Source organism: Ochrobactrum sp. CGA5 (assembly GCF_006345815.1).
Classification (GTDB): Bacteria; Pseudomonadota; Alphaproteobacteria; order Rhizobiales; family Rhizobiaceae; genus Brucella.
On record NZ_VCIG01000009.1, the window covers coordinates 1 to 115,343 of the forward strand.

Genomic DNA, 115,343 nt, shown 5'->3' on the forward strand with positions numbered 1-115,343 from the left:
ACCCCGCCTCACGACGACGCCCTTGCTGTTCGGCTAACGGTTCCCATCACCAGGGCCCGTAGAGGACTTTCACCTCCAAGTCATCGACCGGATACCATCCCGGTCAAACGGTGATTGCGCACCACGCGCCATGCTCGGCGCACCCAGTAAAAAGCCCCGGAAATCCGGGGCTTTTTTATTTGTGATTATTACTCGCCGCGACGCTTCTTACTGTAACCGCCGCCCTCGGGCTTTTTACCGCCCTTCTTGAAGCCGTCTTTCTTGAAGTCGTCTCCACGGGAGAAATCACGTGGTTTGTCCCTCTTGTCACCCTTCGAGCGGTCGCCCTTATAGCCATCGCTCTTGTCGCCGCGTGGCTTGAAACCACCCTTGCCTTCACGCGGAGCAGCGTCTCCGCCCGCACCAGCAACGGCAGTACGGATCACAAGCCCCTTTTCGCCGGTACCGCGCTCTTCGACCGAACGGCGGAACTCATCAGCTTTGGACGCAGCGATCTCGAAGCGGGTTTCATTGTCGAAAATCTTGATCGATCCGACATCGCGCTTGGAAACATCGCCCGCCTTGCAGATAAGCGGCAACAACCACTTGGGATCGGCGCGATGCTTGCGACCGGCGGAAACCGAGAACCACACGCCATCAAAATGTGCATTGCGATCAAAACGCTCGCTCGGTTCGCCACGTTCGCGACGCTCACCGCGTTCGAAGCGGTCACCACGATCCCCCCGGTCAGAACGCTCGCCTTTTTCAAAACGATCCCGGGGCTTCTTGCCGCCAACAGGATGCACCGGTGCATCGGAAACTTCTTCTGCGGCCGGATGGGAAGCCACTTCGCGGTTGAGGAAGGCGCTTGCAATCTGCTCCGGCGTATAACGCTCGGTCAGCGCCTTCAGGAGATCCTGATATTCTTCTTCGACCGCTTGATTAAAGACTTCCGCATTCAAAATGCGCTCATTGGTCTTGACCTGCACAGCAGCGATGCTCGGCGCCGGAACCGTCTGCGCATCGAGCTTTGCCATGTGCAAAAGGCGCTCGGCAGTGCGGCGGCGCGAAAATGGTACAACCAGAACACAGGTACCCTTGCGACCGGCACGACCCGTACGACCCGAACGATGCAGCATGGTTTCAGGATTGTTGGGCAGATCAGCATGAATGACGAGATCGAGATTGGGCAGATCGATGCCGCGTGCAGCAACGTCGGTTGCCACGCAGACGCGTGCGCGTCCATCGCGCATTGCCTGAAGCGCGTTATTGCGTTCGGCCTGGCTCAATTCGCCTGACAGTGCAACCACGGCAAATCCACGATTGGAAAGGCGGCTTGCCATATGCTTCACCGCTTCGCGGGTCGAGCAGAAAATGATGGAGTTCTGGGAATCGTAATAGAGCAGCGTATTGATGATCGCGTGGTCGCGCTCATGTGGCGGCACCGGCATGGCAACATAGTCGATGTCGGCGTGCTGGCTGGTTTCGCTCTGAACAGTGATACGCAGCGCGTTATTCTGGAAACGCTTGGCAAGCAGGGCAATCGGCTTCGGCACGGTTGCCGAAAACATCAGCGTGCGACGGTCTTCCGGCGCTTCGCCGAGGATGAATTCGAGATCCTCGCGAAAGCCCATGTCGAGCATCTCGTCTGCTTCATCGAGAACGACAGCGCGCAGTTCCGACATGTTGAGAGCATCACGGGTGATATGGTCGCGCAGACGTCCAGGTGTACCGACGACGATATGCGCGCCACGTTCCAGCGCACGCCGCTCAGTGCGGATATCCATGCCGCCAACGCAGGACGCGATGCGCGCACCGGTATCGGCATAGAGCCATTCCAGCTCGCGACGAACCTGAAGCGCCAGCTCGCGCGTCGGCGCGATAATCATGGCAAGCGGGTTACCTACATCCCCGAAACGCAATTCGTCTTCAAGGATGGTGTTGGCCATGGCAAGGCCGAAAGCAACCGTCTTGCCCGATCCGGTCTGTGCGGAAACGAGAAGGTCGGCATCGAGCGTTTCGGATGCCAGTACGGCGTTCTGGACGGCGGTGAGTGTATTATAACCGCGAGCGGCTAATGCTCCGGACAGAGCCGGAGCGATGGTTTCGGGCAAAGACATGAACCACTTTCACGAAAAAAGCTTCTCAAGCCGTATACCCATTGGTCGTGAACCACTTGTTCACGACTCCCCTGACGACCACCGAAGCAACAGAATTGATGCTTCCCTATAGGGTTAGCGTCGTGAGGTCAACCGGGAGGGGCATCAATGTGCCTCATCCCAGTTATGCGCTGCACGCGCATCGACATGCAGCGGCACCGAAAGCGCCACGGCGGGCATGGCAGCGTTCTCCATGACATGCTGCACCACCGGAATGGTCTTTTCAACTTCACTATCAGGCACTTCGAAGATCAGTTCATCATGCACTTGCAACAGCATGCGCGCCGCCAGCTTTTTCTCCGTAAGCACGTCCTCCATACGGATCATGGCCCGACGGATAATGTCGGCGGCGGAACCCTGTATCGGCGCATTGATTGCCGCGCGTTCGTTGAAAGCGCGGACTTGCGGGTTGGATGCCCTGATGTCGGGATAATGCGCACGACGTCCGAAAATCGTTTCAACATAGCCATGCTCACGCGCGAAAGTCTTGGTCGCCTCCATGTAATCCTTGATCCCGGGAAAGCGCTCGAAATAGGTGCGGATATATTGTCCGGCTTCCTCACGCGGAATCGACAACTGGTTGGCCAGACCGAAAGCAGAAATGCCGTAGATGATACCAAAATTGATCGCCTTGGCGCGTCGGCGGACTTCCGACGGCATGCCTTCAACCGGCACGCCAAACATTTCCGATGCCGTCATGGCATGAATATCGATGCCGTCTGCGAAGGCCTGCTTCAATTGCGGAATATCAGCCACATGCGCCAGAACACGCAGTTCGATCTGGCTGTAATCGGCGGAGATCAGCTGGTTGCCGGGTTCAGCAATGAAGGCTGTCCTGATCTTGCGGCCTTCTGCTGTGCGGACCGGGATATTCTGCAGGTTTGGATCGGATGACGAGAGACGACCGGTTGAAGTGGACGCCATCGCATAGGATGTATGAACCCGCTTGGTCTGAGGGTTGATGAAGCCCGGCAACGCATCCGTATAGGTGGATTTGAGCTTGGTAAGCTGGCGCCAGTCCACGATCTTGCGCGGCAGTGGATGGCCTTCGGCGGCCAGGTCTTCCAGCACCTGCGCCGAGGTCGACCACTGGCCGGTCTTGGTCTTGGAAGCTCCAGGAAGCCCCATCTTGCCGAACAGAATATCACCAAGCTGCTTTGGCGAGCCGATAGTGAACTTCTCGCCTGCCAACTCGTAAATCTCATCTTCGTAGGCGGCTGCAGCCTGTGCCAGATCACCGGAAAGACGCGACAATACCTGCCGGTCAACCCCAATGCCGCGTTCTTCCATGCGCGCCAGAACATCGACCAGCGGACGTTCGAGACGTTCATAGACCGACATCAGTCCTTCGGCGGCAAGGCGCGGCTTCAGCACCTGCCAAAGACGCAATGTTACGTCTGCATCTTCTGCCGCATAAGCCGTGGCACGCTCAAGATCGACCATGTCGAAGCTGAGAGCACTCTTGCCGCTGCCTGCCACATCCTTATAGGGGATTGGCGTGTGACCAAGCCAGCGCTCGGATAATGGGTCCATGCCATGGCTGCCCGTGCCAGCATCCAGCACATAGGAAATCAGCATCGTATCGTCAAACGACACGGTATTGATCCCATGGCGGCGCATGACCAACCAGTCATACTTCATATTCTGGGCGATCTTGAGAACAGAAGCGTCTTCAAGCACGGCCTTCAAAGCGGCCAGCGCTTCACTCAGCGGAATTTGTCCTTCGACCATGCCGCCGCCGAGAAGGTCACCTGCACCGGATTTATGCTGGAGTGGTATATAAGCGGCTCTGCCCGGTGCCAGTGCCAGCGAAAACCCGACCAGTTCCGCCTTCATCGGATCAAGCGAAGTCGTTTCCGTATCGAAGGCCATCACCCCGATTTCAACAGCCTCCGCGAGCCACAGTTTCAGTGTTGCAATGTCGCGAATGCAGGTATAAGCGCTCGTATCAATCACCTGCGCGGTTGCTTCCGCCGCTCGCTTCTCGGCGAGTGCCTTCGGTGTATAGCCCTGATCCGAGGCCGTTACAGTCGGTGTCGATACGGATTGTGACGCGGTATTTCCATTCTTGGCAGGAACATCGACATCGGGACCATGAGCGTCCGCACCCCAGTCGGTCTCCACATGGCATGGCTCGACTGCCGATGCGTCGGTTTCGGTCGCCTCCGCCACCCGACGGGTCAGCGAAGTGAATTCCATCGCTTTCAGGAAGCTGATCAGCTTCGGGCCGTTTTGCGGTTCAAGCACCAGACCGTCGAGGTCAACGTCCAGCGGAACGTCAGTCTTGAGCGTGACCAGTTCGCGCGAGATCTTGGTCTGGTCGGCAAAAGCCAGAATGTTCTCACGTCGTTTGTTCTGCTTGATTTCAGAAGCGCGGGCCAAGAGCGTATCAAGATCACCGAATTCTTCCAGCAATTGCGCCGCCGTCTTCGGCCCGATGCCGGGTATCCCAGGAACATTGTCGGTGCTATCGCCAGTCAGCGATTGCAAGTCGATCATCTTCTCCGGCGGAACGCCCCATTTCTCGATCACTTCCGGGATCGAAATCTGCTTGTCCTTCATACTGTCATACATCGACACGCTTGGCGTCACGAGCTGCATGAGGTCCTTATCGGACGAAACGATGGTGACATCACCGCCCGCCGCCTCGGCAATACGGGCATAGGTCGCGATCAGGTCGTCGGCCTCGAAACCCTCCTTTTCGATGCAGGGCAGGTTGAACGCGCGCGTTGCCTGACGGATCAGACCAAACTGTGGAATGAGATCTTCCGGCGGCGCAGTGCGATTGGCCTTGTACTCTGGATAGATTTCGTTGCGGAACGTCTTCGACGAATAGTCGAAAATGACCGCAAAATGGGTCGGCACGACGCCGACATCAGTGTTGCGCGCATCCTTTAGGAGCTTCCACAACATATTGCAGAAGCCCGAGACGGCGCCCACCGGCAGGCCATCCGTCTTGCGGGTCAGCGGTGGCAGGGCATGATAGGCACGGAAAATGTAGCCCGAGCCGTCAACGAGAAACAGATGATCGCCTTTTTTCATAAGGTAGGATTAGAGGAAAGCAGCCATAAAGGAAACCGCTCCTGTGTCAGGAGAAACATCCGTCCACGAAAGAAAAACGATCACATCGCGATAACACGTTTGTTACAGATTTGTAATCTTCCGTGCCCTTGAATAGCCACAGTTGAAAGGCCAAATCCAGTTCATCGACAGTTCGTCGGTCGCCGGTTTTCTGACCCGTCCCCCGTTGGATGCCGGATGTTAGCGGCAGCCTCATTCCCCTCTCCGGGCTGCCGCTTTGAGTGTAGTGATATGGCCGTTACGGTAACCCCCTCACCGTAACGGCCAATTCATTTTCTGAAGAGCGTGCTTCTCTCAAATTGGGTTTCTTCTTAACGATGCTGGTTGTAGTGTGCCGCCAGTTTACGTTACGACTCGCCAGGAAGTTTCCATGTCCACGCAATCGCTCGACAAAGTCCTTACCCATATCGACATCAATCTAGACAAGAGTCTGGATCGCCTGTTCGATCTTCTTCGTATCAAGTCGATTTCCACTGATCCAGCCTATAAAGCCGATTGCCGCAAGGCCGCAGAATGGCTGGTTGAGGACCTTAAGACAATCGGCTTCGACGCGAGCGTGCGCGACACCCCCGGCCACCCGATGGTGGTTGCCCATCACGAAGGTGCAACACCCGATGCGCCGCATGTGCTGTTCTACGGGCACTACGACGTACAGCCGGTCGACCCGCTGAATCTTTGGGAAAACGATCCTTTCGATCCGGCAATCAAGGATGTCGGTAATGGCCGCAAGATTCTGACTGGTCGCGGCACGTCCGATGACAAGGGCCAGCTCATGACGTTTGTGGAAGCCTGCCGCGCCTACAAGGCGGTCAATGGCAATCTTCCAGTCAAGGTTACGCTCCTGTTTGAAGGCGAGGAAGAATCCGGCTCGCCATCGCTAAAGCCGTTCCTCGATGCCAACAGACAGGAGCTGAAAGCCGACGTGGCGCTGGTCTGCGACACGGCCATGTGGGACGCGGAGACGCCTGCCATCAGCGTGGGCTTGCGCGGCCTCGTAGGCGAGGAGATCGTTATCAAGGCAGCCGACCGCGATCTCCATTCAGGCTTTTTCGGTGGCGCTGCGGCAAATCCGATCCATATACTGACCAGAATTCTGGCCGACCTGCACGACGAAACCGGTCGTGTGACGGTTCCTGACTTCTATGAAGGTGTGGAAGAAACACCGACCCAGATCCTGAAGTCGTGGGAGAGCCTCGGTCGCACGGCTGAGAATTTTCTCGGCCCGATCGGTCTTTCCATTCCATCCGGCGAAAAAGGCCGCAGCGTTCTGGAACTGACATGGGCGCGCCCGACCGCTGAAGTCAACGGCATCACCGGCGGCTATACCGGCGAGGGTTTCAAGACCGTGATTGCGGCAGAAGCTTCGGCTAAGGTTTCGTTCCGCCTTGTCCACAAGCAGGACCCGGTCAAAATCCGTGAAGCCTTCCGCGCTTTCGTCAGGGAACGTCTGCCAGCCGATTGCTCGGTCGAGTTTCATCCGCATGGCGGCTCGCCAGCTATCCAGTTACCTTACGATTCCCCACTTGTTTCTAAGGCCAAGGATGCGCTTTCCGACGAATGGCCAAAGCCAGCCGTGCTGATCGCAATGGGCGGCTCTATCCCGATTGTTGGTGACTTCGACAAATTCCTCGGCATGGAATCGCTGCTCGTGGGCTTTGGCCTTGAAGATGACCGCATCCATTCGCCCAACGAAAAATATGAGCTGAACTCATTCCACAAAGGCCAGCGCTCCTGGGCAAGAATTATGGCTGCAATCGCTGCCAAATAAGGAAGACTAAATGACCATCCGTTTTCATAAAAACGATCTGCCTAACCTTGATCATTATCAAGTCGACGCGGTCGCCATCGACACTGAAACGCTGGGCCTGAACCCGCATCGCGATCGCCTTTGCGTGGTGCAGATTTCACCGGGCGACGGCACGGCGGACGTAATCCAGATCGACGCCGGCCAGAAAAAGGCACCCAATCTGGTCAAGCTTTTGAAGGACCGCTCGATCACCAAGATTTTTCACTTCGGCCGTTTTGATCTGGCTGTGCTGGCGCAGGCTTTCGGCACCATGCCGCAACCTGTGTTCTGCACCAAGATCGCATCGAAGCTGACCCGCACCTATACGGATCGCCACGGCCTTAAGGAACTTTGCAACGAGCTCCTCGACGTGTCGATTTCCAAGCAGCAGCAATCATCCGATTGGGCGGCGGATATTCTCTCGCAGGCGCAGCTCGAATATGCGGCTTCTGACGTGCTCTACCTGCATCGCCTGAAGGCTGTTCTGGAACAGCGGTTGGAACGCGATGGCCGCGCGAAACAGGCCGAAGCCTGCTTCAAGTTTCTGCCGACACGCTCGGAACTCGATCTGATGGGCTGGCCGGAAGACGATATTTTCGCACATTCGTGATGAAATCAAACGGCGGCGGCGGCCGCCGTTTTCTTTTGCGGCGCCCGATCGATATAGGCCCAGCCGGGACGGCGGAACAGAAACTGCCCGTAACCGCTCCACTGGATAAGGCCATAAAGAATGACCGGGCCAATGACGCCGCTTGCCGTCGTCAGAAGCGAGACGGTGCCAATATCGCCGATGCCGAGTTTCAGGAGCACGGTGCGGGCCACCGCCATCGGCAGAAAGAAAGCCAGATAGACGACAATCGAATGCGCGCCAAGCCAGCTCAAGCCTCGGTGTAACCAGTTTCCAGCGGGCAGCAGGCTTAAGAGCGACGAGACGGAAACGATCGCCAACGCGCCGACCAGCCCCAACAGAAGCGACACAACCGGTAAGTCGCTGACTGCGCCGCGTCCATCCAAAAGGTCGCCTGCTGGCGGCATTAGCCCGGTAAGGCTTTCTGGCACAGGCATGAAAACGAGCTTGTACTCGATCAAACCCCACACCAGCAATCCGACGATACCCAGGAGCGGACGCCAGCGAAGCCAGTCCGCAACCCGGAAAATGGCTGGAGCAAAGGCATATCCGGCATAGAAATAGACGAAGCGCGAGCAGAATTCATCCACCATGATCCAACCGGTGTGGACGGGCAGGATTTCCAGAAATGCCAGCACGACAAAGGAGACCCCCACCGGCACGCGCTTCAAAAGTCGCGTCGCGATAAAGAAAACAGGCAGAATATAGATGAACCAGAGTGTTCCGAACGGCTCGATGAAAGCCATCAGATAAGCACTCACCATGCCGGAAATTCCGGCTTCGCTGGCAATGCCCGGTGCCTTGAGTGCGAACTGGATCGTCAGCCACAAAATGTAGAAATAGAGAAAATGCACGACCTTACGATCAAGGTACCGTCGCCAGGGCCGGTCGATGACCAGACTGAGGAATAAGCCTGATATCATGAAGAAATCAGGCATGCGGAAAGGCTTGGCGAAGGCAACCACATAGTGCATCCAGCCTTGCGCCCCGGCTGCCTTCTCCACACCCAGTGTGGAGTGCATCATGACCACAAAAATAATGCAGATACCTTTGGCAATGTCGACCCAGTCGACACGCCCTTTCTCGCCCATTATATCATGCATTGAGGTCTCCCGCCCGCAAGTTCTCCCGCCTCTATAACCCGAATGGCGGCGGAATTATATCCCGTAGAGCTTGCGCAAATTTGTGTCGTCGGCATCAAGACACCTTAACGGCCACTCACGGGAACGTGTACTGCCGGGGCAACATTCCGCTTGATGTGTCCTGTTTGCTACAGACTTTTGACAGTAATCGCTTATATTGGGGACAAATATTGGTTCTGAGACTTTCCTTCAGGAGGTTTATCATGAAGCTCAAGGCCCTTCTTCTTGCATCGACTGTTGCCCTCTTGGCCACTACAGGCGCGAAGGCTGCTGACGCCGTCATCGAACAGGAACCCGTTCCGGTTGTAGTTGCTCCATCCTTTACCTGGAACGGTGCTTACATCGGTGGCCAGATCGGCTATGGCTGGGGCAAGTCCAAGTTTGACGATGGCTTTGATACTCTCGAACTGAAGCCGGATGGTTTCCTCGGTGGTCTCTATGCCGGTTACAATTTCGACCTCGGCAACAATGTTGTTCTCGGTATCGACGGTGACGTCACGTACAACAATCTGAAGGACGATTTCACAGGTGCTGGCGGCTCACTTGAGAGCAAGCTTCGCTGGTCAGGCGCTGTCCGTGGCCGTGTAGGCTATGCATTTGATCGCTTTCTGCCTTATATCGCAGGCGGTGTAGCCTTCGGACAGGTCAAGAACAGCGGCGATGTCGGCCCGATAGAATTCTCTGAAAGCAAGACACTTACAGGTTGGACGGCTGGCGCTGGTGTAGACTATGCCGCAACTGATAACGTGATCGTTCGCCTCGAGTATCGCTACACCGACTATGGTGACAAGGATTTCAATCTTGGCGGCTTTAACATCAACGATGACTTCAAGACCAACGAAGTTCGTCTCGGCGTCGCATACAAGTTCTAATTCTGGTTGAAATCACCTGGAAAAAGGCCTCGCAATGCGAGGCCTTTTTTTGTGGATTGAAACACCCAATCTTCCGCATTCATTTTAAAGTTTATTAAAATATAAAAGTCGAAGGATATTTATATTTGATTTAAACAGGAATGCATAATTGTATTAGTAATTTTTTTGGTATGAAATATTCCCAAATCAATACTTATGTTGCCATTATGCTACATACATTCAAATCAGGCAGTACTATACACCGCATCCTGTCGAACATATTTTTATAGGAGTTTTCGATGAAGTTCAGAGTTTTACTTGGTGCCTCCCTGCTCGCTGTTGTTGCTAGCACCGGTGCTTATGCAGCAGACGCAATTGTTTCGCAGGAACCTGCTCCGATGGCAGCTTCTGCTGCTTTCTCGTGGGGCGGTGCATATATCGGTGGTGAAATTGGTTGGGGCTGGGGCCGCGCCAAGCTGGACGACAAGAACAACGGCCAGTCCAGCGAATACAAGCCGAATGGCTTCATCGGTGGCGTCTATGCCGGTTATAACTTCGACATGGGCAACAACGTCATTCTCGGCGTCGACGGCAACTTCGACTATAACGATCTGAAGAAGTCGCATGACTATATCTCGAACGGCAGTGCAAGCCAGACCTCGGCTGAAACGAACCTGCAATGGTCGGGCGCCGTTCGCGCACGCGCTGGTTATGCAGTTGACCGCTTTATGCCTTACATCGCTGGCGGCGTTGCCTTCGGTGGCGTGAAGAACACGCTCAACATTGGCGGCAGCAGCTATAACAGCGATAAGACCCTCACCGGTTGGACTATCGGTACCGGCGTCGACTACGCTGCAACCGACAATGTTCTGCTTCGCCTCGAATATCGCTACACCGATTTCGGCAACAAGGATTTCGGTCTCGGCAACATCGACACCCGCGGCTCGTTCAAGACCAACGATATCCGCCTTGGCGTCGCTTACAAGTTCTAAGCACAGTCAGGCTTACAACGACGAGAAAGGCTCCGCTCCTGCGGGGCCTTTTTTGTATGATTGATTTACGTCCCTTTAAACCGCCGCATTTACCCTGCACCGGATGAGGCCCTTATTTGCTTTTGCGGCGCGGAATCCCGTAAAGCACGCAAATAGTATTGATAACGACTGGCCTGCATCACGACAGGACTGGCAAACGGGTGGGCGGATCCAGACCGACATGGCATCGCGTGACGATAAAAACCGGCGCATCGAACCTTCCTTCGGTGGCGAAGAGAGAAAAGATGACGAGGTTTTTCGCGTTGACGAGGAGGACCGTATGGCTCGCGCACAGCAGCGCCGACGCAGGCAATCCGACGAACCGAAACCGCGTTCCTCGCGGCGCGGCAAGAAGAAATCGCGCGGCTTTTTCGGCTTCTTGCGCCGCTCGATCTACTGGTGTCTCGTGCTTGGCCTCTGGGGCGGCATCGCCTTTGCGGGCATGCTGGTCTATTTCGCCGCCAAGATGCCGCCGACGACCGACTGGGCCATTCCAGACCGGCCGCCGAATGTACGCATTGTCGACGTCAACGGAAACCTGATCGCCAATCGCGGCACCACCGGCGGTGAGGCCATCGGACTCCACGAAATGTCGCCTTTTATCCCGAAAGCCGTCATTGCCATCGAGGATCGCCGCTTTTATTCACATTTTGGTATCGACCCGATCGGCCTCGCCCGTGCGGTGGTAACCAACGTCGTTTCAGGCCGCGCGGTTCAGGGCGGCTCCACGCTCACCCAGCAGCTTGCCAAGAACCTGTTTCTTTCCCCCGACCGCACGCTGGAGCGCAAGGTGCAGGAAGTCATGCTCGCGCTGTGGCTCGAGCACAAATACACCAAGGACCAAATACTTGAGATGTATCTCAATCGGGTCTATCTCGGTTCCGGTGCTTTCGGTGTTGACGCAGCGTCGCGGCGCTATTTCAACAAATCGGCCAAAGACGTGAACCTTATGGAAGCGGCAACCCTTGCCGGTCTTCTGAAAGCTCCGTCGCGTCTGTCTCCTGCTCGCGACCCCGAAGCAGCAGCCGCACGTGCCAAGCTGGTACTCGGCGCCATGCGTGAAGAAGGTATGATCGACAGCAGCCAGATGGCCATTGCCGAAAGCGAACCGATGACGCGCGCACCATCCTACTGGCAAGGTTCGGAAAACTATGTTGCCGATAGGGTTGTGGCCGAACTGCCTGAACTGATTGGCGAAACGAAGGAAGACATTACAGTCCAGACCACCATTGATCTCAATCTTCAGCGTGCCGGTGAAGAAGCGATCAAGGACCAGATTTCCCAGAGCGGAAAAAAGATGAATGCCAGCCAGGGCGCGCTCGTCTCTATCGACAGCACCGGCGCGGTTCGCGCCATGGTCGGCGGTGTGGATTATGCCACAAGCCAGTTCGACCGTGTCACCGATGCCCACCGCCAGCCCGCATCCTCGTTCAAGCCGTTTGTCTATCTGAGCGCCCTCGAACAGGGCCGCACGCCGGATTCGGTACGCAACGATGCACCCGTCCGCATAGGGAAATGGACGCCGAGCAACGACAACGGCAAGTATATGGGACCGGTTACGCTTGCGACCGCGCTTTCTCACTCGCTGAATTCGGTTGCCGCGCAGCTGGTGATGGAAGTCGGCCCCCAGACCGTAATCGACACAGCGCACCGTCTCGGCGTGCAGTCGAAGCTGGAACCAAATGCTTCGCTAGCGCTCGGCACGTCGGAAGTGACGCTGCTTGAATTGACAGACGCTTATGTGCCGTTTGCCAATGGCGGCTATCGCGCGCCGGTCTATTTTATCACCAAGGTGACGGATTCGGACGGCAAGGTACTGTATCAGAAAGAAGATGGCGTCGGCCCACGCGTGATTGATGAGCGCAATGTCGGCATGATGAATGCGATGCTGCGGCGCACAGTGGAAGACGGGACGGCAAAGCGCGCTGCCTTCGGCTGGCCCGCTGCGGGCAAGACCGGTACCAGCCAGAATTTCCGCGACGCATGGTTCATCGGCTATACAGCCAACCTCACGACTGGCGTATGGTTCGGCAACGACGATGGCAAGGGCATGAAGCGCGTGTTCGGGGCAACCTTGCCGGTGGCCGCGTGGAAAAGCTTCATGAAGGAAGCGCATAAGGGCGTGCCCATCACCGAGCTTCCCGGCCATTACGACATCCAGAACATTGTCCCCGGTGGCAGCGACGGTATCGATCCGAATGTACCCTATGATCCCGGCATGATGCCGCAGGATAGTTACGGCAATCAGCCCATGGCAAGCAACGGCGACGACGGCTATTGGCCACCCGCGCCGGATTCCCCGGTTCGCAGCGGCATACAGCAGTCGAGCGAAACGGGACGCCCGCCCGCCGAAAGGCCCGGCTCAGCCACATATCCTGCCCAGGCCAATAACGATCGCCGTCCGATGCCCTCCAGCGAGGTGGGCGGCGGCCAGCCGCAGCAGTCGGGAAAATCCACGACTTTGCTCGATATCATCATGGGAAATTCGCAATAGCACCTGCAAAGGCCGCCACCGGCGGCCTTTGCCGCTATTAAGTGAACAGCTACAATGCAGATTCAAACGGGTTTCGATCTGCTTCACTCAGATCGGCGCTCTCACTATTTTCGCTGACGCAAATTAAATGCGAAAACCGCTTCACACTTTTCGGAATGCCCTCTAATTCCGCTCGAAATCCTGAGCGGCTTGGTCTATTCAAGATTGGAGAGCGAGGTTTTCATGTCCCAAGTCACCAAAACAAACGTTGCCGGTTCCGAGACTCCCAAGGCGGATGGCGAACGTAAAACTCTGGTTCTGACCGGTGCCAGTCGTGGCATTGGCCATGCGACGGTGAAGCGTTTTTCGCGTGCCGGCTGGCGCGTCATCACTTGCTCGCGACAGGATTTCTCCGAAAATTGCCCCTGGCCCGCAGGCCCGGAAGATCACATCAAGGTCGATCTGGCCGATCAGGAAGACGTCGGGAAGGCAATCGCCGAAATCCGCCGCCGTCTCGAAGACAATGGCAGCAAGCTGCATGCACTGGTCAACAATGCCGGCATTTCGCCCAAGGCGGAAGGCGGACGCCGCATGAACTCCATCGAAACACCTATGGCAGTCTGGCGTGACGTGTTTCAGGTCAACTTCATGGCGCCTATCATGCTGGCGCGTGGCCTTTTCAAGGAGCTGGAAGCGGCACAAGGCTCCATCGTCAACGTGACCTCCATTGCCGGTAGCCGCGTGCATCCCTTCGCCGGAACCGCATATGCTACGTCGAAGGCCGCGCTTGCCGCGCTGACCCGCGAAATGGCGTCCGACTTCGGGCCTTATGGCATCCGCGTCAATGCCATCGCGCCCGGCGAAATCGATACGGCGATTCTTTCGCCAGGAACCGACAAGCTGGTGGAACAGCTTCCGATGCGCCGCCTTGGCAAGACATCAGAAGTAGCGGAAACCATTTACTTCCTTTGCTCCGAAGCGTCATCCTATGTGACGGGTTCGGAAATCCACATCAATGGCGGCCAGCACGTCTGACACCCAAACAAAGCGCGAAGATTGAAATTCTCCGCGCTTTTTGTTTATCTCCATTCAATCGATTTAGAACCAGAGAAATAACTGATGATCCTTTGCTGCGGTGAATCCCTGATCGACATGCTGCCACGCGAAACCGCAGCGGGCGAAACCGCGTTCCAGCCCTTTGCAGGCGGTTCTGTCTTCAACACGGCCATCGCGCTTGGACGGCTCGATGTTCCAACCGGTTTCTTTTCCGGCATTTCTTCGGATTTTTTCGGTGAAGTGCTGCGCGATAACCTGGCACGATCCAACGTCGATTATTCCTTTGCCGCAATCTCGGACCGTCCGACAACACTGGCTTTCGTGCGTCTGCTCGACGGACAGGCGCGTTACGCCTTCTATGATGAAAACACCGCAGGCCGCATGTTGACCGAGAGCGATATGCCCTATGTCGATGATGCTGTTGACGCCATGCTGTTCGGCTGCATCAGCCTGATTTCCGAACCGTGCGGCAGTGTCTATGAAGCGCTGATGACGCGCGAAGCACCCCGACGGGTCATGTTCCTCGACCCAAATATCCGCACTAGCTTCATCATCGACCGCGAAAAACATCTGGCACGCATGAAGCGCATGATCGCGCTTGCCGACATTGTGAAGCTTTCGGACGAAGACCTAGCCTGGTTTGGCGAAAAGGGCAGCCACGACGAAATCGCCGCCGAATGGCTGAAACTTGGACCGAAACTGGTGGTCATTACTAAAGGTGCGCATGGTGCCGACGCCTATACGACCAAGGCAACCGTGCGCGTGCCGGGCGTGAAAGTAAACGTGATCGACACCGTTGGCGCGGGCGACACAGTGAATGCCGGGATTCTTGCCAGTCTCCACAAGCAGGGTCTGCTCAACAAGGACGCGCTTTCCGAACTGACCGAAGATGAGATTCATTCCGCTGTCGCGCTCGGGGTCCGGGCTGCTGCGGTAACTGTCTCGCGTGCTGGCGCGAACCCACCATGGGCGCATGAGATGAAGGATTGACGCACGGCAAAGCCGTGACATGATGCGCCCGGCCTGCGCCGGTCTTGACCGACTGACGCTGAACAGGAGTCCAGAACATCATGAGCATTGAATTTCTGCTGACATCCTTCATCATCGTTGCCTCGCCCGGCACCGGTGTGCTGGTAACGCTTGCGGCAGGACTGTCCCGTGGTGCACGAGCCTCCGTCATTGCCGCGTTGGGCTGCACGCTCGGCATCGTCCCGCATATGCTGGCTGCCGTGACAGGACTGGCAGCGTTGCTCCATGCCAGTGCACTCGCTTTTGAAGTCATCAAATATGCAGGCGTTGCCTATCTGCTCTATATGGCGTGGATGACGCTAAAGGAGCACGGCACATTGAAGATCGAGACCGACGACGCACCGCGTTCGGACCGCGAGGTGATCTGGTCAGCGATCCTCGTCAATCTGCTGAACCCCAAGCTGTCAATTTTCTTCTTTGCCTTCCTGCCGCAATTCGTGAATACGCAACATGGTGGGACCGTGGCCCGTATGGTGGAACTGTCTCTCGTGTTCATGGCAATGACGTTCGTGGTATTTGCAATCTACGGTGTTTTTGCCGCTGCCGTCCGTAACCAGATCATCTCACGTCCCGTCGTGCTTGCATGGATGCGTCGCAGCTTTGCGGCCGCCTTCGTGGCGCTCGGGGTAAAGCTTGCACTGACCGAACGATAAGCGATGGCTCAGAATATTTATGATCGCGACGATTTCTTCACCGCCTACAGCCAATTACCGCGTTCGGTACACGGGCTGGAAGGCGCGCCGGAATGGCCATTTGTCCGCTCCGTTTTGCCCGCTCTGACTGGCGGTGACATTGCCGATCTCGGCTGCGGCTTCGGCTGGTTCTGTCGCTTTGCGCGCGAACAGGGTGCTGCTTCCGTGGTCGGTTACGACCTTTCGGAAAACATGCTCGAACGCGCACGCCGCGATCAACAGGACAATGCCGTTCACTATATCAAGGCAGATATGGAGGAACTGGAGCTGCCGGAAGCATGCTTCGATCTCGTCTACAGCTCCCTGGCCTTCCACTATATTCGCGATTTCCCGCGTCTTTTGAAAACGATCCATGCGGCTTTGCGGCCAGGAGGTCGCTTGGTTTTCACCATTGAGCATCCGATATTCATGGCACCGTTTGCGCCGGGCTGGATCGAAGACAGCAGTGGCCGGAAGCGCTGGCCGGTCGATCATTATGCCGAGGAAGGCGAGCGGCGAACTGACTGGCTGGCAGAGGGCGTCATCAAGTATCATCGCCGCCTCAGCACTACCGTCAATGCGCTTATCGAAACCGGATTTGCCATCAACCGGCTGGAAGAGTGGCGTCCATCGCCGGAGCAGATCGTGGCGTGGCCTGTACTGTCGGAGGAAATGGAGCGGCCCATGCTGTTGATCGTCTCCGCCAGTGTGATGGATTTGAAATTCGTTCACAGCGCTGCTCCTATGTGATGAGAATGTGGCATTCGCCACACCAGCCGACAGACAGCTTGACCCGCCACATTTCACGCTCTTTATAGGGATGGGCGGGACACGAATCAGACTGGCGAGGAGAAACCATGGACGTGTTGCGCATTGCAGCCTTTTCGCAAGGCAATCAGGGCGGCAATCCCGCCGGGGTGCTGATTGCAGATCACCTGCCCTCCCCGCAAGAAATGCAGAAAATCGCAAAGGATGTCGGCTTTTCCGAAACCGCCTTTGCCGCGCCGGAAGGCGATAGTTGGCGCGTACGATATTTTGCGCCGGAGATGGAAGTACCGTTCTGCGGCCATGCCACCATTGCTCTTGGCGCGGCCTTGGCTATGCGTGAAGGCGATGGCCGCTTCGCGCTCAAGCTCAACAATGGCGATATAAGCGTTGAAGGCCGCAAGGAAGGTGATCTTTTTGCCGCCAGCCTGCAATCACCGCCGACGCGCCAGCGCGCTGCCAATGATGCGGAAGTAGAGCAGGCACTGGCGCTTTTCAGTTTTGATAAGGAAGATCTGGCACCCGGCTTGGCGCCGGCCCTGATCCATGCCGGAGCGGATCATATCGTGCTTCCGCTTCGTTCACGCGAAAAACTGGCTTCAATGCACTACGACATGGCACGGGGGCGCACCCTGATGAAGCGGCAAGGCTGGACAACCATCCTGCTTATCTATTCCGAGACGCCAAGGCGCTTCCACAGCCGCAACCCGTTTGCATCGGGCGGCGTTTATGAAGACCCCGCGACCGGTGCGGCCACTGCAGCCTTCGCCGCATATCTGCGTGACAGCGGTTGGCCGCATGGCGGCGAAATCGAGATATTTCAGGGCGAGGATATGGGCAGTCCGTCACATCTGCGCGCCCAGATCGGCAATGAGCGCGGTGGCTCTGTCCGCGTTTCCGGCACCGCGCGGTTGATGGAATAGAGCATGTCTCCCGAAAGTGGAAACCGGTTTCGGGATAAAGATATGCGTAAAAACAAATAGACCCGCTGCAACTCGTCAGACTTTGACGAGTTGCTCCACCCGCTCTTCATTTCCGAAGAACTTGAGATAACGCGCCACTTCCCTGGGATCGCCGGTCGCCTTTTGCGGATTGTCGGAAAGCTTGACGGCGGGATGACCGTTGGCATCCGTCACCTTGCAGACGAGCGAAATCGCGTTCAGCCCTTCGATTTCCTTCGGGGCGCAACCTGCAAAATCATTGGTGAGGTTGGTGCCCCAACCGAAACTCATGCGCACACGTCCCTCGAAGTGACGATAGGTGTCCTCAATCGTATCCACATCGAGCGCGTCGGAAAAGATCAGCAGCTTTTCGCGCGGGTCCTTGCCGCGTGACTTCCACCATTCGATGATGCGTTCGCCGCCCTCGATGGGCGGGGCGCTGTCTGGGCGGAAACCAGTCCAATCGGCAACCCAGTCGGGCGCATTGCGCAGGAAGGCAGCCGTGCCGAATGCATCTGGCAAAACGATCAGAAGATTGCCGCCGTAATAGCGGTTCCAATCCTGCAGCACGCGATAGGGCGCTGAACGCAGTTCGTCGTCGTTCTTTGCGAGCGCTGCCAGCACCATCGGCAGTTCATGCGCGTTGGTGCCAAGCGCTTCGAGGTCTGTATCCATGGCCAGAAGCACATTGCTGGTGCCGGTGAAGGCATCGCCGATACCTTCCTTCAACGCTTCGACGCACCAGCGCTGCCACAGGAAGGAATGGCGTCGGCGCGTGCCGAAATCGGAAATCTTCAGACCCGGAAGCTGGCGCAGACGTTCGACCTTGCTCCACATCTTCGCCTTGGCGCGCGCATAGAGCACATCAAGCGAAAACGGTCCAAGGTTTTTCATCGCCGCGCGCGAACGCAGTTCGTTGATGATGGCAAGTGCGGGAATCTCCCACATGGTCGTGTGTGACCAGGCACCATGGAAATGCAGCTCGTACTGGCCATCCTTGCGGCGCAGATCATATTCCGGAAGTTGGAAATCGTGCAGCCAGTTCAGGAACTCGGGTTGGAAAATCTGCTTGCGGCCATAGAAACTGTTGCCCGCCAGCCAGATCATTTCCTTCTTGGAGAAGCGCAGTGTGCGGGCATGGTCGAGCTGCGCACGCAATTCGCCCTCGTCGATCTCATCGGCAAGGCGCACAGAGGTCGTGCGGTTGATGAGTGAGAAGGTTGCATCCACCTTGGGGTAAAGCCCCCAGATCATCTGTAGCATCAGAAGCTTGTAGAAGTCTGTATCCAGCAGACTGCGGACGATGGGATCGAGCTTCCATGCGTGATTGTAGACGCGGCGCGCAATATCAGTCTTGGCCATGAAGGCCTCCAGTGCATGATCATATGCTTCAACCAAACCAAATGCTTGGCAGCAAAAAGAAAGGCGGGTTTTCACCCGCCTTTTTAATCGGTTCACTTCTGTTTGGGAAGCTCTACAACGATTTCATGTTCGCCGTCCGGCTTGATCGGCACGCCTTCTTCCGGCTTGCCGACCTTGCGACCGTTGAGCTTCACCGCCTTGGCCTTGGCACCGGACACAACCTTCACGCGGTAGAGCGCTTCGCCAAAACGGAGATCGGCTTCATAGCCCTCCCATTCGGGTGGCAAGGCTGGATCGAGATGCAGGCGGTCGCCGCGTTTTGTAACGCCAAGGATACCTTCCGTCGCAACGCGGTAGAACCAGCCCGCCGAGCCGGTGTACCAGGTCCAGCCGCCCTGCCCGCGACGGGGCTCGACGGAATAGATGTCGGCTGCAATCACATATGGCTCAACGCGATATGTATCCGGGTTTCGGCCATGGCTGACCGGGCTGATGAGCGAGAACAGACGCCATGCTTCCGCTGTCTTGCCCATACGGGCGAGCGCCATGATGGCCCAGGTCGCGCCGTGCGTGTATTGGCCGCCGTTTTCACGAACGCCCGGCGGATAGCCCTTGATATAGCCCGGCTCCTGAATGGTCCTGTTGAAAGGCGGCGTGAAGAGACGCAGCAATTCGCCTTCGTCATCCAGCAGGTACTTTTCGAGCGAAGCCATCGCCTGTTCGGCGCGTTTCGGATCGGCAACTCCGGACAACACGCTCCACGATTGCGCGATGGCATCGATCTGGCATTCATCGCTGTCTTTCGAGCCAAGCGGCGCTCCGTTGTCGTAGAAACCACGGCGATACCACTGGCCATCCCAACCATCGCGGTCGAGGGCCTCCGTCAAGCTTTCCAGGTGCGCTTTCCAGATATCGACGCGCTTTGTGTCCTTGCGCGCTTCCGCAATCGGGATGAACTGACGCAGAGTGTAGGCAAGGAACCAGCCGAGCCATACGCTCTCGCCCTCTCCCTTCACACCGACGAGATTCATACCGTCGTTCCAATCGCCGCCGAGCATCAGCGGCAGGCCGTGCTTGCCGGTTCGTTCGACAGCAAGGTCGAGCGCCAAGGCGCAATGCTCGTAGAGGCTTGCAGTCTGCTCGGAGATTTCGGGCTGATAGAAGGCATCATGTTCGCCCTCTTCCAGCTTGCGCCCTTCAAGGAACGGCAGCTTTTCATCGAGGATCGAGCGGTCGCCTGTCGTCTCGACATAAAGCGAAGCGCCATAGCCGAGCCAGACGACATCGTCCGAGATCAGTGTGCGCACGCCCGCCCCCGTTGCCGGAAGCCACCAATGCTGGACATCGCCTTCCGGGAACTGGCGCGACGCCGCATTGAGAATCTGCGCGCGGGCAAGCGTCGGATCGATCAGAAGCAGCGACAGCGTGTCCTGCAACTGGTCGCGGAAGCCGAACGCACCACTTGCCTGATAGAAGGCGGCGCGTGCCCATATACGGCAGGCAATCGCCTGATAAGGCAGCCAGCCATTGACCAGTAGGTCGAAAGCCGGGTCTGGCGTTTTCACCTGTACGCGGCCGAACAGAACTTCCCACTGACGCTTGGCGGCGGCAAGCTTGTCACTGAACGAGGCGTTCCGGGTTTCACCGATCAGTGCCTTTGCCTGCTTCTGATCAGCGGCATTCCCAAGCAGGAAGACAAGCTCACGTGCTTCACCCGGCCCCACTTCGATATCAAGCGCGAGCGCGGCACATGGATCGCGACCTGCCTCAACCGTCCCCGAAAGCGCCCTGCCAGCCAGCACGGCCTCTGGCTTGTCCACCGAACCGGTGGTGCCAATGAACTCGCTGCGATCGGCGGTGACGGATTGCGGCTTTTCGGTTGCAGCAAAGAAGGCGATCTGCCCGGATTTGTCTGGATGGTACGGATTACCTGCAAAGAGCGCGCCCAGCTCTTCGTCCTTCGATGGCACGATGAACGGCACATTCTTGGAGCGGGCATTGCCCAGCACCCATTCCACATATCCGTAGACGCGCAGCTTGCGCTTGGAACGCCCCTTGTTGGTGACGGTCAGACGGGACAGACGCACTGGCCTGTCCGCATCCACGATGTGGGTGAGGTCAAGCGCCAGCTCGCCATGCTGTGCCCCAAAGCTGGAATAGCCATGGCCATGGCGCGCCTCATAAGTCACAGCCTCGTCACGCAAGACGCTTGCTGTGGGCGCAAAAGTGCGGCCCGTTTCCCGGTCGAGAATATAGATTGCCTCGCCGGGACGGTTCGTGACAGGATCGTTTGCCCATGGGGTGAGCTGGTAATCGCGGCTGTTGCCCGCCCAGGTAAAGGCCGACCCCTCTGCCGAGACATGGAACCCGAAATTCGGATTGGCGATCACATTGATCCACGGATGCGGCGTGTTAGTGCGATTGTTGATGCGCACCACATAGCTGCCGTCCTCGGCAAAGCCGCCATAACCGTTCCAGAAGCGCAGATCGTCACCAGACGGCGCAGGACGGTTCACCGCCGGCTTGACGACAGGACGACGCTCTTCCGCCCCACGTTCGATAGCTACGGGTGCCAGACCGGCAGCGCCGAGACCCTGGGCTGAACCCTGACCGCCAATTGCAGTCTTGGCGTCGCGCGCCGCCAGATCGACGGTGATTTCCTCGCTGCGACGGAGCTGCTCGGCGAGCGAGCCGTTCTGCGCATGCATGACGATACGCGCCGAGGCGAGCAGCGTATTGTAGCTTTCGTCGCTCATCTGGTCGCGACGTACCGCGAAGATGTGCGGCTGACCGCCACCGCGGTTGCGGAAACCTTCCACAATCCAGTCGATGGCACGCTGAGTGTCCTGTGCATAGGAGAAGGCACGTTCGTTGACCGCCACGACATCGACCGTAAGGCCCTTGCTACGCCAGTATTCCTGCGCGCGCAGTACACCGCGCAATACATCGAGATCGGCTTCGTTGTCGATGCGCAGCGCGAAGATCGGATAGTCGCCGGAAATCGACATTGGCCACAGGTCTGATTGCTTGCCTAGGCCGCTGGCGATGGTTTCCGGTGGCTGACGCAATGTCCGCTCCGGGTAAAGCAGATAGGCGGCCACCTTTTGATAGTCGGCAGCTTCGGCAGGTTTGATGCCGATATGGTAGAGCTGCACCTGCGAACTTGTCCACGACAGGGAATATTCGCGGGCGAAGGTTTCCGGGTGGCGATGCATCGCCACGGCGTTTTCGACCGCATCGCGGCTGCCGCCTGCAACGGTCCAGAACACGAGGCTCACCTTTTTATGCGCTGGAACGCGGACTCGTGTACGCACCGAAGCGATCGGGTCGAGCACGCAGCCCTGGCTGCCGGTGAACTTGGCACCCTGATCGAAGGCAGCCGCATCGCGCAAGCTGCGACCACGCCCGACAAAGGCACGGCGATCAGTTTCGACTTCTGTTTCACGGATGGAGCCGGAAAGATCAGTTACGAAATGCGCGACGTGGATATCCGGATCGGCAGGCGCGCGTTTGCGGCGCTTGGCGTAGATGGTCGAACCGTTATCGGAGATTTCGGTTTCCACGAACATCTTGGCGAATGCCGGATGAGCGGCGTCGCTGTCGCTGTCGTTCAGCACCAGTTCTGCATAGGAAGTGACCTCAATCATGCGATCACGGGCGGACGTGTTTATTATGTCGAGCCTGCGGCCTTCGCCGTCCGATCCCGACGACACGATCACTTCCATGACAGTCTTGATGTCACCGGCAGTCTTGTAGAACTCCGCCTTGTCTTCGGTGAAAACCGTCTTGGTTTCCTCTTCCGGGTTGCGCACCGGTTCGCCGGTCGCCGACCACCAATAGCCGCTTTCCATGTCGCGCAGGAACAGGAAGGTGCCCTGAAGGTCTTCCGATGCATCGGCGTGGAAGCGGGTAATGTCCCAATTGTGCCAACGGCTGTAGCCCGAGCCATTTGCCGTCACCATGAGAGCATATTGTCCGTTCGACATCATATGCGTGGTACGCGGTGCCTTGAACGGCTTATCGACAATCCGCATCGGCGCATCGTCGAAGCCGCCGGAATCCACGCGCATCGGATTTTCCGTCTTGGCGTAGATCATCGGGATTTCACGCGGCGCCTTTTCCTGCAGGAGCAGTTCGGCAGCCTCGATCACCGGATCGGAGTGGAAGCGCTCCCGCATCCGGCCTTCAAAGATCACATTGTTGACCGCGATGATCGCCATGCCGTGGTGGTGAGCATAATAGTTCTTCACCACAGCGCAAAGCTCGCCTTCGCGAACACGCGACGGCGTGAAGTCCACCGAATCGTGGAAGCCATAGCGTCCAAGAGCACCAAGCTTGGCAAGGCGCTTCAGGTTCGCGACAGCGGCGGCAGGCTGATACTGCGCGGCAAGCAGGCTCGCATAGGGTGCGATAACCGCATTGCGTGACAGGCCGCGCTGGAGGCCCAGATTGGGCACGCCGAAGTTGGAATACTGGTAGTTCATATGCGCGTCGCGCGCATTGAACGCTGCTTCCGAAATACCCCATGGCAGGCCGCGCGAAGTCGCATAGTCGATCTGGCGCTGCACCACGAGCTTGTTGGTCTGGTCGAGAAGCGAACCGAGTGGCTCGGACATGACCAGCGGTGGCATCAGATACTCGAACATCGACCCGGACCAGGAGAGCAGAGCGCCCTTCCAGCCCACCGGCACCAGAAGACGGCCAAGCTTGAACCAATGTTCGACCGGCACATCGCCCTTGGCGATGGCGAACAGGCTCGCCAGACGCGCTTCGGACGCCAGAAGATCGTAGCAGCTTTCATCCAGCTCGTTTTCCTGCACACGGAAACCGATGGAGAGAAGACGGCGTTCTTTCCGTTCAAGAAAGCCGAACTGCATGTCGAATGCGAGCTGGCGCGAGCGGGTTGCGAGATCGCGCAGGCGTTCACGCAACGCATCGGTGTCATGTTCACCGATGGCATCCTCGGTATGGGCCTTGCAGGTATCGACCAGAATACGCGCCCATTCCGCGGCCTCAGCGCTTGCCGGTGTTTCGATTTCACCATCGAGTTCGTCCATCAGACGCACGATGTCAGTTGCGAACAGCGACAGGTTGATGGTGCGGAAGGATGCCGTCTCCGGCTCATCCTTGATGGACATTACGGCGCGGCGGAAATTGGCGATCCGCTCTTCCAGGCGGCGACGCAGCGGACGCAGAATCCGCCGATCGTCAGGGATTTTGGCGATTGTCTCTTCAAGGATATCGTTGACATCAAGGATGCCGTCGAGATCACCCTGCATATAGACAGACGGCGCTTCCGCCCATTCCTCCAGCGCAGACGACAAAGTAACCAAATGTCCGGCGAGATTGCCGCTGTCCACTGCCGACACATAGAGAGGCCGCATCGGCGTCAGCGTATGAGTCTCGTACCAGTTATAAAGATGCCCCTGGTACTTCTCCATTTTTTCGAGCGTATTGACTGTTGCCTCGACGCGATCCAACGTTTCGCCAAAGCCGATCCAGCCAAAATCGCGCGCGGCGACGACGGAGAGAAGATAGACACCAATATTGGTCGGCGAGGTGCGTTGCGCGACAATCGGTGCAGGATCTTCCTGGAAGTTGTCCGGTGGAAGATGATTGTTTTCCTCGTTCGCAAACTCGGCGAAATAACGCCATGTCCGACGTGCATAACGGCGCAGGTCCGATTTATCGGAGGAAAGCACTTCCAGCGTGTCCTGGGGCTTGGCCGAACGGCTGACCAACCAAGCGATCAGCGGCGAGGCAAACCAGATGACAGCAAAAGGCGCTGCGATCAGCGCGGCCTGGCTTTCGGCAGCGAGCGGGAAGAAGATCGCCAGCCCCGCAATCGCTATCGCAGGCCACATGAGCTGGAAATAATAAAGCAGCGTATCGGGCGATGTTCTCGCCTGTGCTGCCGTGCGCCATTCCAGAAGATTACGATGCGAAACGAACAGACGATAGATGGTGCGCGCAATGGCGTCAGCCATCAGGAACGCCGAATGCGCTATGAAGGTTGTGCGCAACGCCACATCCGCCGTGCCAAGTGCAATATCGGTCAGTACCGATTGCGCGTGGCCTTTCAGCGAATAGTCCATGTTCGACGGAATAAGATTGGTGACAATGCCGAATGTCGGCGCGACGAACATGGAGAGAATGAGGAAGCCCTGCCAGACGGCAGCAGGCCCGATTGGCAGCACGCTCCAGCCGACAACAGCTGCGATCAGCCAGAGGATCGGATTGAGCGAGCGGCGCAGATTGTCCACCATCTTCCAGCGCGTAATGTGGCTGACGCCCCGGCTCGTCGAAAACAGCCACGGCAGAAGCTGCCAGTCGCCACGCGCCCAGCGATGGTGACGCGATACATCGACATTGTAGCCGGTCGGATAATCCTCAACCACTTCGACGTCGCTGACGAGAGCCGCGCGGGCATAACCGCCTTCAAGCAGATCGTGGCTGAGCAGCGTGTTTTCCGGCACGCGCCCCTTAAGCGCCGCCTCGAAAGCGTCAATGTCGTAAAGCCCCTTGCCGGTGAAAGTGCCTTCACCGAGCAAATCCTGATAGGTGTCTGACACGGCGAAAACATAAGGGTCAATGCCACGATTGACCGAGAAGACCCGCTGCAGGAACGACGCTTCGTCGCCGGTGGTCAGCGAAGGCGTGACGCGCGGCTGGAGAATGCCGTAGCCGCGCACGACCTTGCCGGTCTTTTCGTCGATGACGGGACGGTTCAGCGGATGGCTGAGCTTGCCGGCCAGATGTGTGACGGATTCCGGCGTCAGACGCGTGTCAGCGTCCAGCGTCATCACATATTTGATTTCCTTCGGCAGGCGCTCGTCCGGCGGGAAGAAGCTCGTATCCTGATCGCCACGCAGAAGCAGGTTCAGTTCATGCAGCTTGCCGCGCTTGCGCTCCCAGCCCATCCAGCAATTCTGTTTCTCATTGAACAGGCGGCGGCGGTGAAGAAGGAAAAAGCGCGGCTGGTCGTCGCCGGTATAGTGCTCATTGAGCTTGGCGATTTCCTCGCGCGCATACTCATAAATTTCCATATCCGCAGGCGTGATCTCCTGCTTCGCATCGGTCCAGTCACTGACCAGCGCAAAGTAGATTTCACCACGCGGGTTGGTCAGATAATGGACTTCCAGATTGCGAATTTGCTCATCAATGGAATCACGTGATGTGATGAAGGTCGGCACCGCAACCAACGTGCGCGCCTCCTCCGGCAAACCTTCCTTATATTCGAACCCAATGAGCCGTGTCGGCTGGACAAACCACGGCACCAGCGCATTGAACAGCGAATAGGAGGCATCCATCGCCGGGAAAATCGCCAGAAGCGTGAACAGCGTGCGCAGATCGGTGGAAAGTCCGGCGCGGATCATGCAGTAATTGACGAGCAACAGAAGCAGGATCGTGAAGATCGCCGTCGGAATGAACAGCCCCCAGAGTCCAAGACCGCGATAGAAGCGCAGCGCCTTGACACCCAACGGCGCCTTGTAACCGCAGACTTCTTCAAGTTCCTTGCGGCCTTCGCCAGACAGGTAGTAGGCGATTGCGCCCTTGCCCTCGGCTTCTGGATGACCGGCCTTTTCGGCGCGGTGCCCATCTTCGGCCAGCTTGAGCGCTGCCCAGGTGATGTCGATTTCGCTCATCTCCGAATAGCGGGCGAGTTTTTCGATAGTCACGCGATAGGCATTGCGGGAACGGAAATCCAGAAGCTCAAAATCGCTGTGGTCACGCAGGATCGCGTCGACCTCATTGACTGTTTCGAACCAGGTTTCCCAATCGACATCGTCAATGGATTTCAGGCTGCGGATGACGTTGCCCATCGTGACGCCGCCGGTGGACTGGCGGGCATGTTCCTCGACAATAGCGTCTTCGGGATTGCTGCCTTCCTGCTCCAGAATACGTTCCAACCAGCTTGCAGCAGCCGTGGTATCGGTCGAGGAGGAACGCAGGCGATAAAGAAGATGGGTAGCGAAAGTGCTGTCGCGGGCGGCATCGGCATATTGTGCCAGAACCGAATCCAGTTCAGCTCCATCGGCGGCAACCACAATGCGGTCGGCGGCTGTATTGGCGAGATTGCGCATGATGCGCGCGCGGTCGACGCGCAGCGCCAGACGACGTGCATTCTCGATCAGGAAATAACGCACCGCAGACGGCAGCGCCCACAGTTCACCGATCTTCAGCGGCTCAACGGTCTGGAACCCCTTGACGATGGCCGTCAGCGTCTTCAGCGAGAAGTTGCTGTCCGTATGGGCGACATAGAGCCAGGCCAGTGCGAAAATGCGCGGCATGCCTTCGTATTGTTCAGCCAGCGCCTTGTAGAGCGGCAACTGACGAATGAAACGGCGCGGCAGGTCGCGACGGGCCTGCTGCACGTTCTTGTCGATCTGGTAGTGATTGTCGAGCAGCCATTGAGCGGCTGGCGTAATCGTTTCCCCCGCACGCGATGCGGCGTCGGAGGCGCGATAGGCATGCAGGATAAGCTTGCCGTTTTCGGACAGGCGCTGATCGAACGGAAAGGCTATATAGCCCGGCAGCGGAATATCTTCGCCGCGTGCAACAGCAGCGGCAAGCGCGCTGAGCTCTTCCTCGGTTTTATACAACGCACGGAGAGGAGACGGTTGCTCGGCCGGAATCCGGCACGATGCATCCACTTCACTGGATTTCGGTTCCCTTGGGGACTGCAACATCGGCGTTTTATTCTCGGTAGAGGTCGATTTGGAGAGCGAAGAAGACAAATCCGGCATCTGCCTTAACAGCCTTTCCGAAGGAAATGAGTTATCTGCGGCGGGTGAATACTGACATTATTCTGAATTTTCATTCCAAGGAAACGGCAGTATCCATGATCGGTTCCCTGAATGTCGACTGCATTTGGCCAAAATGCGACGGCGCATTGTGCTGATCTTCAAACCGTTTGAATCGCAACGCACAATTCTTTCCGCCCATTAATGTTGCGTTATGGAATACTCCGCTTCTTGCAACCCTAACATATTGAAAACAAAAATAATACTACCGCAGGTAACGCGCTGGAAAATTTCAGCGCGGCAGGGCCACGTCCTGCAACAGAGAAAAGCCCGGCAGTATTGCGGAAATCGCCGCATATCTGCCAGGACTCGTCTTTTGCTTCAGCGGACGGTGACGATCAGGAACCTGTTCCGGGACCGGCTTCACCTGCCGGAAAAAGTTTCCAGTAACGCGGTCGGAATGCGATGCGGCTCTTTTCCGCGGCAGGATGTTCGGCCGGAATTTCGATTTCCACCCGCTCGCGTGCGCCGCCTACTTCCAGTTCGACGCGCCGCTTGCCGCCCGAACGCCGGCTAGCCACGACGGTACCAGCAATGCAACCACCACAGCCATCCAGCAATTCGACATCGTGTGGACGGAAGAAAAGCTGCGCATCGCCATCTGCCATATCCTGGACCGTCAGGCCGATGTTGCGGTCCACCAGCCAGATCTCGCCCTTTTCAACCCGTACCGGAAGTGTACTGGACTCGCCGATGAAGCCATAGACGCCGGGAGAATTCGGATTGTCGTAGACTTCGTCCGGTGTACCGACCTGCTCAATACGCCCCTGGCTCATCACTACCACGCGATCGGCAAGCTCAAGCGCCTCGTCCTGATCGTGAGTCACGAAAACGGTCGTATGGCCGGTCTTGTCGTGAATCTCGCGCAGCCAGCGACGCAGCTCCTTGCGTACCAGCGCATCGAGAGCGCCAAACGGCTCATCGAGAAGCAGGACCTTCGGTTCAATCGCCATGGCGCGAGCAAGCGCCACGCGCTGGCGCTGACCGCCGGAAAGCTGTGCCGGATAGCGCTTTTCGAGCCCCCGGAGCTGAACGAGATCCAGCAGTTCCAGCGCCCGTCTGCGGATATCCTCACTCGGCGGACGTGTCGCGCTTGGGCGCACCTTCAGACCGAAACCGATATTGTCCGCCACCGTCATATGGCGGAACAGCGCGTAATGCTGGAAGACGAAGCCGACATTGCGTTCCTGAACGCTTTTCTGCGATGCGTCCTCGTCGCCGAAAAAGATCGTGCCCTCGGTCGGTGTCTCCAGTCCGGCGATAAGGCGTAACAGAGTGGTCTTTCCTGAACCGGAGGGTCCCAGCAAAGCGATCAGCTCGCCCGAACGAATATCCAGCGAGACATTATGCAACGCCGGAAAGCGAGCGAACTCCTTACGCACACCGGCAACACGAACTTCCATTCCCAATCCTTTCCCCTGCCGCCACGCGGCCATGCTCATCCCTGCCGCCACGCGGGCGGCTTTTGATTTAATTTTAATGCCCGTTGCCGCTGCCAGCCAGTTCATCGCCATAGCGCAATTCCAGCGCCGTCTTGATTGCAAGCGTCAGAAGCGCCAGAAAAGCCAATAGCGACGCCACCGCAAACGCACCGACGAAGTTATATTCGTTGTAGAGAATTTCTACATGCAGCGGCATCGTGTTGGTGAGGCCGCGAATATGTCCAGAGACAACGGAAACAGCTCCGAACTCGCCCATCGCACGTGCATTGCAGAGCAGCACGCCGTAAAGCAGCCCCCATTTGATATTGGGCAGCGTGACATAGCGGAACGCCTGCCAGCCATTGGCACCAAGCGAAATCGCCGCCTCCTCGTCCCCGCTTCCCTGTTCCTGCATCAACGGGATCAATTCGCGCGCGACGAAGGGAAACGTGACGAATACCGTCGCCAGAACGATGCCGGGAACCGCGAACAATACCTCAACGCCGTGCCGTGACAGCCATGGCCCGAGCAGGCTGTGACTTGAGAAAAGCAGGACGAATACAAGACCGGAAATGACCGGCGACACGGAAAAGGGCAGATCGATCAGCGTAGTCAGCAGCGCCTTACCCTTGAACTCGAACTTCGCGATTGCCCATGCGGCCGCAATGCCGAAGACAAGATTGAGCGGCACGGCGATGGCTGCGACGATCAGTGTGAGCCTGATCGCAGCCCAGGCATCCGGCTCGATCAGCGCGGCAATATATTCACCTGCGCCCTTGCGGAAGGCCTCCACGAAAACCGCAATCACTGGCAGGATGAGGAAGAGGGCAAGAAAAGCCAGCGCCAACGCGATCAACGTGATGCGTGTTGGCAGACTTTCGGTGAGAGGGTTTCGGCTGTTTCGGGGCACAGCAGGAACAGTTTCATTCGCCATACCCATATTTCCTCCGTGTCCACGACTGGATGAGATTGATGAAAAGCAGCATTGCGAAGGAAAGCGCCAGCATCACCGTGGCAAGCGCTGTCGCCCCGGCATAATCATATTCCTCCAGCTTGATAACGATCAGAAGCGGTGCGATTTCCGAGACATAAGGCGTATTGCCCGCAATGAAGATCACCGAGCCATATTCACCGACGCCGCGTGCGAAAGCGAGTGCGAAGCCTGTCAGGATAGCAGGTTGAAGGCTCGGCAACAGCACCCGCCAAATGGTCTGGAACCGAGATGCGCCTAGCGTTGCCGCCGCCTCTTCGACTTCGCGGCTGATTTCCTCCATGATCGGCTGGACCGTACGCACCACGAAGGGCAGACCGACGAAGATCAGCGCAATGATGATACCTGCGCGAGAAAAGGCGATGCGAATGCCAAACGGAGCAAGCAGGCTGCCGATCCAGCCATTCGGCGCGTAGATTGCGGCAAGCGCGATACCGGCCACTGCCGTCGGCAGAGCGAAGGGAATATCGACGATTGCGTCGACGAAGCGGCGTCCGGGAAAGCGATAGCGCACCAGTACCCAAGCGAGGATGACGCCAAAGATCACATTGACCAGCGCCGCAATGAAGGCCGTGCCGAAGCTCGTTTCAAGCGCTTTCAAGGTGCGCTCGTCGGTAACAAGGCGCCAGAAGCCGGAAAACCCGACGTCGGTGGAACGCAGCACCAATGCCGCAAGTGGAATGAGAATGAGAAGGGTCAGATAGGCAACACTGAAGCCGAACGTCAGCCCGAAACCGGGAATGACGCTCGGCTTTCTGAAGTGCGACCCTGCTCTGGCCCGTGCGGGGAGCGAGGACATGTGTTGGTTTGTTCCCTCTTCAGTATTTGATAGTACTGATTGCTCTCGAATTCTGGATTATTTTCCCGGCTTGTAGATCTGGTCGAACGTTCCTCCGTCGCCAAAGTGGTAGGGCTGTGCTTTCGCCCATCCACCAAAGATCGGATCATCGATCGTCACCAGCGTCAAGTCTGGGAACTTGCGCTGCTTGTCGGCGGGGATGATGTCAGGCTTCGAGGGACGATAGAAATGTTTGGCGGCAAGCGCCTGACCTTCCGGCGAGTATAGATATTCGAGATAGGCCTGCGCCAGCTTTGTGGTTCCGTTTTCCTCGGCATTTTTGTCCACCACCGCGACTGGCGGTTCAGCCAGAATGGACTGGGGCGGAACGACGATGTCGAATGCATCCTCGCCAAATTCCGCGACCGAGAGATAGGCTTCGTTTTCCCAGGCAAGCAGCACATCGCCAAGCTGGCGCTGCACGAAAGTGGTCGTCGAGCCGCGTGCGCCAGTGTCGAGCACCGGTACATGGCGGAAAAGTGCGCCTATGTAATCCTTGATCTTCTCCTCATCACCACCGTATTGCTTATAGGCCCAGGCCCACGCGGCGAGATAGTTCCAGCGCGCGCCACCGGAGGTCTTAGGGTTCGGCGTGATGACCTCGACGCCATCCTTCACCAGATCGCCCCAATCCTTGATGCCCTTGGGATTGCCCTTGCGCACGAGGAAGACGATGGTTGACGTATAAGGGGCGGAATTGTTGGGCAGGCGCTTGCGCCAGTCCTTATCGATCTTGCCCGAAAGTTCAGCGATGGCATCGATATCGCTTTCCAGCGCCAGCGTCACCACATCGGCCTTGATGCCGTCGATTACCGACCGAGCCTGCTTGCCCGACCCGCCATGGGAAGCGCGAATGGTGACAGTTTCACCGGTTTCCGCCTTCCAGTGGGCAGCGAAAGCGGCATTGTAATCCTTGTAGAGTTCACGCGTCGGATCGTAGGACACGTTCAGAAGCGTCTGATCGGCAAAGCTGGCTTGGACCGTTCCAGTCAGCGAAGCCGCAGCCACCAATGCTGCCAAAGCGAGAGATAATCGCGAAACCTTCATGACCGCCTCCATGGTTCTTTTGCCAAGAAAGTACCAGAGCTCTTTGACGACGGGATGCCACAACCCGGTCGTTATTTGAAACCACTTCGAAAAATCTGCTCTCCCCTATCAGCCACCACGAAAAATTTTTCCGCCGGGGCCCCGTAAGCCGCCCTTTGACACAAAGTCCCAAACGCGCCTATCTCCCCGACAGGACCGACTCCCATGGAGGTGAGGCCCGGACTGGGGTTGCGGGGGGCAAGTATTCATCCGGGCCTCTGCCAGTCGCGCGACTGGCAAACTAACAACGGGCGAAACCTGTTTCGGTTGCAGGAGGCCCTGGCAGCGTGGTGATTATTTTTCACAACGGGATTGCAACGAAATCCGGTTCCACGATCGCTCTTGAACCATATGACCAAAGGGCTATTTTTCCGTATAGAACCAGAGGATTCTTCACCATGGCATATGGCAATCGTTATATCGGCACTCTTTTCGTGATTGCGGCAGGCCCGGCGGTATTGTTTGCGCCGTCCGTTTCAGCGCAGGCGCAGGATGCGAACCCCATGGAGCGTGTCGATTATATCTGTGAACGCGGAGTCGTCGTGCCTGTCACCTATATCCGCAATGGGAGCGCCCCCGGATTTGCCGTTCTCAATGCAGAAGGCAAGATGATTGCGCTGGAATGGCACGATAGACTCAAGAAATATGTCGCCATCGATGAACAGGACAGCTACCGCTGGGACGACAAGGACGGTCAGGCTGTTCTGAGCCATCTCGAAGCTGATCATACGGCCAAGGAAGTGACGCTGCTGTCCGCCTGTCGTTCGGACGACTCGGAAGAATAGACGAGCCTGCTATGGCACGAGGTAGTGCCTGTCCCACTGGCTATGGGGCACCTCGTCGCCGATAGTGTAGCGGAACGAGATGATGTTGATGTGATCTTGGTCCGTCTCGCAAACGAAGGACAACTTATACCAACGCTCGCGGCTGCGGAAAGCCGCGCCATCGGCCTGGATGGAGTTCTCTTTGGTCACCGGATCGGAAAAGGCATAGGCCAGAACCTTGTCTACCGAAAACTTCTGTTCCCGCGTGATGCGTTCCATCGCTTCCACGTCACAACGCTGCTCGAGGCGGGTTTCCGGGTCGAGTTTCTCAAGCTGGGCCTTTTCAGACGCATTCATCGCAAAAGACGGGGATACCATCAGACCGAAGAGAGAAAGACTGGCAACAGTGGACGCAGATAACAGAATGGAAATGAATTTCATCGGACTTTCGGAAACTCCTTGGTAATCACAGTATCGGCAGCGACAATAAGCATGATTTGCGGCAATGTACGGATCATCACCGGAAAGTTATCGAAGGCCAACCGTTAAAGCAGCCATCCCCAAAATTCGCCCATGCTTTTGGACTAATCGTCGCCGTTCGTGCTCACCCCTTCCACATAGGTGCGGTTGCGTCCTTCTTTCTTGGCAGCGTAGAGAATCTTGTCGGCCTTATCGACAGTTTGCCAGAAATCACCCTGCTCCGGCAGACGGACACAGCCGATACTGCATGTGACGCTGGTTTCCTTTGCGAGGCGCTGGAACCGGTGCTTCTCGATATGCTGCCGCACGCCTTCCATAAGCTGAAAGAGATTATCGGCATGCATGTCGTCGACACAGATGACGAACTCCTCGCCGCCCGTGCGCGCAATGAGTGGCTTCTCACCGATGAGTTTGCGCAAGATTGCGGCGAATTCCTTCAAGACCGCGTCACCCGCCGCGTGTCCATAGGCATCGTTTACCGCCTTGAAATAATCGATATCGCAAACGGCGACCCAGCCCGGAACACCCCTTTTGGCCTGTACAAGCGCATTGTAGCGCATCTCCAGTCCGCGCCGGTTGAGAAGTCCCGTCAAGGGATCGCTGTCGCGTTCATGGGAAAGCTCACCTATACGGTCATACCCTGCAGCCCCCAGCAAAGCGAAGCCGGTTAAGACTGCAGCAATGGCGGTGGAAAATACCGTCCACTGCCAAAAGACGGTCATCACGAAATCGTCGCCTTCCACGTCGCCGAGCAGGGAGCGGGCAGTCAGAAGCGTGCGTGGCACGAATTGCAATGCCACCAGAACGAGCATGATCAGCAAAAGCCTGTCCACCACTGGCCCCTTCAACAGGCACCGTGCCTGCCAGGCAAAAGAAAGGATCAGCGTGGCCATGCCCAGATTGAGCACGTAGACCCGCGACAACAGATCGGGCTCGATATAGCTGTAATACCAGACACCCCCGACGACGAGCGCAAAGCTGAGTATGTAGAAGGCAGATGTAAGCCGAAGGCCGCTTCGCTGGAGCGTTCCATACCCGCCGACCAGCGTGCCGCCAACATAAAATGCGGCTGACAGTACGGTGTTCAAACTGTCATCCGCAGGGAAATTGCCGAGCTGGATCAGCATTGCGATGCCAATCAGCAGGAAACACGCGCCGCAGGGTACCAGAAACTTGCGATCGCGATCAGTAAGCCACGCCGTAAAAAAGGCGAGCGAGAACAGCAGCAGAACGGCAGGGAGTACGAACTTCATATAATCGGGCGCGCAAATTACAATTTCTGGGAGAAGACTTATTGCGTCCTCTCAAGAAAATTACAATTGAGTAAATTGAAAACGTTGTATGAACCTGCCAAGCGTACTGATCACAAGTCCAAGACGGGAGACCACTCCACCGCGCTTTCACTCTTGATTTCATCGGGCCGTCCGTGTTTGTAACCTGCAAACACTGCCGTGATGTGCGCTATGCTGTGCGCCATGCAGTCCCGTCGCGAAAGGAAGAGACATGAAGCCCGTTTTCCTGCAATTGCAGTGCGCCCCCGGCAAGACCTATGAAGTTGCCGATACGCTCTTTCAGCGTGAAATCGTCTCCGAGCTTTATTCCACCAGCGGCGAATTCGACCTTCTGGCCAAGATATACATCGCAGAGGATCAGGATATCGGCAAGTTCATCAACGAGAACGTTCTCGACATCCCGAACATCATCCGTTCGCTGACGACGCTGACCTTCACTGCCTTCTGACACCGCCCCTCCATAAAAGCCGGTAAAGATTTGATTCACCATTAACGCATTATCATGCCGGCGAAGGGAACCTCTGCTTGCGCCCACGCATTTCTTGCTTGAAGGGCTTACCTCAAAAAGGGAGGCAGCGAGACAAGTGATGAACGATCTTGGACAGCGGCGGGTGCTGGTGGTGGAAGACGAAATTTTCGTCGCCCTCGACGTTGCCGCGACCGTCGAGGACGCGAATGGAACCGTTCTCGGTCCAGTCGGCACCGTCCGGCAAGCGATAGATATCATCAACCGCAATGAAGTCGACGCCGCCATTCTCGATGTAAACCTGGCCGACGGCGATGTGGAAGCGGTACTGGACCGGCTGATCAGCCACCATGTCGTCGTGGTCATTCACACCGGCGGCGGACTGCCTGCCCGTCTTGCAGCTCGCTATCCAGAAATGCCTGTCTTCCAGAAGCCGATCCCGCCATCCGTGCTGACACGCACGCTGGCCTCCGCTTTTGCTTCGCACATGGTTTGACGCAGCAGAGGCTTGACGACGTAGTATGCGGCCGACATTTCCCGATTTCGCAACCGTACTGAAGGAGATTGAGGCTGATACAAGCCCGACGGACGAAATTCGCGGGCCGCAATTCGGGTTTGCTTCCGCAGTCTTTTCGGCTGGTCTCAATGATGCGGTACCGGCACCACGCCAGCCTGACGATCTGGAAAGCCTGTTCGACATTGAACACATGCCGGAAGCCGCTGCCGGAGCGGAACAGGAACGGCAGGAGATAGCTGCACGTATGCAAAAGCAGTCGCAGGATTCGATCCGTCAGGAACTGGGCCTGCAACCGGGGCTTAAACGCGCCGAACTGCAACGTCGACGCCGCAGCTTCGCCGCCAGTAATCATCCCGACCTTCTGCCCGAAGAGTTTCGCTCTGCCGCAGAGCAACGGATGAAAACGGCAAATGCCCTGCTCGATATCGCCATGGCAGGGGCTTCGACCTGAGTTAAAGCAATTTCCTTACGTTTTAACTGTAAAATCTTTTGCAATATAACAACAATGTGCTAGATTGCCTTGTCTGCGCTTGCGAAACCGTCGCACGCGGAAACCCTTTTCGTTGTTTGCAAGCCTGCGAATGGTCCAGCCTCTGATACTATGGGGCAATTTGCGCTTTGCTCAGCGGGAACGGTTCTGTCATATCGACGTTACAAATTAGAATAGTTCCTAAAGGTTTGAAAATGCCTCCTTATCGTTCGCGTACTACCACCCACGGCCGCAATATGGCTGGCGCGCGCGGCCTATGGCGCGCCACCGGCATGAAAGATGAGGATTTTGGCAAACCGATTATCGCCGTGGTGAACTCGTTTACCCAGTTCGTGCCGGGCCACGTGCATCTGAAAGACCTCGGCCAGCTTGTCGCGCGCGAAATCGAAAGTGCTGGCGGCGTTGCCAAGGAATTCAACACCATTGCGGTCGATGACGGCATCGCCATGGGCCATGATGGCATGCTCTATTCGCTGCCATCACGAGAGCTGATCGCCGACTCGGTCGAATATATGGTCAATGCCCATTGCGCCGATGCGATGGTGTGCATTTCCAACTGCGACAAGATCACTCCCGGCATGCTGATGGCAGCGCTGCGGCTCAATATCCCGGTCGTTTTCGTTTCCGGCGGCCCGATGGAAGCAGGCAAGGTCGTCTGGGACGATTCTGTCAAGAAGCTCGACCTCGTCGACGCCATGGTCGCCGCCGCCGACGATCATTATACCGACGAACAGGTCAAGACGATCGAACGCTCCGCCTGCCCGACTTGCGGCTCCTGCTCGGGTATGTTCACCGCCAATTCGATGAACTGCCTTACAGAAGCGCTTGGCCTGTCGCTGCCGGGCAACGGTTCGACGCTCGCAACCCATGCCGACCGCAAGCGCCTCTTCGTGGAAGCCGGTCATCTCATTGTCGACCTCGCCCGCCGTTATTACGAACAGGAGGACGAAAGCGTGCTGCCACGCTCGATCGCGAGCTTCCCGGCCTTTGAAAACGCCATGACGCTCGACATCGCCATGGGCGGTTCGACCAATACGGTTCTGCATCTGCTTGCAGCCGCACAGGAAGCCGAAATCGATTTCACCATGGCGGATATTGACCGTCTGTCGCGTCGCGTGCCGGTGCTGTGCAAGGTGGCGCCTGCCAACAACACGGTTCACATGGAAGATGTGCATCGCGCAGGCGGCATCATGGGCATTCTCGGCCAGCTCGACAAAGCAGGCCTGATCAATACCGGTCTGCCGACCGTGCACAGCGAAACGGTTGGCAAGGCGCTCGATCAGTGGGATGTGACCCGCACCAACAGCGAAATGGTGCACAAGTTCTATTCAGCAGCGCCTGGCGGCGTACCGACACAGGTGGCTTTCTCTCAGGAACGCCGTTTCGACAGCGTTGATACCGACCGTGAAAAAGGCGTCATCCGCTCCAAGGAACATGCGTTTAGTCAGGATGGCGGTCTGGCCGTACTTTACGGCAATCTGGCCGAAGACGGCTGCATCGTGAAGACGGCAGGCGTGGATGATTCCATCCTGAAATTCTCTGGCCCTGCCCGCATCTTCGAAAGCCAGGATTCGGCCGTGCTCGGCATTTTGAACGGCAAGATCAAGGCTGGCGACATTGTGCTGATCCGCTATGAAGGCCCGCGCGGTGGCCCCGGCATGCAGGAAATGCTCTATCCGACCAGCTACCTCAAGTCGAAGGGTCTGGGTAAGGCCTGCGCGCTGATCACCGATGGACGCTTCTCGGGCGGTTCTTCGGGCCTTTCGATCGGTCACGTTTCGCCGGAAGCGGCCGAAGGCGGCACGATCGGTCTGGTGCGCGAAGGCGATATCATCGATATCGACATTCCGAACCGCAAGATTCATCTGGCTGTAGACGATGCAACGCTTAGCCAACGCCGCGCCGAGCAGGATGCAGCAGGCTGGAAGCCAGCGGAGACACGCAAGCGCAAGATTTCCACCGCGCTGAAGGCTTATGCATCCATGGCAACCAGCGCCGCCAAGGGCGCGGTGCGGAAATTGCCGGATTGATTGTTACGTGATTTAGCACCGCCCTATTAAGGGCAGTGCTATTTAACGTTTAAATTTCTTATTGAAGTTTTCTATATTGATATTCTCAGCATTATTATTTTTAAACCACTCTATAAGATCTTTATAATCACCCCCCCATTGAGAAGCTCCGTAGTTTCTAGAGCATGACGGTATATGATTTTCTGTTGCTAATCTTTTTTTAATGAAATTGAATATTATGCCAGTATTAAGACGCCAACGCCTCTCAAAATCCCAATCAGAATCCACACCAATCGCTAAAAGCGGCCGGAAGACATAGTTCTGATAAACTACACCTAATTGCGCTTCAGTTTTATCTACATCTCGAGAAACTAATTTCGATACTTTCTCAGCAATTGAATCGATATCATTGTCGGGAACAGTACCTATCCATGATAATATATCTTTAATATTTTCAGTATTCTTCAAAGAACCATTAAAATCAGAGGAAGCTGATGACTTTACTTCGCAGATGATAATATCATTGCGCTTCTCGTTTAGGCTTAGAAAGTCACACCCACTATCCCCTACATGGCTTTGCGAATGATGAGCACCTTTAAAAGCTAGCCAGTCTACTTCCCCGCGCACAGTTCCGCTATTAGGCGAGTGAATAATATATTTTGACAAAAAGTAACCATTTAGCCGCAAATATAAACCTACTAGCTTTTCAAGTGGCTCCATATCGTATTTACCCAATTAGTCATGTTTATTTTATAAGTGGCATCAGGTCGTTCTTCACCGACTCCGGTGTAAACGGCCCGACATGCTTATAGACGATCTTGCCTGTCTCATCGACGAGGAAGGTTTCGGGCACGCCGTAGACGCCCCATTCAATGGCTGAGCGTCCGGCGCGGTCGGCGCCGACTGCTGCAAAGGGATTGCCGAGATCGCCGAGGAAACGGCGCGCATTTTCCGGCTGGTCCTTGTAATTGAGGCCAACCACACGGATGCGCTCGTCCTTGGCGATTTCCATCAACAACGGGTGTTCCTGACGGCAGGGAACGCACCATGATCCCCAGACATTCACCAGCGTCAGCTTACCCTTAAAATCCTCGCTGTTGAGGCCCGGAACAGGCGCGCCATCACGCAGCAGACCCTCGACGGGCGGCAGGTTGGTCTGCGGCGCCTGCTTGCCGATCAACGCGGAAGGTATCGTCGTATTGTCCTTGCCCGAAAGAAGCTGGACCGCAAATACCGCCGCCAGTCCGACGAAAATCGCCAGCGGCAGCAGAGCAATCCAAGTGGAGCGCTTTTTTGGCGCGGCTGGCTTCTCGGTCGTTTCGGTCATTGTGCTTTACCAGGGGCTTTTGCGGAGCGGCGGCGCACGCCCTGCGCCTCAAGCCGCTTCAGTTCGTTTTTCTGGATACGCTGATCGATCAATATCCAGCCGATGGTGATGGCAAGTGCTGCAACCGTGATGCCGTATGAGGCGAGAACGAAGCCAAGATGGTTCATACCGCACCCTCCTGTGCCTTGCGATTGCGGTCGGCATTCCGTGCGGCGAGCTTCTTCATCGATGCCACACGACGACGCCAGATTTCATTGCGCATGGCCATCATATGCAGTGTGAAAAACAGCAGCGTGAAGCCGATGGCCATCACGAAAAGCGGGCGCAGCATGGAGCCGTCAATGGTCGGGCCATCCATGCGGAACACGGAAGCGGGCTGGTGCAGCGTGTTCCACCAATCAACCGAGAACTTGATGATCGGAATATTGATGAAGCCGACCAGCGTAAGCACGGCCACAGGCTTGGCGCTTTTTGCCGGATCATCCATGGCACGCGACAGCGCCATAATGCCGAGATACATCAGGAACAGCACGAAAACCGAGGTCAGCCGCGCATCCCACACCCACCACGTGCCCCACATAGGCTTGCCCCAGAGCGAGCCGGTCGCAAGTGCAAGCGCGGTGAAGACAGCGCCAAGTGGAGCGGCTGCGCGGATTGAGACATCGGCCAGCGGATGCCGCCAGACCAGCGTGCCCAGCGCTGAAACGGCCATGATCGAGTAGCACATCATGGAAAGCCATGCGAAAGGCACATGGATATACATGATGCGCACTGTCATGCCCTGCTGATAGTCCTCCGGCGACAGGAAGAAGACCATATAGAGGCCCGCGGCCAGAAACAGCACCGAAAGCCCGGCCAGCCACGGCAAGACCTTGCCCGCAAAGGCGAGGAACCGCGTGGGATTGGCCAGGTCGAGCCAGCTCGTGGTTTTAACGACGTCTTTGGTCATGTCTTTTTCCATGGCCTATACTTACCTTCCACCCCCGTGCCGTTCAATTGACCGTAATCAACTGCGTCAATCCGCCGAGCATGATCTTATCCAAAAACCGGTTCCCACTTTTCGGGATCATGTTCAATCCGCCGAACTTTTTAGCGCTGCGCTCGCGGCCAGAGGCCCGAGAACGGCAAAGAACAGGGTGAGTGCTGCAAGAATAAGGAACGGTGCCAGAAAGGGCGCATTGTCTACTGCTGCTCCATGAGAAGCTGATACACCGAAAATGAGCACCGGAATGGTGAGCGGCAGAACGATCACCGACACCAACAAACCGCCGCGCGGCAAAGCCACGGCCAGTGCCGCACCGACTGCGCCAATAAAAGCTATTGCAGGTGTTCCGACCAGAAGGGTCAGCGATGTTGCGCCGATTGCTGACGCATCCATATTCATGAACAGACCCAGCATCGGCGATGCAATCACCAACGGCAGCACGCTTGCCACCCAATGGGCCACGCATTTCACAAAAACCGTGAAAGCCAGCATGTGGCTTTCCGCGCCGATCAACAGCAGGTCGAGGGAGCCGTCCTCCCGGTCGGCCTGAAACAGCCGGTCAAGACCAAGAAGCGTTGCCAGCAACGCGCCGATCCACAGCATGGCAGGGCCTATGCGCGCCAGCAGGTTGAGATCAGGCCCGACGCCGAAGGGCATGACGGCAATGACCGCGAGGAAGAACAATATGCCGATCAGCGCGCCGCCACCGGCGCGGAAACTGAGGCGCATGTCTCTCAGGAAAAGCGCCAGCATCAGGCAGCCTCTACCGGATAGGCGGCCATATCGAGCGACGATACGGTTTCTAGCCCCAGCGGAATATGCGTTGCAGCGACGATCATGCCCCCTTCCCGCATATGCCCGCGCATGATGTCTGCAAAGCGGGCTTCGGACGCCTTGTCGAGGCCAGCGGTCGGTTCATCGACGATCCAGAGCGGGCGATGACTGACCAGAAGCTTTGCGATGGAGACACGGCGCTTCTGCCCCGTCGACAGATAGCCGAAAGGCAGATGCTCCACACCGGGCAGGTCGACGGTCTCCAGCGCCTCATTGATCTCCGATTGCGCCGCACCGTTGAACTTCTGCCAGAAGGACAGGTTCTCACGCACGCTGAGCGCCGGTTTCATCGCATTCTGATGCCCGAGATAATGGCAGACGGCGCGCACCGGAAGCACCATGCCGTCCTCGCGAAATTCCACCCTTCCTGCTTCGGGCTGAAGCAGGCCGCAGATGATTCGCAGCAGCGTTGACTTGCCTGAACCATTCGGGCCGGTCACCACCAGCGCCTCGCCTTCACTGAGCGCAAAAGACAGGCCAGCGAAAATCAGTTCGCCGCCCCTTTCGCCCGCCAGATTTTCGGCTTCCAGCCGCATTTTATACCCTCTAAGCCCCGATGGATAAGTGCCAGACCAATAGAACCGGAACCCCGGAAGATATATGGAAAGGCATCGCAACATTTCGCCGCAAGGGGCGGAATTCACGATATTCTGTCTGGAATCGTTTTAGAAAACTCTCTATATGAGGGCTACCACGCCAGCGGTCGGCGTGGAAACCATTTTTGGCCGACCTCAACCTGTTGCCCTTAAGGACGCAGGCATCGGGACGGACAGCGGAAATGACTGCACCCGCACCTTTAGCGCGTCCTTGAAACGCAGCAGAGGCGTTCGTCCTGGTTTTCCGGCCAGTAGCATAAAGGACGAATGAAGTGTCGCACATCGACAGCTTTAAATGCCGCAAAACCCTTACCGTGGGTGGTAAGGATTATGTTTATTACAGCCTGACCGAAGCCGAAAAGAACGGCCTCGAAGGCGTTTCCAAGCTTCCCTTCTCCATGAAGGTTCTGCTCGAGAACCTGCTCCGCTTCGAGGACGACCGCTCCGTCAAGAAGTCGGACATCGAAGCTGTTGCAAAATGGCTGAATGATCGCGGTTCGGCAGGCGCTGAAATCGCTTATCGCCCGGCCCGCGTGCTGATGCAGGATTTCACCGGCGTTCCAGCCGTTGTTGACCTTGCAGCCATGCGCGACGGCCTCAAGGCGCTTGGTGGCGATCCTGAAAAGATCAATCCGCTGGTTCCCGTTGATCTCGTCATCGATCACTCCGTTATCGTCGACGAATTCGGCAATCCAAGCGCATTCAAAGCCAATGTGGACCTCGAATACCAGCGCAATGGAGAACGCTACCGCTTCCTCAAGTGGGGCCAGCAGGCATTCAAGAACTTCCGTGTGGTTCCTCCGGGCACCGGCATCTGCCATCAGGTAAACCTCGAATATCTGGCTCAGGCTGTCTGGACCAAGGAAGAAGGCGGCGAAACCGTTGCCTATCCCGACACCTGCGTTGGCACCGACAGCCACACCACCATGGTCAACGGCCTTGGCGTTCTTGGCTGGGGCGTTGGCGGTATTGAAGCTGAAGCGGCCATGCTCGGCCAGCCGGTTTCCATGCTTCTGCCGGAAGTCGTCGGCTTCCGCCTGACCGGCAAGATCAAGGAAGGCGTGACCGCGACCGACCTCGTGCTCACCGTCACACAGATGCTGCGCAAGAAGGGCGTTGTCGGCAAGTTCGTCGAGTTCTTTGGCGAAGGCCTCGAAAACATGACACTGGCCGATCGCGCAACCATTGCCAATATGGGCCCGGAATATGGCGCGACCTGCGGCTTCTTCCCGGTTGACCGCGAAACGCTGAACTACATGAACACGACCGGCCGCGACGAGCATCGCATCGAACTCGTCGAAGCTTATTGCCGTGCACAGGGCATGTGGCGCGACAAGGGTGCTGCCGATCCAGTCTTCACCGACATTCTCGAACTCGACATGGGCGACGTCGTTCCGTCGATGGCCGGTCCGAAGCGTCCCGAAGGCCGCATCGCGCTGGAAAACATCGCTTCCGGTTTTGCAACCTCGCTCGAAAGCGAGTACAAGAAGACCACCGGCCAGACCACGCGTTATGCTGTTGAAGGCGAAGAGTATGATCTCGGTCATGGTGATGTTGCCATTGCTGCAATCACATCCTGCACCAACACGTCTAACCCGAGTGTGCTGATCGCTGCCGGCCTTCTGGCCCGCAATGCAGTTGCCAAGGGCCTCAAGACCAAGCCATGGGTCAAGACCTCGCTTGCTCCTGGTTCGCAGGTTGTTGCCGCTTACCTCGAATCCGCTGGCCTCCAGAAGGATCTCGACGCACTCGGCTTCAACCTCGTTGGTTTCGGCTGCACCACCTGCATCGGCAATTCCGGTCCGCTGCCGGCACCGATCTCCAAGACAATCAACGAAAAGGGCCTGATTGCGGCAGCCGTTCTTTCCGGCAACCGTAACTTCGAAGGCCGTGTTTCACCTGACGTTCAGGCAAACTATCTGGCCTCGCCTCCGCTCGTCGTCGCCCACGCTCTTGCCGGTACGGTTACCAAGGACCTGACCAAGGAGCCGCTCGGTGAAGACAAGGACGGAAATCCGGTCTATCTGCGCGACATCTGGCCTTCCTCTCAGGAAATCCAGGAGTTCATCGCCAAGAATGTCACCCGCAAAATCTTCTCGGAGAAATATGCGGACGTATTCAAGGGCGACGAAAACTGGCAGGCGGTTCAGGTTCCAGCCGGACAGACCTATGCATGGGACGATAATTCGACCTATGTGCAGAACCCGCCTTACTTTGTTGGCATGGGCAAGTCGGCCGGCACGATCGGCGACGTCAAGGGCGCCCGCATTCTGGGGCTCTTCGGCGACAAGATCACCACCGACCATATTTCGCCTGCCGGTTCGATCAAGGCACAGTCGCCTGCTGGCAAATATCTCATCGACCATGGCGTTGGTATTGCCGACTTCAACCAGTACGGCACGCGCCGCGGCAACCATGAAGTGATGATGCGCGGCACCTTCGCAAACATCCGTATCCGCAACCATATGCTTGGCGAAAACGGTCGTGAAGGTGGCTACACCATTCACTACCCATCGAAGGAAGAAACCTCGATCTATGATGCTGCCATGCAGTACAAGGCCGAGGGCGTACCGCTCGTCGTCTTCGCAGGCGTCGAATACGGTAACGGTTCTTCGCGTGACTGGGCTGCCAAGGGCACCAACCTGCTTGGCGTCAAGGCCGTGATCGCTCAGTCCTTCGAGCGTATCCATCGCTCCAACCTCGTTGGCATGGGCATTGTGCCTTTCGTCTTCGAGGAAGGAACAAGCTGGCAGACACTTGGTCTTAAGGGCGACGAAATCGTCTCCATCGAAGGTCTTGCCGATGTGCGTCCACGCCAGAAGGTCGAAGCCTCAATCACTTATGCCGATGGCACAGTGAAGAAGGTTCCGCTTATCTGCCGTATCGATACGCTGGACGAACTCGACTATATGAAGAACGGCGGCATTCTGCAGACCGTTCTGCGCGACCTGGCTGCTTAATCGGCACACATTTGAAATTCAGAAGCCGCCGGAGAAATCCGGCGGCTTTCCTATTTTTGAAAGATGCTCTCACTGCAACGTGAATTCCTATTGATTGCAAGACTTCCTACATAATAGATGTCAGCGACAATAATTGCAGGATGAAACAAAGTGATACTCCACGCCCCCTTCTATGGGACAGGTCCATGGCTTACCGGCGAGCATTTGCCCGGCTGGCGTAGCATCTGTGCTGTTCTGGGGCTGGCATTCACCGGCTGCATCTCCGTGCAAGGGCCGGCCAAGGCGCAGGACGGTAGCAAGAAGACCGCCGTTCTGGAGCTTTATACAAGCCAGGGCTGCAAGTCCTGCCCTCAGGCTGACCAGAACTTCGCAAAGTATGCCGACGATCCCAATGTGCTGGCACTGTCGTTTCACGTCAATTACTGGGATTATATGGGCTGGCGCGACACACTTGCCAATCAGGAAAACACCGACCGGCAGAATGCCTATCGCAATTCCTTCAACGCGCGCATGATCTATACGCCGCAAGCCATCATCAATGGCACGGCAGAGGTGAATGGCCGCGACAGCAAAGCCATTCAGACGCAGATCGCGGCCAACAAGCTGAATGTACCGGTTTCGATCAAGCAGCTCAATGACGGGCGCCTGTCCATCGAAATCGGCGCAGGCAAGAAGCCGGAAGCGCCTGTGCATGTGGTGCTGTTCTATTTCCGCGATGCCGTGACAATTCCGATCACTGCGGGTGAGAATGCCGGGCAGGCTGTCACCTATCGCAATACGGTCAGTGATACTGATACGATTGGCATGTGGGATGGCAAGCCGCTGAAAATCGAGATACCGGCTTCGGAACTGAAGCGCAAAGATGTTTCGGGCTGCGCCGTAATGTTACAGGAAACGCGCGACGACAATTCGCTCGGCCCAATTCACGGTGCGGCCATGTTTAAACAGAAACAGCCTTTCGGCCTCTGATCTTATCTGATCTTCATAGCTCTTCCGCGATTTATGGCGAAAAACACGTTTCGATAAAATCGACAGATTTTCATTGTGAGCTGATGCCGTGTCGGGCTTTTGGAAGACTGTTGCAACTTGGGTCAGCGAAGGCTGGCAAAGGTTGGTTCGGCTCGGGCAGTCCTTTGGGCGGGGGGCTTGGGGTCGGACATACCCGAACCGAACCGTCTCAGGCAACGTGTAGATGCTGAAGCCATAATCGGGCTGGAATGCGAAGCTGAAAAGGCGAAAATGTGACCGGCAATCACCATTGAGAACAGGCTTTCTCTTTTCGTGAACGGCTAATATACGACCCTTAACCGCTATTTGTTGGGGTTTGCCTGATGCATAATCGGTAATCAAAATCGGTGGTCAGAAGCCTCCACTTGAAATTGCTTCACAAAAGCATCACCCTGTTGTCATATGCCGGTTCGCTTCACCTCTGCCGAATGTCGAAGCCGGTTGCGCGCAGTTTGTTTTTGAGCCTGCCCGGTTTTTGGTCTGCGCTCTGCAAAAGGCTGAAAGGAAGGAAATGGATACGTCAAGCGCAGCGAATGAGGATTTGTCATCCCCTTCTCCCTCGCCCGCCTCGCCAAAGGTCGTCCCCCTCGACCGTGCGCGACCTGCTCCCGTCAGTTTCAACCGGCACGAACTCGGCAAAATCCTGAACATTTATGGCCGCATGGTCTCCTCCGGAGCGTGGCGCGATTATGCTATCGACCATCTGACTGACCGCGCCGTGTTCTCGATCTTTCGCCGCGCAAGCGAGATTCCACTTTTCCGCATTGAAAAGAATCCGAAGCTGGCGCAAAAACAAGGCGCTTATTCAGTCGTAGCCGCAAGCGGACTTATCATGAAGCGCGGCCATGAGCTGGAACGCGTTCTGCGCGTGTTCGACAAGAGCCTCAAGCTCGTTGAAAGCTGATCCTTTGCGTAAATAGCGGATAGAGCTTTTCCCGACTTAAGTGAAACAGGAAATGCGCTACAGGATCATGAAAGCGGCGGCGCCCCGGGCTCGATTGAGCGCCCGCCGTTGAGCGATAGCTGCATTAGTACAGTATCGAGCCAGCGCCCGTGCTTGAAACCGGACCCCTCAATGCGCCCACAATGGGTAAAGCCAAGACTCTCATGCAGCTTCACCGAACCGATATTGTGTTCGCCATCGCCGATGACCGCCAGTAACTGCCGAAATCCCAAGGCGGCAACACGTTCGATGAGTTCGTGCAGCAGCAACTTGCCGATGCCCTTTCCCTTCGCATCAGGGGCGATATAGATTGAATCCTCCGCAAGCCAGCGATAGGCAGGCCTGACGCGGAAATAACTCGCATAGGCATAGCCCAGAACCCTGCCGTCCTCTTCCGCAACCAGGATCGGAAAGCCCTGCTCCACAAATGCCGCGAAGCGCTTCTCCATATCGTCCTTTGTCGGCGGCTCGATCTCGTAAGAGCCGGCGCCGTTCAGGACGGCTTCCGTATAGATCGCGCTGATCGTTTCGATATCGGCAGGCTGGAAATCGCGAATGACGGGCATGAGAGAAACCGAACAAATCTTGTACTGGCTTTCACAATGCCTCAGGAAACTGTCAGACAAAAGCAAAAAGGGCAGCGTTTCCGCTGCCCTTTTATTCAGTCGCTCTTCAGCTGACTATTCGCGGTTACCCATGAACTGCAGCAGGAAGGTGAACATGTTGATGAAGTCGAGATAGAGACGCAGCGCGCCCATCACGACCTTGCGGCCATGCGCATCCGAAGAGTCGCCTTCATAGTACATTTCCTTGATCGACTGCGTGTCGTAGGCGGTGAGGCCTGCGAAGATCAGAACGCCGATCACCGAGATTGCGAACTGCAACGCTGTGGAGCCAAGGAAGATGTTGACGACCGATGCCAGGATCAGGCCAAACAGACCCATGATCAGGAATGAGCCCATGGCGGACAGGTCGCGCTTGGTCGTGTAACCGTAGAGCGACAGAGCGCCAAAGGAAGCAGCCGTCACGAAGAAGGTGCGAACAATGCTCTGTCCGGTAAAGACCAGGAAGATCGACGACAGCGACAGGCCGACGAGAGCTGCATAGCCCCAGAAGACAGCGTTAGCGGTCGATACAGAAAGACGCTCAATGCGGAAGCTCAGGAAGAACACTGCCGCAAGCGGCGCAAGCATCACAACCCAGCGAAGCGGGGACGTGTAGAGCGCCACACCGAGACCGGTGAGCATCTTGCCATTAGCGAGCTGCGCAACGGCTGCGGACGGGTCCGTGGTCGTTGCAAGTGCTGCAACGGCAAATGCGGCAAGGCCGGTAACGGCCAAGCCGATAGCCATCATGTTATAGACGCCAAGCATGTAGCTGCGCAGGCCCTGGTCAATGCCCGCATCAGCACGAGCGCCGCCTACCGGCCTCTGCTGCGCCTGAATATTGCGAAAGTCAGCCATGACTTAAATCCTCTTGCCATGTCCCGTCCGGTGTCGGGGCGCTCAAAAGGCCGAGCCGCCTCCAGGCGCCGCTGGCGGGACCCCAGCATGCCTGCCTAACATTATGGGGATTTCAGCTCTTTCGTACAAGTAGTCCCTGTAAAAAAACGTGATTCAGCGACGTGAAAGCGCAAACGCATTTACCATACGATCCAAAGGGTTACCTCATGTGAAGCTTCAACATTACAAAAGCTTCATATGGTTCTGAGCACCTGGGCGGGCTTCTGGCCGAGAACGCGCCAGGTCCCCGCGAGGCCGAAGCCAACTGTCAGCACCAGCGCTAGGGCGACAGTCATCAGCGCAACATCGGGCAGGAAGCTAGCTTTCAGCTTCATGATTTCCGCCACGACATACCAGCCCGCCACGCCGCCAGCGACGAGCGCGAAGAGCGCCGTGGCGAGCCCAAGCAGCACATATTCAAGCACATAGGCCATAATCAGCGTGCCGCGTGTGGCGCCCAATGTCTTCAGGACAACCGCATCGTGGACACGGGCACGGTTACCGGCCGCCAGCGCCCCGCCCAACACCAGAACCGATGCAGCCAGTGCGATGGAGGCAGCAGCACGGATGGCGGTTGCGAGCTGGCTGATCAGATCATTGGCGACATTGAGCGCGTCGGTCACGCTGACCGTCGTGACGGCGGGCCATGTCTTGGTGACCTGCCGCAGCACATCCGGCGCAAGGTTTTTCTGGCTATCAGGAATGGTGAGCGTCGCCAGCCATGTCGCAGGAGCACCGGCAAAGGTATTGGGCGAAAACACCATGACGAAGTTCATCGCAAGTGTCTCCCACTGAACCTGACGGAAGCTTGCGATCTTGGCGGTGATGTTGCGGCCAAGCACATTAACCGTCACTGTGTCTCCAAGCTTCAGGCCCAGTTCCTTGCCCTCGCGCTCGGCGAAAGACACCAGCGGTTCGCCGTTGTAATCGGCGGACCACCACTCGCCTTCCGTCAGAGTCGAGTTTTCGGGAACAGTGTCGGAAAAAGTTATGCCGCGATCGCCGCGCAACACCCAGGCTGCTTCCGGCGGAATCGTCATGTCACGCACATTCTTACCGTTGAAGGCGACAATGCGTCCACGCAGCATCGGACCGGAGGTGAGCTTCCCGTCGGGCACGATACCGCTTACCAGCTTGGTGAAGTCGCCGATATCGCGGTTCTGGATATCGACAAAGAAAAAATCGGGCGCCTGCGCCGGAATGTTTTCCGTGACCTGCCGACGCAGATTGCCATCGATCAGCGCAATCGCCACCATCAGCGTCAGGCCAAGGCCGAGCGAAAGCACCACGGAAGGCGTAAGGGCGCCGGGACGATGGATGTTGCCGACCGCAAGACGGAGCGCTGTGGAACGCACACGGGGCGCGCGGCGGGCAAGCCAGCGAATGCCGTCGGCGACAAGCCGCAGCACACCGAAGGCTGCGATTGCCGAGACGATGAAGATGGCTGCGATACGCCGGTCATAAGCGACATACAGCGCCAGCCCGGCCAGGGCCGCAATCAGCAGAACGGCGAGGCTCAGGTAAAACAGGGCTGGCCAGCCCCGCTGTTCAAAGCCCTGTTCACGGAACAGCGCCGTTGCCGGAATGTCCCTTGCCCGGCCAAGCGGGATGATCGCGAAGGCCAGCGTGGTGATGAGGCCGAAGACAGTGGCAAGCGCCAGCGCACCGGGAAAAAATCCGCCGCCGCCAGCGACCGGCAGATAATTGGCAAGCGCGATTGCAGCCGCATAGGGAATGATGGCCGCCAGTATCAGCCCGAGAACAATACCGATGAGGCCAATCACCAATATCTGAACGAGATAGACTAGCACAGCAAAGCGCGCAGGCGCGCCGAGCGATTTGAAGGTCGCAATCACGCCGCGCTTGCCGTCGAGGTAGGCGCGCACTGCATTGGCCACACCCACACCGCCGACGATCAAGGCTGTCAGGCCCACCAGCGTGAGGAATTGCGAGAAGCGCTCGATATTGGCGCTCAGGGCGGGCGCGGCATTGGCGCGGGAGCGGATGTTCCAGCCTGCATCGGGAAAATCGGCGGATGCCTGTCGCCTGACATCGGCAATTGCGGCATCGGGCGCACCATCTGGCAGGGCAACCTTGTAGATATGATCGACAAGGCTACCCGGCTGGATGAGGCCGGAAGCGCGCAGACCATCCAGCGACACCAGAAAGCGTGGCGCGAAATTGAAGCCCGACGAAAGCAGATCGGGTTCACTCTCGATCAGCCCCCGCAGTTCAAACATCTGCGAACCCAGCAACACTTTTGCGCCAAGCGCGAGATCCATACGGTTCAGAAAGTCTTGGCTGACGGCAGCGCCATAGATACCGTCCTTCTTGGCCGTCATACGGTCAAGCGATTGCTGCGGCTGTACCTTCAACTGACCATAGAGCGGATAGGCAGCGTCGACAGCTTTCACCTCGACCAGCGACTGGTCCGAACCGTCGGGCATGCGCGCCATGGAACGCATCGTGGCGCTCTCGGCCATTCTGCCCTGCTTTTCGATGAAGGCGCGCTCTTCGGCCGACACTTCCCGCTGGTTGAGCGCGAAGCTGACATCGCCGCCCAGAATGCTCTGGCCTTCAGAAGCAATGCCGGTGCTGACCGATCGCGCCACCGAATTGACGCCACCGATGGCAGCAACGCCGAGCGCAATACAAGCTAGGAAAATATAAAAACCGGACAGGCCACCGCGCATCTCACGGAGCGCAAAGCGAAGAGCAAGCGAAAACGACTTTGCCGCACTCATGCGCCGGCTGCCAGCGTTTCGAGAACGGAGCCGCCCTGCACAAGCTCTTCGATCCGGCCCGAACGCACCGGAATTTCGATGTCGCAGCGCGCCGCAAGCGCCGGGTCATGCGTAACGAGTACCATGGTCAGGCCGTTTTCACGCTGCTTGGCAAACAGCAGATCAGCAATCTGGCGCCCTGTCGTGGTATCGAGATTGCCGGTCGGCTCGTCGGCGATCAGGATTTTAGGGCTCGGTGCAAGAGCGCGCGCAATTGCAACGCGCTGCTGTTCGCCACCGGACAGTTCGGAGGGGTAATGGGTGAGACGCTCGCCAAGGCCCACTGCGCGCAATTCGCGTTCCGCCACATCGAAAGCATCTCTACGCCCGGCAAGTTCCAGCGGCACAGCGACATTTTCGAGCGCGGTCATGTTGGGAATGAGGTGAAATGACTGAAACACAATACCGATATTGGCGCCACGGAAAGCAGCCGCCTTATCTTCACTCATCTGGCTGATCGTCTGACCTGCGATTTTCACAGTTCCGTTATCAACATGCTCCAGACCAGCCAGTACCATCAGCAGCGTGGACTTGCCGGAACCGGACGGACCGACGATACCGACCGACTGTCCTTGCGATATATGAAGGGAAACTCCCTTCAGCACATGCACCGATGACGCGGCGTGACCCAAGGTCAAATGAACGTTCTCAAGTTCGATAATTGGGCCAACAACCTGTTCCGTCACGCGGTTTTTATCCTATATGAATCTTTAGAACCAAACAGCGCGTCACAAATTTGAACTTATGTTGCGCCAACTATTGAAGAGAAGTCCGGCGGGCGATTTGCCCACAGCCCCTCAAATATGGGTTTTCGACGATGCGTTTCAAACTCTCAATTCCGGCATGGCTACCGATTTTTGCGGCGATTGCGTCTTTTATGGCGGCAAACCCCATCATTGCGGCAAATGCACAGGAAGATCCAACCGGCCTTGAAGATGCGTTGCCGACCGAACCCTTGTCGCAGGTGAAGATCGTCGGCTTCGGCGATAGCCTGATGGCGGGCTATCTGCTGCCGTCCAATGCCGCCTTTCCGCAACAGCTTGAAAAGGCGCTCGATGACAAGGGGTATGAGGTTTCCATCGAAAATGCAGGCGTGTCGGGCGACACGACCACAGGCGGGCTTTCGCGCATCGACTGGTCTGTTCCCGATGATACCGATCTCGTGATCCTGGAGCTGGGTGCGAATGACGCGCTGCGCGGCATCGAACCCGACATTACGGAAAAGAATCTCGACGAGATGCTGGCACGCCTGAAGCAGCGCGGTATTTCAGTCATACTCGCCGGTATGATGGCCCCACCCAATATGGGCGAGGACTATGCGGCCAAGTTCAACCCTATCTATCCGAAGCTGGCACAGAAATACGGCGTGCCACTCTACCCGTTTTTCCTCGACGGCGTAGCAACCAAGAAGGATTTTCTGCTTGAGGACGGAATGCACCCCAATGAAAAGGGCGTCGAAACGATGGTGTCCAACTTTATGCCCACTATCGAAAAGAGCCTGACAAAAATGCAAAACAAGGGGACATCTGGAGGCTGATGCCGGTCGGGAGCATAAACAGCTTGCTCCCGGTATAAAACTTTGATTCGCTGAGTCTGTATCGACTTAACCGAATCAATTCGACAAGTGCGATACACTGACTCTCTAGGCTAGAGTGTCCTTTATGCATCCCTTGGATGCCCGGCGCTCTGGCATGGAACGCTTCGAGGAGGATGCCTTATGCCGCGTCTTTTCACTGCCCTCGAAATCCCGCGCGACGCCGCGCTTTCGCTCTCGCTGTTGCGAGGCGGTCTTCCCGGCGCACGCTGGATTGATGTCGAAAACTACCACATAACGCTGCGTTTTATCGGAGATGTGGAAGGCCATGTGGCCGACGAGATTGCCAATGCGCTTGATCGCGTGCGGCGACCCGAATTCATGCTGCACCTGTCGGGCGTCAATGCTTTCGGCTCCAAGAAGCCGCACAGCATCTATGCGGGTGTATCTCCCTCGCCTGAACTCAACGCATTGCAGGCGGAAATCGAACGTATCTGCCAGCGACTTCACATTCCCGCCGATCCGCGCAAGTTCACGCCCCACGTGACGCTGGCGCGGTTGAGAAACGCCCGCATCGATGATGTCGCGCGTTATCTCTCTTCACGCGGCAACTTTGCAACGCTGCCCTTCAAGGTGGGACGGTTCGTGCTGATGTCATCACGCGATTCCGTCGGTGGCGGACCCTACATTGTGGAGGAAGCCTGGCCTTTGGTTGCCACATCCCGCACAGGCCAGAACTGGTCGGCAAGCGCGATGGAAGCTGCCAGAACCATCCGGTAAACCTTTTCAAAATCCCCGGTCCCGCCATAATAGGGATCGGGGATTTCAATAGCACGTCTTTCAGCAATCTCAGTGAAAAGCCCGATATGTGCGCTTGCCTCTGAAGGCTGTCGCTGGGCAATCATCCGCATATTGTAGCGGTCCATCCCAAGGATCAGGTCAAAACGGCTGAAATCGGCTGCAATAAGCTGGCGGCAGCGCTGTGCGGAAATATCCAGACCGTGGCGCGCCGCAACGCTGATGGACCGCTCGTCCGGCTCCTCGCCGGTATGGTAGCCGTTGGTTCCGGCAGAATCGACCAACACGTGGCGAATCCCACGCTTTTCCAACACATCCCCCATAACGCCTTCGGCAAGCGGAGAACGGCAGATATTGCCTGCACAAATGAAAAGAATGCTTGTCGGAACTGATACCGTCACGGAACTCTCACGCTCATGCTAAGTTGTTTCAGGAACCACAACATAGGCGAAAGACGATGGCACGCAATCGGCTGACCGAAAACGAATTGAAAGAAGCGCTGACCGAACTGGAGGGCTGGCAGAAGGTTGACGGACGTGAGGCAATTGCCAAAAGCTTCAAGTTCAAGGATTTCAATGCCGCTTTCGGCTTCATGACGCGCGCGGCGCTCCATGCTGAAAAGCTCGATCATCACCCCGAATGGTTCAACGTCTACAACCGCGTCGACGTCACGCTCGCTACCCATAGCGAGAACGGCGTTACAGAACTCGACATCAAGCTGGCACACAGGATGAACGCCATAGTCTGAATAGGCCCGGCGACACAGTCAAAGCTTTGAAATATAGACATATATCTTCCGGCGATCATAATTGAAACTGCCGTCAGGATTGCGGCTCGAATAAGGGAAAACACGGGTAAGATTGATGCGATCCTGCCAGTTCTGCCCGAGTTTGCCGCCACGGATGCCGCGGATATAGACATCACCAAGCGAAATGGCGGCATGGAAAACGTGCCCGGCCTGAACGTCATAGAAACCGATTGCCTGACCAAAGGGCAGCGCAGAATAACCGTTCCATTGTTCGCCCGCCCTGAAATTCAGGATCGGTATCCAGTTCTGGCTGGACGTTCCGCGCAGCGTGTTGAGCGAAATTCCTGCACCGAAAAGAAACCGCAAGTAGACAGCGGCGTCGTAGCATCCCGCATCCAGCAGATCGACGGTGATGTAATTGTCTTCGCTGCCGGCGGCCAGCAACTGGTTGCCGCGAAACAGCCGCGTTGAACGGTCGCTGCGGATGAAGTTTTCCCCATAACCGGTCAAATGCATCAAAACCTCCACTCATTCAGGAATAAACCATCGCACACCAGAAACACTTCGGAAGCGATCCAAAGGCGTTTCCGGCGAATCTGTATTTTGGGGATTTGGCGCGGGCGTTGTAGCTGATGCTTCTTGCAGGTTGTCGGGGCTCGGAATCCGCATGGCCTTGCAAGAAGCACACAAACTCCCCATTTCCTACCGGTCATGACCCGCATTCGGTGATCGGAATCGGGACGGCAGGAGTCGAACAGGAATGGATGACGTCAGAATCGGTGAAATCCTCGAACCCGGCAACGAGAGCGAATTCAAGAAACGCAGCGAACGGGTGAAGAACGGATTCTGGAAGGCTGCGCGCCGCGCCGGTCGCATGGTGCCATTCATGGATGAAGTGGTGGCGGCCTATTACTGCGCGCTCGACCAGAAGACACCAATCCGCGTGCGCATGACCCTGATGGCAGCGCTCGCCTATTTCGTTCTGCCCTTCGACGCTATTCCAGATATTCTGGCCGGGATCGGCTTCACAGACGACGTTGCCGTGCTGATGGCAGCGCTCACCGCTGTTCGCGCTCATATCACACCTGCGCATAGGCTCGCCGCACGACAGGCGCTGGAGGATGAGGGCGTAAGGGAACAAGGCGGCTGATCACAGCTATGTGATTCCGGCAAATCTGCATCACTTAGGCCCGCGTTCTCCCCTATTTCCCTTTGACGATACTGTCTTGATCCCCAGCTAGCTTGTCAGCTCGAACACACTCTCGCCGCTTTCTTTTAATTGAACAGGAGCCAAGGGATGGCGGGGCGACTTAGCTACTCATTCAAGTTTTGTTTCGAAACTTCACCGTTTGGTAACCCAGATTAAGGCAATTTAATCGGCAACTGCTAAGCGGGACGGCGTGATGAACGGCGGCATCCCGATATTCAAGTTTGAAGCAAACGAAAGAGAACCGGTAAAAACCAATGCTTGGAAAATCGATCGTCGCGGCTTCTGTGTTCATGATTGGGATGGCGGGTTCGGCCCTCGCCCAAACCCCGAGCCAGATCAGCCAGTTCAATGCCTGGGGCGCGTACAGCTATAAGTCGGGCAACGGCAAGGTCTGCTACGTCCTCTCCGTGCCGACCGAGAAAGCTCCGGCCAATGTCGATCACGGTGATAACTTCTTCCTCGTGAGCCAGAAGCCCGGACAGAACATCTCGTTCGAACCACAGTTCATGGCTGGTTACGACCTCAACACCAATGCCAAGGTTGTCGTTACCGTCGGAAACCGCAGCTTCAACATGTTCGTTAACGGCAAGTCCGGCTGGATGGAAAATGCAGCGGAAGAGCCGCAGCTCGTCGCAGCCATGCGGGGCGGTGCGGAAATGAAGGTGCAGGCACAGTCGAAACGCGGCACCAAGACCAGCTACACCTATTCGCTGAAGGGCATTTCGGATGCGCTGAAAGCCATCCAGAAGTGCAAATAATCCTTGTGATCGGATAGATTTTCAAAGCCGGGCCTTGTGCTCGGCTTTTTGTTTTGTGCTCCAATCCCCGCAGCCATGCATGGAATACCGGACTTCCTGTGACCGGATTTCATGTGGCCGGATTTCATGTTGGATGACGAATGCGATATTGTGTGCTAAGAGCGCGCGCAACAGGGTCGCAAAGCCAAGCGCCGGACCCTATTTATCCATGAATTCGGGCCAGATCATCTGGCGAAGCTTATCGACGCGCTTCAGCCGTCGTCTCCAACAGTTGAAAACAGATGTCCATTTCGTTCGACCTTACCATTGATGATACGCGCGACCAGCTTGCCCGGCATGCGCGCGCCAGCCTAGAGGCAAAGCCGTCACTCATCGGCATGTCGCGCGAGGAAATGGCCGAAGCGCTGATCAAGGCCGGCGTGCCCGAGCGTCAGGTGAAGATGCGCATCAGCCAACTCTGGCATTGGCTCTATGTGCGCGGCGTCTCCGATTTTGCCGACATGCGCAATATTTCCAAGGATCTGCGTGCCATGCTGGCGCAGCATTTTACCATTGCGCGCCCGGAAGTGGTCGAAGAACAAATTTCGCAGGACGGCACCCGCAAATGGCTGTTCCGTTTTCCGCCGCGCGGCGCAGGCCGTCCGGTCGAAATCGAAAGCGTCTATATTCCTGAAGAAGGCCGAGGAACGCTGTGTGTTTCATCGCAGGTCGGCTGCACGCTCACCTGCTCTTTCTGCCATACCGGCACGCAGAAGCTGGTGCGTAACCTTACCTCCGAAGAAATTCTGGCGCAGCTCTTGACCGCCCGCGATCGGCTCGGCGATTTCCCGGACAAGGACACGCCCGACGGCGCAATGGTTCCCGCCGAAGGCCGCAAGATCACCAACATCGTGATGATGGGCATGGGCGAGCCGCTCTATAATTTCGAGGAAGTGAAGAAGGCCCTGCTGATCGCCTCCGATGGCGACGGCCTGTCTCTTTCCAAACGCCGCATCACCCTTTCGACCTCCGGCGTCGTACCGGAAATCTATCGCACCGGCGATGAGATCGGTGTCATGCTCGCCATTTCGCTGCATGCCGTGCGCGACGAGTTGCGCGACATTCTGGTGCCGATCAACAAGAAATATCCGCTGGAACAGCTTATCAAGGCCTGCCGCGAATATCCCGGTCTGTCGAACGCCAAGCGCATCACCTTCGAATATGTGATGCTGAAGGACATCAATGACAGCCTTGAGGACGCCAAGCTTCTGGTGAAGCTTTTGCAGGGCATCCCGGCCAAGATCAACCTGATCCCGTTCAATCCGTGGCCCGGCACAAATTACCAGTGCTCGGAGTGGGAGCAGATCGAGAAGTTTGCCGATTATGTGAACGCGGCAGGCTATGCATCACCGATCCGCACCCCACGCGGTCGCGATATCCTTGCCGCCTGCGGCCAGCTTAAGTCGGAATCCGAACGCATGCGCAAGAGCGAACGCCTTGCACTCGAAGCCATGATGATCGCCGGACACGGTGAATAAGCCGATGGGTGAGCACGCTTGAACGATACTTTTGACTACATAATGCGCTTTGTCATCGTGGTATTCGGCTATTGCTGCGGCCTCTTGACGGCAGGCTGGTTTCTGGCTGCCGTCCTCTTCCGCACCCTGGGCGTCGATTCATTCATGAACGATTTCGTTATGATGGCGAGCGATGCGGATGCTGGTTCGTTCTTTGCTGCAACCAGCTTCTGGAGCGCTGTCTTCGTCGGCGGTTTTGTTGTTTCGGTTTTGGCTGGCGGGTTCAGTTTTGTACCCGCCCTCATCCTGATCCTTCTTGCAGAAGCACGCGGTTACAAGTCGTCGCTGTTCTACTGTGTTGCAGGAGCCCTGATCGGACTTGCCGCAGCAGGCGCGTCGCTTCCGTTCAGCGATGGCAGAAGCGTGCCGGAAAGTTCGCTCTGGATCGCAGCCATCGCAGGAGCCGGTGTTGTCGGCAGCTTCGTCTACTGGCTGCTGGCCGGGCGCAATGCCGGGCGGCTTTTATCCCGCCCGGTCAACTGACCGCGATCTATTTCGCCTGCGCGGTGATGATCTTCAGCGCGAAGGCTGAGAAGACGCCCGCAAACATCCAGTCAACAATGCGCGTTACGGTCGGGTTCTTTTTCAGAAGCCCGGCAAAACGATCTGCCGCCACCACCATCGGAATGGTGAAGGGCAAGGCCATCGGAATGAACGACAGGCCGAGGAAGAACAATTTTCCCATGGCGTGAGGATCGTCCACAGAAACGAACTGCGGCAGGAAGGTCATGTTGAACAGGATGATCTTCGGGTTCAGTAGGTTGATGCCGAGACCGGTCAGCCAGTTCTGGAACAGCGTGTGCTTTTTACCGCCATTCTTTTCCGGCGAGAAGGCCGATCCCTTACGGACCGCCTGCACGGCCAGCCAGACCAGATAGCCCGCGCCCACCACTTTCAGTGCCGTAAAAGCTGCGGGAGACGCCAGAATGAGCGCCGAAAGGCCGAGCGCCACCATGGTCGTGTGAATGACGATGCCGGTGCTGGCGCCAGCCATGCAGGCAAAGCCTGCGGCCTTGCCTTCGGACAGGGCGCGCCCGACGAAAAGCGTCATGTCGGGACCGGGTGTAATGGAAAGGATCGCGGTTGCTATCGCGAATTGGACAAAAATCGTCCATTCGGGGATGAAGGTCAGGTTTGTCAGAAAAGACATCGAAATGTGCTCCAAGAGATGCCGCACGCTAGAATAATTTCCGGGTAAATGAAACTGGCTAGAGCGCCTTTCGATTGCATCAGGTTGGCGCTCTAATTTTCTTTCCAAAGCATAATCTTGTCGAACCGCGTTTCACGCCGGTCGGATTATGCTCCAACAGTCGAAGGGAGACAAAAATGCTGCTGATCGTAGGTACTGTTCGCCTGCCGCCGGAAAACCTCGTAAAAGCGCGCGAGGCCATGCAACGCATGATCATAGCCAGCCGGGCAGAGGACGGCTGCGTCGACTATGGCTATGCCGAGGACGTGCTGGAGCCGAGCCTGATCCACGTCAAGGAATTCTGGCGCGACCGCGCTTCGCTCGACCGGCATTTCGCCTCGCCCCATATTTCCGATTGGCGCGCGGCTTGGCCTGAACTTGGTATCGGCAGCCGCAATCTGGTTGTGTATGAAGTCGGCGAACCGCAGATCGCGTAATAGGCATGAGTTTTAGCGATAAGTCGCAGCCCTTCGGCTTGCACGCTGCTTGGCAACTGATAAAAGAACTACGGATAAATTCTGGGCGCCGCTCTGGAGCGCCTGATGATACGGAAGTTTATTATGAGCAAGTGGAAAGACGTTAAGAAAGTCGTTCTCGCCTATTCGGGCGGCCTCGACACCTCGATCATCCTGAAGTGGCTGCAGACGGAACTCGGTGCAGAAGTTGTGACCTTCACCGCCGACCTCGGCCAGGGCGAAGAACTTGAACCGGCCCGCAAGAAGGCAGAAATGCTGGGCATCAAGGAAATCTTCATCGAGGACGTGCGCGAGGAATTCGTGCGCGATTTCGTTTTCCCGATGTTCCGCGCCAATGCCGTTTATGAAGGCGTCTATCTGCTCGGCACTTCGATTGCCCGCCCGCTGATCTCCAAGCACCTGATCGACATCGCCAGAAAGACCGGCGCCGACGCCATCGCGCATGGCGCGACCGGCAAGGGCAACGACCAGGTTCGCTTCGAGCTTTCAGCCTATGCGCTAAACCCGGACATCAAGATCATCGCCCCATGGCGCGACTGGTCGTTCAAGAGCCGCACGCATCTGCTTGAATTCGCCGAACAGCACCAGATTCCGGTTGCCAAGGACAAGAAGGGCGAAGCGCCGTTCTCCGTCGACGCCAACCTGCTGCACTCCTCGTCCGAGGGTAAGGTGCTGGAAGATCCGGCTGTCGAGGCTCCGGAATATGTGCATATGCGCACCATCTCGCCGGAAACCGCTCCCGACAAGGCAACGATCATCAAGATCGGCTTTGAAAAGGGCGATGCCGTTTCGATCAACGGCGAGCGCCTGTCGCCTGCAACGCTGCTTGCCAAGCTCAACGATTATGGCCGCGACAACGGTATTGGTCGCCTTGATCTGGTTGAAAACCGTTTCGTCGGCATGAAGTCGCGTGGTGTCTACGAAACGCCGGGCGGCACGATCCTGCTGGCCGCACACCGCGCCATCGAATCGATCACGCTCGACCGCGGTGCGGCGCACCTCAAAGACGAGTTGATGCCGCGTTATGCCGAACTGATCTATTACGGCTTCTGGTTCTCGCCGGAACGCGAAATGCTGCAAGCCGCCATCGATCACAGCCAGCGCCATGTCGAGGGCGAAGTCACGCTCAAGCTCTACAAGGGCAATGTGATGGTGATCGGCCGCGAATCGGACAAGTCGCTCTATTCCGACAAGCTCGTGACGTTTGAAGACGATCAGGGTGCCTACGACCAGAAGGACGCCGCAGGCTTCATCAAGCTCAATGCACTGCGTCTGCGGACGCTGGCTGCACGTGATCGCAAATAAGCATATCCAATTCAGACAAAAGCCCGCCTTCCGGCGGGCTTTTGTTTTTTGAACAGGACGTGAATCTTGTCTTTTTATCTGGCACTGCCTGCCTGCATTCTGCTTGGCATTTATCTTCTGGTGCGCTGCATTGCCATCCTGTGGAAAGTGATCGCGCCGAATGTCCGCCACCAATTTGCGGGTAACGACCGGCCACATATCTTTCCTTTGCCAAGAGCCGGGCGATACGCGATCAGCATCATGTTTCCGCCGTTTACCGTTCTCACAGGAACAGCCTATTTCTCAACGCAATTTGCCATCAAGGCGCGCGCGACCGGCATCCCGATTGCCTATCATTCCATAAGCCGTTTTCTGTTGAGTGTCCGGCGGACGGATATGCGCGGCAATGCTTCTCACGCCTTGGGTTATTTCGACTGCACGACGCCCGGCGATTACGAAATCACCTGCCTGACCCCTGAAAAGATCAGGACGAATTTCCGGCTGGAAATAACGCCCCATATTTCGGTCCTGAAACTCGCACCTGTCATCGTCGGAACCATTCTCGCCGCTGGACTGAGCTTAGGTGGAACCATTGTCTTTCTGCTCTGGATGACCGGCAGAATCCCATGAGATTCAAGCGGCGTGTTTTATACCCGCCAACATCTTTCCCTCACCGGGACGTAAGGTCAGCACCCGCACGCCCTTAGAGGTGACAGCGACCGTATGTTCAAACTGCGCTGACAGTTTTCCGTCACGCGTCACCACCGTCCAGCCGTCCTTTTCGGTCTTCACCTTGGCCGTTCCCTGATTGAGCATCGGCTCGATGGTGAACACCATGCCCTCGCGGAGACGAACGCCAGTGCCCGGCTTGCCGAAATGCAGAACCTGCGGTTCCTCATGCATCTCGCGACCGATACCGTGGCCGCAATATTCCCGCACGACGCTGTAATCATGGCGCTTGGCATGGCGCTCGATGGCATGGCCGACGTCCCCCAAAGTTGCGCCGGGTCGCACGGCAGCAATCCCCTTCCACAAGGCTTCATAGGTCACACGGACCAGCCGCGAGGCAAAGGGAGCAACGTCACCGACCATATAGGTCTTGCTGGAATCAGCGATATAGCCATCCTTTTCCAGCGTAATATCAAAATTGATGATCTCACCATTGGCGATGATTTCATCATCCGACGGTATGCCGTGGCAGACAACCTCATTCTTTGAGGCATTCAGCACATAGGGAAAATCATATTGCCCCTTGCTTGCAGGCCGCGCCTGCAATTCGCGGGTAATGTAGTCCTCGACCAGATCATTGACCTGCATCGTGGTCATGCCCGCCAGTGGCATGCGGTCGATAAGTGCAAAAACGGAGGCGAGCAGCGCGCCGGATGCCGCCATTTTTTCCAGCTCAGCAGGGGTCTTGGTCATGATGACTGTAACACCAGAACCGGCATTTCAACATGTGCTGCACGCAACTGCATCTGTACGATCTCGTTGAACGACAGATCGGGATGAGACTGCGCCAGCATGCCGATCTTCATCCAGTATTCGGCCTGTGCGTTGATCGAACGACACATGACGTCACTCGCCTTGCGCAGTTCCTCATGCAGTTCGTCGCCGATTTTCACGATACCCATAAGCATTGTCCAGATTATACGATTCATATACGAAACATATATAAACCGCATAAGTATAACCATCAAGCCATACCGATAGTCGCTCAAGGAATCAAAATCACTTGCAATTAATACGGCCCCATATTATATGTCGCCGTATGGAAATAATCGAACAAAAACACCACGCCCTTCTGAGCGAAATGGAACGCCGGCACAGCCCGTCCACCGACGCGCTGAAAGCCTGCTTTGAAGTCTTGTCGCTTGCTGCGGCCATTGACCGGGATTGTGCCAACAGGCTTGCACCGCACAAGCTTTCCGAAGGCAAATTTATCCTGCTGTTTCTGTTGCAGAATGCGCCCAACGGTCTCTCGCCGCATGAGCTTTCAGAGCGCGCGGGCGTGACGCGCGCCACCATCACCGGCCTGTTGGACGGGCTGGAGCGGGATCGTTTCCTCAAGCGTCATGCGGATAGCGAGGACCGCCGCAAGCTGACTGTCCGGCTGACATCTGAAGGTTCGCTGCTGGCACAACAGCTTTTTGAAGAACATACCACATGGATTGCAAACCTGATGAGCGATCTCTCATCGGGCGAACAGCAACTCCTCAGCACCTTGCTGCGCCGCATCTGGAGCCGCACCGATACCGGTCGCTCTTTCAAGATCAATGAAACCCTAAAGGATATGACATGACCCATTACCTCGCCGAACTTTATTCGCCGAAATCGAGCTGGTATGCGCTCGATGCTGAAGGCAGGCAGGCCTTCTTTGAGAAAGTTGGCGCGGGTATGAGCGGTCTTGGGGCTCTCGGTATCGAAGCTTTGGCATTAGGTCCTGTCGACGCCACAAAGCCTTTTGCGCCCAACCAAAGTTTTTTCGCCATCTGGCGTTTCCCGGACGAAGCTGCTCTCGACATGCTTATTGCCGGAATCACTGCCACCGGATGGCATGACTATTTTGACACCATCAATGCGGCAGGTGAAGGCACAGACCTTCCCGGCCATCTGGCACAATTGGCAGGCGTGCCATTCAAGCAAGCCGCCTAAGCTAATCGCCCATCACAATGATGCTCCCTCTCACGGGAGCATTTTTCTATCCACATTTGCCCACAGATGATCCCGCTTGACTCTTGCCTAACTCGATTCAATACTGGAACATATAGAGAACAAAAGATGGAATCTAGACGTGAGCGGCATCGACATCGCGGCGCTGCGGCGCATGGTTATGACCATTGAAGGCAATGATCAGCAAGGTAGTTTTGCAAATCAGGGGCAAACGGGCTTCGGGCGGGCGCGCAGTTTCACGCTCGGCCATGCCGGAACCGATGCAGCCTTTCCGCATGGCCTTAGAGGCGATGCGCTGCATGAGGTTTTTGCCGAAAACCCTGGCGCGCACATGGCCGCGACCGGCTTTGCCCTCGCCTTTGCCGTCCGCGCCGCAGAACGTACCACAGCCCCCCGGCGCCCGATTATCTGGATTGAGGAAGAACGGGCATCAAGCGAGTATGGCGGACTTTATCCGCCGGGACTTCATGCCTTCGGGATCGATCCGTCGCGACTTCTGATCGTACACTGCCCCACGGCACAGGATGTCCTGAAGGCGGCAAACGATGCGCTGGAAGCCGGAAGTGGCAGCAAGGCATCGCATCTTGTTTCCGGCGTCGTCGCCTCCGTGACAGGCCAGCCGAAATGTCTCGACCTGACCGCCTCGCGTCGCCTGTTACTTGCAACCGAAACCGCACAACTGCCCGTCATTCTGCTCAGGAGCCACCGCACGGGCGTGCAGAGCGCAGCGGTCAGTCGCTGGCGGGTGGCCCCCGCGCCATCCCGTTCAAGCGGAGCAAACGCACCCGGCAAGCCTGTCTTTTCGGCGGTTCTGGAACGCAATCGCCACGGCACATGCGGGCAGTGGATCATGGAATGGAACAATGAAACCCAGAAATTTAGTGCAAACGAACGGGATGGCAGAACGTCTGTTTCTCGCCCTCTGGTTTCCGTTTCTGCCGACCGACCGGCTTCGCAGCAGCGCTCCGCCTGACGGAAAGCCGCGCCTGCCTTTAATCGTGACCGAGCGCACGGCCAATGCGCTGCGCCTGACGGCGGTGGATGCAGCAGCGGCAAAGCTTGGTCTTTTTCCCGGCATGGCGCTGACGGATGCACGCGCCCGTGTGGAAAGGCTAGAAGTAGCAGCGGCGGCACCGGAACATGATACGGCATTGCTCAAGCGTCTTGCTCATTGGTGCGAACGCTACACGCCGCTTGTCGCCTTCGACCAGCCGCATGGGCTGATGCTCGACATAACCGGCTGCGCGCATCTTTTTGGCGGGCTCGACACCATGCGTGCAGACGCGGTCAGGCGTCTGGAACGAGCCGGGCTTGGCGTACAGGCGGCGATTGCCGATAACAGTTTTGCCGCGCGGCTTCTGGCGCGGGGCTCCAAGGGCGGTGTTTTCAGCAAAGCGGAGGCCGACCGGCTGCTTCCCCGTCTGCCGCTCTCCGCGCTTGAACTGACACAGGCCACGGAAACCGGTCTCAAGCGCGCCGGATTGAAACGCATCGGCGATGTGATGGAGCTTCCGCGTGCTGCACTCACCGCCCGTTTCGGCACCGATCTTGCGATCCGGCTCGACCGGCTGACGCGGCGCGAGCGCGCACCAATTTCACCCTTGCGCATCATGCCGCTCAGGAGCGTCGAGCGCCGCATGTCAGAACCGATCACCGCGATGGAACTGGTCGAACACATCTTGCAGGAACTGGCACAGGAGCTTTTTACGCAGCTTGAACCGGAGGGCAAAGGCGCACTTCTGATTGAAGCCTCCTTCTTCCGTGTCGATGGCGAAGTGCGCCATATCCACATTGAGACCGGCCAGCCTTTGCGCAACGACAAGGTCTTCCTGCGCCTTGCGCGTGAAAGGCTCAAGGCCTTGACCTCCCCACTTGATGCCGGTTTCGGCTTCGACATGATCCGGCTGGCAGCGCTGCGCAGCGCGCCAATCGCCCAGCGCCAGATGGGGCTAGACCAGCATAAGGAAGATGAAGCCGGGTTCGGCCAGCTTGTTGACCGGCTTTCGGCACGGCTTGGACAGAACCGTGTTCTCGTTGCCTTTTCGCGCAACACGCATATTCCCGAGCGGGCCTTCGGCCTGCACCCTGCCCTGCACACGGACGGCAAGGGCGAAGCCGATTTTGAAAGCGCGCGAATGCTTTCCCCGGCACTTCCTGGTGACCCGCCTGCCCGTCCCATAAAACTGTTTTGCCCGCCACAGCCAATCGAAAGCGTGGCGGAAGTGCCTGATAGTCCGCCTTCGTTCTTCCTGTGGCGGCGGGTGCGCCACCATGTGCGCCTTGCCGAAGGGCCGGAAAGGATCGAGCCGGAATGGTGGCGCACAATCGGTCAGGACGTTCCGCAACTGCGCGATTATTACCGGGTGGAAGACGAAAACGGCCAGCGCTTCTGGATTTTCCGCGAGGGGCTTTATGACGGTGCCAATCATCCTCGCTGGTTTCTGCATGGACTGTTCGCGTGATGGCTCATTATTTCGAAATGGCTGCTGCCAGCAATTTTTCCTTCCTTTGCGGCGCTTCGCATCCGCAGGAAATGGTATTGCGTGCGCATGAGCTTGGCCTGTCGGGTATCGGCATTGCCGACCGCAACACGCTGGCCGGTGTGGTGCGGGCACATGCGGCATGGAAGGATTTTCGCAAGACTTGCGATTTCCGGCTTTTCATCGGCTGCCGTCTGTCATTCACCGACGGCACGCCGGATATGGTCGTCTATCCGCGTGATCGCCCGGCCTATGGGCAATTATGCCGCCTGCTGACGGAGGGCAAGACACGCGCCGCCATCAAGGGGGAATGCCATCTCGAATGGAGCGACCTGCTGTTTCGCGCCCGACAGTTCCAGATCGCTGTCTTTCCGCCTGACGACGACCAGCCGGATTTTGCCGCACGTCTGACGGAGATTGCGCAAGCTGCCCCCGGCTCGGTCTGGCTGGCGCTCGCCATGCCGCATCAGGGCCATGACGGACGCCGCGCAGAGCGGATCGCCCGTTTTGCAACGGAAGCCAATGTGCCGCTGCTCGCCACCAATGACGCGCTCTATCATCACCCCGACCGCCGCGCACTTCAGGACGTGCTGACGGCCACGCGCCATCACACGACAGTTTTCGATGCCGGCCGGCTTCTCGAGAAAAATGCCGAACGCCACATCAAACCGCCAAAGGAAATGCTGCGGCTGTTCCGCGATTATCCTGAAGCCGTCGCGGCAACCGCCGATTTCGTCGCGCCCATTACCTTCCAGCTTGATGAGCTGAAATATGCCTATCCCGATGAACCCATCCCGCCCGGCAAGACAGCGCAACAGCATCTGCATGATCTCACCTGGGAAGGTGCCGCCCGTCATTACGGCGCGGACAGCATACCGCCAAAAGTACAGACACTGATCCATAAGGAGCTGGCGCTGATCGAGAAGCTGCAATATGCGGCTTATTTTCTCACCGTCTATGACATTGTGAGCTATGCCCGCGAGAAAGGCATTCTATGTCAGGGGCGCGGTTCAGCCGCCAATTCCGTCGTATGCTTCTGCCTTGGCGTCACCGGTGTGGACCCGACACAGGTCGATCTCCTGTTCGAACGCTTCATCTCCGCCGAGCGCCAGGAGCCGCCGGATATCGACGTCGATTTCGAGCATGAGCGCCGCGAAGAGGTGATGCAATATGTCTATGAGCGCTACACCAGAGATCGCGCAGCCATTGTCGCAACGGTCATCAGCTATCGTTCCCGCAGTGCGATCCGCGATGTGGGCAAGGCGCTGGGGCTGACCGAAGACGTAACAGCAGTGCTTGCCAATACGGTCTGGGGCATATCGGGCGGTGGCATCGACAAGCAGCATATAAGACAGGCGGGGCTTGATCCCGACAATCCCATCATCCGCTGCGCGGTGGAACTCGCCATTACGCTGATCGGCTTTCCACGTCATCTGTCGCAGCATGTCGGCGGCTTCGTGCTCACCCGTGACCGGCTGGACGAAACCGTGCCCATTGGCCCGGCGGCGATGGACAAGCGATCGTTCATTGAGTGGGACAAGGACGATATCGACGAGGTGGGACTGATGAAGGTGGATGTGCTGTCGCTCGGCATGCTCACCTGCATCCGCAAGGCCTTCGACCTCATTCACCAGCATAAGCCGCAGCTTTACCGCGGAGAAAAGCTGGCACTGGCCAACCTGCCTCGCGAAGACCAAACTGTCTATGACATGCTGTGCAAAGGGGATTCACTCGGTGTTTTTCAGGTGGAAAGCCGCGCCCAGATGAACATGCTGCCGCGCCTGCGCCCGCGTGAGTTCTATGATCTCGTCATCGAGGTCGCCATCGTACGGCCCGGCCCCATTCAGGGCGACATGGTCCATCCCTATCTGCGGCGGCGAAACAATGAAGAACCCTGCACCTTGCCATCGCCAGCGCCGGAATATGGGCCACCCGACGAGTTGCTACAAATTCTCGGCAAGACCAAAGGGGTGCCGCTGTTTCAGGAACAGGCGATGCGCATAGCCATGGAGGCCGCAAAATTCACACCGGATGAAGCCAACCAGTTGCGCCGCGCCATGGCCACTTTCCGCAAGATGGGCACCATCCACACGATGGAGAAGAAGATGATCGACGGCATGGTCAGTCGTGGCTACGATCGGAGCTTTGCCGAAAACTGCTTCAACCAGATCAAGGGGTTCGGCGAATATGGCTTCCCCGAAAGCCATGCGGCAAGCTTTGCGCATCTGGTCTATATTTCGGCATGGATAAAGTGCCACCATCCGGAAGTATTCGCCGCAGCGCTTCTCAATTCCCAGCCTATGGGTTTTTATGCTCCCGCCCAAATCATACGCGATGCGCGCGAACATGGCGTGACGGTGCTGCCTGTCGATGTGAACGTCAGCCATTGGGATAATATTCTGGAGGATACGCTCGATATCCGACCGGCGCTGCGGCTCGGCTTCCGGCAGATCGACGGCTTTTCCAAACGGGATACCGAGCTCCTGATTGCAGACCGGCAGGAACCTTACCGCACCATTGAGGACATGCATCGACGGCTCCGGCTCGACCGCCGCGCCTTCACGCTTTTGGCCGATGCCGATGCCTTCGGCTCACTCGATATCGACCGCCGTGCAGCACTGTGGGCCGTGCGCCGTCTGCCCAATGACGAAACGCTGCCGCTTTTCCGTGCCGCCGCAACCAGCGAGCTGGCGGACGAGCCGCGCACGAAGCTTCCTGAAATGGCCGCATCCGAACATGTGATTGCCGATTACGAGACGACACGGCTCTCGCTGAAAGGGCATCCGCTGCAATATCTGCGCGAGGGACTGGCAGCGGAAGGCGTTTCCACCTGTCGCGCGGTGCAGGAAGGCGCCGACGGACGCCGCATGAAAGTGGCAGGCGTCGTCACCGTGCGCCAGCGCCCCGGCAGTGCCAAAGGCGTGGTTTTCCTCACCATCGAGGATGAAACCGGCATTGCCAATATTGTCGTCTGGGCGAAGATCATGAAAGCGTTTCGCCGCGAAGTGATGGGCGCGCGGTTGATCCATATCGAAGGCCGCATCCAGCGCAGCCCCGAAGGGGTCGTGCATCTGGTGGCGTCAAAGTTGCAGGACCGTTCGGCAGCATTGATCGAAATGAGCGGGCGCGAAACACAGCGCCTCGTCGCTCCATCCCAGACGGCTCATCATCCGCGCAATGTGAGGATTATGCCGAACTCACGCGACTTCCATTAGGATTCAGTTTCTGACGGCCTGCAAATGGCACACTTCTGCGCTTCCGGTGCTCATGTACCTTAAAGTAAATTCCGCTCCGGTTCTCGCAAACCACCATTTTCGGCACGTCATAAACTGAATCCGCGACGCCGCCCTTTTCGTTAATTCCACGCGCCAACGAACAACACCGCGCAATAATGCAGCGCCGCGCCCACCACGACAAAACCGTGCCAGATGGCATTCTGAAATCGCAAGCGCTCCCAGACATGGAAGATCACACCCAGCGAGTAGACCATACCACCGGCTGCAATCAGCCAGAAGACCGCAGGCGGCAGCGACTGCACCATCGTGTCATAGACCATCACCCCGCTCCAGCCGAGCGCCAGATAAAGCAAGATCGACAGCCGGTCGAAACGCCCCGGCATAAACAGTTTCAGCATGATGCCAATAAAAGCCACGCCCCAGACAAAGAGAAGCAACGGCAGCGCGCGATCCCCCATATGTACGGCGAAAGGCGTGTAAGTTCCGGCAATGAGAAGATAAATCGCCGAATGGTCGAAACGGCGCAGAAACCATTTGGTCGGCGAAACCGGCCAGATATTGTAGACGGCTGAAATTCCGAGCGCAGCCAGAAGGCTCGCGAGATAGACCCCCGACGAAATCGAGGTCGCCGCAGGCATGTTCGGCAGGAAATAAACCAGCATGGCAATAGCGCCAGCAAACGCCAACCCGACACCCAGCACATGGATGACGCCATCGGCCCACAGTTCGGCCCGGTCATATTTCCATTTGACTGGATGAGGCAGCCTTACATTCATAGAATTTCCCTGTCTTCGGTTCCAGAGCGCGTTTCGAACTGATTGAATCAGATCGGCGCTCTGGTCCTTTGTTTTAACGCGCATCTTTTCCGAAAACCGTTTCACACTTTTCGGGATGCGCTCTCAACAGGAAACTGCCATCACTTTGCAGCGTCAAGATGACAGTTGGTTGATACGAAATTATTGCGCTGCCGGTGTGTAGGAGGCCTGAACTGGCGCAACGCCGGGGAGCGGTGCTGCTCCGCCTTCCGGCAAGGACGCCGGTTGGATGGAAGCGGCTGCATCACGGGTCGGGCCCTTGCGCTTCCAGCTTCCGTCGAGGCCGGTTTCCTGCAACATTCCCTTGCGCTTGGCGTCGTAGTAATAGCCGCGCGCATAATAGCGAACTGCCTGGCTCTCATCGCCATCCGCCACCTTATAAGCGCCGGATAGATAACGAACCGCATATTTCAGATTGGTTTCCGCATCCAAAAGGCCCTTGGCCGATCCCGTATAGCCCATACCGCGCGCGGTCGGATGGCTGATCTGCATCAAGCCCCAATAGGGCCCGTTGCGCGCAGCCGGATTGAACCGGCTTTCGCGCTGCACCACCCGGCGTACAAGGCGCTCCGGCACGTCATAGGCAACGGAATATTTGGTGATCAGCGCATCGAGATTTTCGGGCGCATGATCCGGCGTCTCGAAAGCCATATTGGCCGCAACGGATGCCGGTGAAGCGGCGGCCTGCGCACCGGCATAGGCCATCATCGGTTCGGACTGGCCGCGAACGCCGGGAACAGGAACACGGGCAGGCAGGACCGGATCGGAAGGGTCGGTCACGGCTGCTACAGTCTGCGTTCCGGCAACCGCGCTTGCATCGGCGGTCGCCGTGCCTGCTGCGGATGCGGTCTGGCTGGATGCATCGGTCTGCGTAATCAGCGCCGTTTTCACCGGCTTGCCGTCATTGGTGGTGTTGCAGGCGCTGAGCACCACGGCACAACCGACAAGCACAAAGCCCTTGCGGACCAGATCAGCGGGAAAAGAAAGCGCGTGACGCATGAGCGGATCCGTTCTCAGGAATCGAAATCTTTTTCGATGCGTTTTTCAAGCTCGACCAAATCTTCGGGCAAAGGCAAACCAGCGGCCCGCAGCGCATTGAGCTTCTCGCGAACCGTTTCACGGATTTCATGAGCGTCTTGCGGCTGATTCACCATCTGCTCGAAAAGCAGTGCAATCTCTGCCTTGATGTCCTCGAATGCCATCCAGATCCTCTTGGCTTTACGGGAATCGGAACCCACCCGTTTCAGTCAATATTCTTTCGGTCGATGAGGATCATGTACCATGCAAAAGACGGCAAACGGAAGCGCTAAACGTCGGGGCTGCGCCAAAATGAATATTTCAAATGGTAACAAGAAGCTCCACGCACTCACATAATGCGCGACAGCATCGCATCTACAGCATTGAAATCGAAAGCAAAAATCCCAAAATCATCGAAGTCGAGACCACCATTTGGATCGAAGAGATAAATGCTCATCCAGACGAGCGCGATCACAAGCAAAATTGCCAGAACCATCAGAATCAAAAGGTGTCGTCCGAGCGCGGTCCTGCGACCCGCTCCTTCCGGCGGCGGCTTGGCCATGGTCAAATGCTGCCTTGTTCAATCGTCGTTAGTCGCGTTCAGCTCATCTGGTGGCGTGCCGTGTTCGGGCTCCGCCTGCAGATAGCCCTCGCGGACCAGCCATTTGCGCAGGATCAGCGTCGTCGCCTCGGTCTGGTTGAGACCGGGATGCCTTTCGGCAATGAAGCGCTCCAGAGCGTCGTGCACGTCATCGGGAAGATAGATGCTCATTCATGCTCCTCCACATGAAAAAATCAGACCACAGTCACGGACAGGGTGGCCACGCCGTCGACCTTGCCTTCAAGATGGTCGCCGCGCTTCACCGGCCCGACGCCCGCGGGCGTACCCGTAAAGATAAGATCACCGGGCTGCAGCTCAAAGAGCGAAGACAGGTAGGAAATGGTTTCCGCCACCTTCCAGATCATTTGGTTGAGATCGCCCGACTGGCGGGTTTCGCCATTGATGACCAGTGAAATCGCAGCCTTTTCCGGGTGGCCGACTTCCGACACCGGTACGATAGCCGAACAGGGGGCGGAATGGTCGAAAGCCTTGGCCACTTCCCAGGGACGTCCGGCCTTTTTGGCCACGGCTTGCAGGTCGCGGCGCGTCATGTCGATGCCGACGGCGTAGCCGTAAACATGGTCCAGCGCCTTTTCGACAGCAATGTCGGCGCCACCGGCCTTCAGCGCCACCACAAGCTCGATCTCATGATGCACGTCCTCGGTCTTCGACGGATAAGGAAAATCACCCCCTTCGATCACGAGGTTGTCCGGGTTCTTCTGGAAGAAGAACGGCGGGTTGCGGGTCGGATCGCCGCCCATTTCGATGGCATGATCGGCATAGTTCTGGCCCACGCAGTAAATGCGATGCACGGGAAAACGCGCGTCCGTTCCCTTCACAGGCAAAAATGGCTGCGGGGGCGGCGCAAAAACATAAGTCGTCATGGGGAACTATTCCGGTCGGAAACTGATGAAGCGAATTTTGTCATCATGCAGACGCAAGCGCGTCCTCGCAAGCCTTGAAAGGCGCAATTCCCCGTTATCGTGCGCCGGGCCTGACGACAAAATCCGCGTTGCGCGATTGCGCCACCACCAGTTCGGCATTGGGAATATCGTTGGAAAGGGCGCGGTTTCGGGCGGTTTCGGCATCGAAGCCGAAGCTGAGCCAGCGATTAATCAGGCGGCGTTCCAGTTCGGGAAAAGGAACATCCAGATAGATCGTCATGTCGAAAAAGGGAGCAAGCTGCGCCCATGGCTGCTGATCGAGCAACAGATAATTGCCTTCGACCAAAAGCACGCGGTGCTCCGGGCCGACCGCGGATGCCGCAGCACGGGAAAGCTCCAGAGAACGGTCAAAGACCGGGATGAAGATTTCGCCCTCAGCCTGTTTCAGACGCTGCAGCAACACCGCAAATCCGGCGCAATCGAAGGTGGATGGCGAGCCCTTGCGGCCCAGCAACCCGCGCTGGTCGAGAATCCCGTCATCGAGATGAAACCCGTCCATGGGAACGACGATGGACGGCGTGTCGTCACCCTTGTTGATAGCCTGGAACAGATAGTCGGAAATGGTCGATTTCCCGGCCCCCGGCGGGCCGGCAATGGCCACGATCAGGCGCCCCTCGGTGTCCGCCAGCCGCGCAAGAATTTCCGAAGGCAGGGCTTCGCGCTCAATAGGCGTCATGTCCGGTTTCCGTGATTCGTCCTGTCAGCTTATCAGAAGCTTAAGCCGTTTCCTTCGGGCTCATCGCACCGGTCATCAGGGCTACAGCGTCCGACATTGAATATTCCTTCGGGTCGATGACCGTCAGGCGACGTCCGAGCCGGTGAATATGGATGCGGTCGGCGACCTCGAACACATGCGGCATGTTGTGCGAGATGAGCACGATGGGCATGCCGCGCCGCTTCACGTCCTGAATGAGTTCCAGCACACGGCGCGATTCCTTGACGCCCAGTGCCGCCGTTGGCTCGTCCATGATGACCACCTTGGAGCCAAAGGCTGCGGCGCGCGCCACCGCAACGCCCTGACGCTGGCCGCCCGAAAGGGTTTCCACCGCCTGGCCGATGTTCTGGATCGTCATCAAGCCCAGCTCGGACAGTTTTTCGCGCGCGATCTTTTCCATCGCACCGCGATCCAGCATGCGGAACAGCGAGCCAAGCGGTCCCTTGCGGCGGATTTCACGGCCCAGAAACAGATTGTCGGCAATGGAAAGCGCGGGCGAAAGGGCAAGATTCTGATAGACAGTCTCGATACCGGCCTGCCGGGCTTCCATCGGGGAGTGGAAGCTGACCGGTTTGCCGTCGAGCAGGATTTCGCCCTCGTCCGGCTTGATCGCGCCGGAGAGCGCCTTGATGAGCGAGGACTTGCCCGCGCCATTGTCGCCGATAACCGCGAGGATCTCGCCCGGATACAGATCGAAATCGGCGTGATCGAGGGCGGTGACGCGACCATAGCGCTTGACCAGCCCCTTGGCGGAAAGAACAGGCGTAGTGTTCGTTTTCATGCGGCAGCCTTTCTGATCCACTGGTCGATGGCGACGGCGGCAATGATGAGAACGCCGATCAGCAGATAGGTCCATTGCGGATCGGTACCCCACAAGCGCAGCCCCAGCGAAAACACACCGACGATCAACGCGCCAAACATGGTGCCGAGAATGGAGCCACGTCCGCCGAAGAGCGAAATGCCGCCGATCACCACGGCGGTGATGGATTCGATATTGGCGAACTGGCCCGCTGTGGGTGAAACGGAACCGAGGCGGCCAATCATCGCCCAGCCCGCAAGCGCGCAGATGATGCCGGCCAGCACATAGACCGATATGAGGATCGGCTTGACCGAGACACCGGAAAGCTGTGCCGCTTCGGGATCGTCGCCAATGGCATAAACATACCGTCCCCAGGCGGTGTGGTTCAGCACATACCAGAACAGCAGAACCAAAAGCACCATGGCAATGACGCCATAGGTAAAGACGGCGCCGCCGATGCGGATGCTCTCGCCGAAGAATTGCAGGATTGGCGCCTCAGCCGTGATTTCCTGTGCTCTGATGGTCTCATTGGCCGAATAGAGGAAATTGGAGGCGAGGATAACCTGCCACATGCCGAGCGTCACGATGAAGGGTGGCAGGCGCACATAGGCCACCAGAAAGCCATTGATGAAGCCGCACAGCGCACCCGTGGCAAAGCCACAGAGAACGGAAAGTTCGGCGGGAAGACCGTAGCGGAAAGTGAACTGGCCCATCACCACCGATGACAGAACCATGATGGCACCGACAGAAAGATCGATACCTGCCGTTAAAATCACAAGCGTCTGCGCCACGGCGATGATGCCGGTGATGGCGACCTGTTGCAAGATGAGCGTCAATGCAAAGGCGGAGAAAAACTTTCCGCCAAGCGTGATGCCAAACATCAACAGCGACAGGACGAGCACGATCAGCGGCACCGCTGCGGGATTATGATGCAGGAAATTCCGCATCCGATAAAGCAGCGACTGGTCGCCCGTATCGAATGAGGCGACATCGGCCGCGCTCTGCGACAGCGTCTTTTCATAGTCCTGCATAGACGGTTTTTGTGCAGCGGAAGCCGCCTGTGGCTCACTCATGTCTGTCTCCTGCCCGCAGAAAGGGTCGGCAGATCTTCCGATCTGCCGGACCTGAACCCAAAGAGCCTATCAGCCCCAGCACTTGTCGAGTGCGGTCTTCGTGTCGATGGAAGGAACGCCGTCAACCGGCTTGTCGGTGACAAGCGACACGCCCGTATCGACAAAGTTCTTGCCTTCGGTCGGCTTCGGCTTTTCACCGGAGTCGGCGAATTTCTTGATCGCCTCGATGCCGAGCGCCGCCATCTGCAACGGATATTGCTGCGATGTCGCGCCGATAATGCCTTCCTGCACATTCTTGACGCCGGGGCAGCCGCCATCGATAGAGACGATCAGCACGTCCTTTTCGCGCCCGACAGCCTTCAGCGCTTCATAGGCACCAGCGGCGGCAGGTTCATTGATGGTGTGGACGACATTGATGTTCGGGTCCTTCTGGAGAAGGTTTTCCATCGCGCGGCGTCCGCCTTCTTCATTGCCATCGGTCAGATCGCGACCGGCAATACGCGGATCGTCCTCGTCACCAAGCTTGGTCTTGTCCTTCGGATCGATACCGAAGCCAGTGGCAAAGCCTTGATCGCGCAGCACATCAACGCTCGGCTGTGATGCCGTTAGATTGAGAAACGCCACATGCGCGTCCTTGGCCTTGTCTCCAAGCGTCGCCGCTGCCCATTTACCAACCAGTTCGCCAGCAAGGAAATTGTCAGTGGCAAAGGTCGCGTCAGCCGCGTCGGCAGGCTCCAGTGGCGTATCGAGCGCGATAATGAGCATACCCGCATCGCGCGCCTTCTGAAGCGACGGCACTATGCCCTTAGTGTCGGAAGCCGTGATGAGAATTCCCTTGGCCCCATCGGCGATGCAGGTTTCGACGGCCGCAACCTGACTTTCGGAATCTCCGTCGATCTTGCCCGCATAGGTCTTGAGATTGACGCCGAGCTCCTTGGCTTTGGCGATGGCGCCTTCCTTCATCTTGACGAAGAACGGATTGGTGTCGGTCTTGGTGATCAGGCACGCGCCGACATCGGCAGCATTGGCCGTGCCAGCAACGGGCAATGCAGCGCCAAGCGCGAAAGCAGCAAAAGCTGCCGACAGAACAGTCTTCTTCATGGACTCCTCCCAGATTGAAACCGGTCCTTTTCCCCCGGCAGGGCAGAAGCAAAACACGGCTTTATAGGAGAGTCAATTAATAAATCCACTTGATTTATTAATATGCTGTGTCACTCTGAAAGACGGAGGAGAGAGGACCGATAAAGGAAAGCGGCAGACTGGTCGTTTCATTGCGGTCTATCTTAAGCATTTGTTTTTATTTCCTATCCCTTGCAAAGAGGGCTTTTTCTCCTTCGACGGTTGGTTTAGGAATTCCGGCATTCCATGGCTGCGTTTCAAGATTGCATTCCATGGCACGGAATCTGGGAGAGGCTATGGTCAGGCATAAAGTTGAAAGCGAACCAGACAACGGGCCTGCCGATATGCCTTCCGGCACACTGTCAGGCGCCCTTTCTGGCCCCCTTTCCGGCACACCGGGACCTGCCATGCTGAAATTCACCGGACCCGGCGCGAGCGTCAATCGCGGTTCAAACCAGATCGGTGTGCGGGCCTATAATGAGCGGCTAGTTCTCGCACTCGTGCGCCGGCACGGCCAGCTTGCCCGCGCCGACATTGCGCGTCTGACCGGACTTTCGGCGCAGACGGTTTCCGTCATCATCCGTGCGCTGGAAAAAGACGGCCTCATCACGCAGGGTGAACGGGTTCGTGGCCGTGTCGGCCAGCCCTCCATGCCGATGCGCCTTGCCGCCGACGGAGTTTTCTCCTTCGGCCTCAAGATTGGACGGCGCAGCGCGGAAATCATCCTGATGGATTTTCTGGGCGCGATCCGCGAGCGCCAGCACATCACCTATCGCTGGCCCGTGCCGGGCGAAATCCGCCGCTTCACCCTCGACAGCATCAACGCTTTCACGGCAGCGCTCGAACCGGCCAAGCGCGACCGCATTGCAGGGCTCGGAATCGCACTGCCATTTGAATTGTGGAACTGGGTCGAGGAAGTGGGCGCACCAGCCGAAGATTTGGATGCCTGGCTCGGCGCCGATCTGGTCGGCGATTTCGCCAAGTCGTTTTCGTTTCCTGTCTTCGTGCAGAATGACGGAACCGCAGCTTGTGGCGCTGAACTGACCTTCGGTCGCGGGCCTGAGTTCACTGACTTCGTTTATTTCTTCATCGGATCGTTCATCGGCGGCGGCGTGGTGCTGAACAACACGCTCTATCCGGGCCGCACCGGCAACGCGGGCGCGCTCGGCTCCATGCCCATGCGCATGCGCGGCACGTGGGAACGCGGTGAAACCTTGCAGCTCATCGACACCGCCTCGCTGTTCGTCCTCGAGCGCATGTTGCAGGAGCGGCATCTGCAATCCGACGATCTGTGGCTGTCACCGGAAAACTGGCGCAACTTCGGCACTCCGCTCGACGAATGGGTGGCGCTTGCCGCACGCGGGCTGGCGCATGCGGCAGTGGCAGCCGCCTCGGTGATCGACTTTCCAGCCGCCGTCATCGACGGCTGGCTGCCGGGCAATGTGCGGCACCGCATCGTGGAGGCAACCCGCGTGGAACTCTCATGTCTCGACCTGCAAGGCTTGCGCGCGCCGGAAATCATCGAGGGCAAGGTCGGTGTTCATGCCAAGGCGATGGGCGCGGCAAGCCTGCCGCTTTCCAACCGCTATCTGTTCGACCAGAGCGTGCTGTTCAAGGATGCAGGATAGCTCCCTTGATCGCCTTGTCGATATCTTTCTTGGGACCATAAAGCGCAAGGCCGACCAGATCGGGCGCGTCGGCATTTTCGGCCTTGAACACGGCACGGTTGGCGACGTCATGTCCGGTCTCGAACATGGCCCGCACATAGGGCGCACGGATGAGATCGCGCTGGATTGATTGCTGCCAGGCCCGTTGGAGGACGTCCGGTGTCGCGGAGAATATCAATATCGGCTGGCCGAACAGGCAAGTATGCTTGCGGCCTGCCGCATCTTCATATGGGTCGCCCATCGCCTGTGGAACAGCGCTGGAGACGCCGGTTGCAATAAAGGCAGTCACGTTGAGCTTCTGCCAGACGGGCAGATCGTGCAGGACGATAATGGCTACTTTTGTCTCGAAAATCATCGGTGCTTCCTCTTTTCGAGAGAAGACCTAGCTCTTTCCGGCTGCAATTTCTGGAACGTTTGTGCGTCCCCGGCGATAGGCGGCGGGCGTCATGCCATAGGCGCGGCGGAACCAGCGCCCCATATGGCTCTGGTCGGCAAATCCGCTGAGCGCTGCGGCATCCGCTGGCGCTACTTTCTCGCGCAACAGCCGCCGCGCTTCTGCCAGGCGTAACTGCACGAGACAGGCGTGCGGCGAGGTGCCGTACTCGCGCCGGAACCCGCGTGAAAGCTGGAAGCGGTCGGCAGCCCCCACCGCTTCCGCCAGTTCATCGAGGCCGAACTCCTCGTCGAAGCGCGCCCGCAGATAGTCCATCGCGCGGGCTGCAACCGGATGCGGAGCCACCCCTTTTTCTGTCGCCTCCTGCCCAAGATGCCGGGCAAGATGGTTCGTCACCTGGTCGCGACTGTCCTCGATCATCAGGCGCGGGGCTTCAAGGAAGATTGCCTCGCAGGCGCGGGCGACCGCCTGAAACAACAGCCCGTCATCGGCGAGCGTCTCGCGAAAGCCGATATGCGCGTCATTGCCGCCCATCGCGCTTCTCACCAGCGCTTGCGGCATATAGAGCATGTTATAGGCAAAACCATCCGCCGCGACCGCCTGCCCGTCATGGCGTTCGCCCGGCTCGATGAGAATCACGCGCCCCGGCGTACTCTGCCGCCGCCTGCCACGGCAGAAAAAATCCTGTACCCCCGCATGGGTCACGCCGACGAGCCATTCGTCATGGAAATGCATGTCATAGGCGTGACTGTGGAAACGCGCCGCCACGGCTTCCAGGCCGGTGGCGTCGTCGCGTTTCAACCGCATCACATCGCGCGGGCCATTGATAGGGCTGACATTGTCGGTCATGACGGAATTTGTAGCACGGCCAGCGACAAACACACGCTTTGTTATTTTCAATCAATAAGTTTGATATAGAACGGTCTTAAAACCGTTCTATCTGTTTGTTTCCACGCAGTTTCGCACGGAAAACCGCTTCGCACTTTTCCTGAAACTGCTTATGTTGTCTTGCAATGACCGCAAATGCCGACAAGGTGTACCGTACCAACTGATTGAATCAACCGGGAAAACCATGACCGTAACGACAATCGCGACCACGCCATACCAGGACCAGCAGCCGGGAACTTCGGGCCTGCGCAAGAAGGTTCCGGTTTTCCAGCAGCCTAATTACGCTGAAAACTTCATCCAGTCGGTTTTCGATGTGCTGGAAGGTTTTGCCGGCAAGACGCTCGTGGTCGGCGGCGACGGACGCTATTATAACCGCGAAGTCATCCAGAAGCTCATCAAGATCGCCGCCGCCAATGGCTTCGGGCGTATCATGGTGGGTCAGGGCGGCATTCTTTCGACGCCTGCCGCCTCCAACATGATCCGCAAGTACAAGGCTTTCGGCGGCATGGTGCTTTCTGCAAGCCACAATCCCGGCGGGCCGAACGAGGATTTCGGCATCAAGTATAATATCGGCAATGGCGGACCCGCGCCGGAAAAGATCACCGAGGCGATCTTCGCCCGTTCCAAGGTGATCGACCAATACCGAATCGCCGATGTGGCCGACGTCGATATCGACGCGATCGGCACAAGCCGGATCGGCGACACCGAAGTCGTCATTTTCGATCCCGTTACCGATTATGCCGAATTGATGGAACGCCTGTTCGACTTCGATGCTATCCGCACCATGATCAAGGGCGGGTTCCGCATGAAGTTCGACGCGATGCATGCCGTAACCGGGCCTTATGCCAAGGAAATATTCGAGCGCCGTCTCGGCGCGCCGGAAGGAAGCGTCGTCAATTTCGTGCCCCTGCCCGACTTCGGCGGCCATCACCCGGACCCGAACCTCGTCTATGCCAAGGATCTCTACGATCTGCTGATGTCCGACGATGCGCCGGATTTTGGTGCGGCTTCCGATGGCGACGGCGACCGCAACCTCATCATCGGGCGCGGCATCTTTGTCACGCCATCCGATTCGCTTGCGATGCTCGCCGCCAATGCGCATCTCGCGCCGGGTTACAAGGACGGCATCAAGGGCATCGCCCGCTCCATGCCGACCAGCGCCGCCGCCGACCGCGTGGCGGACAAGCTCGGCATCGGCATGTATGAAACGCCGACAGGCTGGAAGTTCTTCGGTAACCTGCTCGATAACGGCAAGGTCACGATCTGCGGCGAGGAAAGCTCCGGCACCGGCTCTGATCATGTCCGCGAGAAGGATGGCCTTTGGGCGGTTCTGCTCTGGCTCAATATTCTGGCGGTGCGCAAGCAAAGTGTGAAAGACATCGTCGAGGAACACTGGGCGCGTTTCGGGCGCAACTATTACACCCGTCACGACTATGAAGCTGTCGATTCGGATATCGCCAGACAACTGGTGTCCGACCTGCGCGGCAAGCTTGCAAGCCTGCCCGGCACGACCGTCAACGGTCTCACAATCGAGAAGGCCGATGACTTCGCCTATCACGATCCGGTCGACGGCTCGATCAGCGAACATCAGGGTATCCGCATCTATTTTCCAGATGGCGGTCGTGTGGTGCTGCGCCTGTCCGGCACGGGTACGTCCGGCGCGACCATCCGCATCTATATCGAGCGCTACGAGGCTGATATAGCCCGACACAATCTCGACACGCAGCAAACGCTGGCCCCATTCATCGAAGCGGCAGAACAGATTGCCGAGGTGAAAAAACGCAGCGGACGGACTGAGCCAAGTGTTATCACCTGACAAAGAAAAAAGGGCCGGAAACGGCCCTTCTTTCATTCAAAGACAATCGCCGGAGCGGGCCTGCCTGCTCCTTTGCCGCCCTTCATGTTTTCCCAGACTCTGCGGGCAATCTCGCGATAGATTTTCGCATGTTCGCTATCCGGTTCCTTGACGGTGATCGGCGTGCCCGCGTCTGAATAGGCACGCACATCCATATGCAGCGGCACTTCACCCAGGAACGGCACGTCGAGGCGTTCCGCTTCCCTGCGCGCGCCGCCATTGCCGAAAATATCGTAGCGTGCGCCGGTGTCGGGGGCGATGAAATAGCTCATATTCTCGACGATGCCGAGAAGTGGCACATCCACCTTGCGGAACATGTTCAAGCCCTTGCGCGCATCGATCAGCGCCAGATCCTGCGGTGTTGAAACGACAACAGCGCCCGCCAGCGGCACCTGCTGCGCCATGGTGAGTTGTGCGTCACCGGTGCCGGGCGGCATGTCGACCACCAGAACGTCGAGTTCGCCCCAGGCGACTTCGCGAAGCATCTGCGTCAGCGCCGACATGACCATCGGGCCGCGCCAGATCATCGGCGTTTCCTCATCCACCATGAAGCCCATGGACATGACCTTGATGCCGTAATTCTCCATCGGCTTCAGGATGCGGCCCTCGACCGTTTCCGGACGGCCGGAAAGGCCAAGCAGGCGGGGCATGGATGGCCCGTAAATATCGGCATCTAGAATGCCAACCTTCAGCCCGTTGGCCGCAAGACCGAGCGCCAGATTGACCGCCGTGGTTGACTTGCCGACGCCGCCCTTGCCCGATGCAACGGCAATGATCGCGCCAACGCCCGGAATGCCGGGTTTCGTCGCCGCACGCGGCGGTGGCGAAGGATGGCGATGCTGTGCCGGTGCGGCGGCGGGTCGAGCCTGATGGCTGGATTGCGGCTTCGGCGCTGGTGGCGCATCGTCGCTGGTACGTCCGCCCTTCTTTTCGGCGGTGAGCGTGACCAGCGCGCCGGTAACGCCCGGAATTTCCTTCACTGCCTTTTCAGCGGCCAGCCGCATCGGTTCAAGCGCATCGGCGCGCTCGGCAGGAACCGTGATGGAGAAGAAGACCTTGCCGTCAGCAATAAAGATATCCGACACCAGTCCGAGCGACACAACATCGCTTTCGAAATCCGGTCCCGTCACGGCCTTCAGCCGTTCCTGAACCTGTTCGCGTGTTACGCTTGTCATTTCGATTCCCTTGATTAGGGAGCAAGAAGGGCATGTTCAGCGTGGCGAACACCGTCTCCTTAACTGCCTATTCCCATATTCCCTTACTGCCTTATTCCCTTTTCATCAAAAGGCCAATGCCCGTCTTGAGCCGCGTCAGGCTGCCTCCTCGTCACAGGCTGCACCTTCAGGACGATGACCCATCAGGTAGAGCGCACAGGTCGTGCGCAGCATGGAGGCGAAGTTCGGGATTGCACCATTGGCCTGAAGCGCTTCATCGTAAAGCGTCGAGATGAAGCGTGGCGTCGTCAGGTTCTGGCTAGCTGCGATCTCGTCCAGCAGACGCCAGAAGGTAGCCTCCAGCTGAATGCTGGTGGAATGGCCGCCTATGCGCACGGAGCGGTTGATCGGCCGGTAGCCTTCCGGGTCCTGCTCGGCGAAAACCTTGCACATGGGTTTCTCCATTCTTCAGAGCGCAGTTCAATCCGACTGGATCCAATCGACGCTCTAACGTCTTTTACTTCGAGCATAATTTTGTCGACCCTCGTCTCACAGCGGTCGGATTATGCTCTAAGAGCATGAACGTCGCTGTGGTAGCCAATTGCCACCACACCGTCGCTTTTTTCTTCATAATCGACAACCAGCAAAGCAATCGCAAGCCGCTTTTGAAGAAGCGGCAAAAGAAACAGGAGTAGCTTGTGGCTAAAGCCATTCATTCGATGATCCGCGTTCTCGACGAGGAAAAATCCGTTTCCTTCTACAACCGGGCTTTTGGCCTCGATATTGCCGAACGCATCGATTTTGAAACCTTCACGCTGATCTATCTGCGCAATGCCGATGCCGATTTCGAAGTCGAGCTGACGGTCAACAAGGGGCGCACGGAACCTTACGATCTGGGTGATGGTTATGGTCATCTGGCCGTCGTGGTCGAGGACGTCGATGCCGAACATGCCCGCTTCACCGAACTTGGCTTCAAGGTCGGAAAGCTCGTCGATTTCAAGAATGACGGCGTGCAGCTCGCCCGCTTCTTCTTCGCAGAAGACCCGGACGGTTACAAAATCGAGGTTCTGCAACGCGGCGGACGTTACCGGTAAACCCTTCTCTATCGTCTTTCATCACCGGGATCCCGGCTGCTGGAAAACAGAAACGGCGCGACCAATTCGCGCCGTTTCTGTTTGATGCTTGGCAAAGACGGTTCGCATAGGCTAGGTAAATTCGGCTTGAATGGAGAAGCTTTGAGTTGAAGATGAGCATCGGCCAATATCGGATGTCTCTGGCGATACGCGTCCTTAGCGTATTCGCCTTGATGTTCATCGCCTTTGCGCACAAACCCATCGATTTCAATGCGCCCGACAGCTACCAGCTTGCCCAGTATCAATTGCCTGATGGCACTTATCCCGTACTCTGCATCGGTGATCATGGTTCCGATCCGGGCCATCAGGGGCACGACGAGCATCTAAGCAACACCAGTTGCGAAGCTTGCCGGATTTCATCAGCCTTCCTGTGTCCTGCCCCCGCCGGTTCTACTGGTGCTGCCCCGCATGTCGCCATGGCAGACGGCATCGTGCCGCCGCAACCGATCCTGCAGCACAACACCTACCCGCCATCGGCACCGCCGCAAGCGCCGCCTCTCGCCTGAATAATATCGTTTAAGCGAATGCGTTCCTTCAACCGCATTCGGCAACGAAACGCGCCTGAACTTTGTTTCGGCGTGCCTTCCAACGATTATTCAGGTTTAACACAATGAAGAACTATCGTATTTTCGCCTCGGCCATCTCTATTCTCGCGCTTTGCGCCTCTGCCGGCATGGCCAATGCCCATTCCTCCCTCGGCCAGAGCGAAGCCAAGGCGGGCAGCTTCTACAAGGCAACTTTCCGCATTCCACACGGCTGCGACGGCAAGGCCACGACCGAAGTTAAGATCGAGCTTCCCGAAGGCTTCATTTCCGCTCAGCCGCAGGTCAAGGCGGGCTGGAAGATCGAGACAGTCAAGGGCGATTACGCACAGAGCTACAAGGTGCACGGCAAGGATGTCACTTCCGGCATCCGCGAAGTTCGCTTCACCGACGGCGACCTGCCCGGCGACTTTTATGATGAATTCACCGTGGTCGGCCAACTTGCCAAATTCGACAAGGATACGATACTTGCATTTCCTGTGACTCAGCTTTGCGGAAGCGACGCCTCGGTTGCCTGGACCGATATTCCCAAAGATGGCCAGAATCCGCACGATCTTGCGCATCCTGCACCACAACTGCTGGTGAAGACCGCGGACGCCGACGATGATCATGGCGGACATGATGGGCATGGCAAGATGGGTCATGCTTCCATGAGCGCAGCAACGCCGACGAAACTGGGCGATCTGGAAATCACCGTGCCTTCGGTGCGCGCCATGGTTCCCGGTTCCAAGGTTGCAGGCGGTTTCCTGACCATCGTCAATGACGGCAAGGATGATGACAAACTCGTTGCCGCCACGACTGACGGCGTCAAGCGCGTCGAAATCCATGAGATGTCGATGCAGGACGACGTGATGAAGATGCGTCAGCTTGAAGGCGGTCTGGATATTCCGGCAGGCAAGAAGGTTGAGCTGAAGTCCGGCGGCTATCACCTCATGTTCATTCAGCCAGAGAAGCCATATAAGGAAGGCGAGACCGTTCCTGTCACGCTGGAATTCCAAAAGGCCGGCAAGGTGACAATCGATTTCCCCGTCACGTCCCAAAGCGGTCAGAAGGACGAAGACCATTCGGGTCATTAGAGTGCCGTGCGTCCTTTCGGGCGCGCAAATAACGCTCTACCCTTATTAAACTACGCATCGTGCTTTCCGAAAATCGACCCGATTTTCGGGCCGACGCAGTAAAGCAGGCCAAGAGCATTCCCGGTAAACCGCGCACGGCCTGCGCGGTTTCGGGAAATGCATCAAAGCTCGCGCACAAAGGCCTGCTCCGTTAGCAAAGGGGCGGATGATCGCGTCCTCTCTCCTTCGCGCATTATGCGCCCGTTTGCCGCAACCGCTGCTCCCCCACAGCGGTTGCGTTCCTCATTAAATGCTGTAAACATGAGTATTGTTGTCTAGAATTGTTCCAAACAATTGAAATCTAATAAGATTTTAAACTTGAGTAATTGACTCTAGATAGTTTTCCATGCTTCTATGCATGGTGCAAATTCACAACCTTTGATGTCTGGGCCTTGAACCCTTTCGATTGGAGGACCCTATGATTGGTCTCGGCGAATGCCGGTCCGCAAATGTCGACGGCCTGCCCTGGCAGCTCGGTCTCTTGCCGACCGGATATTGCAATGTGCGGAGGGAAACTGAACGCCCCTCGGCAGGAATGCAGGGTTCACGCCCCGCGCGCACGTCTTCATGTCGAACCTTCTGCGGGAGACGAACATGAACATGCGTATATCCCAACTGAACGGTGCCAACAGTGCGGGCTATTTCGATCGCCTGCCGGAGAAGCTGGTGCTGGAAGGTTATCGCCGCTGGACCGCGGGTTTCGAGACAGGCTCAATCGTCCCATGGGAAATGACCTGGGGCCTCTATTCGGAGCTGCTTGGGCCTTCGGAAGCAAAGCGCGCCGTGGGTGAGCTCTCGCATTTCATCCGCGTTTTGCGCCATTGCGCCAGTTGTCAGTTGCGCGCTTTCCCTTTCGACTCTCACCATGTCTGTCGTGAGGAATGCCTTACGCTGGGGCTGATTTCCGGCATCCAGAATCAGGATGGGCTGCTGCTCGATACCTGCCTTGAAGCCATTGCCTGTCATCGCCGCTGCGACGATGTGGCAGGGGCGGCTCGCAATTTTGCCGACACGCTGGCTGATTTCGGCCAGACTTTGTTGCCAATACCGATCCATGCCATCGACAGCGCTTTGAATTTTACGCCGCGCGCGACTTTTCACTGACCGGCCCCTGACCGGCACCAGATCCGCCCCTAGCCGGAAAAGTCACAGCGTTTTGCAAATGAATGTGATTCCAGATTTCAAGCCGCTGTCCTGCGGCGCAAGGAGATAGAAATGCAGGCCAGAACCGAACGACGCCTCGGCATTGCCGCCGCCCTCGTCCTGACCGCAGGAGCTTTTGTCATGCCGGGCGTATCCACCCAGATCGTGCAGAACGATGTTGCGCCGCAGGACCAGGTTCATATGGCCGCGGCAGGAAATCTGCGCGCCGAGCTGAGCCACTTCATCAATCTCGACGAAGCCATGCTGAAGTCGGTGCGCTACGAATAATCGTATCGGATCTGATACAAAAAGGCCGCGCCAGATCAGGTTCGGCCCTTTTTAAGGCAGCAAACCAAATACTTACCCCACGATGATCGGCGCCTTGCCCTGCACGCGGTTGTAAAGATCAATAATGTCCTGATTCATCAGGCGGATACAGCCGGATGACATGGATTGGCCGATCGACCACCACTCCGGCGAACCGTGGATGCGATAGCCGGTGTCGCGGCCATTCTGGAAAATATAGAGCGCACGCGCGCCCAGCGGGTTCTGCGGACCGGGTTCCTGACCGTTGCGGTATTTTGCCAGTTCCGGCTTGCGCTGGATCATTTCCGGCGGAGGCGTCCAGACCGGCCATTGCTTCTTGTATTGGACGTTGGCCGTGCCCGACCATTCAAAACCCGCCTTGCCGATGCCGATGCCATAGCGCAGCGCTTCTCCGCCCGGCAGAACGTAGTAGAGAAGATGGTCCTTGAGGCTGACGACGATCGTTCCCGGCGCCTGCCCTGTCGGGTCCGGCACGATCTGACGGCGGAACTGCTTCGGCACCTTCTGGTACGGAATCGCGGGCAATGAATACGGCCCCTCCTGCACGGCGGCATACATGACGTCCGGCGTCGTGATATCGCGGTCGACGCTGATCTGGGGACGCATCGGCGTAATCCCACCGGTCGACATCGGATCGACATTCATCTGGAAGGCCGACATATCCATCGTTTGATTACAACCGGCGGCACCAGTGAGGAGGACAGCTCCGGTGCCAAAAAGGAAGCGGCGGCGGCTCGGATCGTCAATGAACTTGGTCATGCAAATTACCCGCACTCAAGGGTGGCAACACAGCCGTCAAGCGACCGTCATACTCAAAAGCAATTTGCGTTCTTATGGTTGAAGAACAGTTAAGCAACTCGCGTAAACGTCCCTGAAAATACCGCTTGAAAGCATAAATTGCATCGATTGCGACAATTCAATCGATTTAAGTACGGGCGAAAATGTGTCGAGCATGTGTAATAGGTGGCATTAAAAGGGAAGAATCACGTCTTTTTCACGGCGGAACAACTACTGATTGTCACAACAATGGAAAGACCGGGTCGCACCGCCCGGCCTTGATGAACGGCCTTAATGAAGGGATCAGTAGTCTTTTTCGTAGAAGATGCCGCCGCTGGAATCGCCTTCGGCACCGAGCGCGCCCTTGGCTTTCAGATTCTTGGTGATATCGAGATTGATGGTGCCCTTGGTCGAGCCGCCTGATCCTGCTTCCACGCCCAGATAGATATTGTCGCGGATATAGCGACCGGCGCGAACTGCTGTCTGCCCCTTGTCATCCGTCACGACATCAAGATCGTCGAGACCTGTACCGGCACGCAGCTTGTTCATCAGCGAGTTGTCAGAACCGCCTGCAAGTTCTGCCGCCGCAGCAGCAAGCTGCGCGATCTGGAACGCTGACAATTCGCCGATGGACCGCTTGAAGATGAGCTGCGCCAGCACTTCATCCTGCGGCAATTCCGGCGTTGAGGAAAACTGGATGTCGAGATTGTCGACCGTACCCCTCACCGTCACGATAGCGGTAATTTCATTGCCTTCTGAACGGGCGACGAAGTTGAGCTGCGGATTGAGATCGCCAACCAGCGTGACATTGCCTTCATCGAAGGTGATACGCTGGCCGAGAATGCCGATGCGACCGCGGATCATGTCGAAGGCCCCGACCGGCTTAATGTCGGTGACCGGTCCGGTCAGGCGAAGACGTCCGCCCAGTTCCGTATCCAGCCCACGACCACGCACGAAAATCTGATTGGGCGCATTAACGAGAACGTCGAGGCGCGGCACCGTCGGGCGTGCTGTTGGCGTCGGCACCTTGCTACGACGCGTTTCAACCTTGGCCCGGTCAAGCGTCACCTGAACGTTTTTCGGCGTATTCTTGTGGCGAACAGGCACATAGGCTGCGCCGCCACCGAGATTTTCCGGGACCGAGATTTCCGCCCTGTCGACATCGATGCGCCCCGAAATCAGCGGATCGCGCATCAGCGGCCCGTTGATCGTGATCCCGCCATCGACCGTCGCCACGACCAGCTTGCCGTCGGCATAACGGGCACGATTGAGCTTGATCTCGATATTGGCCGGGAAGTTCGCTTCAGCATTGGTTGAAATCGTACCGCTGGCGGAAACCGATCCGCCACTGCCCAGTGCGGCATTGACCTGACGCAGCGTGACAGTTTCGCCATCCAGGCTGCCCATGACATTGATGTTGTTCAGGCGGACATTAGTGTCGGGATCGAAAAAGGTTGCGCCATTGGTGGAGAACATGCCGCGCAATTGCGGCCGGTCGAAGCCACCCGAAACACTGGCCGTCAGCGTCAGTGTACCGTTTGCCTGCGCACCGCGATCTGCCAGGAAACGGTTCGCGAGTGCCAGCGGAATGCTGCCATTGACATTGACCCCAAGCCCCTGCCCCGAGAACGGCACCTTGCCATTGGCTGTGACGTTGAGACCACCTGGTCCGTCGACAGTCAGCGACGAAAAATCAATGGCCATGGCCGCATAGCTGCCGGCGGCCTGCAACGTAAGCGGCGCAAGTCCGTTATCGCGCAGCGGCTTGGCCGCAAGGCCGTTGCCACGCAGACTGAAGGCTGCTGCAGGATTGGTGAGTGGTCCCGTGACACGCGCCGTGCCGGTCACGTTACCGGCAAGATCCTGTCCCTTGACGACGCCATTCAGTGCCGTCAGCGGAAGATTGGCGAGATTAACGTCAACGGCCAGATCACCCTTATCGAGCGGCACGCTGCCATTGGCGCGGACATCGATGCCGTTGCCATTTTGGGCACCTCCGGTCACATGCGCATCGACATTGAGCCGGTTATCAGCCGAAGTGCCCTTGGCATCGGCATTGAGAGCCGCAATGCCTTGCTTTTTAAGTTCGGCTGCCGTCACGCCCCGTGCATTCATGTCGAAGGCGACATTGGGCGCCTGCTTCGTACCGGTGATGCGGGCCGTACCGTTGACCGTTCCGCCAAGCCCCAGCTCAGGCTTGAACGTATTGGCGAGAGCCAGCGGCAGATTGGAAAGAGCAACCGAAAGATCAAGGCGACCATCGACCACGCCATTGACCTTGACCTGACCGGCGCTGGCATCAGCGCCCGTATTGATGATGATATCCCCTAAGGAGATTTCCTCGCCCTTCATGGAAATGATGGCGGGCGCGGCAAGATTGGCGCCAAGTGTGCCCTGCTTCACATGAGCAGAGGCAAGCCCCAGTTCAAAACCACCATCCTTCGGCTCAAGCGAACCGGTGGCACTGGCGACCGTGCCTGTTTTCAGCTTGGTCTCGGCAGTGAAATCGGTTTTCGAGCCGGTCGCATTGGCCGTGGCGTCTAAGCTGTCAATACCGAACGTGCCAACCATGAGGTCGCGTGCTGCAGCATTGCCATCGACCACCGGAACCCCGAACAGGTCTTTCGCCGTCAGGGCAATGTCAGCCGATGTGATGCGATTGCCATTGACGTTGATATCCTTGGCATTGGCGGTGACCGAGGCATTCTGGCGACCGTCATTGGCGTCAAGCTTAATGTCGGCACTGGCGGCTCCGGTTGCCTCTGCCAGCGCGAGGGCCGCAGCCGTGGAAATATCCGGCGCGTCGAGCTTCAGCGCACCGGTGAAGAGACCTTTCGCGGTCTGGGTTACATTGCCGGCAAGATGCGCGCCGCCTGCATTGAAGACCAGATCAGTGAGACGTTTTTCGTCATTGACGATATCAATCAGCGTTCCGAGATCGATGCGCTGGCCATTGAGGAACGCGCTGCCAGCAAGCTTGCCGGAAAGAGCTGCGCCTGTTTTTGCATTGCCGTCGAGCATGGCATTGAAATCAAGCCCCCCGTCGGAAAGCGCGCGCCCGGCCAGAGTGCCTTGCGGCGCATCGGCGCGCAATGCCAGTGCGATCAGCTTATCGTCACCGCGCGCGCTGCCCTTGACGGTCATACGGCCCGATGCCTGATCCGAAAGCAGCTTGAGATCGGACAGCATGACGCCAAAGTCGAAACTTGCCTTATCGGAAGCGAATGAACCATTGGCGGTGATCTGGCTCAGCTCGTTGCCGATGCGGAAATCACGCGCTGAAAAACCTTGTGCGCTGCGGCCAAGCGCACCGCTGAGATTGACGGCACCATCAAGAATGCGGTCAACGGCTTCCGTACCGGTGCGCATGTTCTGCGCCGTACCATTGAGGTCGAGTTGGAATGCGCCGCTGATCGGGCGAACAATGCCATTGGCGTTTACATCAATACTGCCTGCGAGGTTGCGGTCTGCCAGGGCGCCGAACGGCGCAAGGCTTGCCACCTTGGCGGCGATATTGCCGTTGAAGGCAAAGTCATCAATATTGCCCTTGAGATCGAGGCTAAGGCCGTTGCCGGCAATATTGGCCCGTGCAAGCTCAACCGGCGAACCGGCGCGCCATGAGCCGTCGATGGCAACATCAATCTTGTTTCCAAGCGCCTCGGCGATCTCCGCACGTTTCGCCGAAATGCCATCCATCCCGCCATTGACCTTGAAGGTGATATGGCGGTTGACGGCATCATTAAGGCTTTCAGCAACGCCGCCCATATCGAGCGCGATAGTTTTGGCGGAAATGGTCGCATTCCTGAGACCGGCAATGGCAAGAGTTCCCGTCCAGTCATTGGTCGGGCGATCACCGTAAGCGATCTTGAATTCTGCATTGTCGATATAGGTTTCAGCGCCCTTGACCGGCAGAAGAACGCGGCCCTTGCTCTCATCGGCAACAGAAGCGTCGATGCGCAGCCTGTTCAGGAAGCGATCATTGCCGGTTTCGGCGGATGCCTTCAGTTTCAAGGCGGCAGTGTTCAGCACCAGATCGTCAAGGCGGAAACCGCCTGCATCCTTGAGGAAGCCGTCGGCGGACAGTGTGGTTTCGGCACCGAAAAAATCGCGGAAGACCGGTGGCACGAGAACCGCGATCGGGCCATTGAAGCGGGCGGAGAAGAGGCGCCCGCCATCGGGCGCCTGACCTTGCCTGTTAAGCGCGAATTCGCCAGTCAGCGTGCGGCTACCATTGGTGTCGAGCGCCAGATCGACCTTCAATTCGTCGAGGGGGCCAGCGCCGGTCAAAGTGAGATTGACCGGAGGACGGCCATCGATGTTCAACAGGTTGGCGACAATGCCGTTGGCCGGTTCCGAGACTTTAAGGTCGAGATCGACCTTCTGGTCGGCATTGGCGTAGGCCGCGCGAAGAGCGAAACTTCCGCCCGGACCGTCAAGACGCTTGATGTCGAAATTGGAAACCAGTGAACCGTCGGCCAGCGACAGACTGCCATTGGCCGACACTTCCGATTCGAGACCGAAAATTTCCGGTCCGAAATGCAGGCGCGCAATGGTGAGCTGGTCAAGATTGATCGAAACCGGCAGCTCCGGCAGGCTGAACGTCGACGACTCCGGCGACGGCAAGCTATTGTCGGGCAATGGCTTGCGGATAATGTCGATGCGCTCAGCGGCCAGCGACTGAATGCTGAGACGGCCAACGAGCAGCGCGGTACGGCTCCAATTGAGCTTGGCGTTCTCGACACGCAGCCAGACGCCTTCGCGGTCTGCAATGGTGATCGAGCTGACGGTCGCTTCCGAAGACAGCACACCGCTGATGCCGGAAATGGAAATGCGACGGTTCGGCGCGGAAAGCTGGCTTTCCACAAAAGACAGGAAATAGGATTTTTCTTCTTCAGGCTGCGCCTGAGGCTCCGAACTGCCCGACTCCTGTGCCCCCGTGTTTATCTGAGCATGGGCTGTCACAGGTGTGTCCTGTTCCGGCCAGCCGAAAATGACTGCCGTAACGGCGAAAGCGACAAAGGCTATGATTGCGAGAAATCTGGTCAAAACGCCTGTCCTATACCGACGTACAAGCCATAGCTCGGATCACCCGAGCGGCGGTTGAGCGGAACGGCGACATCAAGGCGGATCGGTCCGAGACCGGTCAGATAGCGTAGACCGCCACCGACACCGACACGCATCTGTTCTGAGAAATCAGGAAACGACTTTTCGCCGACATAACCTGCATCGACAAACGCCACCGCACCGATGGAATCAGTGATGCGGGTGCGCACTTCGCCATTGGCCTCGACAAGGGAACGCCCGCCGATGATCTCGCCATTGCCCGCGCTGACCCCGATATTGCGATAGCCGTAGCCGCGGACCGAACCGCCGCCGCCCGCCAGAAAGAGTTGGCTCGGCGGCAGGTCCTCGATGGAGGCACCAACAATCGAACCAACCTTGAGACGGCCTGCCAGGATCACACGGTCCTTTTCGCCAAAGCCGTAATAGGTGCGACCTTCAGCGGTGAAGCGCGTGGCGAAATTGCCATACTGGAATTCATAGAAGGGCTGGATGTTACCTTCCAGATAGATGCCCGAACTCGGGTCCGGCTTGTTGTTGCGGTTGTCAAAGAGGAGATTGCCCTCAAGCCCCGCTGTCGTGAAAGTGCGGTCGCCGAATACATCGTCGTTGAAGCGGCCATGGCTGGCCTTCGCATAGAGCGCGCCCGACAGCTCGTCGCTGAATATCTGCGTAAAACCGGTCTTCGCATTGACCGAGGTTTCGGTATAGGCGTCCAGCACCTCACGCTTGGCATCGAGCGAGGCAACAAAATCCGTATCTGGCGTATAGACGCCCGGCTTGGTGAAGGTTGTACCCAGAAGATAGGTAAAGTTCTTCGGATCGAAGGAATTGTCCTGCGTGCCGCCAATGCCGCTAACCTTGGCGTCGAAGCGCAGGCGCTCTCCGCGCCCGAAAAGGTTGCGGTGCATCCAGTAGCCGGTCAGGCCGAAACCGTCGATGGTCGAATATTCCGCACCGAAGCCGAAGCGGCGCGGCTTGCGTTCCTGCACATTGAGCGTCATCGGTAGACTGCCGTCCGGCTCGATCTTTTCGGCTTCCTGGAAACTCATTGCACGGAATACTTCCATGCGACCGAGACGTTTCTTGGCTTTCTCGATATCGTCGGGATCGTATTGCTGACCCGGTTTCAGCCCCGTCATCCAGGCCACGAATTGCGGGTCCATGCGCGCCGTACCAAGCACGCTAACCGGACCGTAATGCGCTTTCTGGCCGGGATCGAGCGAAACGTCAGCGGAAACCCGATTGTCTGCATGGTCGGCAACAATGTCCTCGCCAGTGACCCGCGCTTTCGCGTAGCCCTGCTGACGCCAGGCCTCAACGGCAAGGCGTTCGGCCTTGATGACAGTCCCGGATCGCGCCACCTGTCCTGGCGCGAAGCCGACGTCTTCCGGCGACTGCACGTGATCGCGCTTGTCGACCGGCGGCGGGGCAATGTTGGAAATGGCCGTGCGCGAAAACAGGAACTGCGGACCCGGATCGACCGAAATAGCGACCTTGGCATCATTGGGGATTTCCGCGTCGGGCGGAATGTCGTTTGCCTCTCGCCCATCGACTTGAATGGAGATCGTACCGCCATAGCGACCCTCGCCATAGAGCGCGGCTAGAATACGGCGATAATCGCCGCGCGCCTTGGACAGCAGCCCGGCAGAGCCAGACGCAGGTCTTTCTGCATCGGAAACCAGGCTTGACGCCCCTTCAATGGTGGATTTCAGATCGGCTTCCCTACCGTCCGCATTCTTGCGGTCGCCGGTGGTCGTGACCTCGACTGTGTAAGTTTTGGGGTCGATGATATCGGGATCTTCCTTCTTGTCCTCGCCCCACAGACGAACACCAAAGATCTCGAACGCCAATGCAGGCGATACCGCGAAGGAAGAAAAATGCGCCGCCAGCAAAAGCACGGCGATGCTCCTTCCCTGTATCGTCCTGTTACTCCAAGTCATACGCGCTACTGTCCGGTTCCTATCTATGCGGTCGCCTGGAAGCGTCCCGTTCATCACCCCCAGCCCAGGACGATTCAGGGATTACCATAGGGAGAACGGAAGTCCAAGCAACAACGCTAGATATGGACCATTTCAGTCAATGGAGTATTAACGTTACCACACCATTGCAAATTCCCGTTAGAATTGAACCAGTCAGACGCATATTTCGCATTGATTGCGGAAACAAGGCTGATGAGAAACGGCTCGCCGACGGGGGTGCTGTCGGCGAGCCGCCTATCAGGTCATTGGGAGGAGGAGGGAACGACCTGATAAAGTTTGGCTATGGTTGCAGTGCCGACTAACGTCGGTCAGCGTCCGGCATGCATCGGCCGCACATTGCCGAAGTGCATGCCGCCACCAAAACCACCACCGCCGAATCCGCGATTGACGAATGCAGGTCGGTTGAAACCAGCGAAGCCGCCAGGGGACATTACGGGACCGGGGCCCCAGCTGCGGCGTATCTGACCTTGCGGCCATCCGCGTCCGCCCCAGCCACCACGGCCATTCCACTGCGGGCCGCGACCCCAATGGTTGTTCCAGCCGCCGCGATTGGACTGGCAATTACGACCGATACAGCCGTTGATATAGTTCGGCCCACCACGCCAGCCCGGGCCCCAGCCGCCGCCCCAACCAGGCCCCCAGCCGGGACCCCAGTAACCGCCGGTCGCCCAGCCAAGGGCTATTCCGACACCCAAGCCGTCAGCGTAGCCGTCGTTATTGACGATCACCGTGGTGTTGGAGGGTGCCGCGTAGGCGGGACCGCTATAGGCGCCGAAACGGACATAACGCGCAGAAACCCAGCCGACCCTGTTGCCGTTATAAATCTGGCACCAACCGTTGCGGCACGAACCCGCATTGACGGTCGCGCCTGCGGGGAGCGCTGCGAGCCGTCCGTAATTGGCGCCCGGTCCCGAGCGGACATTGACCGAAGCCGAGACATAAGCCGTTGCAGCCGAGGCGATGGCGGGCGCGAACAAGGCTGCCGCAATGACAGCAGCCCCAATAGCACGATTTTTAGTAAGCATTCCCTTAAATAAAGACATCGCATCTTCTCCAGATTAGCGATCAAACAGAGACGAATTAAGTATCTAATGCGACCTAATCTATGTTTATGTTGTACACGATGCAAACAACATACGCAATAATGGTAAATTTACGGCATATATTACAATATTCTACACTTCTACATTAAATATAATAATCTTGATTTTACAGAGTGTATCAACGGAATTACAGCAAGTTGATTAAAAATTTAAATAATGTTTCTAAGCAAACAAAAAAGGCGCCCCGGAGGGAACCGGGGCGCCACGCGGCTTTGGGGGAGAGAGGGAGGATAAAGCCGCGATCACGGGCCGTCAGGCCAGTTGCTCTGCAAGGTTCAAGGACGCCCTCCCTGCAAGCACTACGATGCAGGGAAGCATTTGACGAAGCTGTACTATCAAAGCGCCAAGATGCTGTGCATCACCCCTTGAAAAGCTCGATCACTACATGGGCTGAAACAAGTCTCGATAAGTCTAGCTTATCGAGACTTGGCATTACGGCAGATTGCGCACGTCTTCCGGTGACATGTACATCGGCATCATGTTGGTATCGAGGTGATGCATGACCCAGATGGAGCCAGCAAGAACGATAGCCAGAATGATGACCGTGAAGATGAAGGCCAGAATGTTCCAGCCGCCTTCCGACTTCGGATCAAGGTGCAGGAAGTAAACCAGATGCACCACAATCTGAACCGCGGCCATTCCAATGACAATCGCCGCGGTTGTTGCTGGCGTGAAATAGCCATTCATTGCCAACATAAACGGAACGATCGTGAGGACAATCGCGAGAGCCAGACCAATCAGGTAGGACTTCAGGTTGCCGTGTGCGGCGTGATCATGTGTTTCGTGTGCAGAGCTCATCACAGTACACCCAACAGATAGACAAGGGTAAAGACGCCGATCCAGATAATATCCAGGAAGTGCCAGAAGAGGCTGAGACACATCACGCGCGTCTGGTTCTTTTCCGTCAGGCCATCGCGCAGGAGCTGGGCGGAAAGCACCAGAATCCAGATCAGACCCGACGTGATATGAAGACCGTGGGTTCCTACCAGTGCAAAGAAAGCAGAAAGGAACGCGCTACGGCCCGGACCTGCGCCCTCATGGATCAGGTGATTGAACTCATAGACTTCCATCGCCAGGAAGGCTGCACCGAGCAGGAAGGTGACACCCAGCCAGAACAGCAAGCCTGCGCGGTTCTTTTTGAACATGGACAGCGTGGCCAGACCATAGGTCAGCGATGAGGCCAGCAGCAGCATGGTTTCGATCAGAACGAAGTTCAGATCGAACAGTTCACGGCCGGTTGGGCCACCCGCGAACTGATGCGCCAGAACGGCATAGGTTGCAAAGAGTCCCGAAAAGAGGACGCAATCGCTCATCAGGTAGATCCAGAAGCCGACCAGCGTGGTCGACCCTGCATCGTGATGGTCCTCGTGCGCGGGATGCTCGTTTCCGCCCGTGAACGGAGCGGCGGTTGAAATGCTTGCGCTCATCGGAATCAGGCCTCCTGAGCAGTCAGTTGCCGGGTACGGAGGTCTTCGACTTCCTGCACCTCTTCGGCCGAGACGTAATAGTCTCTGTCATTATTGAAGGAGTGAGCGATGGCAACGGCCAGCACAGCGAGGGCAGAGGCGATTGCCAGCCACCAGATGTGCCACACCAAAGCAAAGCCGAGCGGAATGTTCAGCATTCCGATGATGAAGCCGGTGCCGGTGTTCTTTGGCATGTGGATCCGCGCGAACTTTTCGGTGCGGCGCACATAACCGTTCTGCTTCATATCCCACCAGCTATCATGGTCGCGCACATGCGGAACTTCGGCGAAGTTGTAGAAAGCAGGCGGCGAAGCCAGCGACCACTCCAGCGTACGCCCCGTACCCCAGCTGTCGCCATTGGTGTCGCGCAGCTTTTCGCGGTCGCGGATAGAAACCGCGATCTGCAAAACCTGGAACACGATGCCGCAAAGAATGACGGCGACGCCGATTGCGGCAATGATGAGGTAGATGTGCCATGCCGGGTTTTCAGTGTGGTTCAGGCGGCGGGTCATGCCCATCAGGCCAAGCACATAGAGCGGCATAAAGGCGAGCAGGAAGCCGACAAGCCAGCACCAGAACGCGTTCTTGCCGAGACGTTCGTTCAGCTTGAAGCCGAATGCCTTCGGCCACCAGTAGACGAGGCCGGCGAAGCAGCCGAACAGAACGCCCGAGATGATCACGTTATGGAAGTGGGCGATCAGGAACACGGAATTGTGGAGCACGAAATCCGCAGGCGGAACTGCGAGCAGAACACCCGTCATGCCGCCGATAACGAAGGTGCACATGAAGCCTATGGTCCACATTACCGGCGTTTCCATGCGGACGCGGCCCTTATACATGGTGAAGAGCCAGTTGAAGACCTTCGCCCCTGTCGGGATCGAGATGATCATGGTCGCCACACCGAAGAAGGCGTTGACGTTAGCGCCACCACCCATGGTGAAGAAGTGGTGGACCCAGACCAGGAACGACAGCACAGTGATGGCAACGGTGGCGTAAACCATCGACTTGTAGCCGAACAGGCGCTTGCCGGAGAAGGTAGCCACGATTTCCGAAAAGATGCCGAAGCAAGGCAGAACCAGAATATAGACTTCCGGGTGACCCCAGATCCAGATCAGGTTCACATACATCATTGGATTGCCACCGGCATCATTGGTGAAGAAGTGGAAATCGAGATAACGGTCAAGCGACAGCAGAGCGAGCGTCACAGTCAAAATCGGGAACGCTGCCACGATCAGAACGTTCGAGCAGAGCGCGGTCCAGGTGAAGACCGGAACCTGCATCATTCCCATGCCGGGCGCGCGCATCTTGATGATGGTGGTGATGAGGTTCACGCCTGACAGTAGCGTACCCATACCGGAAATCTGCAAGGCCCAGATATAGTAATCCACGCCGACGTCCGGGCTGAATTCCTTGCCGGAAAGCGGCGGATAGGCCAGCCAGCCGGTCTTGGCGAATTCACCGACACCGAGCGAGATGTTGATGAGGATCGCGCCGGCAACCGTCAGCCAGAAGCTGAGCGAGTTGAGGTAGGGGAAAGCCACGTCGCGCGCGCCGATCTGAAGCGGCACTGCAAAGTTCATCAGGCCGACGATGAAGGGCATCGCCACAAAAAAGATCATGATCACGCCATGGGCAGTGAAGATCTGGTCGTAGTGGTGCGGCGGCAGGAAGCCTTCATTGGCACCGGAGGCAATCGCCTGCTGAGCGCGCATCATGACAGCATCCGAGAAGCCGCGGAACAGCATCACGAGTGCCAGAATGATGTACATCACGCCAATGCGCTTGTGGTCGACCGACGTCAGCCAGTCATTCCAGAGCGGAACCCATTTGCGATAGTAGGTAATGGCTGCCAGAATAGCGAGCGCCCCACCAGCCACCGCGGCCAATGTGACCATGATGATTGGCTCATGATAGGGTATCGCTTCGAGCGTAAGTTTTCCGAACATTTTTATCACGCTTCGATTGGAGCAATTCCGGGACGGCAAAAGACGGCCATCTTTCCGGAACCGCGTGAAACAAAGGATTGAATGCGGATGGCCGCGACCTCTTGCGAGATCACGGACCTATCGGCACATCAGTTTTCGAGCTGCGAAAGGCGCTGCGGCTGGACTGCGCAGATGATGTCGCTCGCCCACTGGCTGAAATCGACAGGCGAAGACTTGCGCAGATTGGCGCGCGCTTCGCGGATCATCTGTTGACGATGCATTTCATCGTCGAGGCACACGGATTTTCCGTCCCAGCAACGGTTCACGATGTTGTGGAACAACGCCTGGTCACTATAGGTGAAAAACTGCGGCGGAACCTTCTCGCTTGGCTGAACCAGCGAGGCGTAACGGTCACGGCTCAACTCTTCGCCATTCGCCTTTGCCTTAACATCGGCCACCCACTTGTCGAAGTCGGCCTGATTGTAGGCATGCGCCTTGAAACGCATCTGGGCAAAGCCCTGACCGCTATAATTGGCGGAGATACCGTCAAATTCGCCTTCGTGATTGGCAACCAGATGCAGCTTCGTCTGCATGCTTGGCATGGTGTAGACCTGGCTGCCGAGCTGCGGGATGAAGAAGGAATTCATGATGTTGCTGGAGGTCAGCTTGAAGTTGACCGGCACATCGACCGGCATTGCCATCTCGTTGACGGTGGCTATGCCCTGATCCGGGTAGATGAAAAGCCATTTCCAGTCGAGCGCCACGACTTCGACATTAATCGGCTTCGCGTTCGATTCCAGCGGGCGATACGGATCAAGCTTGTGGGTGCTGATCCAGGTGACCGTGCCGAGCACAACAATGATCGCCATCGGAATGAGCCAGACGGCAAGCTCGATCTTCGTCGAGTGGTGCCAGTCGGGCTGGTAGTCCGCCTTTTCGTTCGAGGCGCGGTACTTCCATGCGAAGTAAAGCGTCATGAAGATGACGGGCAGCACGACAAGCAGCATGATGCCGGTCGCAAAAAGGATGAGATCGCGTTCTGCCATGCCGACTTCCCCTTTCGGGGAGAGCAAGACCTGGTTCTCGCAGCCGGCGAGAAACGCCGTGAGGGCCAAGACGGCGAACGAAACGATCGTCCGGGGGGTGCCGTGTTTCATTTGTCTTTCCATCCTGCGCGCAGAGTTTCACCTCCGGCGCATGCGTCATTTCCTAGTTTTCGGTAAATTCTGAAATTTCCAAAAGTACCGTTATAACGAATAGTCGCGTTTGTCACGTGTCTGACGAAAATTCTGCTGGATCGTAATGTCGCGCCCAAAAACGGGCATTTTGTCTGAACAATCAGGCCTGCTCAATGATGCGGGCCATGCTTTAGGCAATGCGTAAATACAATATGTCTGCCGCCACTTTCAGCGATCGGCATCCTGACGGGCGGTATGAATGGGCCGCCAGTTGTTATGTGTGGCGGAGCGATTAGGCCCAAAGCATGAAGTTTGCAAGATAAAAGCGCCGCTTGCCCTATGGATAAACGGGATCGTGATAGGATTTTACCGGATTCACCGCGAATTGTGTGCATCTCCACAGCCCCTTGATCCGGGTTAGCTGTTTTCGCGGCGGCACAATCTTCGATAACCAGACGCGCTGTGACCGTTTATCTTCCTCGCTATATATGCTTATTGAAAATATGCGAGCAAACTGGGGGAAGAGATGATATTTGCCGAAACGCCGCTTGATGAAGCCGAAGGCACAATTCTCGGCTATGCAATGACGGCAGGCGCATTCGTGTTGCGCAAAGGCGCGGTTCTCGACACACTCAACCTCGCAATGCTGCAGGAAGCAGGCATAGGCTCGGTTCTGGCTGCGCGCCTGGAGCCAGGCGATATCGGTGAGGACGACGCCGCACTTGCCATTGGCCATATGCTTGCCTCCGCCCAAGTGGAGATCGGCAACGCCACAACCGGACGGGTCAATCTCCACGCCCGGAAGAACGGGGTTTTTTCGGCAGATGCCGACCGTATCGATTCAATCAATGCGTATGATGCGCGCATTTCCATCGCGACGCTACGCAATTATGTGCGCGTGGAAGCCGGCCAGATGATTGCCACCGTCAAGATCATTCCATTTGCCGTGCCGGAAACCCTTTTGCGGGAAATCGGCCTGGATTCGCAGCCCGCGCTGGACGTCTGGCCGTTCTATGGTGCGCGGGTCGGTCTGATCCAGTCGCGCCTCCCCTCAATACGCGAGACGGTGCTTGAGAAGACCCGAGAGGTGATGGAAAAGCGCGTGACCGGGAATGGCGGAACGCTCGTTCTGGAAAGGCGCGTCGCGCACGATCAGGCCGCTTTGGCAACGGCAATCGGCGAGGTAAGCCCCACCTGCGACGTCATTGTTATTTTCAGTGCTTCGGCGGTTGCCGACGAGGCGGATATCGTGCCGCAATCGATCCGCATTTCGGGCGGAAAAATCCTGCGGATCGGCATGCCTGTCGATCCCGGCAATTTGCTGGTTCTTGGGCAGCGCGACGGCAAATATATCGTCGCCGCCCCCGGATCGGCCCGCAGCGCCCGCGAAAACAGCCTCGACTGGGTGCTGGATCGCCTGATGGCAGGGATCGCGCTTTCCGCAGAGGATCTTTCGTGCATGGGGGTGGGTGGGCTCCTCCTTTAGCTTGCGCTTCCCTCTCCCGGCGGCTTGGACAAACCTCAGAGCGTGTAGTCGAAAACCAAAATGCCCTCGATACCGCCTTCGGCTGCTTCAACCAGGCTTTTACCAACCTTCACGTGATCGGGATGCGGAAGATAGGCGTCCCGCGCCGCCTCATCCGTGAAGTCAACGACAAAACCGTGCCGGAATCCCTTTTCGAGATTCTCAGGACTGTTGTTTTCGCCAGCCGTAATAGACAGGATACCGCCGATCCGGTCCTTAAGTGCCACAACGGCCTGCAGCTTTTCTTCGATTTCCACAGCTGCGAGTTCGGGCCTGAATTTGATGAGAACCATATGGCGTATCATGAATGGCTTCCGTGATTGAAAATAAGATCGCAAAGCCTTCGCGGAGCGCGGCAGACCATGTCTTTCATACGGTATTTATCGATCGGAGAAAATGCTTCCGCCCTATATCGACGAGATGGGCAACACCAGCATGTCTACACACCAACCATTTCGCGGTTCCTCGCGAGCCCGACCGGAACTTGCTTGCCGTCAATTCTTGAACCACTTTTAAATATGGAACTGGCTTGCTTTGCCGGATCGCTCCTCAGCGCAGGCACCTTTCAGGACATTTCAAAACGAAAAAGGCCGGGCTGAACCCGACCTTCCGCTTTCACCTGAGTTGCGCCAGTACATCCGTGGTCACGATCCCAAGTGAATTCCCGATACGCATATGGATATAAACCGTCTGCGTTTCAGGAATATGACATTGCGGGCAGCGGCCAGATTGCTCCAATACCGGTTCAACCCGGCCCTGCCCCGACAGTTTCGGCCCACAAACCGTTGCCTGAAACTGCCGTATCCTTCCGTGATCGTCTGATGCTTTACGACAAGAGAGCCGCAGAACCAGTCGTCAGGCTGCCATCGGCGTTTCCGCCACATCGGGGTGGTTGTAGTTCCACACCTCAATCAGGCATTGCTGCATCAAATCTAGATCAACCGGACCGATCCGGCTCAGCACGAGATCAAGGTCGTCAGGTTCCACGCCCCGGTTGAGCAACTCAACAATAGCCTCGATCAGAATTCGTTTATCGTCAAATCTGTAGCGCTGCATAAACCTGCTCCGCTATCTGCCCCAGCTCATGATCGTAGATTAAACAGTCATGGTTAACCGAAGCTTAAGCCGCAAAAAGCAATGCGATTTACTGCTACCAACAACCGGTGCAGACGCTTGCTCCAACATACTCTCCCGCACATTGGCGAGCTCATTTTAAAAGTAACTCAAACAGAAAATATTATTCTTTTGAACAAGATTAAGTCTAAATCTTATTATATTCGCTGCAGAATCCAAGAACAAATTTTCATTATGATATATTTTATGATTTACTTTTATTCGAATGAGGCCCCTATGTCGTTTTTTCAGAAGTATCTCGATTGGTCCTTCACTTATGCCCGACTGACCGGACTCGGGCTGCTTATCGGCTTGAGTGTCCTGGGAGGATATCTTTACACGCTGCAATATAAGGGCAACGTTCACACTATCATCAATGGGCAGGCCTATCGCTCCAACCAGCCCGACGCTGCGCGCATCGCTTCCCTGCAAAAGCTTTACGGCATCAAGACCATCATCAATCTGCGCGGCCCAGAGCCGGGCGCGAAATGGTATGACGATGAAATCGCAGCAGCGAAGGCACTCGGCATCAATCATGCGGATTTTGAAATGTCTTCGAGGCGGGAGCTGAACCCCGCCCAAACCAGACAACTGATCGCCCTGATGAAAAATGCGGAAAAGCCCGTGCTTATCCACTGCAAATCCGGCGCGGACCGTACGGGACTTGCTGCAGCACTCTATGTGGCGGCAGTTGCGAAGGGCAGCGAAAGCAAAGCCGAACGGCAGATGTCCATTGCCTACGGACATTTCGGCTTTCCCCTCAGCCCCACCTACGCGATGGAAAAGACATTCGAGGCCATTGAGGCGGAACTCGGCTATACCGGTTCCTGACGGTTTTCAGCTTCACAAATGCAAAACGCCGGGGAAAAACCCCGGCGTTTTTATATTCTAAAACCACGACGATCTTATTCGAGGCCGACGATCTTGCCGTCATCCCACTTGAAGATGTCGAAGCTCGGCGAGCTGAGATCGCCGTTTGCACCATAGGTCAGTGTACCGATAGCGGTTTCAATTGGCTTGCCGTCATGCAGTGCCTTGGCAACCGCAGCGGAATCGTCAGTCGAACCGGCACGCTCGATGCCAGCCTTGATAACTTCCACAGCAGCATAAGCGTTCATGGTGAAGGCTTCAGCCGGGATACCCTTAGCCTTGAGCGCTTCGATAGCATCCTTGGAAGCCGGGTTCTTGGTGGCGTCCTTGGCATTGGTGAAGAGCGTGCCCTGTGCATTGGTGCCGCCGATTGCCCAATATTCGGTATTGGACAGGCCTTCACCGCCGAGGACCAGAGCCTGCATGCCAGCGTCGTGCAACTGACGTGACAGGAGGCCACCTTCGGCGTGATAGCCGCCGAAATAGACAACTTCGGTGCCAGCCGACTTCAGCTTGGTGACGAGCGCGCTGAAATCCTTGTCGCCCGGCGTGACAGAGTCGTAATGCACTTCCGTGATGCCGCCCTTGTTGATCGCCGCTTTGAAAGCGTCGGCCAGACCCTTGCCGTAAGCGCCCTTGTCGTGGATCACAGCGACCTTCTTGTCCTTCATGTGCTTCAAGACATAGTCGGCCATTACTTCAGCCTGCTGGTCGTCGCGACCACAGGTGCGGAATACGTTCTCTAGATTGCGTGCCGTCAGATCCGGACCGGTTGCGGTCGGAGTGACCATCAGAACGCCGTTTTCCGAGAACACGTCAGAAACAGGGATGGCAACGCCGGTCGTGACCGGACCGACAACGAACTTGATGCCGTCGCCAACGATCTGGTTGGCAGCGGAAACGCCCTGCTTCGGTTCACCGGCATCGTCGGCGAACTTCAGAACGACTTTCTCGCCCTTGATGCCGCCAGCCTTGTTGATGACTTCAACGGCGGTTTCCGCCCCCTTCTTCACCTGGTCACCGAAAGCGGCGACAGGCCCCGTCAGCGGAGCAACGACGCCGATGGTAATGTCTGCATAGGCGGCGCTGGCAAAGCCGATTGTAGCCGCAAAGGCCACGCTGGAAAGAAGTTTCAGGTTCATTCTTTTTCTCCTTTGTGGGGCAGCGTCCTCCGACGGCCCCGAGACAACCCTTGCCGGTCAAATCTCAGCGCATCTGCGCACCGAATTGCCGGGCCCTCCCTTTTGTTCATCGCATGATCTCAAAGGGTCAATCCAAAAGCCCGCTCCCACTCGTCGAAGAGGCCAGAGCCATAATATTATCCGAAATTGCATCAGCGCTTTCGGAATCATGCTCCAGAACAGGAACGAGCTTTCATGATGTAATAAGAATGCATTTCCGGCCACCGATTGCAAGGGGCCAAGTGCCCGCAATTACAACGAAAACCGCCTCCCACAAAATGCTTATCCTCCTCTCTTCCACGATGGTGATTTCTTCGCAAAAAAGGCCGCGATTCCCTCTGCGGCCTCTGGTGTCTCCCATGTGTCGGCAAGGCGGGTGAGCGTCATGTCGATCACCGCCTCGTCTATCGGCGCGCCCAGCGCTTGAACCAGCCGCTTGGAGGCGGCAACGGCCGCGGGCGCGGTGGAAAAATAAGGTTTTATTTCCGCCTCCACAGCCGCATCGAGATGCTCCGCCTCGACAACCTCATGCACCAACCCGATCCGCTGTGCTTCCTCAGCACCGAAAGGGCGGGCAGATGTGAATGTGCGCAGCGCATTCGCCTGCCCGATACGCGCCACCACATAGGGGCTGATGGTGGCCGGTATCAGGCCAAGCCTCGTTTCCGTCAGCCCGAAGCGCGCACCGGAAACGCTGATTGCAGCATCGCACACGCAAATCAGTCCGACGCCGCCGCCATAGGCCTGACCGTTGATACGCCCGATCAGTGGTTTTGGCAGATCACGCAGTGCTTTCAGCATGAGCGCGAGCTTGCGCGCTTCCTCAATTCTCTGGGCGCGCGTGGCTTTCACCTGCTCCCGCATCCATCCAAGATCGCCGCCCGCACAAAAACTTGTGCCATTGCCGGTCAGAATCACGAGACGCACGGCTTGGTTGTCGGCCAGATGCAACGCCGCCGTTGTCAGTTCGTTGATCATCCCGCCAGAGAGGGCATTATGATGTTCGGGCCGGTTGAGCGTCAGCGTGGCCACGCCGCGCGCATCAACGGCGATATGGAGCGTCTCAAAGTCGTTCATGCCGCTTTATCCTGGCGCAGCGCTTCAGCGAACAAAGCCGCCGATCTGAGCCTGCCCAGATCGAGCCCGGTTTCAAATCCCATGTCATGCAGCATTTCTACAACGGAAACCGTATCGACATTGCCCTTGGCGCCCGGTGCAAAAGGACAGCCGCCGAGACCTCCAACCGAAGCATCAAACACCCGCAAGCCCTTTTCCAGACTGACGCGGATATTGTCGAGCGCCCGCCCACCCGTGTCATGATAGTGACCGGCAAGGCTGTGCGCCGGTGCGATGGCCAACACAGCATCGAGCATGGCCGCAACCTTGTCCGGCGTGCCGCGCCCGATGGTATCGCCGAGGCTCACCTCATGACAGCCGAGCGAGAAGAGTTGCCCGGTTACATCGGCAACCGCCTGCGGGGCCACCGGTCCGTCATAAGGGCATTCGACCACGCAGCTCACATAGCCGCGAATGGCAAGGCCGTCATTGATGGCAGCACCGATGACGGGAGACAGCCGCTCGATGCTTTCCGCAATCGTGCAATTGATATTGGCTTTTGAAAATCCTTCCGAAGCGGAAACGAAAACTGCTATTTCATCCACATTGGCTGCCGCTGCCGCCTCATAGCCCTTCATATTGGGGACAAGTGCCGAATAGCGAACGCTGCCAGCACGGCGGATACCGGCCATGACCTCCGCTGCGTCTGCCAGTTGCGGCACCCATTTGGGGCTGACGAAGCTCGTCGCCTCTATACGGGCATAGCCGCAGTCCGACAGACGGTCGATCAATGCGATCTTGTCAGCTGTCGGCACAAACCGCTTTTCGTTTTGCAGGCCATCACGCGCAGCCATTTCAACAATTTCCACGTGTTCAGCCATGGTCTTCCTCCAGTTCAACGAGCAGTGCGCCCTCGGCGACCTGATCCCCTGTCACAACAGTTACGGACGCAACCTTGCCGTCACGCGGCGCGGTCAATGACAGTTCCATCTTCATGGCTTCCATCGTCACCAGCGGATCGCCCTTGGCGACGCTCGCACCCTCCACAACGGAAACCAGTCGTATCAGCCCCGGCATCGGCGACAGGATGCAGCTTTCGCTCGAAGCGTCCTCCTCCGCACCGACAGACTGCACATGATGGAATATGGTGTCGCGGCCTTCGAGTTGCACTGTCACATCATGTCCGGTGCGCACGACAGACGCCTCCGACACACGACCATCGAGTGCGAAGCGAACCAACCCGTTCTTATGGTCAAGGATTTCGATCATGCCGAAAGGAAAGCCGAAAGACCTCTCGCCCTTGCTCGTGAAGCTCAGTGTATGACGCGCGCCATTATGATCGAGCAGTATCGAGCGCGATGCTTCACCCCAAAGCCGGAAGCCGCGCAGGCTCGTCCATGGATCATCATTCTGCGGCGCATCCAGTAGGTCGAGCGCACCGAGTGCAGCCAGCGCAAAGGCGATATCCGAAGGCTGCTTATCGGCGAACTGCACTGCCGTCTCGCGTGCGATCAGGCCTGTATCGACATCGCCTGTGCGGAAAGCTTCAAGGTTGCAAAGCACTGAGAGGAACTGACGATTGGTGACGAGACCTGCAATCCGGGTCTTGTTCAGTGCAGCATCGAGCCGGTTCAGTGCCTCGTCGCGCGTGGCCCCATGGGCGACAATCTTTGCGATCATGGGATCGTAGAACGGCGTGATCGTGTCGCCGGTGCGCACGCCGGAATCGACACGCGCATTTCCGGGCGGTGCGAACAAGGCAAGCTTGCCCGTGGCTGGCAAAAAATCCCGCACCGGGTCTTCCGCATAAAGCCGGGCCTCGAAAGCCCAGCCGTTTATGGAAAGTTGGTCCTGACGTTTCGGCAGCGCTTCGCCGGAAGCCACACGCAATTGCCATTCGACAAGATCCAAGCCGGTGATCGCTTCCGTTACCGGATGCTCCACCTGCAGGCGGGTGTTCATTTCCATGAAGAAGAAGCGATCGGGTCTGAGCCCTTCCGATACGTCGGCGATGAATTCCACCGTACCCGCACCGCAATAGCCGATGGCCAATGCCGCCCTGACCGCCGCCTCGCCCATGGCGGTGCGCATGTCCGGCGTCATACCGGGCGCAGGCGCTTCCTCAATCACCTTTTGATGGCGGCGTTGCAGCGAACAATCGCGCTCGAACAGATGCACCGCATTGCCGTGATTATCACCAAAAACCTGCACTTCGATATGACGCGGCTTCGTCATGTATTTTTCGATAAGCACCGCGCCATCGCCGAAAGCGGCTTCGGCCTCACGACGCGCGCTGTCCAGCGCTGCCGCGAAATCAGCAGCCTGATCGACGCGGCGCATACCCTTGCCGCCGCCGCCCGCCCGCGCTTTGATGAGCACCGGATAGGTGATCCGATCCGCCTCGTTTTTGAGAAAGGCCGCATCCTGATTGTCGCCGTGATAGCCGGGCACAACCGGTACGCCTGCCTTCTCCATCAGTGCCTTGGCGGCATCTTTCAGCCCCATGGCGCGAATGGCTTTTGCCGTTGGGCCGATGAACGTGAGGTCTGCGCCCTCGACAGCATCCACGAAAGCCGGATTTTCCGACAGGAATCCATAGCCCGGATGAATCGCCTCAGCACCGGTTTCTTTCGCCGCTTTGATGATCGCATCAATATTGAGGTAGCTTTGCGCTGAAATGGCAGGACCGACACGGACAGCCTCGTCGGCCATTTCGACGTGCAATGCGTTGGCATCCGCATCGGAGTAAATTGCGACCGTAGTAATGCCCAATCTACGCGCCGTGCGAATAACCCGGCAGGCAATTTCTCCGCGATTGGCAATCAGTATTTTCTTGAACATCTGATTGCCCCTTACATCCTGAAGATACCGAAGCGCGTCGGCACGACCGGCGCATTCAGCATGGCGGCAAGCGACAGGCCAAGCACTTCCCGGCTCTTACGCGGATCGACGATCCCATCATCCCAAAGCCGCGCGGAAGCATAGAGCGGATGGCTCTGACGCTCGAACATCTCCAGCGTCGGGTGCTTGAACTCCGCTTCCTCATCCGCTGACCATGTGCCACCGGTGCGCTCTATCCCATCGCGCTTGACAGTTGCCAGTACGCCCGCCGCCTGTTCGCCGCCCATCACTGCGATACGGCTGTTCGGCCAGGTCCATAAAAACCGTGGCGAATAGGCGCGTCCGGCCATGCCGTAATTGCCTGCGCCGTAGGACGCGCCGATCAGCATGGTGATCTTCGGCACATTGGCCGTCGCCACCGCCGTCACCAGCTTGGCACCGTGCTTGGCAATGCCTTCGGCCTCATATCTGCGCCCGACCATGAAGCCGGTAATGTTCTGCAAAAACACCAGCGGAAACTTGCGCTGGCAGCAAAGCTCGATGAAATGTGCGCCCTTCAGGGCCGCTTCGGAGAACAATACGCCATTATTGGCAATGATGCCGACCGGCATGCCGTAGACGCTGGCAAAGCCGCACACCAAAGTGCTGCCGTAGCGCGCCTTGAACTCATCGAAATCCGAACCATCAACCAACCGCGCTATCACCTCACGCACATCATAGGGAATGCGCGTATCGGCTGAAACGACGCCCAGAATTTCCTCCGGGTCATAAAGCGGGGCAGCGCCGTCGCCTCTTGGAGTGAAGCTGCGCTTTTCACTGTTGAGATTGGCTGCAATAGAACGCGCGATCTGCAAAGCATGGGTGTCGTCATTGGCCAGATGATCGGCCACGCCGGAAAGCCGCGTGTGCACGTCACCGCCGCCGAGATCTTCCGCACTCACCACTTCGCCGGTTGCGGCCTTCACCAGCGGCGGGCCAGCCAGAAAAATCGTGCCCTGATTGCGCACGATCACCGTTTCGTCGCTCATGGCGGGTACGTAAGCGCCGCCTGCCGTGCACGACCCCATGACAACGGCGATTTGCGGAATGCCGGCCGCCGACATCTGTGCCTGATTGTAGAATATACGCCCGAAATGGTCGCGATCCGGGAAAACCTCGTCCTGGTTCGGCAGGTTGGCACCGCCCGAATCGACCAGATAAATGCAGGGCAGACGGTTTTCGCCCGCGATTTCCTGCGCACGCAGATGCTTTTTAACCGTGATCGGGTAATAGGTACCGCCCTTTACCGTTGCATCGTTGCAGACGATCATGCAGTCGCGTCCCGACACGCGCCCGATTCCGGTGATGATCCCACCCGCAGGGGCTGCGCCATCATACATGCCATGCGCTGCCGTCAGGCCCACTTCCAGAAAAGGCGAACCAGGATCGAGCAATTGCGCCACACGCTCACGCGGGAGCAGCTTGCCGCGTGCAACATGGCGTTCACGCGCTTTCTCGCCGCCACCATCAATGGCAATATGCGAGGCTTCCGCCACCGTGTCGATCGCCGCCAGCATGGCTTTGCGGTTGGCCTCGAAGCTGGCGCTGCGCGTCGAGATTTCAGATTTGAGAACCGCCATCAACGGGTCTCCTGAAACAGTTCCCGCCCGATCAACATGCGCCGGATTTCCGATGTTCCCGCGCCGATTTCATAAAGCTTGGCATCGCGCAAAAGACGTCCCGCCGGGTAATCGTTGATATAACCGTTGCCGCCCAGCGCCTGTATCGCCTGCAAGGCCATCTGCGTGGCGTTTTCGGCTGAATAGAGAATGCAGCCCGCCGCATCCTTGCGTGTTGTCTCACCCCGGTCACAGGCCGCAGCAACAGCATAAACATAGGCACGCGAAGCGTTGAACAGCACATACATGTCGGCAAGCTTGCCCTGCATGAGCTGGAACTCGCCGATCGGCTGATCGAACTGCTTGCGCTCATGCATATAGGGTATCACGACATCAAGGCATGCCGCCATGATGCCAAGCGGACCACCTGCCAGAACCACGCGCTCATAATCGAGGCCGGACATCAGCACATTGACACCCTTGCCCTCGGCTCCCAGAAGATTTTCGGCTGGCACTTCGCAATCTTCGAACACCAGTTCGCAGGTGTTGGAGCCGCGCATGCCAAGCTTGTCGAGCTTCTGCGCCGTGGAAAAGCCCCTGAAACCTTTCTCAACAATGAAGGCGCTGATCCCGCGCGGGCCTGCGGACAGATCGGTCTTGGCATAGACCACCAGCACATCGGCATCCGGGCCATTGGTGATCCACATCTTGTTTCCGTTCAGCACATATCGGTCACCGCGCTTTTCGGCGGCAAGCTTCATCGAAACGACGTCGGAACCCGCGCCCGGCTCGGACATTGCGAGCGCGCCCACATGCTCACCGGAAATGAGCTGGGGCAGATATTTCGCACACTGCTCGGGAGAACCGTTCCGCTTGATCTGGTTGACGCAGAGATTGGAATGGGCGCCGTAGCTGAGGCCGATGGAAGCGGACGCGCGGCTGATTTCTTCCATCGCAACGCAATGGGCAAGATAGCCCATGCCAGCGCCGCCATATTCCTCGGGCGCCGTGATGCCAAGGACGCCAAGCGCACCCAATTCACGCCAGAGATGCATGGGAAATGCGTTGTTGCGGTCAGTTTCAGCGGCCAGCGGCGCAATGCGGCTTTCCGCAAAACGGCGCACCGTATCGCGGAGGGCTTCGATCTCCTCGCCAAGACCGAAACTCATGCCTCCCCAATTTGGGCCCGATGCAAACATACTCGTCCTCCACAAGTTCTGCCCGGCAACCACCGCTTTCGCTGTGGGCTATGTTCAGGCCAGAGTGTCCCGTGAATTTCGAATAGGCAACCGTTTTGCGTGGCGTTCTGTGGCTATTTATTACCGGATAACGAAATTTTGTTGCGCCCGTTATCCGGCAACTCCAAGCGATTGGGCACCGGCCGGATCAGTCCTCACGAAGCTCGGCAAGGTCACGATAAAGCTCCAAAGCTTCCGGGTTCGCCAGCGCTTCGCGGTTCTTCACGTCGCGCCCGTGCACGATATCGCGCACGGCAAGCTCCACGATCTTTCCCGATTTGGTACGCGGAATATCGCGGACGGCAACGATCTTGGCCGGAACGTGACGCGGCGTGGCACCGGTGCGGATTTTCGTCTTTATACGCGCCTTGAGATCATCGTCCAGCGCCACACCTGCGGCGAGCCGCACGAACAGCACCACCCGCACATCCTTGTCCCAGTCCTGCCCGATACAGAGCGCCTCCGCGATTTCCGGCATCTGCTCGACCTGATTGTAAATCTCCGCCGTACCGATACGCACACCGCCGGGATTGAGTGTTGCATCCGAACGGCCATGGATGACGATGCCGTCATGCTCGGTCCATTCGGCAAAATCGCCATGGCACCAGATATTGTCGAAACGCTCGAAATAGGCAGCCTGATATTTCGCACCTTCGGGATCGTTCCAGAATTGCAGCGGCATGCATGGAAACGCCTTCGTGCAGACCAGCTCGCCTTTTTCGCGGCGCACCGGCTTGCCATCGTCGTTCCAGACATCGACCGCCATGCCGAGACCTGCGCCCTGAATCTCGCCCATCCAGACAGGTTCGGTCGGAACGCCCAGCACGAAGCAGGATACGATATCCGTACCGCCGGAAATGGAAGCCAGATGCACGTCCGGCTTGATCGCTTCATAGACGAAGGCAAAGCCTTCCGGCGATAGCGGCGAGCCGGTCGAAGAGACAGTGCGCAGCGCTGACAGATCATGCGTTTCACCGGGTTTGAGGCCAGCTTTCAGCACGGCGTCGATGAATTTCGCAGACGTGCCGAAATAGGTCATGCCCTCGGCGGCGGCATAATCGAACAGCACATTACCATCAGGATAAAAAGGTGAACCGTCATAGAGCAGAAGCGTGGCTCCCGAAGCGATGCCCGACGCAAGCCAGTTCCACATCATCCAGCCGCAAGTGGTGAAATAGAAAAAGCGATCGCCGTCGCGAATATCCGCGTGCAAGCGGTGTTCCTTCAGGTGCTGGAGCAGCACGCCGCCCGCCCTGTGCACAATGCATTTCGGAATTCCCGTCGTGCCGGAGGAAAACAGGATATAAAGCGGATGATCGAAGGGGAGCCGCGTGAATTCCACGTCCTTGGCCTTGAGCGGCTCCAGAGCCGCATCAAGCGCAATGCCCTTTTCTGCTCTGTTGGCGACTGCTTCTGCTTCCCCGAGATAGCTGACAATGACAGCCCGCTTCATCCCAGGCAGTTTTGCCGTCACTTCGGCAACCTTGTCGGCAACCTCGATTCGCTTACCATTATACCAATAGCCATCGCAAGCGAAGAAAAGCTTCGGTTCAATCTGGCCAAAACGATCCAGTACACCTTGCACGCCGAAATCCGGTGAACAGGATGACCAGACCGCGCCGATGGATGAAGCGGCCAGCATCAGGGCCACGGCCTCCGGCATGTTGGGCATCATGCCCGCCACACGGTCGCCCGGCTGGACACCTTGCGCCAGCATGAATTGCTGCAACTTCGAAACCAGCGCGTGAAGATCGTCCCATGTCAGGCGGCGCTCGACCTTGTCCTCACCGCGAAAGACAATTGCCTCGTTCGGGCCTTGATGGCGAAGAAGATTCTCTGCAAAATTGAGTTTTGATTGCGGGAAAAATTTCGCCTCACGCATATGGCCCTTATCAATAAGGGCCGTGCCGCCGCGCTCGCCAATAACCTCGCAGAAATCCCACACAAGTTGCCAGAACCCGCCGCGATCTTGCACGGACCAGCGATGCAGTGCAGCGTAGTCCGGCAGGCTCAGGCCCGTGCGTTGTTCTGCGCGGATGCGGAATTGCTCCAGATTGCTGGCGGCAATGCGGCCAGCATCCGGCTGCCATAGCGGACGGTCAGGCGAAAACTGCGTGGGGACTGCGTTGGTGCTCATCATTCCTCCCAGAACATGCGAAGCCAGACCTACTCCTGATCGACTCCGTCACGAATTTCTAGAAGAGAGTTTCCGATACGTCTACGCTTTTCCCGTGATACTGCCTGTCATGGCTGATGCCAGTACCGGAATAAGGTGAACAGACAGAAGGGCCGAAGCTGATTTGGTTTACTGATTTTTGAAGGCCCTGATCGTCGGTACGTCGCTCTATCTGATGCGGCAGGACAGCGGTAAAACGCGCAACGCCTTATCAGCCCGGCGGCTCTGGAAAGACTGGAAACTCCAGATGGTAAAGTCAGTCCGCCGCAGCAAAATGTGCCATCTGGTCGGTATAGGCTTTCTGGAATGCAGACCGCGCGATGGCACGCCCGACATAGGCCCGGCAGGTCGTATAGTGCGCCAGACCGTCAAAATGATCGACCAGGCGCAAAACATCAGCCATCAGAATATCAGCAACCGAAAATTGCTCCGTCAGCCATTCGCGGCCTGACAGGGCCTGTTCCATATGCCCCAGCCGACCAGCCAGAAAACTATCCATAAGTTGCCGGCCGGGAGTCTGCTCTTCATCGCCGGTGAATTTATAAAGGGCGAGTGGCAGGGAAGCCATCTCAACCGAATTCAATGCGGCAAAGAACCATTGTATGACCTCGTTGCGCGCCCTTGGATCGGGCGGCAACAGCGCATCGCTCTTCCCGGCAATATGAAGCAGGATGGCACCGCTTTCAAAGATTGACATATCACCGTCGACCAGCCAGGGCACCTGCCCGAAAGGCTGATGGGCGAAGTGTTCCGGCCCGCGATTCTTGAACGGAACGCCTTTGACACGATAGGGTATCCCGGCTTCTTCCAGTGCCCAGCGCACGCGAAGATCACGGACGAAGCCGCGTGGCATTTTGGGAACCCAGTCGAATGTCGCCAAGATCATTTCTGTCATGAAATAACACTATAGCGCGCGAGTTGGCTTTGTACAACGATCGCTATCATGCACATTGATGTGCTATATGTTTACGATATCGGGAAGGAAATTTGGTGGAGCCAAGCGGGATCGAACCGCTGACCTCCTGCATGCCATGCAGGCGCTCTCCCAGCTGAGCTATGGCCCCATAAGACCTCTTTCGAGGCACATCAGGCAGGACTTGTTGCCCGGTGTGGCGGCTTATTAAATGGCGTTCGTCAGAAGATCAAGAGCTAAATCGCAACTCTTTTCACATCTGCCAAAAATAATTCATAGATCCCGCTGAAGCCATCATTCGGGATGCGCTCAAAACGCAGCGAGGCAACCCGAAGGTTGCCTCGTAAAAGCATCAGGACTTGATCTGCGTAACAGATCAGCTCTCTTCGTCGTCGCCGCCGACACCACCGCCGAGAATGCCCGACATATCGTCGTCCTCGTCTTCCTCTTCTTCAAGGAAAGTGTCGTCATCGTCGTCGCCGAGATCGACATCATCGTCGTCGATATCCGGCAGGTCGTCACCGCCGCCCTTTGCTTCGTCGTCGGCATCTTCAAGCGAGACGAAGTCTGGCTTTTCCATTGCCGTATCCAGTTCTTCCTCTTCGGCTTCCTCTTCGACAACGCGGCTTTCAAGCGTGGAGTCGAAATATGAACGCGGATAGGAGATGCCGGTATAAGGCGAAACGATCGGGTCGCGATTGAGATCGTAGAATTTCTTGCCCGTTTCCGGGTCGATACGCTTGGTACCAAGTTCAGCTTTTGCCACGTCTAGCCTCGTTAATTCGCACGGGGACACAAGTTCATAAAAATCGCGCCGGAATGCCTGCCTTGAAGAATATAGCCCATCACCATGCTGTTCACGGAGCCATATGGCAAGGGGCAAGTCTTGAGCGCGTTATATTGTTGTCCGGTGCATAAACGCAATTTGGCGCGTTTGTCAAAGCCAAACGCAAAGGGATATGCAGACTCTTGCTTCAGAGTGTCGCTCGCGCCGCGTATTCGCGGATGACCCCGGCTTTATCCTATGCTAGGGAAGCCCCGCTTATCTCT

At 57.3% G+C, this 115,343-nt stretch carries 101 protein-coding genes and 1 tRNA gene; 42 read left to right on the forward strand and 60 right to left on the reverse strand.

Features of this window, described 5'->3' with window-relative positions; all coding sequences use genetic code 11:
- Positions 1–188: 188 nt before the first annotated feature.
- Entirely contained in the window at positions 189–2,099 is a 1,911-nt protein-coding gene (locus FJQ48_RS09640; protein WP_139974913.1) for a DEAD/DEAH box helicase, read from the reverse strand.
- Positions 2,100–2,243: 144 nt separating this feature from the next.
- On the reverse strand, positions 2,244–5,180 hold the full coding sequence (polA, locus tag FJQ48_RS09645; protein WP_139974914.1) for a DNA polymerase I: 2,937 nt from the start codon (positions 5,178–5,180) through the stop codon (positions 2,244–2,246).
- A gap of 409 nt (positions 5,181–5,589) precedes the next feature.
- Between polA and FJQ48_RS09655 the strand changes: the two genes are divergently transcribed.
- Positions 5,590–6,987 carry a dipeptidase gene (locus tag FJQ48_RS09655; protein WP_139974915.1) on the forward strand — a complete coding sequence of 466 codons (1,398 nt, stop codon included), beginning with the start codon at positions 5,590–5,592 and terminating at the stop codon, positions 6,985–6,987.
- Between the two features lie 10 nt (positions 6,988–6,997).
- Positions 6,998–7,615 (forward strand): ribonuclease D, encoded by a 618-nt coding sequence (locus FJQ48_RS09660; protein ID WP_139974916.1) that lies wholly within the window; start codon positions 6,998–7,000, stop codon positions 7,613–7,615.
- A 5-nt stretch (positions 7,616–7,620) separates the two neighbouring features.
- Here FJQ48_RS09660 and FJQ48_RS09665 read toward each other — a convergent pair whose 3' ends face one another.
- Complete coding sequence (locus FJQ48_RS09665; protein WP_139974917.1) at positions 7,621–8,736, reverse strand: acyltransferase family protein; 1,116 nt, start codon at positions 8,734–8,736, stop codon at positions 7,621–7,623.
- Positions 8,737–8,978: 242 nt separating this feature from the next.
- Between FJQ48_RS09665 and FJQ48_RS09670 the strand changes: the two genes are divergently transcribed.
- The 8 genes from FJQ48_RS09670 (at position 8,979) to FJQ48_RS09705 (ending at position 17,574) form a co-directional block, all read left to right on the forward strand.
- Positions 8,979–9,647 (forward strand): outer membrane protein, encoded by a 669-nt coding sequence (locus FJQ48_RS09670; RefSeq protein WP_139974918.1) that lies wholly within the window; start codon positions 8,979–8,981, stop codon positions 9,645–9,647.
- A 278-nt stretch (positions 9,648–9,925) separates the two neighbouring features.
- The gene (locus FJQ48_RS09675) at positions 9,926–10,618 is read left to right on the forward strand and encodes an outer membrane protein (RefSeq protein WP_139974919.1); all 693 of its coding nucleotides are present in this window, start codon (positions 9,926–9,928) and stop codon (positions 10,616–10,618) included.
- A gap of 220 nt (positions 10,619–10,838) precedes the next feature.
- A complete protein-coding gene (locus FJQ48_RS09680) occupies positions 10,839–13,151 on the forward strand; it encodes a transglycosylase domain-containing protein (protein ID WP_139974920.1) in 2,313 nt (770 codons plus the stop codon).
- A 222-nt stretch (positions 13,152–13,373) separates the two neighbouring features.
- Positions 13,374–14,165, forward strand: coding sequence for an SDR family oxidoreductase (locus FJQ48_RS09685; protein WP_139974921.1), 792 nt, complete (start codon positions 13,374–13,376; stop codon positions 14,163–14,165).
- Between the two features lie 84 nt (positions 14,166–14,249).
- On the forward strand, positions 14,250–15,176 hold the full coding sequence (locus FJQ48_RS09690; protein WP_139974922.1) for a carbohydrate kinase: 927 nt from the start codon (positions 14,250–14,252) through the stop codon (positions 15,174–15,176).
- Positions 15,177–15,256: 80 nt separating this feature from the next.
- A complete protein-coding gene (locus tag FJQ48_RS09695; RefSeq protein ID WP_139974923.1) occupies positions 15,257–15,868 on the forward strand; it encodes a LysE family translocator in 612 nt (203 codons plus the stop codon).
- Between the two features lie 3 nt (positions 15,869–15,871).
- Complete coding sequence (locus FJQ48_RS09700; protein ID WP_139974924.1) at positions 15,872–16,636, forward strand: class I SAM-dependent methyltransferase; 765 nt, start codon at positions 15,872–15,874, stop codon at positions 16,634–16,636.
- 107 nt (positions 16,637–16,743) lie between these two features.
- A complete protein-coding gene (locus FJQ48_RS09705; protein ID WP_139974925.1) occupies positions 16,744–17,574 on the forward strand; it encodes a PhzF family phenazine biosynthesis protein in 831 nt (276 codons plus the stop codon).
- Between the two features lie 75 nt (positions 17,575–17,649).
- Here FJQ48_RS09705 and pncB read toward each other — a convergent pair whose 3' ends face one another.
- From pncB to FJQ48_RS09735, 6 genes are all read right to left on the reverse strand, one after another.
- Positions 17,650–18,954 (reverse strand): nicotinate phosphoribosyltransferase, encoded by a 1,305-nt coding sequence (gene pncB / locus FJQ48_RS09710; RefSeq protein WP_139974926.1) that lies wholly within the window; start codon positions 18,952–18,954, stop codon positions 17,650–17,652.
- Positions 18,955–19,046: 92 nt separating this feature from the next.
- Positions 19,047–27,701, reverse strand: coding sequence for a glucoamylase family protein (locus FJQ48_RS09715; protein ID WP_139974927.1), 8,655 nt, complete (start codon positions 27,699–27,701; stop codon positions 19,047–19,049).
- Between the two features lie 395 nt (positions 27,702–28,096).
- Positions 28,097–29,161 (reverse strand): sulfate/molybdate ABC transporter ATP-binding protein, encoded by a 1,065-nt coding sequence (locus FJQ48_RS09720; RefSeq protein WP_139975098.1) that lies wholly within the window; start codon positions 29,159–29,161, stop codon positions 28,097–28,099.
- Between the two features lie 73 nt (positions 29,162–29,234).
- Complete coding sequence (gene cysW, locus FJQ48_RS09725; RefSeq protein ID WP_139974928.1) at positions 29,235–30,119, reverse strand: sulfate ABC transporter permease subunit CysW; 885 nt, start codon at positions 30,117–30,119, stop codon at positions 29,235–29,237.
- Positions 30,103–30,969 carry a sulfate ABC transporter permease subunit CysT gene (cysT, locus tag FJQ48_RS09730; RefSeq protein WP_139974929.1) on the reverse strand — a complete coding sequence of 289 codons (867 nt, stop codon included), beginning with the start codon at positions 30,967–30,969 and terminating at the stop codon, positions 30,103–30,105. Before cysT ends, cysW begins: the two co-directional genes overlap by 17 nt.
- Before the next feature lie 57 nt (positions 30,970–31,026).
- Positions 31,027–32,055: a sulfate ABC transporter substrate-binding protein gene (locus tag FJQ48_RS09735; RefSeq protein WP_139974930.1), complete on the reverse strand. Its 1,029-nt coding sequence runs from the start codon at positions 32,053–32,055 to the stop codon at positions 31,027–31,029.
- Between the two features lie 437 nt (positions 32,056–32,492).
- Here FJQ48_RS09735 and FJQ48_RS09740 point away from each other — a divergent pair, with 437 nt between their 5' ends.
- Positions 32,493–32,879, forward strand: coding sequence for a hypothetical protein (locus FJQ48_RS09740; protein WP_139974931.1), 387 nt, complete (start codon positions 32,493–32,495; stop codon positions 32,877–32,879).
- Between the two features lie 9 nt (positions 32,880–32,888).
- Here the strand turns inward: FJQ48_RS09740 and FJQ48_RS09745 are convergent, their stop codons facing one another.
- Together FJQ48_RS09745 and FJQ48_RS09750 are read right to left on the reverse strand one after the other, a co-directional pair.
- Positions 32,889–33,236: a DUF930 domain-containing protein gene (locus tag FJQ48_RS09745; RefSeq protein WP_247870351.1), complete on the reverse strand. Its 348-nt coding sequence runs from the start codon at positions 33,234–33,236 to the stop codon at positions 32,889–32,891.
- Between the two features lie 206 nt (positions 33,237–33,442).
- Complete coding sequence (locus tag FJQ48_RS09750; RefSeq protein ID WP_139974933.1) at positions 33,443–34,591, reverse strand: GGDEF domain-containing protein; 1,149 nt, start codon at positions 34,589–34,591, stop codon at positions 33,443–33,445.
- 250 nt (positions 34,592–34,841) lie between these two features.
- Between FJQ48_RS09750 and FJQ48_RS09755 the strand changes: the two genes are divergently transcribed.
- From FJQ48_RS09755 to ilvD, 4 genes are all read left to right on the forward strand, one after another.
- Complete coding sequence (locus FJQ48_RS09755; RefSeq protein WP_139974934.1) at positions 34,842–35,078, forward strand: Lrp/AsnC ligand binding domain-containing protein; 237 nt, start codon at positions 34,842–34,844, stop codon at positions 35,076–35,078.
- A 139-nt stretch (positions 35,079–35,217) separates the two neighbouring features.
- Complete coding sequence (locus FJQ48_RS09760) at positions 35,218–35,592, forward strand: response regulator (RefSeq protein WP_139974935.1); 375 nt, start codon at positions 35,218–35,220, stop codon at positions 35,590–35,592.
- 25 nt (positions 35,593–35,617) lie between these two features.
- The gene (locus FJQ48_RS09765) at positions 35,618–36,064 is read left to right on the forward strand and encodes a hypothetical protein (protein WP_139974936.1); all 447 of its coding nucleotides are present in this window, start codon (positions 35,618–35,620) and stop codon (positions 36,062–36,064) included.
- A 233-nt stretch (positions 36,065–36,297) separates the two neighbouring features.
- A complete protein-coding gene (gene ilvD / locus FJQ48_RS09770) occupies positions 36,298–38,133 on the forward strand; it encodes a dihydroxy-acid dehydratase (protein ID WP_139974937.1) in 1,836 nt (611 codons plus the stop codon).
- Positions 38,134–38,175: 42 nt separating this feature from the next.
- Here ilvD and FJQ48_RS09775 read toward each other — a convergent pair whose 3' ends face one another.
- From FJQ48_RS09775 to ccmA, 6 genes are all read right to left on the reverse strand, one after another.
- Positions 38,176–38,832, reverse strand: coding sequence for a hypothetical protein (locus FJQ48_RS09775; RefSeq protein ID WP_139974938.1), 657 nt, complete (start codon positions 38,830–38,832; stop codon positions 38,176–38,178).
- 25 nt (positions 38,833–38,857) lie between these two features.
- The gene (locus FJQ48_RS09780) at positions 38,858–39,439 is read right to left on the reverse strand and encodes a DsbE family thiol:disulfide interchange protein (protein ID WP_139974939.1); all 582 of its coding nucleotides are present in this window, start codon (positions 39,437–39,439) and stop codon (positions 38,858–38,860) included.
- On the reverse strand, positions 39,436–39,606 hold the full coding sequence (gene ccmD / locus FJQ48_RS09785; RefSeq protein WP_139974940.1) for a heme exporter protein CcmD: 171 nt from the start codon (positions 39,604–39,606) through the stop codon (positions 39,436–39,438). The genes FJQ48_RS09780 and ccmD overlap by 4 nt, the downstream gene beginning before the upstream one ends.
- Positions 39,603–40,388, reverse strand: a complete 786-nt coding sequence (locus FJQ48_RS09790) for a heme ABC transporter permease (RefSeq protein ID WP_180350168.1) — start codon at positions 40,386–40,388, stop codon at positions 39,603–39,605. Before FJQ48_RS09790 ends, ccmD begins: the two co-directional genes overlap by 4 nt.
- A gap of 123 nt (positions 40,389–40,511) precedes the next feature.
- Positions 40,512–41,177 carry a heme exporter protein CcmB gene (ccmB, locus tag FJQ48_RS09795; protein ID WP_139974943.1) on the reverse strand — a complete coding sequence of 222 codons (666 nt, stop codon included), beginning with the start codon at positions 41,175–41,177 and terminating at the stop codon, positions 40,512–40,514.
- Entirely contained in the window at positions 41,177–41,794 is a 618-nt protein-coding gene (gene ccmA / locus FJQ48_RS09800) for a heme ABC exporter ATP-binding protein CcmA (protein WP_139974945.1), read from the reverse strand. The genes ccmB and ccmA overlap by 1 nt, the downstream gene beginning before the upstream one ends.
- Positions 41,795–42,126: 332 nt before the next feature.
- On the opposite strand from ccmA, the gene acnA reads away from it, so the two are divergent.
- The 3 genes from acnA to FJQ48_RS09820 all read left to right on the forward strand — a co-directional run bounded on the left by acnA (position 42,127) and on the right by FJQ48_RS09820 (position 46,726).
- Complete coding sequence (acnA, locus tag FJQ48_RS09810; protein ID WP_139974947.1) at positions 42,127–44,814, forward strand: aconitate hydratase AcnA; 2,688 nt, start codon at positions 42,127–42,129, stop codon at positions 44,812–44,814.
- Between the two features lie 234 nt (positions 44,815–45,048).
- Positions 45,049–45,783, forward strand: a complete 735-nt coding sequence (locus FJQ48_RS09815; RefSeq protein WP_139975099.1) for a thioredoxin family protein — start codon at positions 45,049–45,051, stop codon at positions 45,781–45,783.
- 550 nt (positions 45,784–46,333) lie between these two features.
- Positions 46,334–46,726, forward strand: a complete 393-nt coding sequence (locus FJQ48_RS09820) for a DUF2794 domain-containing protein (protein WP_139974948.1) — start codon at positions 46,334–46,336, stop codon at positions 46,724–46,726.
- A gap of 65 nt (positions 46,727–46,791) precedes the next feature.
- Here FJQ48_RS09820 and FJQ48_RS09825 read toward each other — a convergent pair whose 3' ends face one another.
- The 4 genes from FJQ48_RS09825 to FJQ48_RS09840 all read right to left on the reverse strand — a co-directional run bounded on the left by FJQ48_RS09825 (position 46,792) and on the right by FJQ48_RS09840 (position 51,736).
- Complete coding sequence (locus tag FJQ48_RS09825) at positions 46,792–47,331, reverse strand: GNAT family N-acetyltransferase (RefSeq protein WP_139974950.1); 540 nt, start codon at positions 47,329–47,331, stop codon at positions 46,792–46,794.
- A 114-nt stretch (positions 47,332–47,445) separates the two neighbouring features.
- On the reverse strand, positions 47,446–48,228 hold the full coding sequence (locus FJQ48_RS09830) for a Bax inhibitor-1/YccA family protein (protein ID WP_011982324.1): 783 nt from the start codon (positions 48,226–48,228) through the stop codon (positions 47,446–47,448).
- A 233-nt stretch (positions 48,229–48,461) separates the two neighbouring features.
- A complete protein-coding gene (locus FJQ48_RS09835) occupies positions 48,462–51,011 on the reverse strand; it encodes an ABC transporter permease (protein WP_139974951.1) in 2,550 nt (849 codons plus the stop codon).
- A complete protein-coding gene (locus tag FJQ48_RS09840) occupies positions 51,008–51,736 on the reverse strand; it encodes an ABC transporter ATP-binding protein (RefSeq protein WP_139974953.1) in 729 nt (242 codons plus the stop codon). Before FJQ48_RS09840 ends, FJQ48_RS09835 begins: the two co-directional genes overlap by 4 nt.
- 131 nt (positions 51,737–51,867) lie before the next feature.
- Here FJQ48_RS09840 and FJQ48_RS09845 point away from each other — a divergent pair, with 131 nt between their 5' ends.
- Entirely contained in the window at positions 51,868–52,587 is a 720-nt protein-coding gene (locus tag FJQ48_RS09845; RefSeq protein ID WP_139974954.1) for an arylesterase, read from the forward strand.
- Positions 52,588–52,767: 180 nt separating this feature from the next.
- Positions 52,768–53,364, forward strand: coding sequence for an RNA 2',3'-cyclic phosphodiesterase (gene thpR / locus FJQ48_RS09850; protein WP_139974955.1), 597 nt, complete (start codon positions 52,768–52,770; stop codon positions 53,362–53,364).
- Here the strand turns inward: thpR and FJQ48_RS09855 are convergent.
- Complete coding sequence (locus FJQ48_RS09855; RefSeq protein WP_247870345.1) at positions 53,268–53,783, reverse strand: low molecular weight protein-tyrosine-phosphatase; 516 nt, start codon at positions 53,781–53,783, stop codon at positions 53,268–53,270. The two genes, thpR and FJQ48_RS09855, sit on opposite strands and share 97 nt — an antisense overlap.
- Before the next feature lie 56 nt (positions 53,784–53,839).
- Here FJQ48_RS09855 and FJQ48_RS09860 point away from each other — a divergent pair, with 56 nt between their 5' ends.
- Positions 53,840–54,130 (forward strand): 4a-hydroxytetrahydrobiopterin dehydratase, encoded by a 291-nt coding sequence (locus FJQ48_RS09860; RefSeq protein WP_139974956.1) that lies wholly within the window; start codon positions 53,840–53,842, stop codon positions 54,128–54,130.
- Between the two features lie 18 nt (positions 54,131–54,148).
- Here the strand turns inward: FJQ48_RS09860 and FJQ48_RS09865 are convergent, their stop codons facing one another.
- Positions 54,149–54,646 (reverse strand): hypothetical protein, encoded by a 498-nt coding sequence (locus FJQ48_RS09865; RefSeq protein ID WP_247870346.1) that lies wholly within the window; start codon positions 54,644–54,646, stop codon positions 54,149–54,151.
- Positions 54,647–54,890: 244 nt separating this feature from the next.
- Here FJQ48_RS09865 and FJQ48_RS09870 point away from each other — a divergent pair, with 244 nt between their 5' ends.
- From FJQ48_RS09870 to FJQ48_RS09890, 4 genes are all read left to right on the forward strand, one after another.
- Positions 54,891–55,280: a YkvA family protein gene (locus FJQ48_RS09870; RefSeq protein WP_139974958.1), complete on the forward strand. Its 390-nt coding sequence runs from the start codon at positions 54,891–54,893 to the stop codon at positions 55,278–55,280.
- Positions 55,281–55,594: 314 nt separating this feature from the next.
- A complete protein-coding gene (locus FJQ48_RS09875; RefSeq protein WP_139974959.1) occupies positions 55,595–56,098 on the forward strand; it encodes an invasion associated locus B family protein in 504 nt (167 codons plus the stop codon).
- Positions 56,099–56,379: 281 nt separating this feature from the next.
- Positions 56,380–57,615: a 23S rRNA (adenine(2503)-C(2))-methyltransferase RlmN gene (rlmN, locus tag FJQ48_RS09885; protein ID WP_011982317.1), complete on the forward strand. Its 1,236-nt coding sequence runs from the start codon at positions 56,380–56,382 to the stop codon at positions 57,613–57,615.
- Positions 57,616–57,633: 18 nt separating this feature from the next.
- Complete coding sequence (locus FJQ48_RS09890; RefSeq protein WP_139974960.1) at positions 57,634–58,137, forward strand: hypothetical protein; 504 nt, start codon at positions 57,634–57,636, stop codon at positions 58,135–58,137.
- A gap of 7 nt (positions 58,138–58,144) precedes the next feature.
- On the opposite strand, the gene FJQ48_RS09895 is transcribed toward FJQ48_RS09890, so the two are convergent.
- Positions 58,145–58,804, reverse strand: coding sequence for a LysE family translocator (locus FJQ48_RS09895; RefSeq protein ID WP_139974961.1), 660 nt, complete (start codon positions 58,802–58,804; stop codon positions 58,145–58,147).
- A 176-nt stretch (positions 58,805–58,980) separates the two neighbouring features.
- Here FJQ48_RS09895 and FJQ48_RS09900 point away from each other — a divergent pair, with 176 nt between their 5' ends.
- From FJQ48_RS09900 to FJQ48_RS09910, 3 genes are all read left to right on the forward strand, one after another.
- Positions 58,981–59,280 (forward strand): putative quinol monooxygenase, encoded by a 300-nt coding sequence (locus FJQ48_RS09900; protein WP_139974962.1) that lies wholly within the window; start codon positions 58,981–58,983, stop codon positions 59,278–59,280.
- A gap of 123 nt (positions 59,281–59,403) precedes the next feature.
- On the forward strand, positions 59,404–60,624 hold the full coding sequence (locus FJQ48_RS09905; RefSeq protein ID WP_121996165.1) for an argininosuccinate synthase: 1,221 nt from the start codon (positions 59,404–59,406) through the stop codon (positions 60,622–60,624).
- A gap of 66 nt (positions 60,625–60,690) precedes the next feature.
- Positions 60,691–61,233 carry a hypothetical protein gene (locus FJQ48_RS09910; protein ID WP_247870347.1) on the forward strand — a complete coding sequence of 181 codons (543 nt, stop codon included), beginning with the start codon at positions 60,691–60,693 and terminating at the stop codon, positions 61,231–61,233.
- Positions 61,234–61,236: 3 nt separating this feature from the next.
- Here FJQ48_RS09910 and map read toward each other — a convergent pair whose 3' ends face one another.
- Entirely contained in the window at positions 61,237–62,025 is a 789-nt protein-coding gene (gene map, locus FJQ48_RS09915; protein WP_139974963.1) for a type I methionyl aminopeptidase, read from the reverse strand.
- The gene (locus FJQ48_RS09920) at positions 62,022–62,234 is read right to left on the reverse strand and encodes a ParD-like family protein (RefSeq protein ID WP_139974964.1); all 213 of its coding nucleotides are present in this window, start codon (positions 62,232–62,234) and stop codon (positions 62,022–62,024) included. Before FJQ48_RS09920 ends, map begins: the two co-directional genes overlap by 4 nt.
- 137 nt (positions 62,235–62,371) lie before the next feature.
- Between FJQ48_RS09920 and FJQ48_RS09925 the strand changes: the two genes are divergently transcribed.
- From FJQ48_RS09925 to FJQ48_RS09945, 5 genes are all read left to right on the forward strand, one after another.
- Positions 62,372–62,902 (forward strand): MarR family transcriptional regulator, encoded by a 531-nt coding sequence (locus tag FJQ48_RS09925; RefSeq protein WP_139974965.1) that lies wholly within the window; start codon positions 62,372–62,374, stop codon positions 62,900–62,902.
- Entirely contained in the window at positions 62,899–63,255 is a 357-nt protein-coding gene (locus tag FJQ48_RS09930; RefSeq protein WP_139974966.1) for a DUF6616 family protein, read from the forward strand. The genes FJQ48_RS09925 and FJQ48_RS09930 overlap by 4 nt, the downstream gene beginning before the upstream one ends.
- A gap of 139 nt (positions 63,256–63,394) precedes the next feature.
- On the forward strand, positions 63,395–64,246 hold the full coding sequence (locus tag FJQ48_RS09935; protein WP_139974967.1) for a hypothetical protein: 852 nt from the start codon (positions 63,395–63,397) through the stop codon (positions 64,244–64,246).
- Positions 64,182–65,735, forward strand: coding sequence for a DNA polymerase Y family protein (locus tag FJQ48_RS09940; RefSeq protein WP_139975101.1), 1,554 nt, complete (start codon positions 64,182–64,184; stop codon positions 65,733–65,735). The genes FJQ48_RS09935 and FJQ48_RS09940 overlap by 65 nt, the downstream gene beginning before the upstream one ends.
- Entirely contained in the window at positions 65,735–68,968 is a 3,234-nt protein-coding gene (locus FJQ48_RS09945) for an error-prone DNA polymerase (protein WP_139974968.1), read from the forward strand. Before FJQ48_RS09940 ends, FJQ48_RS09945 begins: the two co-directional genes overlap by 1 nt.
- Positions 68,969–69,108: 140 nt before the next feature.
- Here FJQ48_RS09945 and FJQ48_RS09950 read toward each other — a convergent pair whose 3' ends face one another.
- The 10 genes from FJQ48_RS09950 to FJQ48_RS09995 form a co-directional block, all read right to left on the reverse strand.
- A complete protein-coding gene (locus FJQ48_RS09950) occupies positions 69,109–69,765 on the reverse strand; it encodes a hemolysin III family protein (protein ID WP_139974969.1) in 657 nt (218 codons plus the stop codon).
- A gap of 180 nt (positions 69,766–69,945) precedes the next feature.
- A complete protein-coding gene (locus FJQ48_RS09955) occupies positions 69,946–70,803 on the reverse strand; it encodes a lytic transglycosylase domain-containing protein (RefSeq protein WP_139974970.1) in 858 nt (285 codons plus the stop codon).
- A 14-nt stretch (positions 70,804–70,817) separates the two neighbouring features.
- Positions 70,818–71,006: a hypothetical protein gene (locus FJQ48_RS09960; RefSeq protein WP_139974971.1), complete on the reverse strand. Its 189-nt coding sequence runs from the start codon at positions 71,004–71,006 to the stop codon at positions 70,818–70,820.
- A gap of 164 nt (positions 71,007–71,170) precedes the next feature.
- Positions 71,171–71,383: a hypothetical protein gene (locus FJQ48_RS09965; protein WP_139974972.1), complete on the reverse strand. Its 213-nt coding sequence runs from the start codon at positions 71,381–71,383 to the stop codon at positions 71,171–71,173.
- A gap of 18 nt (positions 71,384–71,401) precedes the next feature.
- The gene (locus tag FJQ48_RS09970; RefSeq protein ID WP_139974973.1) at positions 71,402–71,593 is read right to left on the reverse strand and encodes a hypothetical protein; all 192 of its coding nucleotides are present in this window, start codon (positions 71,591–71,593) and stop codon (positions 71,402–71,404) included.
- Positions 71,594–71,616: 23 nt separating this feature from the next.
- Positions 71,617–72,306, reverse strand: a complete 690-nt coding sequence (locus FJQ48_RS09975; RefSeq protein ID WP_139974974.1) for a fumarylacetoacetate hydrolase family protein — start codon at positions 72,304–72,306, stop codon at positions 71,617–71,619.
- 94 nt (positions 72,307–72,400) lie between these two features.
- Positions 72,401–73,042: a nucleoside/nucleotide kinase family protein gene (locus tag FJQ48_RS09980; RefSeq protein WP_139974975.1), complete on the reverse strand. Its 642-nt coding sequence runs from the start codon at positions 73,040–73,042 to the stop codon at positions 72,401–72,403.
- A 40-nt stretch (positions 73,043–73,082) separates the two neighbouring features.
- Positions 73,083–73,862: an ATP-binding cassette domain-containing protein gene (locus FJQ48_RS09985; RefSeq protein ID WP_139974976.1), complete on the reverse strand. Its 780-nt coding sequence runs from the start codon at positions 73,860–73,862 to the stop codon at positions 73,083–73,085.
- Positions 73,859–74,953: an ABC transporter permease gene (locus FJQ48_RS09990; protein WP_139974977.1), complete on the reverse strand. Its 1,095-nt coding sequence runs from the start codon at positions 74,951–74,953 to the stop codon at positions 73,859–73,861. The genes FJQ48_RS09985 and FJQ48_RS09990 overlap by 4 nt, the downstream gene beginning before the upstream one ends.
- A 69-nt stretch (positions 74,954–75,022) precedes the next feature.
- Complete coding sequence (locus FJQ48_RS09995; RefSeq protein WP_139974978.1) at positions 75,023–76,054, reverse strand: sugar ABC transporter substrate-binding protein; 1,032 nt, start codon at positions 76,052–76,054, stop codon at positions 75,023–75,025.
- 314 nt (positions 76,055–76,368) lie between these two features.
- Between FJQ48_RS09995 and FJQ48_RS10000 the strand changes: the two genes are divergently transcribed.
- Positions 76,369–77,700 carry an ROK family transcriptional regulator gene (locus FJQ48_RS10000; protein WP_139974979.1) on the forward strand — a complete coding sequence of 444 codons (1,332 nt, stop codon included), beginning with the start codon at positions 76,369–76,371 and terminating at the stop codon, positions 77,698–77,700.
- Here the strand turns inward: FJQ48_RS10000 and FJQ48_RS10005 are convergent.
- Complete coding sequence (locus FJQ48_RS10005; protein WP_139974980.1) at positions 77,684–78,094, reverse strand: DUF2000 domain-containing protein; 411 nt, start codon at positions 78,092–78,094, stop codon at positions 77,684–77,686. The genes FJQ48_RS10000 and FJQ48_RS10005 overlap by 17 nt on opposite strands.
- 27 nt (positions 78,095–78,121) lie before the next feature.
- The gene (locus FJQ48_RS10010) at positions 78,122–78,982 is read right to left on the reverse strand and encodes an AraC family transcriptional regulator (protein WP_139975102.1); all 861 of its coding nucleotides are present in this window, start codon (positions 78,980–78,982) and stop codon (positions 78,122–78,124) included.
- A gap of 223 nt (positions 78,983–79,205) precedes the next feature.
- Here FJQ48_RS10010 and FJQ48_RS10015 point away from each other — a divergent pair, with 223 nt between their 5' ends.
- Positions 79,206–80,837 carry an alpha-D-glucose phosphate-specific phosphoglucomutase gene (locus tag FJQ48_RS10015; protein ID WP_139974981.1) on the forward strand — a complete coding sequence of 544 codons (1,632 nt, stop codon included), beginning with the start codon at positions 79,206–79,208 and terminating at the stop codon, positions 80,835–80,837.
- Positions 80,838–80,869: 32 nt separating this feature from the next.
- Here FJQ48_RS10015 and apbC read toward each other — a convergent pair whose 3' ends face one another.
- Together apbC and FJQ48_RS10025 are read right to left on the reverse strand one after the other, a co-directional pair.
- Positions 80,870–82,051 (reverse strand): iron-sulfur cluster carrier protein ApbC, encoded by a 1,182-nt coding sequence (apbC, locus tag FJQ48_RS10020; RefSeq protein WP_139974982.1) that lies wholly within the window; start codon positions 82,049–82,051, stop codon positions 80,870–80,872.
- A gap of 135 nt (positions 82,052–82,186) precedes the next feature.
- The gene (locus FJQ48_RS10025; protein WP_139974983.1) at positions 82,187–82,483 is read right to left on the reverse strand and encodes a ribbon-helix-helix domain-containing protein; all 297 of its coding nucleotides are present in this window, start codon (positions 82,481–82,483) and stop codon (positions 82,187–82,189) included.
- A 245-nt stretch (positions 82,484–82,728) separates the two neighbouring features.
- Between FJQ48_RS10025 and FJQ48_RS10030 the strand changes: the two genes are divergently transcribed.
- From FJQ48_RS10030 to FJQ48_RS10050, 5 genes are all read left to right on the forward strand, one after another.
- On the forward strand, positions 82,729–83,124 hold the full coding sequence (locus FJQ48_RS10030) for a VOC family protein (RefSeq protein ID WP_139974984.1): 396 nt from the start codon (positions 82,729–82,731) through the stop codon (positions 83,122–83,124).
- A gap of 146 nt (positions 83,125–83,270) precedes the next feature.
- On the forward strand, positions 83,271–83,669 hold the full coding sequence (locus tag FJQ48_RS10035) for a hypothetical protein (protein WP_139974985.1): 399 nt from the start codon (positions 83,271–83,273) through the stop codon (positions 83,667–83,669).
- A gap of 104 nt (positions 83,670–83,773) precedes the next feature.
- The gene (locus tag FJQ48_RS10040) at positions 83,774–84,781 is read left to right on the forward strand and encodes a DUF1775 domain-containing protein (protein WP_139974986.1); all 1,008 of its coding nucleotides are present in this window, start codon (positions 83,774–83,776) and stop codon (positions 84,779–84,781) included.
- A gap of 633 nt (positions 84,782–85,414) precedes the next feature.
- Positions 85,415–85,924, forward strand: coding sequence for a hypothetical protein (locus FJQ48_RS10045; protein WP_180350170.1), 510 nt, complete (start codon positions 85,415–85,417; stop codon positions 85,922–85,924).
- A 111-nt stretch (positions 85,925–86,035) separates the two neighbouring features.
- Entirely contained in the window at positions 86,036–86,251 is a 216-nt protein-coding gene (locus FJQ48_RS10050; protein ID WP_139974987.1) for a hypothetical protein, read from the forward strand.
- A 72-nt stretch (positions 86,252–86,323) separates the two neighbouring features.
- Here the strand turns inward: FJQ48_RS10050 and FJQ48_RS10055 are convergent, their stop codons facing one another.
- From FJQ48_RS10055 to cyoA, 8 genes are all read right to left on the reverse strand, one after another.
- Positions 86,324–87,049: a L,D-transpeptidase gene (locus FJQ48_RS10055; protein ID WP_139974988.1), complete on the reverse strand. Its 726-nt coding sequence runs from the start codon at positions 87,047–87,049 to the stop codon at positions 86,324–86,326.
- Positions 87,050–87,370: 321 nt separating this feature from the next.
- Positions 87,371–92,113, reverse strand: a complete 4,743-nt coding sequence (locus FJQ48_RS10060; RefSeq protein WP_139974989.1) for a translocation/assembly module TamB domain-containing protein — start codon at positions 92,111–92,113, stop codon at positions 87,371–87,373.
- On the reverse strand, positions 92,110–94,029 hold the full coding sequence (locus tag FJQ48_RS10065; RefSeq protein WP_139974990.1) for an autotransporter assembly complex family protein: 1,920 nt from the start codon (positions 94,027–94,029) through the stop codon (positions 92,110–92,112). The genes FJQ48_RS10060 and FJQ48_RS10065 overlap by 4 nt, the downstream gene beginning before the upstream one ends.
- A 389-nt stretch (positions 94,030–94,418) precedes the next feature.
- A complete protein-coding gene (locus FJQ48_RS10070) occupies positions 94,419–95,153 on the reverse strand; it encodes an SH3 domain-containing protein (protein ID WP_139974991.1) in 735 nt (244 codons plus the stop codon).
- Between the two features lie 492 nt (positions 95,154–95,645).
- Positions 95,646–96,011 carry a cytochrome o ubiquinol oxidase subunit IV gene (cyoD, locus tag FJQ48_RS10075; protein ID WP_139974992.1) on the reverse strand — a complete coding sequence of 122 codons (366 nt, stop codon included), beginning with the start codon at positions 96,009–96,011 and terminating at the stop codon, positions 95,646–95,648.
- Complete coding sequence (gene cyoC, locus FJQ48_RS10080; protein ID WP_139974993.1) at positions 96,011–96,640, reverse strand: cytochrome o ubiquinol oxidase subunit III; 630 nt, start codon at positions 96,638–96,640, stop codon at positions 96,011–96,013. The genes cyoD and cyoC overlap by 1 nt, the downstream gene beginning before the upstream one ends.
- 5 nt (positions 96,641–96,645) lie before the next feature.
- On the reverse strand, positions 96,646–98,625 hold the full coding sequence (gene cyoB / locus FJQ48_RS10085) for a cytochrome o ubiquinol oxidase subunit I (protein ID WP_139974994.1): 1,980 nt from the start codon (positions 98,623–98,625) through the stop codon (positions 96,646–96,648).
- 128 nt (positions 98,626–98,753) lie between these two features.
- The gene (gene cyoA / locus FJQ48_RS10090) at positions 98,754–99,761 is read right to left on the reverse strand and encodes a ubiquinol oxidase subunit II (protein ID WP_139974995.1); all 1,008 of its coding nucleotides are present in this window, start codon (positions 99,759–99,761) and stop codon (positions 98,754–98,756) included.
- Positions 99,762–100,308: 547 nt separating this feature from the next.
- Between cyoA and FJQ48_RS10095 the strand changes: the two genes are divergently transcribed.
- Positions 100,309–101,268 carry a molybdopterin-binding protein gene (locus tag FJQ48_RS10095; RefSeq protein WP_139974996.1) on the forward strand — a complete coding sequence of 320 codons (960 nt, stop codon included), beginning with the start codon at positions 100,309–100,311 and terminating at the stop codon, positions 101,266–101,268.
- Positions 101,269–101,303: 35 nt separating this feature from the next.
- Here FJQ48_RS10095 and FJQ48_RS10100 read toward each other — a convergent pair whose 3' ends face one another.
- Together FJQ48_RS10100 and FJQ48_RS10105 are read right to left on the reverse strand one after the other, a co-directional pair.
- Positions 101,304–101,612 carry a Dabb family protein gene (locus FJQ48_RS10100; protein ID WP_139974997.1) on the reverse strand — a complete coding sequence of 103 codons (309 nt, stop codon included), beginning with the start codon at positions 101,610–101,612 and terminating at the stop codon, positions 101,304–101,306.
- Between the two features lie 550 nt (positions 101,613–102,162).
- Positions 102,163–102,363, reverse strand: a complete 201-nt coding sequence (locus FJQ48_RS10105) for a hypothetical protein (protein WP_139974998.1) — start codon at positions 102,361–102,363, stop codon at positions 102,163–102,165.
- Between the two features lie 294 nt (positions 102,364–102,657).
- Here FJQ48_RS10105 and FJQ48_RS10110 point away from each other — a divergent pair, with 294 nt between their 5' ends.
- A complete protein-coding gene (locus FJQ48_RS10110; RefSeq protein ID WP_139974999.1) occupies positions 102,658–103,251 on the forward strand; it encodes a tyrosine-protein phosphatase in 594 nt (197 codons plus the stop codon).
- A 74-nt stretch (positions 103,252–103,325) separates the two neighbouring features.
- On the opposite strand, the gene FJQ48_RS10115 is transcribed toward FJQ48_RS10110, so the two are convergent.
- The 10 genes from FJQ48_RS10115 to FJQ48_RS10165 form a co-directional block, all read right to left on the reverse strand.
- Positions 103,326–104,432 (reverse strand): branched-chain amino acid ABC transporter substrate-binding protein, encoded by a 1,107-nt coding sequence (locus tag FJQ48_RS10115; RefSeq protein ID WP_139975000.1) that lies wholly within the window; start codon positions 104,430–104,432, stop codon positions 103,326–103,328.
- A gap of 321 nt (positions 104,433–104,753) precedes the next feature.
- On the reverse strand, positions 104,754–105,548 hold the full coding sequence (locus FJQ48_RS10125; RefSeq protein WP_139975001.1) for a crotonase/enoyl-CoA hydratase family protein: 795 nt from the start codon (positions 105,546–105,548) through the stop codon (positions 104,754–104,756).
- Positions 105,545–106,408, reverse strand: coding sequence for a hydroxymethylglutaryl-CoA lyase (locus tag FJQ48_RS10130; protein WP_139975002.1), 864 nt, complete (start codon positions 106,406–106,408; stop codon positions 105,545–105,547). Before FJQ48_RS10130 ends, FJQ48_RS10125 begins: the two co-directional genes overlap by 4 nt.
- Entirely contained in the window at positions 106,401–108,368 is a 1,968-nt protein-coding gene (locus tag FJQ48_RS10135; protein WP_139975003.1) for an acetyl/propionyl/methylcrotonyl-CoA carboxylase subunit alpha, read from the reverse strand. Before FJQ48_RS10135 ends, FJQ48_RS10130 begins: the two co-directional genes overlap by 8 nt.
- Positions 108,369–108,379: 11 nt before the next feature.
- Positions 108,380–109,987 (reverse strand): carboxyl transferase domain-containing protein, encoded by a 1,608-nt coding sequence (locus FJQ48_RS10140; protein WP_139975004.1) that lies wholly within the window; start codon positions 109,985–109,987, stop codon positions 108,380–108,382.
- Positions 109,987–111,165: an isovaleryl-CoA dehydrogenase gene (locus FJQ48_RS10145; RefSeq protein WP_139975005.1), complete on the reverse strand. Its 1,179-nt coding sequence runs from the start codon at positions 111,163–111,165 to the stop codon at positions 109,987–109,989. Before FJQ48_RS10145 ends, FJQ48_RS10140 begins: the two co-directional genes overlap by 1 nt.
- Positions 111,166–111,352: 187 nt before the next feature.
- Positions 111,353–113,341 carry an acetoacetate--CoA ligase gene (locus FJQ48_RS10150; protein WP_139975104.1) on the reverse strand — a complete coding sequence of 663 codons (1,989 nt, stop codon included), beginning with the start codon at positions 113,339–113,341 and terminating at the stop codon, positions 111,353–111,355.
- 295 nt (positions 113,342–113,636) lie between these two features.
- Positions 113,637–114,275 carry a glutathione S-transferase family protein gene (locus tag FJQ48_RS10155; protein ID WP_139975006.1) on the reverse strand — a complete coding sequence of 213 codons (639 nt, stop codon included), beginning with the start codon at positions 114,273–114,275 and terminating at the stop codon, positions 113,637–113,639.
- A gap of 93 nt (positions 114,276–114,368) precedes the next feature.
- A tRNA-Ala gene (locus tag FJQ48_RS10160) sits at positions 114,369–114,444 on the reverse strand.
- A gap of 225 nt (positions 114,445–114,669) precedes the next feature.
- Positions 114,670–115,059 carry a TIGR02300 family protein gene (locus FJQ48_RS10165; protein WP_139975007.1) on the reverse strand — a complete coding sequence of 130 codons (390 nt, stop codon included), beginning with the start codon at positions 115,057–115,059 and terminating at the stop codon, positions 114,670–114,672.
- Positions 115,060–115,343 lie beyond the last annotated feature (284 nt).

Bases quoted from the DNA above. Each gene is read 5' to 3' on its own strand.
- map (WP_139974963.1), bottom strand. From the start codon at position 62,025: ATGACCAAGACCCCTGCTGAGCTGGAAAAAATGGCGGCATCCGGCGCG.
- FJQ48_RS10040 (WP_139974986.1), top strand. From the start codon at position 83,774: ATGAAGAACTATCGTATTTTCGCCTCGGCCATCTCTATTCTCGCGCTT.
- FJQ48_RS09660 (WP_139974916.1), top strand. From the start codon at position 6,998: ATGACCATCCGTTTTCATAAAAACGATCTGCCTAACCTTGATCATTAT.
- FJQ48_RS09875 (WP_139974959.1), top strand. From the start codon at position 55,595: ATGCTTGGAAAATCGATCGTCGCGGCTTCTGTGTTCATGATTGGGATG.
- FJQ48_RS09975 (WP_139974974.1), bottom strand. From the start codon at position 72,306: ATGACGACTTATGTTTTTGCGCCGCCCCCGCAGCCATTTTTGCCTGTG.
- FJQ48_RS09895 (WP_139974961.1), bottom strand. From the start codon at position 58,804: ATGTCTTTTCTGACAAACCTGACCTTCATCCCCGAATGGACGATTTTT.
- FJQ48_RS09870 (WP_139974958.1), top strand. From the start codon at position 54,891: ATGGATGACGTCAGAATCGGTGAAATCCTCGAACCCGGCAACGAGAGC.
- FJQ48_RS09920 (WP_139974964.1), bottom strand. From the start codon at position 62,234: ATGGGTATCGTGAAAATCGGCGACGAACTGCATGAGGAACTGCGCAAG.
- FJQ48_RS09690 (WP_139974922.1), top strand. From the start codon at position 14,250: ATGATCCTTTGCTGCGGTGAATCCCTGATCGACATGCTGCCACGCGAA.
- FJQ48_RS10005 (WP_139974980.1), bottom strand. From the start codon at position 78,094: ATGATTTTCGAGACAAAAGTAGCCATTATCGTCCTGCACGATCTGCCC.
- FJQ48_RS09790 (WP_180350168.1), bottom strand. From the start codon at position 40,388: ATGACCAAAGACGTCGTTAAAACCACGAGCTGGCTCGACCTGGCCAAT.
- FJQ48_RS09740 (WP_139974931.1), top strand. From the start codon at position 32,493: ATGGCATATGGCAATCGTTATATCGGCACTCTTTTCGTGATTGCGGCA.
- cysW (WP_139974928.1), bottom strand. From the start codon at position 30,119: ATGGGTATGGCGAATGAAACTGTTCCTGCTGTGCCCCGAAACAGCCGA.
- FJQ48_RS09845 (WP_139974954.1), top strand. From the start codon at position 51,868: ATGCGTTTCAAACTCTCAATTCCGGCATGGCTACCGATTTTTGCGGCG.
- FJQ48_RS09955 (WP_139974970.1), bottom strand. From the start codon at position 70,803: ATGCGTCACGCGCTTTCTTTTCCCGCTGATCTGGTCCGCAAGGGCTTT.
- FJQ48_RS09735 (WP_139974930.1), bottom strand. From the start codon at position 32,055: ATGAAGGTTTCGCGATTATCTCTCGCTTTGGCAGCATTGGTGGCTGCG.
- FJQ48_RS10150 (WP_139975104.1), bottom strand. From the start codon at position 113,341: ATGAGCACCAACGCAGTCCCCACGCAGTTTTCGCCTGACCGTCCGCTA.
- FJQ48_RS10055 (WP_139974988.1), bottom strand. From the start codon at position 87,049: ATGACCAAGTTCATTGACGATCCGAGCCGCCGCCGCTTCCTTTTTGGC.
- FJQ48_RS10050 (WP_139974987.1), top strand. From the start codon at position 86,036: ATGCAGGCCAGAACCGAACGACGCCTCGGCATTGCCGCCGCCCTCGTC.
- FJQ48_RS09745 (WP_247870351.1), bottom strand. From the start codon at position 33,236: ATGGTATCCCCGTCTTTTGCGATGAATGCGTCTGAAAAGGCCCAGCTT.
- FJQ48_RS09780 (WP_139974939.1), bottom strand. From the start codon at position 39,439: ATGACCGAAACGACCGAGAAGCCAGCCGCGCCAAAAAAGCGCTCCACT.
- FJQ48_RS09900 (WP_139974962.1), top strand. From the start codon at position 58,981: ATGCTGCTGATCGTAGGTACTGTTCGCCTGCCGCCGGAAAACCTCGTA.
- FJQ48_RS09825 (WP_139974950.1), bottom strand. From the start codon at position 47,331: ATGCCCGTCATTCGCGATTTCCAGCCTGCCGATATCGAAACGATCAGC.
- FJQ48_RS09865 (WP_247870346.1), bottom strand. From the start codon at position 54,646: ATGCATTTGACCGGTTATGGGGAAAACTTCATCCGCAGCGACCGTTCA.
- ccmD (WP_139974940.1), bottom strand. From the start codon at position 39,606: ATGAACCATCTTGGCTTCGTTCTCGCCTCATACGGCATCACGGTTGCA.
- FJQ48_RS09905 (WP_121996165.1), top strand. From the start codon at position 59,404: ATGAGCAAGTGGAAAGACGTTAAGAAAGTCGTTCTCGCCTATTCGGGC.
- FJQ48_RS09765 (WP_139974936.1), top strand. From the start codon at position 35,618: ATGCGGCCGACATTTCCCGATTTCGCAACCGTACTGAAGGAGATTGAG.
- FJQ48_RS09655 (WP_139974915.1), top strand. From the start codon at position 5,590: ATGTCCACGCAATCGCTCGACAAAGTCCTTACCCATATCGACATCAAT.
- cysT (WP_139974929.1), bottom strand. From the start codon at position 30,969: ATGTCCTCGCTCCCCGCACGGGCCAGAGCAGGGTCGCACTTCAGAAAG.
- FJQ48_RS09980 (WP_139974975.1), bottom strand. From the start codon at position 73,042: ATGACGCCTATTGAGCGCGAAGCCCTGCCTTCGGAAATTCTTGCGCGG.
- FJQ48_RS09835 (WP_139974951.1), bottom strand. From the start codon at position 51,011: ATGAGTGCGGCAAAGTCGTTTTCGCTTGCTCTTCGCTTTGCGCTCCGT.
- FJQ48_RS10135 (WP_139975003.1), bottom strand. From the start codon at position 108,368: ATGTTCAAGAAAATACTGATTGCCAATCGCGGAGAAATTGCCTGCCGG.
- FJQ48_RS10130 (WP_139975002.1), bottom strand. From the start codon at position 106,408: ATGGCTGAACACGTGGAAATTGTTGAAATGGCTGCGCGTGATGGCCTG.
- FJQ48_RS09775 (WP_139974938.1), bottom strand. From the start codon at position 38,832: ATGGAGCCACTTGAAAAGCTAGTAGGTTTATATTTGCGGCTAAATGGT.
- FJQ48_RS10125 (WP_139975001.1), bottom strand. From the start codon at position 105,548: ATGAACGACTTTGAGACGCTCCATATCGCCGTTGATGCGCGCGGCGTG.
- FJQ48_RS09990 (WP_139974977.1), bottom strand. From the start codon at position 74,953: ATGAGTGAGCCACAGGCGGCTTCCGCTGCACAAAAACCGTCTATGCAG.
- FJQ48_RS10155 (WP_139975006.1), bottom strand. From the start codon at position 114,275: ATGACAGAAATGATCTTGGCGACATTCGACTGGGTTCCCAAAATGCCA.
- FJQ48_RS10010 (WP_139975102.1), bottom strand. From the start codon at position 78,982: ATGACCGACAATGTCAGCCCTATCAATGGCCCGCGCGATGTGATGCGG.
- FJQ48_RS09970 (WP_139974973.1), bottom strand. From the start codon at position 71,593: ATGAGCATCTATCTTCCCGATGACGTGCACGACGCTCTGGAGCGCTTC.
- pncB (WP_139974926.1), bottom strand. From the start codon at position 18,954: ATGGCCAAGACTGATATTGCGCGCCGCGTCTACAATCACGCATGGAAG.
- FJQ48_RS10100 (WP_139974997.1), bottom strand. From the start codon at position 101,612: ATGATACGCCATATGGTTCTCATCAAATTCAGGCCCGAACTCGCAGCT.
- FJQ48_RS09715 (WP_139974927.1), bottom strand. From the start codon at position 27,701: ATGCCGGATTTGTCTTCTTCGCTCTCCAAATCGACCTCTACCGAGAAT.
- thpR (WP_139974955.1), top strand. From the start codon at position 52,768: ATGCCGCGTCTTTTCACTGCCCTCGAAATCCCGCGCGACGCCGCGCTT.
- polA (WP_139974914.1), bottom strand. From the start codon at position 5,180: ATGAAAAAAGGCGATCATCTGTTTCTCGTTGACGGCTCGGGCTACATT.
- FJQ48_RS09960 (WP_139974971.1), bottom strand. From the start codon at position 71,006: ATGGCATTCGAGGACATCAAGGCAGAGATTGCACTGCTTTTCGAGCAG.
- FJQ48_RS09695 (WP_139974923.1), top strand. From the start codon at position 15,257: ATGAGCATTGAATTTCTGCTGACATCCTTCATCATCGTTGCCTCGCCC.
- ccmA (WP_139974945.1), bottom strand. From the start codon at position 41,794: ATGCGGCTGGAAGCCGAAAATCTGGCGGGCGAAAGGGGCGGCGAACTG.
- FJQ48_RS09930 (WP_139974966.1), top strand. From the start codon at position 62,899: ATGACCCATTACCTCGCCGAACTTTATTCGCCGAAATCGAGCTGGTAT.
- FJQ48_RS09945 (WP_139974968.1), top strand. From the start codon at position 65,735: ATGGCTCATTATTTCGAAATGGCTGCTGCCAGCAATTTTTCCTTCCTT.
- FJQ48_RS10095 (WP_139974996.1), top strand. From the start codon at position 100,309: ATGATATTTGCCGAAACGCCGCTTGATGAAGCCGAAGGCACAATTCTC.
- ilvD (WP_139974937.1), top strand. From the start codon at position 36,298: ATGCCTCCTTATCGTTCGCGTACTACCACCCACGGCCGCAATATGGCT.
- FJQ48_RS10045 (WP_180350170.1), top strand. From the start codon at position 85,415: ATGAACATGCGTATATCCCAACTGAACGGTGCCAACAGTGCGGGCTAT.
- FJQ48_RS10000 (WP_139974979.1), top strand. From the start codon at position 76,369: ATGGTCAGGCATAAAGTTGAAAGCGAACCAGACAACGGGCCTGCCGAT.
- cyoA (WP_139974995.1), bottom strand. From the start codon at position 99,761: ATGAAACACGGCACCCCCCGGACGATCGTTTCGTTCGCCGTCTTGGCC.
- FJQ48_RS09985 (WP_139974976.1), bottom strand. From the start codon at position 73,862: ATGAAAACGAACACTACGCCTGTTCTTTCCGCCAAGGGGCTGGTCAAG.
- FJQ48_RS10145 (WP_139975005.1), bottom strand. From the start codon at position 111,165: ATGTTTGCATCGGGCCCAAATTGGGGAGGCATGAGTTTCGGTCTTGGC.
- rlmN (WP_011982317.1), top strand. From the start codon at position 56,380: ATGTCCATTTCGTTCGACCTTACCATTGATGATACGCGCGACCAGCTT.
- FJQ48_RS10105 (WP_139974998.1), bottom strand. From the start codon at position 102,363: ATGCAGCGCTACAGATTTGACGATAAACGAATTCTGATCGAGGCTATT.
- FJQ48_RS09700 (WP_139974924.1), top strand. From the start codon at position 15,872: ATGGCTCAGAATATTTATGATCGCGACGATTTCTTCACCGCCTACAGC.
- FJQ48_RS09950 (WP_139974969.1), bottom strand. From the start codon at position 69,765: ATGAATGTAAGGCTGCCTCATCCAGTCAAATGGAAATATGACCGGGCC.
- ccmB (WP_139974943.1), bottom strand. From the start codon at position 41,177: ATGCTGGCGCTTTTCCTGAGAGACATGCGCCTCAGTTTCCGCGCCGGT.
- FJQ48_RS10025 (WP_139974983.1), bottom strand. From the start codon at position 82,483: ATGTGCAAGGTTTTCGCCGAGCAGGACCCGGAAGGCTACCGGCCGATC.
- FJQ48_RS09750 (WP_139974933.1), bottom strand. From the start codon at position 34,591: ATGAAGTTCGTACTCCCTGCCGTTCTGCTGCTGTTCTCGCTCGCCTTT.
- FJQ48_RS09755 (WP_139974934.1), top strand. From the start codon at position 34,842: ATGAAGCCCGTTTTCCTGCAATTGCAGTGCGCCCCCGGCAAGACCTAT.
- FJQ48_RS09965 (WP_139974972.1), bottom strand. From the start codon at position 71,383: ATGGCCAAGCCGCCGCCGGAAGGAGCGGGTCGCAGGACCGCGCTCGGA.
- FJQ48_RS10115 (WP_139975000.1), bottom strand. From the start codon at position 104,432: ATGAACCTGAAACTTCTTTCCAGCGTGGCCTTTGCGGCTACAATCGGC.
- FJQ48_RS09685 (WP_139974921.1), top strand. From the start codon at position 13,374: ATGTCCCAAGTCACCAAAACAAACGTTGCCGGTTCCGAGACTCCCAAG.
- FJQ48_RS10015 (WP_139974981.1), top strand. From the start codon at position 79,206: ATGACCGTAACGACAATCGCGACCACGCCATACCAGGACCAGCAGCCG.
- FJQ48_RS09925 (WP_139974965.1), top strand. From the start codon at position 62,372: ATGGAAATAATCGAACAAAAACACCACGCCCTTCTGAGCGAAATGGAA.
- FJQ48_RS09760 (WP_139974935.1), top strand. From the start codon at position 35,218: ATGAACGATCTTGGACAGCGGCGGGTGCTGGTGGTGGAAGACGAAATT.
- FJQ48_RS09665 (WP_139974917.1), bottom strand. From the start codon at position 8,736: ATGCATGATATAATGGGCGAGAAAGGGCGTGTCGACTGGGTCGACATT.
- FJQ48_RS09675 (WP_139974919.1), top strand. From the start codon at position 9,926: ATGAAGTTCAGAGTTTTACTTGGTGCCTCCCTGCTCGCTGTTGTTGCT.
- FJQ48_RS09680 (WP_139974920.1), top strand. From the start codon at position 10,839: ATGGCATCGCGTGACGATAAAAACCGGCGCATCGAACCTTCCTTCGGT.
- FJQ48_RS09640 (WP_139974913.1), bottom strand. From the start codon at position 2,099: ATGTCTTTGCCCGAAACCATCGCTCCGGCTCTGTCCGGAGCATTAGCC.
- FJQ48_RS09860 (WP_139974956.1), top strand. From the start codon at position 53,840: ATGGCACGCAATCGGCTGACCGAAAACGAATTGAAAGAAGCGCTGACC.
- cyoD (WP_139974992.1), bottom strand. From the start codon at position 96,011: ATGAGCTCTGCACACGAAACACATGATCACGCCGCACACGGCAACCTG.
- FJQ48_RS09705 (WP_139974925.1), top strand. From the start codon at position 16,744: ATGGACGTGTTGCGCATTGCAGCCTTTTCGCAAGGCAATCAGGGCGGC.
- FJQ48_RS10140 (WP_139975004.1), bottom strand. From the start codon at position 109,987: ATGGCGGTTCTCAAATCTGAAATCTCGACGCGCAGCGCCAGCTTCGAG.
- FJQ48_RS09820 (WP_139974948.1), top strand. From the start codon at position 46,334: ATGGATACGTCAAGCGCAGCGAATGAGGATTTGTCATCCCCTTCTCCC.
- FJQ48_RS10070 (WP_139974991.1), bottom strand. From the start codon at position 95,153: ATGTCTTTATTTAAGGGAATGCTTACTAAAAATCGTGCTATTGGGGCT.
- FJQ48_RS09720 (WP_139975098.1), bottom strand. From the start codon at position 29,161: ATGGAAGTTCGTGTTGCCGGTGTGCGTAAGGAGTTCGCTCGCTTTCCG.
- FJQ48_RS09995 (WP_139974978.1), bottom strand. From the start codon at position 76,054: ATGAAGAAGACTGTTCTGTCGGCAGCTTTTGCTGCTTTCGCGCTTGGC.
- cyoB (WP_139974994.1), bottom strand. From the start codon at position 98,625: ATGTTCGGAAAACTTACGCTCGAAGCGATACCCTATCATGAGCCAATC.
- apbC (WP_139974982.1), bottom strand. From the start codon at position 82,051: ATGACAAGCGTAACACGCGAACAGGTTCAGGAACGGCTGAAGGCCGTG.
- FJQ48_RS09830 (WP_011982324.1), bottom strand. From the start codon at position 48,228: ATGGCTGACTTTCGCAATATTCAGGCGCAGCAGAGGCCGGTAGGCGGC.
- cyoC (WP_139974993.1), bottom strand. From the start codon at position 96,640: ATGAGCGCAAGCATTTCAACCGCCGCTCCGTTCACGGGCGGAAACGAG.
- FJQ48_RS09670 (WP_139974918.1), top strand. From the start codon at position 8,979: ATGAAGCTCAAGGCCCTTCTTCTTGCATCGACTGTTGCCCTCTTGGCC.
- FJQ48_RS10110 (WP_139974999.1), top strand. From the start codon at position 102,658: ATGTCGTTTTTTCAGAAGTATCTCGATTGGTCCTTCACTTATGCCCGA.